A 113,713-nucleotide genomic window follows, 5' to 3' on the forward strand; every position below is an offset into this window, starting at 1 on the left:
CACATGTTTACTGGGGGTTTTTTCCTCCCCCGCCCCCCCCCCCCCCCCCCCGGGGGGGGGGGGGGGGGCGCCGGGGCCCCCGCCCCCCCCCCGGGCCCCCCCCCCCCCCGGGGGGGGGGCCCCCCACGCCGTCGTGTGTGCTGGGCCCCGGGCTACGCGCCGGTGATCGTTTCCGCTGCCGCGATGCCGCAGACGCGGGCCGCGCCGTGGGTGGCGATGTGCAGGGCGCCCGTGGGCTTGGCCTGCGGGACGCCCATCTCGACCACGACGGTGTCGGGGCGGGCGGCGAGCAGGTGGTCCACGGCGGCCGTCATCCAGGGGTGGCGGTGGGCGTCGCGGACGACGGCGACGATGCGCCGGTCCCCCGCGGCGGCCAGGGCCTCGCGGCCCGCGTCGGCGCCGGTGAAGGAGCCGGTCTCGGTGCCGGGCAGACGGCGGCCGAGCTCGGCGGCGACGCCCCACGGGGTCTCGTCGCCGACCGCGATGTTGGCCACCGGCGTGAAGGCGGCGACGTAGGGGGCGCTGGTCAGCGGGCCCGCGTAGGTCTCGCTGTGGGTGACCGTCAGGGCGCGGCGGGCCGCGCGCAAGCCGATCTCGGTGTCGGGCACGCCCCCCGAACGCCCGGCCGCGCCCGACACCGAGGTCCAGTGCGCGAGCGCCCGGACCCGGGCGGCCGCGTCGGCGAGCCGCTCCTCGGGCAGCTCGCCCGTGCGCACGGCCGCCACGAGGGCGTCGCGCAGACGACGTACGGTCAGCTCGTCGTGGAGGCCGCCGCCGACGCAGATGGCGTCGCAGCCGGCGGCAATGGCGAGGACGGTGCCGCGTTCGATGCCGTACGTCGAGGAGATGGCCTGCATCTCGATGCCGTCGGTGACGATGAGGCCGTCGAAGCCGAGCTCGCCGCGGAGCAGGTCGGTGAGGATGCGCCGGGAGAGCGTCGCCGGGTAGTCGGCGTCGAGCGCCGGGACGCTGATGTGGGCGCTCATCACGGCCTGTGTGCCCGCGGCGATGGCGGCCCGGAAGGGGGCGAGTTCGCGGGCGTTCAGGACGTCCGCGTCGACGCCGATGTGCGGCACGGCGTGGTGGGAGTCGACGGCGGTGTCGCCGTGGCCCGGGAAGTGCTTGGCGCAGGCGGCGACGCCGGAGGACTGCAGGCCCTCGATGTACGCGGCGGTGTGCCGGGCCACCAGCTCGGGGTCCGCGCCGAAGGAGCGCACGCCGATGACCGGGTTGTCCGGGTCGGAGTTCACGTCCGCGGACGGTGCCCAGTTGAAGGTGACGCCGCACTCGGCGAGGCGGCGGCCCAGCTCGGCGGCGACGCCACGGGTGAGCGCGGTGTCGTCCACCGCGCCGAGGGCGTGGTTGCCGGGGAAGGACGAGCCGGTGCGCACCTCGAGGCGGGTGACGTCCCCGCTCTCCTCGTCGATGGCGACGAGGAGGTCCTCGCGCTCGGCGCGCAGCTGGGCGGTGAGCGCGGCCACCTGCTCGGGCGTCTCGACGTTGCGGCCGAACAGGCCCACGGCGGCCAGGCCCTCGCCGATGTGGCGGAGCAGCCAGTCGGGGGCGGTGGTGCCGCCGAAGCCGGGCTGGAGGACGGTGAGGGCGTCACGCGTCAGGGCGTCCGGCGTGGATGCGGTAGAGCTCATGGGTGTGCGTTATCCCTTCACGGCACCGTCGGTGAGACCGGCGACGGCGCGCCGCTGGAGGAAGACGAAGAGGAGCAGGATCGGGATGGCGAAGATCGAGGACGCGGCCATGGTGGCACCCCAGTCGTCGCCGTAGACGGTCTGGAAGCTGGACAGCCACGTCGGCAGCGTCTTGGACTCGGGGTCCTTGTTGACCAGGAGGGCGATGGGGAACTCGTTCCAGGCGGTGATGAAGCCGAAGAGCGAGGTGGACATCAGGCCGGGGGCGAGCAGCGGCAGGATGACGCGGCGGAAGGCCTGCATGCGGGTGCAGCCGTCGACCATCGCCGACTCCTCAAGCTCCTTGGGCACGGCGGCGACGAAGCCGCGCAGCGTGAGGATCGTGAAGGGCAGGATCATCACCATGTAGAACAGCGTCAACGGCACCAGGCTGTTCAGCATCTCGGCGTCGCGCACGATCATGTAGATCGAGATGACCATGACCTCCCAGGGCGCCATCTGGGCCAGCATGAAGCCGATGATGAAGCCCCGGCGGCCCTTGAACCGCATGCGGGCGAGCGCGAAGGCCGACAGCAGGGCGATGGCGAGGGAGAAGACCACCGCGAGGACGGTGACGGTCACCGAGTTCCTGACCATCTGCCAGAAGTGGTCGGCGTCGACGGCCGTCTTGAAGTGCTCGACGGTGAAGTCGAAGGGGATCCAGACCGGGTCCTCGCTGATGATGTCGCCGGTGGGCTTGAAGGCCGTGGCGAACATCCAGTAGACGGGGAAGACCAGGCCGATGAAGAGGACGACGGCGACGACGTTGGGCCAGGTGCGGCCGAACCAGGAGCGCTTCACGCGTCCTCCTCTTGCTTGAGCACGATGCGCAGGTGGTACGCGGTCAGGAAGAGCATGATGATGATGGTCAGCATGGCGATGGCGGAGCCCATGCCGTAGTGCTGGTTGCCCGAGCCCTCGATGTAGGCGTACACGGGCAGGATCTCCGTGAGCCGGTCGGGGCCGCCCTTGTTGATGGCGTAGACCTGCACGAGGGCCTTGAAGACCCAGATGACCTCGAGGAAGGTCGTGGCGTAGAGGAAGGGCCGCAGGAACGGCAGGGTCACCGAGGTGAACTGCTTCCAGGCGCCCGCGCCGTCGAGCGAAGCGGCCTCGTAGAGCTCCTTGGGGATGGTCGTGGTGGCGGCGTACAGGTTGATCGCCACGAAGGGGATCGACATCCACACGATCAGCGTGATGATCACGAAGAAGGTGGAGTACTGGCCGCCGAACCAGTCGTAGTCGGCCATGGAGCTGAAGCCGATCTTGGCGAGCACCCAGTTGACGACGCCGAAGCGCTGCGCGAACAGCCACTGGTAGACGGTGGTGCCCGCGACGACGGGCATGGCCCAGGCGAGGACGAGGCCGAACAGGAGCAGCCGTCGCATCTTGGTGCCGAGCTTGGCGAGCAGCAGTCCGATCAGGGTGCCGAGCACCATGATGAGGACGACGTTGACGGCGGTGAAGACGATCGACCGCCCGGTGACGCGCCAGAAGTCCTCGCTCTTGAGGACCTCCTTGTAGTTGTCGACGCCGTTCCACTCGGTGAGATGCAGGATGACCTGTCTCATGTTGAGGTTCTGGAACGACAGGATCCCGTTGTTCACCAGCGGCCAGCCGAGGAACAGCAGGGTCGCCACGAGCGCGGGAAGCAGCAGCAGATAGGGCGCGAGGGCCCCGACCCTGGCCCGGGGCGTGCGCGGGGCCCCGGTGCGCCCGCCGCCCGACTTCACTACCTCCGGCGGGCCGGAGGGCGGCCGTTCGGTCTGTACGGTCATGCTCGCCATCTCTCTCATCGGCACGTCACACAGGAATGCGCCGGGGGCGGCGAAGTGGGGGTCGCGGGCACGACCCTGGTGTCACCGCCCCCGGCGGGGCGCTTCCTTACTGCTTCTGCGACAGGCGCTTGTTGAACTCGCCCTCGACCTTCTTCGCGGCGTCGGCGGGCGATTCGCCGTTCATGACCGCGGTCAGGTAGCTCTTGATCGGGTTGGGCTCGTTCTCCACGGCGGCCCACTCCGGGATCAGCGGGGTGATGCCACCGCCGGCGGCGGCCGGGGCCATGGCCTCGGCCGCCGGGTTGCCCTTGAGGTTGGACTCCAGGGCCTGCTTGTTCGGGATCACGCCGCCTTCCTTGGCGAGCGCGCCCTCGAACTTGTCGGACAGGGCGATCTTCAGGAACTCCTTGGCGAGCTCCTGCTTCTTGCTGGTGGCGGCGACGGCGAGGTTGGAGCCGCCGAGGAAGACGCCCTCGGGCTTGTCGGCCGCGGCGCCCGGGATCGTGAAGTAGCCGATGTCCTTCTCGATCTTCTTGTTGGCCTTGATGGCCGTGGCGGCCTCCCAGCTCATGCCGATGAACGCGCCGGTCTTGCCCTTGGCGAAGACCTCGGCCTGCTGCGGGGTCGCCTCGTCCTTGTTCTTCGGCGCCTTGGACAGGGCCTGGAACTTCTTGTAGGTCTCCGCGGCCTTGGCGACCTTCGGGTCGGCCAGGTTGGAGACGTACTTGTCGCCGTCCTTCTTGACCAGCTCGCCGCCCTCGCCGATGACGAGGCCCACGAAGTGGTACCAGTTCTGGCCCGGCAGGTAGATCGGCTCCGCGTCGGTCTTGTCGCCGATCTTCTTCAGGTCGGCGTAGAACTCGTCACGGGTCTTGGGCGTCTTCTTGATGCCCGCGTCGGCCCAGACCTTCTTGTTGTAGAGCACGACGCGGTTCAGGACGAACCACGGGGCGGCGTACTGCTTGCCGTCGACGACCGTGGACTTGTTGATCGAGTCGGTCCAGTCGGCGCCGATCGACTCCTTGAGGTCGCTCAGGTCGGCGAGGCCGCCGGACTTGGCGTAGGCGGCCGTCTGGGTGTTGCCGATCTCGAAGACGTCCGGCGGGTTCTCCTCGGAGAGGGCGGCGGTCAGTTTCTGCTGGATGCCGTTCCAGTCCTGGACCTCGAGCTTGAGCTTGGCGCCGGTCTTCTTCTCGAAGGCCGCCTTGACGTCCTTGGTCCAGCCGTCCGGCGTCGAGCCGTCCATGGCCCAGAGCGTCAGCGTCTCACCCTTGAAGCCGTTGGCCCCGGAGCCCTTGTCGTCCTTGTCGTCGCTGCCGCAGGCCGCGATCGAAACCAACATGCCCGCGACACCGATCGCCGCTATGAGCTTGCGCTTCAACGTCATCCTCCTTTGGATGCCACCCAGCCAACCCCCCACCCGCAGCGACCAAGAGGACCGAAAGACTGCCCGTGGGACTGGACCTGGTCTTTAATGGTGTAGACCAGTACGGGGGAGCTTGGCCTAGACCTTTTGGGGTGTCAAGGGTGTATAAGAAGGGCAGTCGGCTCCGTTATCGGACCGACACCTGAGCGGCACGGCTCACCCCTCACGGCTTCGCTCGAACAGGGGTGACCCCCCTGGCCCGGACCGTGCCACGATGTGAGCCGCGACAGACGGAGGAGCCGGTGACGGCAGCAGCACAGGAGCCGGTGAGAGCAGCACAGGAACGGGGAAGGCGGAGCATGGGCACAGAGGCGGGCAGTACCCGGGCCGAGGTCGGCACCGCGACGGCGGCATCCGCGAGCACGGCCGCCCCCGTCGTGGCGGGCGACGGCTCCGGCCCCGGCAAGTCCGTGCGCCCGGCCCGCGTACCCAAGTACTACCGCCTGAAGCGGCACTTGCTGGACATGACCGAGACGCTGCCGCCGGGCACCCCGGTGCCGCCCGAGCGCACGCTCGCCGCCGAGTTCGACACCTCGCGCACGACGGTGCGCCAGGCCCTGCAGGAGCTGGTCGTCGAGGGCCGCCTGGAGCGCATCCAGGGCAAGGGCACGTTCGTGGCCAAGCCGAAGGTGTCGCAGGCGCTCCAACTCACCTCGTACACCGAGGACATGAAGGCCCAGGGCCTGGAGCCGACCTCCCAGCTCCTGGACATCGGGTACATCACCGCCGACGACACCCTCGCCGGGCTCCTGGACATCGCCGCCGGTGGGCGCGTCCTGCGCATCGAGCGCCTGCGGCTCGCCAGCGGCGAGCCGATGGCCATCGAGACCACGCACCTGTCCGCGAAGCGCTTCCCGGCGCTCAGACGCTCGCTGGTGAAGTACACCTCGCTCTACACGGCGCTCGCCGAGGTCTACGACGTGCACCTCGCCGAGGCTGAGGAGACCATCGAGACCTCCCTCGCGACGCCGCGCGAGGCGGGCCTGCTCGGCACCGACGTGGGCCTGCCGATGCTGATGCTGTCGCGGCACTCCGTGGACGGCGGCGGGCAGCCGGTGGAGTGGGTGCGCTCGGTGTACCGGGGCGACCGGTACAAGTTCGTGGCCCGGCTCAAGCGGCCGCAGGACTGAGGCGGCACCGGCGCCAGCGGGCCGGGGCACGCAAGCGCCCCGCGCCCGGGCCGCAGCGATGCGCCCCGCCCGGAGCCCCGGCCCCACCGCGATGCGCCCGGCCCGCCCCACGCCGGGCCCCGCCCGCCACGCCCGGGGCCCCGGCCCCACCGCGTTCCGCCGGGCCCGCCCCGCGCCCGGGCCCGCCACGCCCCGCGCCCCGGCCCCACCGCGTTTCACCCCGCCCGCCCCATGGCGCAGATCACTTTCCTGCCCTACCGTCCTCCCGTCACCGCAGACACGCGACCGGGAGGACGGCCCGTGCGCACAGCGACCCCCAAGACCGTAGTCATCTGGAGCCTCGTCGCGCTGGTCGGCGCCGCGGGCTGGACCGTGCTCGCGCTCTCCCGGGACGAGGAGGTGTCCGCCGCCTGGATGGTGGCCGCCGCCCTCGGCTCGTACGCCATCGCCTACCGCTTCTACGCGAAGTTCATCGCGCACAAGGTCCTGCGCGTCGACAAGCGCAGGGCCACCCCCGCCGAGCGGCTCGACAACGGCATCGACTTCCACCCGACCGACCGGCGCGTCCTGCTCGGCCACCACTTCGCGGCGATCGCGGGCGCGGGGCCCCTCGTCGGACCCGTGCTCGCCGCCCAGATGGGGTATCTGCCCGGCACCATCTGGATCATCGCGGGGGTGATCTTCGCGGGGGCCGTGCAGGACATGGTGGTCCTGTTCTTCTCCACCCGCCGCGACGGCAAGTCGCTCGGCCAGATGGCCCGGGACGAGATCGGCCCCTTCGGCGGGGCCGCCGCGCTGCTCGCCACCTTCGCCATCATGATCATCCTGCTCGGCGTGCTCGCGCTCGTGATCGTGAACGCGCTCGCCGATTCGCCCTGGGGCACCTTCTCGATCGCGATGACGATCCCGATCGCCCTGTTCATGGGCTTCTACCTGCGGATCCTGCGCCCGGGCCGGGTCAGCGAGGTCTCGTTCATCGGCATCGGCCTGCTGCTGCTCGCGCTCGTCGCGGGCCGCTGGGTGGCGGAGTCCTCCTGGGCGGAGGCCTTCACGCTCGCCCCCTCGACGCTGGTGATCTGGCTGGTGGCGTACGGCTTCATCGCCTCGATCCTGCCGGTGTGGATGCTGCTCGCGCCGCGCGACTACCTGTCCACGTTCATGAAGATCGGCACGATCGTGCTGCTCGCGCTCGGCGTGGTCCTCACCCTGCCGACGCTGAAGATGGACCCGGTCACCGACTTCGCCTCGCGCGGCGACGGGCCGGTCTTCGCGGGCTCGCTCTTCCCGTTCGTGTTCATCACGATCGCGTGCGGCGCGCTCTCCGGCTTCCACGCCCTGATCTCCTCCGGTACGACGCCGAAGATGATCCAGAAGGAGACCCAGGTCCGGATGATCGGCTACGGCTCCATGCTGATGGAGTCGTCCGTGGCGGTCATGGCCCTGGTCGCGGCGAGCATCATCGACCCGGGCCTGTACTTCGCGATGAACGCGCCCGCGGGCGTGGTCGGCGACACCGTCCAGGAGGCGTCCCGGGCGGTCGCGAACCTCGGGTACACCATCTCCCCCGAGGACCTGGCGCAGGCCGCCAAGAACGTCGAGGAGAGCTCGCTGCTCTCGCGCACGGGCGGCGCGCCCACCCTCGCGATCGGCGTCTCGGAGATCTTCTCCAAGGTCACCGGGGACTCGCTGCGGGCGTTCTGGTACCACTTCGCGATCATGTTTGAGGCGCTGTTCATCCTCACCGCGCTCGACGCGGGCACGCGCGTGGGCCGGTTCATGCTCCAGGACATGCTGGGCAACGTCTACAAGCCCTTCAAGAACGTGAGTTGGAAGCCCGGCCTGGTGCTGACCAGCGCCGTCGTGACCGGCCTGTGGGGCTACTTCCTCTGGGTCGGCGTGCACGAGCCGCTCGGCGGCATCAACCAGCTCTTCCCGATCTTCGGCATCGCCAACCAGCTGCTCGCCGCCGTCGCCCTCGCCGTGTGCACCACGCTCCTGGTGAAGTCCGGACGGCTCAAGTGGGCCTGGATCACCGGGGTCCCCCTGGCCTGGGACGCGACGGTGACGCTCACGGCGAGCTGGCAGAAGGTGTTCTCCGACGACCCGCGCGTGGGCTTCTTCAAGCAGCGCTCGGTCTACCGGGACGCCATCGACGACGGCAAGGTCCTGCCGCCCGCCAAGACCATGGACGACATGCACACCGTCGTCACCAACTCCACGGTGGACGGCGTCCTTTCGGCGGCCCTCGCGATCCTCGTCGTGATCGTGCTCGTGGACGCGGCCCGCGTCTGCGTCCGGCACGTCCGCGACCCGCTGTCCTCGCGCCTGAGCGAGGCGCCGTTCGTGGAGTCGAGGACCGTCGCGCCCGCCGGGCTCGTCGCCACGAAGGAGGAGAAGGCGGAGCTGGTCGCCTACGAACGCGCGCAGGCGGGCCCCTCGTGACCGGCCCGCTGCGCCGCGCGCTGCGCGCCGTCCGCTGGTACGTACGGGAGTTGACGGACGAGTCCGCGTACGAGCGGTACGTGGCGCACGTCCGCAAGGAGCATCCGGCCGCGGCGGTGCCGACCCGGCGGGCGTTCGAGCGTATGCGGACGGACCGCCAGGAGTCGGACCCGCGGCAGGGCTTCCGCTGCTGCTGAGCGCCCTGACGGCCCCTCTGTGGCTCGTCCGTTATACGGACAGGGGTTCCGTAGGCCAAGACCGTCGCTTAGATTTCCCGCACGTTAAACACGGGATAAGTGAGCGAACGGAGCCGCGGTATGCCAGATGCGCCTGAAGTGCCGGTTGCGCCTGAAGTGAGACAGCCGGTGGTCACGCCGGTCCGCGTGGTCGTCGCCCTCTGCCTCGCGGCACCGTTCGTGGCCATGCTCTGGGTGAGCTCCTACGCGAAGGTCGACCCGGCCTTCATCGGCATCCCGTTCTTCTACTGGTACCAGATGCTGTGGGTGCTGATATCGACCGCGCTCACGATGCTCGCCTACCAGCTGTGGCAGCGTGACCAGCGCGCCCGCAAGGCCGCCCGCGGCCAGGGGGGTGCGCGCTCATGAACGACGGCGTGAACGGCGTCGCGCTCGCCGTCTTCATCTTCTTCTTCCTCGCGGTCACCGTCATGGGCTTCCTCGCCGCCCGCTGGCGCCGGGCCGAGAGCGACAGCCTCGACGAATGGGGCCTCGGCGGCCGGTCGTTCGGCACCTGGGTGACGTGGTTCCTGCTCGGCGGCGACCTCTACACGGCGTACACCTTCGTGGCCGTGCCCGCGGCGATCTACGCGGCGGGTGCCGCCGGGTTCTTCGCGGTGCCGTACACCATCCTCGTCTATCCGCTGATCTTCACCTTCCTGCCCCGGCTCTGGTCGGTCTCGCACAAGCACGGCTATGTGACCACGTCCGACTTCGTGCGCGGGCGCTTCGGCTCCAAGGGGCTCTCGCTCGCGGTGGCCGTCACCGGCATCCTCGCGACGATGCCCTACATCGCGCTCCAACTCGTCGGCATCCAGGCCGTCCTGGACGTGATGGGCGTCGGCGGCGGCGACGACACCAACTGGTTCGTCAAGGACCTGCCGCTGCTCATCGCCTTCGGCGTGCTCGCCGCGTACACCTACTCCTCGGGCCTGAGGGCCCCGGCGCTGATCGCGTTCGTGAAGGACACCCTGATCTACATCGTGATCGTGGTGGCCATCATCTACATCCCGATCAAACTGGGCGGGTTCGACGACGTCTTCCACGCGGCGAGCGAGAAGTTCTCGGCGACCAACGAGGCGACCGGCAAGCCCGTCGGCGCGCTCGTGCCCGGGGACGCGGGGACCTGGACGTACGCGACCCTGGCGCTCGGCTCGGCGCTCGCGCTCTTCATGTACCCGCACTCGATCACCGCGACGCTGTCCTCGCGCAGCCGGGACGTGATCCGCCGCAACACCACCATCCTGCCGCTGTACTCGCTGATGCTGGGCCTGCTCGCGCTGCTCGGGTTCATGGCGATCGCGGCCGGGGTGAAGGTCGACAACGGACAGCTGGCGATCCCGCAGCTGTTCGAGGACATGTTCCCCGACTGGTTCACCGGCGTGGCCTTCGCGGCCATCGGCATCGGCGCGCTCGTGCCCGCCGCCATCATGTCCATCGCGGCCGCGAACCTCTTCACGCGCAACATCTACAAGGACTTCCTCAAGCCCGACGCGACGCCCGAGCAGGAGACCAAGGTCTCCAAGCTGGTCTCGCTCCTGGTGAAGGTGGGCGCCCTCGCCTTCGTGCTCACCATGGACAAGACCGTCGCCATCAACTTCCAGCTCCTGGGCGGCATCTGGATCCTGCAGACCATGCCCGCGCTCGTCGGCGGCCTGTTCACGCGGTGGTTCCACCGGTGGGCGCTGCTCGCCGGGTGGGCGGTCGGCATGGTCTACGGGACGGTGGCCGCGTACGGCGTGGCCTCGCCCACGCAGAAGCACTTCGGCGGGTCCTCCAAGGAGATCCCGGGCATCGGCGAGATCGGCTACATCGGCCTGACGGCGTTCGTCCTGAACGTGGTCGTGACGGTCGTCCTCACCTTCGCCCTGAAGGCGTTCAAGGCCCCCGACGGCGTCGACGAGACCTCCCCCGAGGACTACACGGCCGACGCCGGTGACCGGGGCGTGGCCGTCGAGCTGCCCAAGGTGGGGGCGGGCCACTGAGCCGTGGCAGTACGCACCGACAGGGCCGGGCGGGGCACGACGGCGGACGCATGCGAAAGGATGTGCGCATGAGACGTTCCCGCCGCCTCCTCCCGGCCCTGTTCCTCGCGCCGCTCGCCCTCACCGGCTGCGGCTCGGACAGCCTCGACAGCGCGGCACCGCCGGACCGCGCCGAGCTGAAGGCCCGCGCCGAGGCGGCGCAGACCGTCGTGGAGCACGTCTACGTGACGGAGGCCGACGGCTTCGAGCTGGCACGGCAGTCGGTGGGCGTGATCGGCGACTACGGCTTCCAGTCCACCTACGTACGGGACGAGGGCGGCGCGCAGCTCACGCTCTCCGTCGACCGGGGCACCGTCACCGACGGGAACTGCCGCACGGTCCGGCCCGTCGCCACGCGCTGCGAGAAGGACGGCAAGGGCTGGTACCGCGTCACGGGCTCCCGGCACGAGTACGTCCGTACGGAGAACGGGCTGCGCGTCCAGCTCGCCGCCGACCGCGACGCGGTGAGCCGCGAGGTGCTGCGCGCCGCCGCCGAGGCCGCCCACCGCGCCGACGACCGCGAACTCGACGCGACCCTGCCCGAGACGGCCGACCCCGAGGGCCTGCCCACGGACGGCGGCGACACGGGCCGCCCCGTGGAGCGCGGCGACCTGCCGCCCGAGGGCGACGGCGCGCCGCAGGACCCGCCGGGCGCGGGCGGCTGACCCATCGGGCGCGGGCGGCCGACCCACCAGGCGCGGGCGACTGACCCGCCAGGCGCGGGCGACCGACCCACCGGCGCACCGGCCCGCGCCGGGCCCCGCGCGGGCCCTCCCCGCCCCCGCGCCAGGCTCTCCCCACCCCGCTCCGGACCCGGCCCCCGGCCCGCCCTTCCTCCCCGGCGCGTTGACGCTCAGACGCGCTCCCGAGCGACCACACCCCGTGAGGGAACGGTCACCTCCGACACAACATCTAGGGGCGCCACCGAAACCCGGCACAAGATGTATGCTCGTCCTCGCTGTCGCCGCAGGGGAATCCGGTGGAAGTCCGGAACTGTCCCGCAACGGTGTACGTGTGCGCATTTGCGTACCCACAAAGTCCGAGGACCTGCCGACAGCGCACCCGTGCCGCCCGGCCCGGGTGCAGACGTCCGGGCCTCGTGGACATGGGCTGGTGGACGCGGCGTACGTACCGCCTCGCGCGGTCGCGCCCGTGTGCCCTCGCCTGCCTCGATGCCCAGAGCCGAGCGAGGGAGAGCACCACGTGACCATCGCGCCCGCCGAGCCCGCGTCAGCGCAGGCCGAAGCCGGTCAGCAGCACGCCGAGCAGTCCGCCCCGTCCACCGACGGGCCCGGCGCCGCCCTGCTGCGCACCCTGACCGACCTCACCGCCGACCTTCCCGACGCCGACCCCGGACGCGTCGCCGCGGCCGCGCTGCGCGGCCGCTCGGCGAAGGCCGACGAGGCGGAGTTGCGGGAGCTCGCCACCGAGGCGGCCGCCGGACTCATCTCCGAGGACCCCGCGTACTCCCGGCTCGCCGCCCGGCTCCTGACGATCGGCATCCGCGAGGAGGCCGCCTCGCAGGGCGTCACGTCGTTCTCCGAGTCCGTCGCGGTCGGCCACCGCGAGGGCCTGATCGCCGACCGCACCGCCGACTTCGCGGCCCTGCACGGCCCCCGTCTGGACGCCCTGGTGGAGGCCGCGCTCGCCGACGGCGCCGACCGCCGCTTCGGCTACTTCGGCCTGCGCACGCTGCACAGCCGCTATCTGCTGCGCCACCCGATCACCCGCAAGGTCATCGAGACCCCGCAGCACTTCATGCTGCGCGTGGCCACCGGTCTCGCCGAGGACGACTCCGTGCGCGCGCTCGACGAGGTCGCCGCGCTGTACGGCCTGATGAGCCGCCTCGACTACCTGCCGTCGTCGCCGACGCTCTTCAACTCCGGCACCCGCCACCCGCAGATGTCGAGCTGCTACCTGCTCGACTCGCCGCTCGACGAGCTGGACTCGATCTACGACCGCTACCACCAGGTGGCGCGCCTGTCGAAGCACGCGGGCGGCATCGGCCTGTCGTACTCCCGCATCCGCTCGCGCGGTTCGCTGATCCGCGGCACGAACGGCCACTCCAACGGCATCGTGCCGTTCCTGAAGACGCTCGACGCCTCCGTCGCCGCCGTGAACCAGGGCGGCCGCCGCAAGGGCGCCGCCGCCGTCTACCTGGAGACCTGGCACTCCGACATCGAGGAGTTCCTGGAGCTGCGGGACAACACCGGCGAGGACGCCCGGCGCACCCACAACCTGAACCTGGCGCACTGGATCCCGGACGAGTTCATGCGCCGGGTCGCCGCCGACCAGGAGTGGTCGCTGTTCTCCCCCGCCGACGTGCCCGAGCTCGTCGACCTGTGGGGCGAGGAGTTCGACACGGCGTACCGCGCGGCCGAGGCCAGGGGCCTGGCGCAGAAGACCATGCCCGCCCGCGATCTGTACGGCCGCATGATGCGCACCCTCGCGCAGACCGGCAACGGCTGGATGACCTTCAAGGACACCTCCAACCGCACCGCCAACCAGACCGCCGAGCCCGGCCACACCGTGCACTCCTCCAACCTGTGCACGGAGATCCTGGAGGTCACGAACGACGGCGAGACGGCCGTGTGCAACCTCGGCTCGGTGAACCTCGGGGCCTTCGTGGCCGACGGGGACATCGACTGGGAGCGCCTGGACGCCACCGTCCGCACCGCCGTGACGTTCCTCGACCGCGTCGTCGACATCAACTTCTACCCGACCGAGCAGGCCGGGAACTCCAACGCCAAGTGGCGCCCGGTGGGCCTGGGCGCCATGGGCCTGCAGGACGTCTTCTTCCAGCTGCGGCTGCCCTTCGACTCGGCCGAGGCCAAGGCCCTGTCCACGCGGATCGCCGAGCGGATCATGCTCGCCGCGTACGAGGCGTCCGCGGACCTCGCCGAGCGCCACGGGCCGCTGCCCGCCTGGGAGAAGACCCGCACGGCCCGCGGCGTCCTGCACCCCGACCACTACGAGACAGAGCGGGCCTGGCCCGAGCGCTGGGAGGCCCTGCGGACGCGCATCGGCAAGGTCGGCATGCGCAACTCGCTGCTCCTGGCCATCGCCCCGACGGCCACCATCGCGTCCATCGCGGGCGTCTACGAGTGCATCGAGCCGCAGGTCTCCAACCTCTTCAAGCGCGAGACGCTGTCCGGCGAGTTCCTCCAGGTGAACTCCTACCTGGTGCAGGACCTCAAGGAGCTCGGCGTCTGGGACGCGCAGACCCGTGAGGCGCTGCGCGAGTCCAACGGCTCGGTGCAGGGCTTCACCTGGGTGCCCGCCGACGTGCGGAACCTGTACCGCACGGCCTGGGAGATCCCGCAGCGCGGCCTGATCGACATGGCCGCCGCGCGCACGCCCTACCTCGACCAGTCGCAGTCCCTGAACCTGTTCCTGGAGACGCCGACCATCGGCAAGCTCTCCTCGATGTACGCCTACGCCTGGCAGCAGGGCCTCAAGACCACGTACTACCTGCGCTCGCGCCCCGCGACGCGCATCGCCCGCGCCGCCGGGGGCTCCGCCGCCGCGGCCGCCCCCGTCCCCCAGCAGGTGACCGACCCCGAGGCGATCGCCTGCTCCCTGGAAAACCCCGAGTCCTGCGAGGCCTGCCAGTAATGTCCCAGTCGGAACAGCACACCACGACGACGGGCGAGAAGAATCTGCTCGACCCGGGCTTCGAGCTGACGCTCCGCCCGATGCGCTACCCGGACTTCTACGAGCGCTACCGGGACGCGATCAAGAACACCTGGACCGTGGAGGAGGTCGACCTCCACTCGGACGTGGCCGACCTCGCCAAGCTGACGCCCGAGGAGCAGCACCTGATCGGCCGCCTGGTCGCGTTCTTCGCGACCGGCGACTCGATCGTGGCGAACAACCTCGTGCTCACCCTCTACAAGCACATCAACTCCCCCGAGGCGCGGCTCTACCTGAGCCGACAGCTGTTCGAGGAGGCCGTGCACGTCCAGTTCTACCTGACGCTGCTCGACACCTATCTGCCCGACCCGGAGGACCGCGCCGCCGCCTTCGCGGCCGTGGAGAACATCCCCTCCATCCGGGAGAAGGCCGAGTTCTGCTTCACGTGGATGGACTCGGTGGAGAAGCTGGACCGCCTGGAGTCCAAGGCCGACCGCCGCCGCTTCCTGCTCAACCTGATCTGCTTCGCCGCGTGCATCGAGGGCCTGTTCTTCTACGGCGCCTTCGCGTACGTCTACTGGTTCCGCTCCCGCGGCCTGCTGCACGGCCTCGCCACCGGCACCAACTGGGTGTTCCGCGACGAGACGATGCACATGTCCTTCGCCTTCGAGGTGGTCGACACGGTCCGCAAGGAGGAGCCCGAGCTCTTCGACGACCAGCTCCAGGAGCAGGTCACCGACATGCTCAAGGGCGCGGTCGAGGCCGAGCTGCAGTTCGCGCGCGACCTGTGCGGGGACGGCCTGCCCGGCATGAACACCGAGTCGATGCGCGAGTACCTCCAGTGCGTCGCCGACCAGCGCCTGGCGCGCCTGGGCTTCGCGCCGGTGTACGGCTCCGAGAACCCGTTCTCGTTCATGGAGCTCCAGGGCGTTCAGGAACTGACCAACTTCTTCGAGCGGCGCCCGTCCGCGTACCAGGTCGCCGTGGAGGGCTCGGTCTCCTTCGACGACGAGTTCTGATCCCGCGGCCCGGGCCCGCGCTCGGCCTCCCGCAGCTCCCGGTCGATCCGGCGGTCGTGGGCGTGGCCGATCAGTGACGGCAGGGCCATGAGCAGGAAGACCCCGAGGACGGCCAGCGTGTCGAGTGCGTCGTGTGCGTTCATGACGACCACTCTCGCGCTGGCCGTCCTCCGGTGTGAGTGGCAGGACTGTCGTACACCCTCGATTTCCTGCCAGCGACGCGGCACACTGTCCCCATGTTGAGGAACGTGGCCGCCGTCGCCCTCGACGGCGTGCACCCCTTCGAACTCGGCGTCGTGTCCGAGGTGTTCGGCCTCGACCGCAGCGACGAGGGCCTCCCGGTGTACGACTTCGCGCTGGTGTCGGCCGAGGGCCCCACGCTCTCCACGCACGCCGGCTTCACCATCTCCACGCCGCACGGCCTGGACCGCCTCGAAGAGGCCGATCTCATCACCGTCCCCGCGGGCGACTCCTATGTCACGCGGGACTTCCCGCCCGCGCTGCTCGACGCCCTGCGCCGCGCCACCGAGCGCGGCACCCGGGTGCTCAGCGTCTGCACCGGCGCCTTCGTGCTCGCGGCGGCCGGGCTCCTGGACGGGCGGCGCTGCGCGGTGCACTGGCGCCACGCCGACCAGCTCATGCGCCGCTATCCGCGGGCCGTGGTCGAACCGGACGTGCTGTACGTCGACGAGGACCCGGTGATCACCTCCGCGGGCACGGCCGCGGGCATCGACGCCGCCCTGCACCTGGTCCGCAGGGAGAACGGCGCGGAGGTCGCCAACGCCATCGCCCGCCGCATGATCGTGCCGCCGCACCGCGACGGCGGCCAGGCCCAGTACATCGAGCGCCCGCTGCCGCGCGGCCGCTGCGACACCGTCGGCGAGGTCCTGGCCTGGATGGAGCGCCACCTCGACCAGGAGCTCGCCGTCGACCAGCTCGCCGCCCGCGCCCACATGTCGCCGCGCACCTTCGCGCGCCGCTTCCAGCAGGAGACCGGCACCACGCCGTACCGCTGGCTGCTGCGCCAACGCCTGCTGCGCGCCCAGGAGTTGCTGGAGGCGACGGACGAGACCGTGGACGCGGTCGCGTGGCGCTCCGGCTTCCCGAACGCGGCCGCGCTGCGCCACCAGTTCGTCCGCGTGCTCGGCACCACGCCGAACGCGTACCGGCGTACGTTCCGCGGGCCCGGGGCCGAGCCCGCGGCCTGACGCGCGTGCCCGCACCGGCCCGGGGCCGGTGCGGGCACGCGGCGCGCCGGTGTCAGCGCACCGAGGCGCGCAGCACCAGATCCCGCGGATGCAGCGTGATGCCGACCTTCGTGCGCGCGTCGGTCCGCGCCACCGGGTCGAGCCGCCACGTGGCGGCGATCGTGGCCAGGATGAGGGTGAGTTCCACCAGGCTGAAGTGATCGCCGGGGCACTTACGGTTGCCCACGCCGAAGGGCATCATGGCGAACTCCGGTACGCCCGCCGCACGTTCCGGATTCCACCGGTCCGGGTCGAACTCCAGATGCCGCTCGAAGGAACGCGGATCGCGCTGCATCGCGTACACGCTGTACACGATGTCCGCGTCGGCCGGAATGCGATAGCCGCCGAGGGTGGTCTCGGCCACGGACCGCCGCGTGAAAATCCAGGCGGCCGGTCGTATACGCATCGCCTCCGTGACGACATTGCGCGTGTGCCGCAGCTCGCCGAGATCGGCGAAGGCGACGGGACGTCCTCCCGTGACGGAATTTACCTCTTCAACCAACCGCCTTTCGTGCTCCGGGTGTTCGGTGAGCAGATGGAAGACCCATGCCAGTGTCGAGGCGACATTCTCGGCGCCCGCCACGACGAGCGAGACGACGTGGTCATGGATCTCCTGGTCCGTCAGCGGCCGTCCCGATTCGTCGCGGGCGGCGAGCAATACGGCCAGCAAGTCCTCTTCCGTGCCGTTTCCGCAGCGGCGGCGTTCGGCGACGATCTCGTCGACGAGCGCGTGCAGATCGGCGAGGGCGCGCTCGAAGCGCCGGTTGGCGGGCGTCGGCACGCGGTGCAGCGGCCCGACGGAAAGCACCATGCGGAGGTAGAGGCCTTCGAAGACGGTGTGCAGCGACGCGCAGATGCGGTCCGCCTTCTCGCCGATCGAGTCGACTTCCAGGAGCGAGCGGGAGACGACGCGCACGGCGGTGCGGAACATCTCCGCGCTGATGTCCACCGTCTCGCCGTCACTCCAGCGGGCCGCCGTCGCCTGGGCCTCCTGCTCCATCACGCGCGCGTAGTCGGCGATGCGCTCGGGCCGGAACGCGGGCTGCATCATGCGCCGCTGGCGCCGGTGCAGCGGGCCGTTGCTGGTCGCCACGCCCTTGCCGAGAAGCACCTCCAGGGTGTCCCAGAGCGGTCCGCCGACGGCGTACTCCGGGCTCTTGAGGAGGGCGCCGACGAGCTCCGGGGCGCACACCGCGTACGCCGTTTTGGGCCCTAGTCGGATCCGGACGAGATCGCCGTGGTCCCGCAGGTCGGCGAGGAAGCCGAGCGGGTCGCGCACCAGGTTCCAGGCGTGGCCGAGAAGTGGCGCTCCACCGGAGACCAGCGGCGGCTTATTCAGCCGCTGCGGACCGGCCGGTGCGGGTATGGCGGACGCTGCGGATTCGACGGTCATTCCTGGCCTCCTGCCAGTTCGGGGCCTGCCAATTCGCATTCCGGGAGCTCGGGTCCCGGAGCGTCGGACACGTACGGGGGCAAGGATTGGTCGTCCCAGTTGTCGACGCGGTATCTGCCGGATTCGTGGTGGAACCAGTAGACGGAACTGAACCAGTTCCGCATATTGAAGACGCAGGAATGCAGCGCGGCACTCGCCTTCCTGCCCGCCGCGCTGCCGTCGAGCAATTCATCCGCCAGACCCAGTACTTCCGGTTCCACCGCGAGAAAATCAGTTACACAGTCACTGACGCGCCGGTGCACTTCCGCCACCGCCTGCTGCAACGAAAGGCCTTCGTGGTGGATGAGGGAAATTCCGAGGTTGTGCACCTCGTCTCCCGCCAATTCCTTCGGCAGCGAGCAGAGGTCGTTGTACCAGGCGGAGAAATCCTGGGTCGCCAGTGCCGCCGCGCGATAGGCGGGGTGCTTCCGCACCGCGTCCGGCAGTTCCTGGCGCGCGGTGGGTTCGAGGAGGTCGATCCAGACCCAGTGCGCGAAGGTGAGCCGGCGCAGCTCGATGTACGCCTCGACGCTCGGCACCGTCCCGGTGCGGCGGTTGCCGAACTCGTGGTCGTAGGCGTCGATCACCGGGTGGAAGTGCCGGGCGAAGCGCGCGTTCCACCGCGGCCCGAGGTGCGCGTACAGTCTCAGGACGCAGTCTGCGAACCCCGCGACCAGAGGGTCCTTGTGGTGCAGCTGAGCGTGCGGGTCCTGGAGTGTCTCGTGCAGGCCCGCGCACAGGCGGCGCCAGCCCGCGGTCCTGCCGTGCACCGCGTCCCGGTCGTGCCGGTCGTCCCAGCCGAAGAACCACGAGCTGAGGTCCGCGATGGCGGCGAGCAGCGCGTCGGGGGCGCCGATGTAGTACCCGGCCACCAAGTCCGTGTAGCACAGGCTGTCGGCATATGCCGCGACCTTGTCCGGGGGCATGAGGCGCTTTTCCAGGAGCCACGCCCGTGACTTCTCCTGAAGCTTTGGCCAATACGGATGCAGATGCCGGGGAAACTCCGACTCCACCACCGGAAGGGCCAGTGCGGGCGGCACCGATACCGCCTGTCGAACTGGTGAGTGCATCGACTCGGACGGCTTCCGCCGTTGCCTCGGGACACGTTCCGCCGCATATGCCGGAACGCGTGCCGGGGCACGTGTCGCCCAGTCCGACTGTGAAGTGCTGTGTGAGGAAGCAGGCACGAACAAACCCCTCTCGACCGCGCTGAGGCCCACGCCCCTGTCGCCGTGCCGGGCGCGCGCCGTTGCGTATCCCCGCGCTTTCCATTCAGCACCACAACTGACCGTTCAGGGAACACATTTGCGCCATTCACTACCCCAGCGTGCCGAGAACATCCCCTTACGTGACTGAATCTGGATCACGGGCGGCTGATCGTGGGCTAGTCCTGTCCGGTTCTGAGCGGGTACACCAACGGCCCCTGGTCAGTGGGGTACTCCCGACCAGGGGCCGCTGTCGTCACGCGCTCACCGCACGCCTCAGCTGTGGCGCAGTTCAGTCATTCGGCACCACGGGGTAGCGCGGCGTGCCCTCCGCCATCTGCCGCAGCGCGTCCTTGCGCTCCCGCTTGGAGAGGCGGTCGATGTACAGATACCCGTACAGGTGGTCCGTCTCGTGCTGGAGGCAGCGGGCGAAGTAGCCCGTGCCGCGCACCTTGATGGGGTTGCCCTTCTCGTCCTGACCGGTCACGACCGCGTAGTCGGGGCGGGCCAGGGGCGCGTACGCCGTCGGCACGGACAGGCAGCCCTCGCCGGAGTCGTCCAGGCGCCGCCGCTCCGCGGGCAGCTCCTGGAGGACCGGGTTGCAGACGACGCCCACGTGCCGCACGCCCTCGTCGTCCGTGCAGTCGTACACGAACACCTTCAGGTCGACGCCGACCTGGTTGGCGGCGACGCCGACGCCCTGGGCGACGCGCTGGCTCACGAACATGTCGTCGATCAGCTTCGCGAGCTCGTCGTCGAAGGCCGTGACGTCCTTGCACTCCTTGTGCAGGACCGGGTTGCCGACGACCGTGATGGGCCGGTACGTGCCGCGCTCGCGGTAGGCCGTCTCCCGCTCCTCGCAGTCCTGCGTGTCGATGACGAAGCCCTCGTCGTCGACCGGGAGCACTCCGTCCGCGTAACTCTGCTCAGTGTCCTGCGCCATGTCCGCCGTATGCCTTCTTCCTGGGTCTGTGTACTGCCCGTACAGGGTACGGGCAGCTCCCCGTCGGGGCATCGGCCTCCGGCGCTCGTCAGGGGGCTAGCAGACCTCTTCGAGGTCGCGCCAGGCCCGGGAGTCCGGGCTGTCGGCGACCCAGCCGTCGAGCAGGCCGCGCACGAGCCCCGCGGGGGCGGCGAGGCCGCACTCCCGCTCGGGCACCCACAGCGCTCCCGGGCTGCGGTGGCCGAGCGGGCCGGGGTGCCCCGGCTCGCTGTGGTCGTGCGGGTCCAGGTGCTCCCCGTCGCCCTCGTCGCTGGGCATCCGCGACTCCGAGCACATCCGGCAGAGCAGCCGCACGGACGACGACCAGTCCTCGGCGGCGAAACCGGCGTCGGCGGCGAGCTTCTCCAGGGCGTCCCGGTCCTCCTCCGTCGCGGCCTCCAGGAGGACGACCCAGGTGGGCACGGGCGACGGCGCCCACAGCTCGATCTCGTCGAAGACGGGGTAGGCGTGCCCGGCGGCCGTGGTCCGCTCCCCGTGCGGCACGCCGTCGTGCAGCACGACCTCGCCCCAGCGCCGCCCGGAGGACGGCAGCGGGATGGAGAGCACCTCGATGCGGGCCGGGTCCAGCCTGCGGCCCCAGACGACCTCCGCCTCGCCCTCCGGGGAGAGCCGCACGGCCGCGCTGCCCAGGTCCATCCCGGCGGGCTCGCCCGTCGCGGCGACCCCGCCGGGCACCTTGAGGCCGTACGCCTGCCAGGCCCGGCGCGCCAGCGGCCAGTCCTGCAGGGCGGTCGCCGCGATGCCCACGTTCCACCAGTCGGGGGCGCCCGCCGAGCGGTCGAGCAGCGCCACGGCCCGCAGGCCCGCGGCCCGCGCCTGCTCCCAGTCGTGCCGGAACTTGTGCAGCAGCGCGAGGTTGAACCAGGACTCCGAAAGCCAGGGTTCGAGATCGGCGGCGCGCGTCAGGAGCGCGCCCGCGTCCTCGTAGCGACCGTCGCCGATGAGCGTGAACGCCCTGTCGGTGGCCTGCCGCCAGGAGGCGGAGGGCCGGTGCCGTCCCTTGCCGAAGATCCTCACGATTCCCGCCTGCCAGCTCTTGTCGGGATGTCCCCGCCGCCGCGCTGCCGCGCGGCCCCGCTTCTCTTTCGCATCCAACCACGTACGGTCGGACGGCCGCTCATTACCCATGGGTTACCCAGCGGGGCCCGAGGTCAGACGGCCCGTCCCCGGCGCCTTCACGGGGCGGCCCGGGCCCGCTCCCCGCCGCTTCGGCCGGACCCCCCGATCGTGTCAGGGGCCGTGCCGGTCCGGGGCGGGGCACCCGTGCCCCGAGCACGCTAGCGGGCCCGGCGGGGCGCCCCCGCCAGAGCCCGGGCCAAGGCCTCGACCACCTCTGTCTGGTACTCGCGCCCGGTCCCGAGCCGCAGCCGCTCCAGGGCGGCCAGTGGTCCTTGAGGGCCGTGTTCCCGTGCCATCTCGTCGTATGCGTTCGCGGTCCGCACGATACGGGCGGTGAGCGGCTGCTCGCGGTACGGATCGGCCTGGCGCTCCACGACCACGGCGACGTCCGCGGCCACCCCGGTCTGCCGGACCACGGCCCCGCCGAGCAGGGCGATGCGCCGCTGCTCGGTGGCGGGCAGGCGGGCGGTGGCGCCCGCGGGCACGGGGTCGACCAGGGAGAGCTGCCCGATGTCGTGCATCAGCGCCGCGTACTCGAGGACGGTGAGGTCCGCCCCACAGAGCCCCAGCTCACGGCCCATGGCCCGGCTGAGGTCCGCGACGCGTCGGGCGTGCCCCGCGGGGGTGTACCCGGCGATCTCGGTGGCGCGGGCCAGCGAGGCGATGGTCTGCCGGTAGGTGGCCCGCACGGCGGCGTAGCGGCGGACGGCCAGCTGGGTGAGCAGCAGCGGGCAGCTGAACACCGGCAGCGCCCACAGCCCCGCCACGGCGACGGCGAGCGCCATCACGGCCCCCGTGGCGCACACGGCGGAGCCGATGCCGGGCATGCGCCGCAGCTCGTCGCGGAGCAGCGGCCCGAACGGCCACCCCCGGCGGGCGTGCGCCAGGGCCGCCGCGAGCACGGCGTCGCACAGCGCGGTGAGCGCGAGCAGGGCCACGACCACGGCGGCGTACCAGCTGCCGTAGCCCGCCAAGTCCTCCAGGCGGCCCGAGTTGTACAGCGGCTGGAAGCACACGGCGGCGAAGGCGACGGTGAGCACGCGCCGGGCCAGGGCGTCGGGCGCGGGCCCGCGGCCGAGCGCGACGTGCGGCACGGCGCCGACGAGCCCCGCCGCCACGACCACGGCGACCACCTGGAGGACTCCGTGGTGGGTCGCCCGCCCGCCGCTCTCCCCCAGCAGGGCGTACGCCAGCGCGCCCGCGGCCCCCAGGGGCGCGGGCTCCCGCTCGCCGCCGCTCCCCCACCGGGCCAGCTCGCCCACGGTGATGAGCGCCCCGAAGGCGAGGGCGGTCCCGGGCTCCTCGACACCGCGCCAGAGCGTGGCAGCGAGCGCGGCGAGCGCGGTGAGGAGGGCGGCGCCGCGGAGCACGGCGGCCACCGCGGCGGCGAGCCGCCCCGCGGGCTCGTGCGTCACCGGGCGGCCGGGCCGCGGGCCGCGGGGGCGCCGGACACCACACCGCCGACCGGGCCCGGCACGCCCGGCTCCACCTCCACCGACGGGCCCGGCTCGCCCGGCCCACGAGGCCCACGAGGCCCTCGAGGCTCATACGGCTCGCCCGACTCACGCGGCCCGCGAGGCGCACGCGGCTCGCCCGGTGAAGCGTTTCCGCGGTCCCCCGCCGTGACCTCCGCGTCCCATCCGCACCGGTCGAGGGCCCGCGCGAGGGCGCCGACCATGGCCGGGTCGAACTGGGCCCCGGCGCATCTGCGCAGTTCGGCGACGGCGGCCTCGACCGGCCGGGCCCGGCGGTAGGAGCGCGAGGACGTCATGGCGTCGAAGGCGTCGGCGACGGCCACCACCCGGGCGCACTCCGGGATTTGACGGCCCCTCAGGCCGTAGGGGTAGCCGCTGCCGTCGATGCGCTCGTGGTGGTGCAGGATCGCCGCCCTGGCCTCCCCGAGGAAGCCGATGCCGCGCACCATCTCGTGGCCGTACTCGGGGTGCAGCTCGATCACCCGCCGCTCCTGCGGGGTCAGCGGGCCCTCCTTGCGCAGCAGCCGGGTGGGGACGCCGAGCTTGCCCACGTCGTGCAGGATCCCGGCGAAGCGGAGCAGCTCCACGCGCCGGTCGTCCATGCCCAGCTCGCGGGCGATCAGCACGGAGGCACGGCCGACCCGCTCGCTGTGGCCCCGGGTGTAGCGGTCCTTGATGTCGACGGCCTGCACGAGCGCGCGGATGGTGGCCTGGTGGGCGGCGCGCTCGCGGTGGTACTGGGCGAACACCCAGCACGAGACGCCCATCGGGAGCAGCACGAGCAGCGCGGCCAGCGGGCCGTACCGGCTGTTCCAGAGGACGGCCATCATCAGCCCGGCGAGGCCGTGCACGGCGACGGGCGCGAGCGAGCCCGGCAGCAGTCCGCGCCAGGCGCGCCGCGGCGGCACCCGCTCCGCCGCCACCAGGATGCCGCCGTCGAGGGCGGCGACGACCGCGGCGAAGCAGAGCACGGCGAGCGCCGCGGGCAGCAGCACGGCGGGGAAGTCGGGCGGCGCCGAGGCCGCGTCGGGACCGCCGAGCGCGGCGTACGTCCACCCCGAGGCCCAGGCGGCGAGGGCAGGCTGGGCGGCCCGCCAGAGGCGGCGCAGCCCCCGGGGGCGCCGGGGGACGCGGGCGAGCAGGGCGCCGGGGACGGCGACGAGCGCGGCCGCCGCCGGTGGCAGCAGGAACACCGCGGCGAGCAGCACCGGGTAGAAGGCGGGCACGGCGGGGCCGCCGCGGACGACGGTGCGCTCCCCGCCCGCGTGCAGCAGGGCGAGCAGCCCGACGACGGTCCAGGGCGTACCGGGGCCGAACGCGGGCGCCGCGCAGACGGCCCCGCCGAGCGCGGCGCACAGGACGTAGCCTCGGGCCCACACCGGCACCGACCGCATAGGGGTTCTCCTCCCGATCCAGGTCGGGAGAGTAGAACGGGCCCTGACCGCCTCGGCGGTCGCGGGCGCGAATTAGCACCTTCGAGTGAGAAACCCCAGAAGAAACAGAGAGAAACGTTCAACTAGCGGGTGAACAACGGCCCTTCGGGGGGCCGTGGGCACCGCCGCTCAGGAGCCGGGCGCCTCAGCCGGGCACCTTGGGAGCCGGGCGCCTCAGGAGCCGGGCGCCTCAGGAGCCGGGCGCGAGATCCACGCCGTCGTCCGGAACGGCCTGCCCGGAGCGGATCAGGTCGATCCGGCCCATGACCTTCGCCCGCAGGTCGGCGGGTACGTCGTCATGGCCGCAGCAGCGCTTGACGAGCTTCTTCACCGCCTGTTCGAGGCCGTACTTCTCCAGGCACGGGGAGCACTCCTCGAAGTGCGTCTCGAACTTGGTGCAGTCGCTGTCCGGCATCTCCCGGTCCAGGAACTCATAGAGGTGGTCCAGGACCTCACTGCAGTCAGTCTCGTGCGGCTCTCCGCAGCTCATGAGCCCGAGCCTTTCGCTTCGTTCGAGTCTCCGGCACCGGCCGGGACCAGGCCGCGGTCACGCGCGTAGTCCTCGAGCATGCCGCGGAGTTGGCGGCGGCCCCGGTGCAGACGGGACATCACCGTACCGATGGGTGTACCCATGATGTCCGCGATCTCCTTGTACGCAAAGCCCTCCACGTCCGCCAGATACACGGCGATGCGGAATTCCTCCGGGATCGCCTGGAGCGCGTTCTTCACGTCGGAGTCCGGCAGGTGGTCGAGCGCCTGCGACTCGGCCGAGCGCAGTCCGGTGGACATGTGCGACTCGGCGCGCGCCAGCTGCCAGTCCTCGATCTCCTCGGCGGCGCTGCGCTGGGGCTCGCGCTGCTTCTTGCGGTACGAGTTGATGAACGTGTTCGTGAGGATGCGGTAGAGCCAGGCCTTGAGGTTGGTGCCCTCGCGGAACTGGTGGAACGACGCGTACGCCTTCGCGTAGGTCTCCTGGACCAGGTCCTCCGCGTCCGCGGGGTTCCGGGTCATGCGGAGCGCCGCCGAGTACATCTGGTCGAGGAACATCAGCGCGTCCCGCTCGAAGCGAGCCGTGCGCTCCGCGGCCGTCTCGGAAACCTCATCGGGACGCTCCGGCTGCTCGGAGTGACCGTGCTCAGTGCCTGCGTCGGTCCCAGTGACCGGACCCACCTCCTCCAACGACGTGGTGGGGCCATAGCCGGTCCCACTGGTTTCGGAGGATAGACGACGACCCGCTTTGCCCGCCGCTCGAATAGGGGCCGCCTTGGGCGCGCTCAGCACGCTCCACTCCAGGTCAGCAGCGCTGGAGCGGTTCGGGCAGATGGTCGATCCCATGCGGGCGGCCCCCTCTTCTACGAACACTGTTTGCGGTCTGTTCGCGACAACAGAGGTCACGCGCTCAACATTCCCGAAGCGTCCGTCCAGGCGACGACGGCGTCCGTGATCCGCTTCACAGCCTCCTCCTGGCCGATGTCCGCCCGCTTGGGCACGGCGAAGGAGTGGTCCCCGAAGGGAATCTCGACGAGGTCGTAACCGGGGCTCCGGGGGAACTCGGCGGGCTTGCCGAAGGGGTCGTTGCCGCCCTGCACCACGAGCGTCGGCACCCCGGCGCCGAGCAGCTCGTCGGCGCGGGACTTCTCCGGCTTGCCCGGGGGGTGCAGCGGGAAGCTCAGCGCGAGCACGGCGGCCGCGCCGAGCTCGGTGGCGGTGCGGCAGGCCACGCGGGCCCCGGCGCTGCGACCGCCCGCGATCACCGGCAGGCCGGGCTCGGCGAGGGCGGGCCACAGGCCGCGCCAGGCGGTGTCGAGCGTCTTCGGCGCGGGCGCCACCTTCTTGCCCGCCACGCGCCAGGGCTGCTCCACCAGGGCGACGGTCACGCCGTGCGCGGGCAGGGCGGCGGCGATGGCCTGGAGGTCGCGGGCCTCGATGCCGCCGCCCGCGCCGTGGCCGAGGGCCAGGACGGCCCGGGCCCGCTCGGCGGGGTGCCAGGTGATCCGGGCGGCCCCGGCTTCGGTCTCGACGGCTTCGCCGCGGGTCTCGACGACTTCGCTGTGGGTCTCACTGTGCGTCACGTCAGAAGAGTGTGCCCTCTTCAGGGCCGTCCAGTTCCTTCAGCAGCTCCGGACCGTTGTTGCGGACGTTGCTGACGGCGGTCGAGACGGGGTAGGCGCGCAGGAGCCCGGCGGGCGGCGGCTCCAGGAGCGGGCGCACGTCCTCCACGTCGGTGCGCGCCGGGTCGAGCCAGGCGTCCCAGCGGTCGGGCGTGAGCATCAGCGGCATGCGCGGGTGGATGTCCGCGAGCGAGCCGGGCCCGCCCTCCGGGGCGACGGCGAGCGGGGTGGTCTCCGCCTCCGTGGTGATCACCGAGCAGGTCACCCACCAGGCGAGCGGGTGCTCGTCGGGCAGCGTGCGGTCCCGCCAGAACTCGTACAGGCCCGCCATCGCGAACACCGAGCCGTCGGCGGGCAGCACGAAGTACGGCTGCTTGCGGGGCCGCTTCTTCTTGCCCTCGACCTCCAGCTCGCGCTCGGCGGCCGCGGTCACCCACTCGTAATAGCCGTCGGCGGGCAGGATGCAGCGCCGCGCGGCGAAGGCCCGGCGGTAAGAGGGCTTCTCGTGCACCGTCTCGGCGCGCGCGTTGATCATCCGGGCGCCGCCCTCCGGCGTCTTGGCCCAGGACGGTACGAGTCCCCACTTCAGCTTGCGCAACTGGCGAACCGGAGCCTTGTCCGCGGCGTCTTTCAGGGGACGGTCGAGGACGGCGTAGACCTCTTTCGTGGGAGCGACGTTGTAGTCCGCCTCGAGGGCCTCTTCCGGCTCCCTCCCCCAAGTTCTCGACTCCGCTCGAACAGGGGGGACCCCCTCCTCTATCTCAAAGATTCCTGCGAGATCCTCGGGCCTACGACTCGATGCATACCGTCCGCACATACGTGCAACACTGCCACGCCGCGGCACACGACAGGGAGCCAACCGAGCAATGCACACCACCGCTTCCGCCAGCCTGAGCGACCTGTGGGACCGCGTCGTCGGCACGCAGTCCGCGCCCGAGCAGTGGCTGGTGATCGCCACCGGCGTCGTCGCGCTCGCCGCCGTCGTCCCGCACGGCGTCTGGCGCGTGGCCCGCAACGCCATCACCATCGCCCACGAGGGCGGCCACGGCCTGGTCGCCCTGCTCACCGGGCGCCGCCTGGACGGCATCCGGCTGCACTCCGACACCAGCGGCCTGACCGTCAGCCGCGGCAAGCCCTCGGGCCTCGGCATGATCCTCACCGCCGCCGCGGGCTACACCGCTCCCCCGCTGCTCGGCCTCGGCGGCGCGGCACTGCTCTCCCAGGGGCACATCACGGCCTTCCTGTGGATCGCCACGGCCCTGCTCGCCGCGATGCTGGTGATGATCCGCAACGCGTACGGCGCGCTCACGATGATCCTGGCGGGCGGCGCCTTCCTGGTCGTCTCCTGGCTGGCGAGCACCGACGTGCAGGCCGCCTTCGCGTACGCGGTGGTGTGGTTCCTGCTCCTGGGCGGCGTGCGGCCCGCCTTCGAGCTCCAGGCCAAGCGGCGGCACGGGGGCGCCGGGGACTCCGACGCGGACCAGCTGGCCCGGCTCACGCACGTCCCGGCGGGGCTGTGGCTGTTCCTGTTCCACGCCGTGTCGCTGTGCTCGCTGATAGGCGGCGGGCGCTGGCTGCTCACCGTGTGACCTGGTGTGCGAGCCCTGTACGACATGTGCGCCGCGGCAACCGGAGCGCCCCGAAGGGGCGCGGGGCTGTGCTGATGTGCGGCTCCGCCGCGAAGGGGGTCCCCCCTGTTCGAGCGGAGCCGAGAACTTGGGGGCGTGACTAGCCACGACGGCCCCGCAGACGACCGACGTCCCAGCACGGCAATCCAGCGAAGCGCTCGACGCTTCGCGGTTTCGCCTGGATTTCGCCACTTTTGATCAAGATCTGTGGTCGTCGCCAACCACTAAAGTGAGGGGCATGACCGTGAACCCGACGCACACCGCCCTCTGGCCCGCCCCGCACGCGAGCGGAGCCGTCGCCGCGACGGTCCACGTGCCGGGCTCCAAGTCGGTCACCAACCGCGCCCTCGTCCTGGCCGCCCTCGCCGCCGAGCCCGGCTGGCTGCGCCGCCCGCTGCGCTCCCGCGACACCCTCCTCATGGCGGGCGCCCTGCGCGCCATGGGCGTCGGCATCGAGGAGACGGTCTCGTCCAGCTCCACCGCCGCGGGGGGCCCGGACGCCTCCGGCGAGGCCTGGCGCGTCATCCCGTCGGGCCTGCACGGCCCGGTCACGGTCGACGTGGGCAACGCGGGCACGGTGATGCGCTTCCTGCCGCCCGTCGCGGCCCTCGCCGACGGCCCGATCCGCTTCGACGGCGACCCCCGTTCCTACGAGCGCCCGCTGCACGGCGTGATCGACGCCCTGCGCGCCCTCGGCGCCCGCGTCGACGACGACGGCCGCGGCGCGCTGCCCCTGACGGTGCACGGCGGCGGCGCCCTGGACGGCGGCCAGGTCGAGATCGACGCCTCCTCGTCGTCACAGTTCGTGAGCGCGCTGCTGCTCTCGGGCCCGCGCTTCAACCAGGGCGTGGAGGTGCGGCACGTGGGCAGCACCCTGCCGTCCATGCCGCACATCCGCATGACCGTCGACATGCTGCGCTCCGCGGGCGCCCAGGTCGACACCCCCGAGGCGGGCGGCGAGCCGAACGTCTGGCGGGTCACGCCGGGCGCCCTGCTCGGCCGCGACCTGACGATCGAGCCCGACCTGTCCAACGCCCAGCCGTTCCTGGCGGCGGCCCTGATCACCGGCGGCCGCGTGACCATCCCCGACTGGCCGACGCGCACCACCCAGCCCGGTGACGCGTTGCGGCAGCTGTTCACCGAGATGGGCGGCTCCTGCGAGCTGACCGAGCACGGCCTGACCTTCACCGGCTCCGGCTCGGTGCACGGCATCGACGCCGACCTCAGCGAGGTCGGCGAGCTGACCCCGGGCATCGCCGCCGTCGCGGCCCTCGCCGACTCCCCGTCCACACTGCGCGGCGTCGCCCATCTGCGGCTGCACGAGACGGACCGGCTCGCCGCCCTCACCAAGGAGATCAACGAGCTGGGCGGTGACGTCACCGAGACCGCCGACGGCCTGCACATCCGCCCGCGCAAGCTGCACGGCGGCGTCTTCCACACCTACGACGACCACCGCATGGCCACGGCGGGCGCGATCATCGGCCTCGCCGTGCCGGGCGTACAGATCGAGAACGTCGCGACGACGGCGAAGACGCTGCCCGACTTCCCCGACCTGTGGACCGGGATGCTCGGGAACTGACGGGCGGACTGGAACCATGCGCCGCTACGGCAAGCACACCGACGAGGACGACGTCCGGGTCCGCCCCAACCGCAAGGGCAACCGCCCCCGTACGAACATCCGCCCCAAGCACGAGGACGCGGCCGACGGAATGGTCCTCACCGTCGACCGCGGCCGCCTGACCTGTCTGGTCGACGACCGGATCGTGGTCGCGATGAAGGCCCGCGAGCTGGGCCGCAAGGCCGCGGTGGTCGGCGACCAGGTGGCCCTCGTGGGCGACCTGTCCGGCGAGAAGGACACCCTCGCCCGCATCGTCCGCATCGCGGAGCGCACTTCGGTGCTGCGCCGCACGGCGGACGACGACGACCCGTTCGAGCGCGTGGCCGTCGCCAACGCCGACCAGCTCGCCATCGTCACCGCGCTCGCCGACCCCGAGCCGCGCCCGCGCCTGATCGACCGCTGCCTGGTCGCCGCGTACGACGGCGGGCTCACCCCGCTCCTCGTCATGACGAAGTCCGACCTCGCCCCGCCGGACAAGCTCCTTGAGCTGTACGGCGACCTGGACATCCCGTACGTCGTCACCAGCCGCGAGGAGCTGGAGAGCGGCGCGGCGGTGGCCCGCGTGCGCGCCGAACTCGACGGCAAGATCACGGCGTTCGTCGGGCACTCCGGCGTCGGCAAGACCACCCTCGTGAACGCCCTGGTCCCCGAGGAGCGGCGGCGCAGCACCGGCCATGTGAACGCGGTGACCGGCCGCGGCCGCCACACCACCACGTCCGCGCTCGCCCTGCCCCTGGCGGGCAGCGAGGGCTGGGTGATCGACACCCCGGGCGTGCGCTCCTTCGGCCTGCACCACGTGGACCCCTCGCGCGTCATCCACGCCTTCCCCGACCTGGAGCCCGGCACCGAGAACTGCCCGCGCGCGTGCAGTCACGACGAGCCCGACTGCGCGCTCGACGCGTGGGTGGCCGAGGGCCACGCGGATCCGGCGCGGCTCTACTCGCTGCGTCGGCTGCTCGCCACCCGGGAGCGGCGCGAGGGCGACTGACCGCGCGGGGCCCGGCCCTTTGGCGGAGGGGATCTCCCACGGGTGACCCGACCTTCGCGTTGTTTACACCCGTGCCGCTTCGGTAAGTGCATAATCGCACCAAGATTGTTCCAAGCTTTGGCGAAGCAGTCACGGAACGTACGGGTCGTACGGATGCGGGAGGCACAACCATGGCGTGGCTGCTGGTCATCGTCGCCGGGATCCTCGAGACGGGCTTCGCGGTCTGCCTGAAGCTGTCGCACGGCTTCACTCGCGTCTGGCCCACCATCGCCTTCGCCTGCTTCGCGCTCGGCAGCTTCGGCCTGCTCACGCTGGCCCTGAAGAAGCTGGACGTGGGCCCGGCGTACGCGGTGTGGACGGGCATCGGCGCCGCGGGCACGGCCATCTACGGCATGATCTTCCTCGGCGACCTGGTCTCCACCCTCAAGATCGTCTCGATCTCGCTGGTGATCCTCGGCGTCATCGGCCTCCAGCTGTCGGGCTCGGCCCACTGAGGCCGCGCAGCACCACCCGCCTGACCAGCTGGACCGAGTCCTCGTCCCGGCCGCCGGGCGCCACCACGTAGGACAGCGCGACGCGCACCGCGCTCTCGCAGGCCCGCGCCAGCTCCTCCGTCTCCGAGGGGCGGCCCCGCTCGGTCAGCGCGGCCATCGCCCGGTCGCGCACCTGGACGAGCAGCTCGGCCGGGCTCGGCACGCCCGCGTCCGCGCGGCGCTGCGCGGGCACCGGCGAGCTGGACACCACGGCCCGGCTCGGCGCGGGCAGGCGCTCGCTCCAGAAGCCGGTGAGCACGGCCCGCACCAGGGCGTTGTCGCGGGCGGCGCCGATCGTCCACGCGCTCACCGCGGCCAGCCGGTCCACGGGGTCGCGGGCCTGCGCGAGCGCGCGCTCCACCCCCCGCAGATAGGTGTCGGTCTCGCGCCGGAGCAGGGCCCGCGCGAGGCCCTCCTTGCTGCCGAACTCGTTGTACAGGGTCTGCCGGGACACCCCGGCGACCGCCGCCACGTCGACCATCCGCACACCGGCCCACGGCCTGCGGGCCAGTGCGGTGTACGCCGCGTCGAGCAGTGATTCCCGCGCTGCAGGCATCGTCGCCTCCCGCTGCCCAGGGCCGGGCGGCCCGTGCGGTTCTGGTGGCCAGGTTTGACGCGCCACGAGGCACTGTCAAGGGGTACGGCGGGCGGCGCCCGATACGCGCTGTGGCTCGCGCGAAACGAGATCGATACTGTTCACCCATGCCCGACTATCACGATGATCTGCGCCTCGCCCACGTCCTCGCGGACGCCGCCGACGCCGCGACGATGGGCCGGTTCAAGGCCCTCGACCTCCGGGTGGAGACCAAGCCGGACATGACGCCGGTCAGCGAGGCCGACAAGGCCGCCGAGGAGCTGATCCGCGGACAGCTCCAGCGCGCCCGGCCGCGGGACGCGATCCTCGGCGAGGAGTACGGCATCGAGGGCACGGGCCCGCGCCGCTGGGTCATCGACCCGATCGACGGCACCAAGAACTACGTCCGCGGCGTGCCGGTCTGGGCCACGCTCATCTCCCTGATGGAGGCGGGCGAGGGCGGCTACCAGCCGGTGGTCGGCGTCGTCTCCGCGCCCGCGCTCGGCCGTCGCTGGTGGGCCGCGAAGGGCGGCGGCGCGTACACCGGGCGCAGCCTGTCGTCCGCGACCCGGCTGCGCGTCTCCGAGGTGGCCGGGCTCCAGGACGCGTCCTTCGCGTACTCCTCGCTCAGCGGCTGGGAGGAGCGGGGGCGCCTGAACTCCTTCCTGGACCTCACCCGCGCCTGCTGGCGCACGCGCGCGTACGGCGACTTCTGGCCGTACATGATGGTCGCCGAGGGCTCGATCGACTTCTGCGCGGAGCCGGAGCTGTCCCTGTGGGACATGGCGGCGAACGCGATCGTGGTGACGGAGGCGGGCGGCCGCTTCACCGGCCTCGACGGCACCCCCGGCCCGCACAGCGGCAACGCGGCGGCGTCGAACGGGCTGCTGCACGACGAGATGCTGGCCTATCTGAACCGGCCGTAGGACGCCAGCCCGGCCGACATCGGAGTACCGGACCGGCCGCGCGCAGGGCACCGACCCTGCCGACGCCGGAGTACCGGACCGACCGCCCGCGGGGCACCGGCCCTGCCGACGCCGGGACGCCGGACCGGCCGCCCGCGGAGGCGGGTCCCGGCCGGGGTCGGAGGCGAGCCCGGGGCCGCGCGCCCCCGAACTGGGCGCACGCGCCCCCTTGTTGGCATTCCGTTTCGCTGCGACTCTGAGAGTCCCCCCGCTTGTGAATTTGTGAATCCTTTCTCTTGGCCATGCGATTCCCCGCTCCAGGCACGCCGAGGGCAAAGGGCTCCCCAAGGAGGTGGCTCAAGCCCATGCTCGTCCGTGACGCCATGAGCACATTGGTCCTCACCATCGGCCCCGCGCACACCCTCCGTCAGGCGGCCCGGCTGATGTCGGCGCGCCGCGTCGGCGCGGCCGTCGTCCTCGACCCCGACACCTGCGGCCTCGGCATCCTGACCGAGCGCGACGTCCTCAACTCCCTCGGCCGCGGCCAGAACCCGGACCTCGAGACCGCGAGCGCGCACACGACGACGTCCGTCGTCTTCGCGGGCCCCGCCTGGACCCTGGAGGACGCCGCCGACGCCATGGCTCACGGCGGCTTCCGGCACCTCGTCGTGCTCGACCACGACGAGCCGGTGGGCATCGTCTCCGTGCGCGACATCATCCGCTGCTGGGCGCCGGGCCGTCGCCGCCCCGCCCCGGTGGCCGAGTTCACGGCCACCTGAGCACCGCCCCGGGCACCACCCGCGGCACCGCCCGGACACGGCGGACGGGCCGGACCCCCGAGGGGGCCCGGCCCGTCACCTACGGCAAGGGCTTGGGTGCTTAGCCGCGCAGGGCCTGGACCGCGGCCTCCAAGCGCTTGCCGAAGTCTTCGTCCGCCCGGCGGAAGTTGCCGATGGCGCGCTCGGCGATGTCGGCGCGCGAGACGCCCGCGATGCTGCCCGCGAGGTTCTCGATCAGCCGCTCCTTCTCGTCCTCGGCCATCAGGCGGTACAGGTTGCCCGCCTGGACGAAGTCGTCGTCCTCGGCGTGCACGGGCGTCACGTGGTTGCCCGTGCTCCCGGTGACGGCGGTCGGCTCCCACAGCGGCCGACCGGTCTGGGCCGGGCCCCCGAAGGAGTTCGGCTCGTAGTTCTTGGCGCCCTTGTGGCGGCCGTCGTACAGATAGCCGTCACGGCTGTAGGAGCGGGCCTCCGTGGCGTGCGGGCGGTTCACCGGCAGGTGGTCGGCGTTGATGCCGACGCGGTAGCGGTGGGCGTCGGCGTACGCGAAGAGGCGGCCCTGGAGCATCTTGTCCGGCGACGGGCCGATGCCGGGGACGAAGTGCGCGGGCGAGAAGATCGCCTGCTCGACCTCGGCGAAGACGTTCTCCGGGTTGCGGTTGAGCTCCAGCTTGCCGATCTCGACCGGCGGGTAGTCCTCGTGCGGCCACACCTTGGTGAGGTCGAACGGGTTGAAGCGGTAGGTCGCCGCGTCGGCCGCGGGCATGATCTGGACCTGCACGGTCCAGGTCGGGAAGTCGCCGCGCTCGATCGACTCGCGCAGGTCGCGCTGGTGCGAGTCGGGGTCCTTGCCCGCGAGCGCCTCCGCCTCCTGGGCGGTCAGGTTCTTGATGCCCTGGTCGGTCTTGAAGTGGTACTTGACCCAGAAGACCTCGCCCGCCTCGTTGCTCCACTGGAAGGTGTGCGAGCCGAAGCCGTCCATGTGGCGGTACGACGCCGGGATGCCGCGGTCACCGAACAGCCAGGTCACCTGGTGGGTGGTCTCCGGGCTGAGCCCCCAGAAGTCCCAGACGTTGTCGGCCTCCTGCGAGCCCGTGTACGGGTCGCGCTTCTGCGTGTGGATGAAGTCGGGGAACTTGATGGCGTCCCGGATGAAGAAGATGGGGGTGTTGTTGCCGACGAGGTCGTAGTTGCCCTCCTCGGTGTAGAACTTCAGCGAGAAGCCGCGCGGGTCACGCACCGCGTCGGCCGCGCCGAGATTGCCCGCGACCGTGGAGAAGCGCAGGAAGACCTCGGTCTCCTTGCCGATCTCGGAGAGGAACGCGGCGCGCGTGTACGGGGTCACGTCCGCCGTCACCGTGAACGTGCCGTAAGCGCCCGCGCCCCGCGCGTGCACCACGCGCTCCGGGATCCGCTCGCGGTTGAAGTGCGCCAGCTTCTCCAGGAGGTGCTGGTCCTGGAGAAGCATGGGACCGCCGACGCCCGCGGTCTCGCTGTTCTGGTTGTCGGCGACCGGCGCTCCGGCCTCGGTGGTGAGGTGTCCCTGCGTCACGTGCGCCTCCTGCGTCATTCCTGCAAGTCCTGTCCTTGGCGTCTGCCGAACTCGATCCTACGATAGACATTGTCTAAGTCAAGTGGACTTCCAAAGTCACACTCAGTCGGGACCTAGGTCCCCTGCCTGTTAGGCTGGATTCATGAGCGACCTGTTGGAACGACTGCGCGGACGCGGCTGGCGGATGACCGCACAGCGGCGCGTCGTGGCCGAGGTCCTCGATGGGGACCACGTGCATCTGACGGCGGACGAGGTGCATGCCCGTGCCGTCACGAAGCTGCCGGAGATCTCCCGGGCGACCGTCTACAACACCCTGGGCGAGCTGGTCTCGCTCGGCGAGATCCTCGAGGTCAGCACGGACCGCAGAGCCAAGCGGTACGACCCGAACGCGCACCGGCCGCACCAGCACCTGGTGTGCTCCCAGTGCGGCGCGATCCGTGACGTCCACCCGACAGGCAATCCGCTCTCGGTCCTCCCCGACTCCGAGCGCTTCGGCTTCACGATCTCGGACGTGGAGGTCACGTATCGGGGCGTGTGCCCTTCGTGTGCGACGAGCGCGGCGAGCGCCTGAGCGGACGACACGGCTGAGGCCCGGCACCCCTGGGGTGCCGGGCCTCAGCCATGCGTGCATCACCGGCCCGCGCGCGGGCGCGGCCGGAAACACCGAAGGCCCGGAACCTGATCGGTTCCGGGCCTTCGGCCTCTAGTAGCGGGGACAGGATTTGAACCTGCGACCTCTGGGTTATGAGCCCAGCGAGCTACCGAGCTGCTCCACCCCGCGTCGGTGAACCCAACAGTACGCCACGCCCACGACCAGCGCAAATCCCTTCCGCTGGCGCTCGCCCCGTGGGCAGCTGGTCCGCCCAGAGGGCGAGTGGGGCATCCCCTGCCCGAGCGGAGCCGAGAGCTTGGGGAAGGGTGGGCACAGGGCGGACCGCGACGCCGCGCAACGAACCCGCCCCGGCCCTGCACCAGGCGCCCCGCGGCAGGGCCCGGCCCCCCGCACAGGGCTCCTACGCCGACAGCTCCTGCCGCAGCGCCTCACCCAGCCGCCCCGCCCGCTCGGCCACCTCCGCGGGCCCGAGCTCCACCGCCCGCGAGGCCCACCGCTGGCCCTCGGCGAGCTGCCCCCGGCGGGCGTACAGCAGGGCGAGCCGCAGCGCGGCCCGGCCGTGCCCGGCGTCCGCGGCGCGCGTCCACCACAGCGCGGCCTCCGGCTCGCTGCCCTCGCGGGCGAGGAGCAGGCCCAGATTGAACGCGCCGTTGCGGCTCCCGGCCTCCGCCGCGAGGCGGTACCACCGCGCGGCCCCGACCACGTCGCCCCGCCCGGCGGCGAGCATCCCAACCCGCACCTGGGCCCGCCGGTGCCCCTGCTGGGCCGCGCGCTCGTACCACTCCTCGCACTCCGACTTGCGCGCCGCGGGCTCCCCGAGCGCGGGCGCGGCCGCGGCCGGGCGGCGCGCGTCGAGCACCGTGCCGAGGCGGTACGCGGCCTCCGCGCTGCCGCCGCCCGCGGCGCACCGCAGGTGCCGCTCGGCCTCCTGCTCGTCGCCCTCGCGCAGGCGTGCCGTGCCGACCTGGAGCGCCGCGTCGGTGTGCCCCGCGGCCGCGGCCCGCTCGTACCAGCGCAGCGCCGCCGTGTCGTCGCCCCGGCTCGCGTACAGGATCCCGAGGTTGAACGCGGCGTCCACGCTGCCGGCCTCGGCCGCCTTGGAGAACCACGGCTCGGCGCCGAGGGCGTCGCCGCCCTGGAGCAGCAGCACGGCGAGCGCGTTCGCCGCCTCGCGGTGTCCGGCGTAGGCGGCGCGGCGGTACCACTGGTCGGCCTGCGCGGTGCGCTTCTGCTCGGCGCAGAGCAGGCCCAGGTTGTACGCGCCGTTCACGTCGCCCGCGTCGAGTGCCGCGCGGTACCAGCGCTCGGCGGTCTGGGTCTCGCCGCGCTCGGCGTGCAGCGCGCCCAGGGCGTTGGCCGCGTTGCCGTCGCCGTCCTGGGCGGCCTTGAGCCACCACACGGCGGCGTTCGTCTCGTCGCCCGCGTCGCGCAGCAGGAAGCCGAGGGCGCAGGCGGCCTTGGCCTCGCCGTCCTTGGCGGAGGTCAGGTACCAGCGCCCGGCCTCCTTGAGGTCGCCGCGCTTCTCCAGGATGGCGCCGAGGTGCAGCGCGGCACGGCGGTGGCCGCGCGCGGCGGCCTGGCGGTACCACTGCTCGGCCTCGTCGAGCGGCGAGCGGCCCGCGTCGGGGCGGGCGCCGACCTCGCCGGGCGGCTCCTGCTCGGCACGCCGGTCGAGGGCGCGCGCCAGGCGGTAGGCCGCCTCGCGGTGACCGCGCTCGGCGGCGGTGCGCATCCAGCGCTCCGCGCCGACGTCGCCCCGGTGCTCCAGGAGGTCGGCGAGCGCGTACGCGCCGAGGGTGTGGCCCTGCTCGGCGGACTGGCGCAGCCAGTACTCGGCCGCGGGCTCGTCGCCGCGCTCGCGGTGGTGCCTGCCGAGCGCGTGGGCCGCGGCGGCCGAGCCCGCGACGGCGGCGATCCGCCACCATCCGGCGGCCTCCTCGACATAGCCGCGCTGGTGCAGGAGGACACCCAGGTTGTTGGCCGCGGCGCGGTCACCGGCGGCGGTCGCCGCGCGCAGCAAGGATTCGGCGCCGTCGAGATCGCCGCGGCGCAGCAGCAGGCTTCCCAGGACGCTCATCGCGTCCACGTCCCCGGCCTCGGCCGCGACCCGGTGCTGCATCTCTTCCGCGGCGGCCCCCGGATCGTCGGCGACCCCCGGATCGTCCCGGTCGGCCGACGGCACAAAACGCCCAGTCTCCAACAGAGTTGCCTTGTCCCCCATAACGTCCATCGTCGCACCACCTGCAACCTGGGTACACCTGGTATACCGCAGCCAGTGAGGTCACTTCAGCGTTTTGTCGACATGCCCACAGAGAGATAAGTGAAACACAGCTTCCCTCAACTCCCCCCGCCCGGACCACTCTTCGCACGAACCCCACATCACTGGCATGGGACACCGGCATGAACGCATCACGGAGGGGGCGCGCCGGGCATGACGAAGGCCCGGATCCTGTGATCAGGATCCGGGCCTTCGTCGCGAGTAGCGGGGACAGGATTTGAACCTGCGACCTCTGGGTTATGAGCCCAGCGAGCTACCGAGCTGCTCCACCCCGCGCCGTTGTGTACGTCACCGTATCACGGCGCGGGGTGGGTGCCGCGCGCTGTCCGCGCGCCCCGGGCGTCCCCGGTGAGCGGCTATCCGCCGTCGCCCCCGCCCTTGTCGTTCTTCCCGCCCTTGTCGCCCTTCTTCGGCTGGTCGGACTGGGCGTCCTCGGCGCGCTCCAGGGCCTCCTGGAGCTTGGCCTGGGCCTTGCCGTAGGCCTCCCAGTCGTCGTCCTTGAGGGCCTCCTTGCCTTCGTCGATCGCCTTCTGGGCGTCGTCGATGGCCTTCTGGAGGTCGGGGTTGTCCGACGTCGGCGGCTTCTCCTTGTCGGGCTTCTCCTTGTCACCGCTGCCCGGTTTGTCCGGTGGCTCGACGGGAGTCGCCCCTTCGGTTCCGAAGACCACGTTGAGCGCCTTGTCCAGGGTGCTCTCGAAGGCGATCTTGTCTCCGTAGGTGACGAGGACGCGCTTCAGGAGGGGGTACTTGAGCCCACCGCCCTTGACGTAGACCGGCTCCACGTAGAGCAGGCCGCCGTCCAGGGGCACGGTAAGGAGATTGCCGTAGTCGACTTCGGAGTCGCCGCCCTTGAGGAGTCTGATCTGCTCCGCGATGTCCTTGTCGGAGTTGAACTGACTCTGGACGAGCTTCGGACCGTCGACCGTTCTGTCGGTCGGCATCTTCAAGATCTGCATCTTGCCGTAGTCCGGTGAGCCCGCGTCCGCGTTGACCGCCATGAAGGCGCTCAGGTTGTTCCGCTTGTTGGGCACGAAGGTCGTCGTCAGCGAGAAGTCCTGCTTCTTGCCGCCGGGCATCTTCATGCTCAGGTAGTACGGCGGGACGGCGCTGGACGTCTGGTTCGTCGGGTCGCTCGGGACCTCCCACACCTCGCTGCCGCTGAGGAACGTGTCGGCGTCCTTCACGTGGTAGCGGGTGAGCAGCTCGCGCTGGACCTTGAACAGGTCCTGCGGGTAGCGCAGGTGGTCCATCAGGGCCGGCGAGATCTCGCTCTTGTCCTTGACGGTGTCCGGGAACGCCTTGCGCCACGTCTTCAGAATGGGGTCCTTGGTGTCCCACTCGTACAACTTGACGTCACCGCTGTACGCGTCGACGGTCGCCTTCACCGAGTTGCGGATGTAGTTGACCTGGTTTTGCTGGGCGACCACCTGGCGCTGGTTGTTCCGCGCCGTCAGGGAGTCGGCCGTGGTGTCGCCGAGCGTGGTGCGCGACGCGTACGGATAGCCGTTCGTCGTCGTGTAGGCGTCGACGATCCACTGGATCTTGCCGTCGACCACCGCCGGGTAGGCGTCGCCGTCGATCGTCAGCCAGGGGGCCACCGCCTCGACGCGCTCCTTGGGCGTGCGGTTGTACAGGATCCGCGAGCCCTCGCCGATCGCGCCCGAGTACAGCATCTGGGGCTCGCCGAACGACACCGCGTACGCGGCCCTGTTCAGCGGATTGGAGAGGTTGACGCCGCTCTTGCCCTGGTAGCTGGTCGTCTTCTCGCCGCTGTCGTCCGAGTAGTCGATCTCCTTCTGCGGACCGCCGACGATCGAGTACTGGGTGGTCTTCTCGCCGTAGTAGATGCGCTGCTGGTACCGCGGCAGGCTGCCCTTGGAGGGCAGGTCGGACTCGGTGAAGACCGGCTCGCCCGACCCCTTCGCCTCCGTGCCCTTGGCCGCGACAACGCCGTAGCCGTGGGTGTAGCGGAAGTGGTCGTTGATCCAGTTGTTCTTCTGGACGCCGTTCAGGTCCAGCTCGCGCAGGCCGATGACGGTGTCCTGCTCCTTGCCGTCCTTGTCCTTGTAGCGGTCGACGTCCAGGTTCGACGGGAAGCCGTAGTAGGCCTTCATCTGCTGGAGCTGCTGGAAGGTCGGCGAGACGATGTTCGGGTCGAGCAGGCGGAAGCTGGCGGCGTCGGTCGCGGCGGTGCGCAGCTTGGAGGTGTCCTTGGTGGTGCTCACGCCCAGGTACTTCTTCACATCGGTGCCGCCGATGTCGTACGCCTCGCGCGTCGCTTCCAGGTTCTTCTCGACGTACGGGGCTTCCTTCGCCTGCTCGTTCGGCTGGACCTGGAACTTCTGGACGATGGCCGGGTACAGGCCGCCGATCAGGATCGCGGAGAGCACCATCAGGCCGAAGCCGATGACCGGCAGCTGCCAGGTGCGCCGCCACAGCGTGGCGAAGAACAGCAGCGCGCAGATGACGGCGATGCAGAACAGGATCGTCTTCGCCGGCAGATAGGCGTTGGCGTCTACGTACCTGAGGCCCGTCCAGTTGTCGGTCGCCTTGAAGTCACTGGACTTCACCGCGAGGCCGTACCGGTCGAGCCAGTACGCGACGGCCTTGAGGGCCACGAAGATGCCGATCAGCACCGAGAGGTGCCCGGTCGCCGCGGCCGTGGCCCGGCCGCCGGGGCTGGTGATGCGCAGGCCGCCGTACAGGTAGTGCGTCAGGGCGGCGGCGATCACCGAGAGGACCGTGGCCGCGAAGCCGAAGCCCAGCAGGAAGCGGTACCAGGGCAGGTCGAAGGCGAAGAAGGAGACGTCCAGGTGGAACTGGGGGTCCTTCTGGCCGAACGGCACGCCGTTGACCCACATCAGCCAGGTGCGCCACTGGCCCGCGGCGGAGGCGCCCGCGATGAGGCCGACGAGCGCGGTGATCCCGATGAGGAGCCACTTCTTGAACGGCGCGATCGCCATGCGGTACCGGTCGAGGCTCTGCTGCTCCATCGACATGGCGCTCAGCGGCGGGCGCAGCCGGTGCGCCAGCCAGATGTTCACCCCGACCGCGGCCGCCATGAGGAGGCCGAAGACGAAGAACAGGCCGATCTTGGTCGACAGGGTCGTCGTGAAGACCGATGAGTAGCCGACCGAGCGGAACCAGAGCCAGTCCGTCCAGAACCCCGCGAACATGACGAACGCCATGGCCAGCACGGCCAGGACGCCGAGCGTCAAAAGCAGGGTCCGGACACGACGGGACGGTCGGCCCACTCTGATCCGTGGCCCCGTCGGGCCTCCGCCGCGGTCCGGCATCTGGAAAGCCAAGGTGCGCACCTCGAAGTTCGCTGTAGCTGTAGCAGTGGCTGAATCGGGCCCCGCGATCGTAGAGCCCACTGATGCAACTTACCGACGCTTTACTCAGTTCCCGTTCCGGGGTCTGAACCAGGCAGGATATTGGGCATGCCCAACGTTTCCCCCTCCGGCCCTCCGATGGCCGCGAGCCCGCTCACCCGCGCCGTGCTCGAAATCGACGAGTACGTCGCGAGCCTCGGCTGGGATCAGCCCGCCCGTCTCTTCGCCCTGGTGGACACCGCGCGACTGCGCACCCAGGAGCCCGGCCTCGCCGACCGCCTCGGCCTCCCCGACGACGGCTCGGCCGCGCCGCTCACCCCCATCGAGCAGGAGGAGCTGCCCGCCGGAGCCGCGCTCGACGAGTTCCTCGGCACCATCGCCTGGCCCGACTCCGTCGCGGGCTGCGCCCTCACCGTGGAGCGCCTGATGCTCCCGCCGTCCGCGGAGGCGTCCGTTCCGCAGCAGCTGAGCGAGAAGCAGCTCGCCGCGTGGGTGGCCAAGCACCCCGAGCGCCAGGAGGTCCGCATGACGGTCGCGGTACTGCGCGACGGCGCGCGCGACTCGGCCCTGCGGCTGCGCGAGAAGGACTCCGCCACGGAGGTCCTGACCGGCTCCGACCTGGTGCCGGGCCTCGCGGACGCGCTGTCCGCCACGTTCGCGGAGTAGCCGCTCCGCGGGCGCTCCACAGCATCTGACCGGGTACGTGGCCGGGGCCGGGGCCGACCGCCCCGGCCGCGGCCGTTTCCGAGGGCTCAGCCCTTGGTGCACTGCGGCAGGCCTGCGGTGTCTCCCTTGCGGATCTTGTCGAGGGACTTCACCGCGTCGCCGATGGTGTCGACCTTGACCAGCGTGAGCCCGTCGGGGACGTCCTTCGCGGCACTCGCGCAGTTGTCCTTGGGCGTGAGGAAGTACTCCGCGCCCTTGTCGCGCGCGCCCACGGTCTTCATCTCGATGCCGCCGATCGGGCCGACCTTGCCGTCGTCGTCGATCGTGCCGGTGCCCGCGACGAACTTGCCGCCCGTGAGGTCACCGGGCGTGATCTTGTCGACGATCCCGAGCGCGAACATCAGGCCCGCGCTGGGCCCGCCCACGTCGGCGAGCTTGATGTCGATGGTGAACGGGAAGGTGTGGTCGGTCCCGGCCTGGATGCCGACGATCGCCCGGGCCTTGCCCTCGTCGTCGGACTTATCCGTGGTGATCTTGATGTCCTCGGTCTTGGTCGGCGCCTTGCCCGCCTTCTCGGCGGCGGCCGCCTCCTTGACCGGTACGACCGTGAACGTGACGGCCTCACCGGGCTTGTGCCGGGTGACGAGCTTCGCGACGTCCGTGGTCTTCTTCACGGCCGTGCCGTCCACGCTCTTGATGACGTCGCCCGCGTGCAGCCGGCCCTCGGCCGGGCTGTCCTTGAAGACGCTGCCCACGACCACCTGGGACTTCACCGGGATGTCCAGCTCCTTGAGGGCGGCGACCTTCGCGCTCTCCTGGGACTGGCTGAACTCCTCGGCGTTCTCCCGGGTCGACTCCTGCTCGGTCTTGCCGTCCGGGTACAGCGTCTCGTGGGGCACGACGATGTTGTCGTGCGAGAGCCAGCCGTAGACGGCCTCGGCGAGGTTCATCTTGTAGTCGGCGCTGGTGACCCGGACCGTCGTCATGTTCAGGTGCCCGGTCGTCGGGTACGTCTTGCGGCCTGAGATCTGGAGTACCGGCTCGCCGTCGTGGTCACCCAGGGTGTTCACCGTCGGCCCGGGGGACATCTCCGAGTACGGCACTTTGATGAGCACTCCCGCGCAGAGCAGCGCGATGAGCATCAGGGTGGAGGCGAGCAGCGTCGCCGTGCGGCGTGGCATGGAACGACAGTACGGGACAGTCCTGTGAGGGCACCCCCGGGGCCGGTCCGTCCGGGCGGGCAGGCCGCTGGGCGGTCCCCCGGGCGTCGCGGGGACCGCGGATCAGACGGCGTCGGTACCCGAGTGGGTCTTCTCCATCGCCTTGCGGAACGCCGCGTAGCCGTTCAGCTCGCTGATGTCGCCGGTCTTCCCGCTCTCGCGGTTGCGATGGGCCAAAAGGGCCCACAGACCAGCGCCGACCGCCGCCAGAAGTGGAATGAGCAACCAGGCAAGTGATGCCATGTCGACCTCCCGACCCCATGAGCGACCACAACTGACTGATCAGCAGATTAACCCGCCGCTCCGACAACGCTCACGGCAGGGGTCCGGTTACGCAACCGGAGTTCCGCGGACGCGCCACCCGCGGAGTCCTCGTGCGCGGGCCGACTCATCGGACAGGCGCTAGCAGGCGCCGACCCACTCCTCCTGGCCGTCGGAGAACGTCTGGTGCTTCCAGATGGGCACCTCGTGCTTGAGGTCGTCGATCAGCTTGCGGCAGGCCGCGAAGGCCTCGGCCCGGTGCGGGCAGGAGACGGCGACGACGACCGCGAGGTCACCGACGGTGAGGGCGCCGACGCGGTGCACGGCGGCCAGGGCGCGCACGGGGAAGTCCGCGACGACCTTCTCCGCCACCCGCCGCAGCTCGGCCTCGGCGGTGGGGTGACTGGAGTACGCGAGCGCGTCCACGTCGGCGCCCCCGTCGTGGTTGCGCACCGTCCCGACGAACAGGGCCGTGCCGCCCGCGGCGTCGTCACCGACGGCCCGGAAGACCTCGTCCAGCGACAGCGGAGTGTCCCGGACGGCCAGCAGCCGGATCGGCTCGTCGGCGGCCTGCTCACCCGGGTGATCGATCGGAGTACGTGCCATGGGGCCATGGTGCCGCACCCGACGGACCCGACGGAATAGCGCTATCCCCCAGGCCCCCCACCCGCCACTTGGCCTTCCCTACGACCCGGCACAGGCCCCTAGGAAGGGCCCTTTGGAGGGGGCTCAGGGCCCCAGGAGGGCCCTCAGAGCCGTCGCCGCGCCTTCCGGGCCCGCCGCACCAGGGCGGCGGTACCCAGCAGGGCCACGGTGGCCCCCGCGGCCCCCGCCGCCGTCGCGTCCTTGCGCCCGAGCCGCCGCCCCGCCACGGTCCGCCGCCCCGCGACCTCCTCAAGGAGCTCCGCGAGGACCTCCTCGTTGGTCCACTGCGGCCGCCACCCCGCGTCGTGCAGCCGACTGCCGCTGACGACCCAGGGGTACATCGTGTACGCGAGGTCCCCCGCCGGGGACGGCGTCAGCCCGATGCGGTGCAGCCGCGCGGCCGCCCCGAGGGCGACGGCGGACGGCAGCTCCATGCGCCGGATCCCGCTGAGCTCCTCGACCTCCTCCTGCTCCAGCCACCCGTCGCAGCCGACGGCCAGCTCGCCCTCGACCTTCTCCAGGACGGCGTACTCCAGGGCGCTGCACAGGTCCTCGACGTGGCAGAACTGCCACGCGGGCCGGGACCCGGCGACGACGAGCAGCCGGGGCGACTCGAAGTACCGGGTCAGCGCGGTGTCGGTGCCGCCGACGAGCACGGCGGGCCGCACCACGGTGACGTTCAGACCGGGGTGGGCCCGGGGCGCGCGCCGGGCGAGGCGCTCGATCTCCAGGAGGTCGCCGACGCCGGTGGCCTCCGCGGTGGCCCGCAATTCGGCGTCTTCGGAGAGGGGCAGTTCGTTCTCGGCGAGCGCTCCGTAGACCATCGCCGAGGTGCACAGGACGACCCGGTGCACCCCCGCGGCGGCGGCCGCCGTCAGAACGGTCTGCGTACCCCGTACGTTGTACGCGGTACGGGCCGCCCCGTCGGTCTCCAGGTCGAGGTCGAGCGCGAGGTGCACGACGACGTCCACGCCGCGCAGTTTCTCGGCGATCGCTGGGTCGCGGACGTCCAGGATGTGCCACTGGGCCGCCGCGCACTCGCCGCGCCGCTCGTCGATGGCCACGACCTGCTTGATCTCGTCGGACTCTGCCAGGCGCTCGGTCAGCAGCGCGCCGACGCCCGCCGCGGCGCCGGTCACGGCGACGACAGGCCCGCGTACGGGGGCCGGGGTCGAAGGGTTTCGCGCTGCGCGAACCTGCGGATCTGGGGAACTCACCGGGCGTCTCCAGCGGTTGTCTTCAGTACGTATGCGAATGACGCGTACGTACCAGGTGGCATCCATCCTGCCGCAGCCCCCGAGGCGGCGAAGCACCGAGGCCCGATCCCGTCACGGTGTCTACGCTGGGTGGTGTTGTCGGGCAGCCGCCGCCGGACCCATCCGGTGGCCTTACGAGCCGAGGAAACCCGTGAGTGACACCCCATTCGGATTCGGCCTTCCGCCGGAGGAGCCGGAGGACGGCGACGAGGGCAAGAAGAAGGACACCCCCGGAGGGGGACAGGGTTCCGGTGGCCCCGGGAACCCGTTCGGCTTCGGTGTGCCCGGTCTGGGCGGCCCCGGCGGGGACAACCCGTTCGCCGCGATGTTCGGTTCCATGAACCCCAGCGACCTGGGCGCCGCCTTCCAGCAGCTCGGCCAGATGCTGTCGTACGAGGGCGGTCCCGTGAACTGGGACATGGCCAAGGACATCGCCCGCCAGACCGTCGCCCAGGGCACGGCGGACGGCACCAAGGACGCCAGCGTCGGGCCCGCCGAGCGGACCGCCGTCGAGGAGGCCGTGCGCCTGGCCGACCTCTGGCTGGACGACGCCACCTCCCTGCCGTCCGGCTCCGGCACCGCCGTGGCCTGGAGCCGCGCCGAGTGGGTCGAGGCGACCCTGCCGGCGTGGAAGGAGCTCGTCGACCCCGTCGCCGAGCGCGTCGGCGTGGCCATGGGCGACGTCCTGCCCGAGGAGATGCAGGCCATGGCGGGCCCGCTGATCGGCATGATGCGCTCCATGGGCGGCGCCATGTTCGGCCAGCAGATCGGCCAGGCCGTGGGTGTCCTCGCGGGCGAGGTCGTGGGCTCCACGGACGTCGGCCTGCCCCTCGGCCCGGCGGGCCGCGCGGCCCTCCTGCCGGTGAACGTGACCGCGTTCGGCAAGGACCTCAGCGTCCCCATGGACGAGGTGCGGCTGTATCTGGCCCTGCGCGAGGCCGCCCACCAGCGGCTCTTCGCGCACGTGCCGTGGCTGCGCTCGCACCTGTTCGGCGCCGTCGAGGGCTACGCCCGCGGGATCAAGGTCGACACGAGCAAGCTGGAAGACGTCGTCGGCCAGTTCGACCCGCAGAACCCTGAGCAGCTTCAGGAAGCCCTCCAGCAGGGCATGTTCCAGCCCGAGGACTCCCCCGAGCAGAAGGCCGCCCTGGCCCGCCTGGAGACGGCCCTGGCGCTCGTGGAGGGCTGGGTGGACGCGGTCGTGCACGCGGCGGCCAAGCCGCGCCTGTCGTCGGCCGACGCGCTGCGTGAGACGCTGCGCCGCCGCCGTGCCACCGGCGGGCCCGCCGAGCAGACGTTCGCGACGCTCATCGGCCTGGAGCTGCGCCCGCGCCGCCTGCGGGACGCCTCGCGCCTGTGGGCCTCGCTCACGGACGCGCGCGGTGTCGACGGCCGCGACGGCCTGTGGGCGCACCCGGACATGCTCCCGACGGCGTCCGACCTGGACGACCCGGACGGCTTCGTGCACCGCGAGCAGCTGGACTTCTCCGAGCTGGACAAGATGCTCGGCGAGGCCGCGCACGGCGGCGCCGCCGGCAAGCCGGACCTCACGAAGGGCGACGACTCCGCCGAGGGCGGCTCCCCCGAGTCCCCCGAGGACAAGGACGACGACGGCAAGTGACTCTGTACGACGACGCGGTGCTCGTCCTGAAGGCGTACGAGCACCAGGAAGACCTGCGGCAGTACTACGTAGACCATCTGTCGGCCCACCCGGACGACGGCATGTGGAAGGCCTGCACGGACGGCCATGTGACGGCCAGCGCGCTGGTCGTCGACCCGGCCCGCGGGCGCGTGCTGCTCACGCTGCACAAGAAGCTGGGCATGTGGCTCCAGATGGGCGGCCACTGCGAGCCGGACGACCGCACCCTCGCCGAGGCGGCGCTGCGCGAGGCCACCGAGGAGTCCGGAGTCCAGGGCCTGAGCCTGCTGCCGGGCGGCCCGGTGCGCCTGGACCGCCATCCGATCCCGGGCCCCTGCACGCAGCACCTGGACGTGCAGTACGCCGCCCTCGCGCCGCCCGGCGCGGTGGAGGCGATCAGCGACGAGTCCCTGGACCTGCGCTGGTTCGCGTACGACGAGGTGGCGGACGTGGCCGACACGTCCGTCGTCCGGCTCGTGGAGGCCACGCGGGAGCGCCTGTCGGTGTGACGGCCTCCTAAAGAGGCGGCATGGGTAAGGGGCGGTCGCCATGGCGACCGCCCCTTACCCATAGGCGTCGGAGCCCAGAGGGGCCGGGCTCAGTTCCAGACGTTGCTCTGGTTCTGCCCCCGGGCGCCCTGCTGGCCCATGCCGAACTGGGCGCGTGCCCCCTGGCCGATCTGGGCGTGCTGCGGCGGCAGCAGCTCGCTGGGCTGCACGAGCGCGTAGCCCTGCCCCATGAAGCTGAGCTCCCAGCCCTCGCCGGTGTTGCCGCGGCGCCGCCACACGCCCGAGGAATGCGTCTGCGCCTGCATCTGCACCCGCAGCCCGCTGGACCAGGCGACGATCGCGTCCGCGTCGGCGTTGACGTACCGGTCGGGGGTGACCTGGAGCATCAGCGGCTGCCCGGAGGTCATCAGGGCGACCTTGCCGCGCCCGGTGATGTTCAGCTGGTACTTGCCGGAGCCGGAGATCCCGTACTGGCTGTCCACCGCGATCACCTGGTGGGACAGCGAGGAGTCCATGGCGAGGACGTAGGAGCTGTCCACCGTCAGGCCGTCCTGCTCCACGTCCACGACGTGGATGTACTGGGCGAGGTTCGCGAAGTAGACGGTGCCCTGGCCGTGGCAGCGCATCAGGTCCAGGCCCTCGCCCGTGTGCGCCCGGGCCCGCCGCTGCCCGCCGGACTGGAACTCGGCGTCGAACTCGATGAGCCCCTGGTAGGCGACCATGGCGCCCTTGCGGGCGAGCACGTCGTCGTGGCCCTCCAGGGCGACGCGCAGCAGCTGCGGGTTCTGGACGGTGTAGCGCTCCTGGGACTGCTGCTCGGAGTGCGCGAAAAGCGAGCTCTGCATGGTGGTGCTCCCCCTCAGCTCCGGATCCGGAGGCGGTCGGTGCTGTCCTCACTGGGCTGTACGACGACGATGCCCTCCCCGGAGAAGCCCATCTGGTAGGCCTCGCCGCTGCCGCGCCCGATCAGGGAACCGGCCTTGAAGCTGCGCTTGCCCTTCACCTTCAGGTTCGGCGACCAGGCGATCAGGGCGTCGGGGTCCACGTACGTCTCGTCCTCGCCGCGGCCGCACTCGACGACGATGGGCGTGCCGCGCGAGGTCAGCGCCACCCAGCCCTGCCCGGAGACCTTGATGTTCCACAGGCCCTGGCCCGCGAACTTCGCGAGGCCCTTGACCCGCTCGACGCCCCACTGGAGGCTCGCGTCGAAGGCGAGGAGGTTGGTGCCGTTGACCGAGAGCGAGTCACCCGCCAGGTTGATGACGACGACGTCCGCCCCGTAGTCGGCGAGGTACAGCAGGCCGTCTCCGGAGCACTTCATCAGGGGCGCGCCCTCGCCGGTGATCCAGTCGCGGGCGATCTGGCGGACGGCGGGCGGGTTCGGCTCGTACTGCACGAACCCTTCGTAGGCGACCATCGACCCCACGCGCGCGAAGAGGTCGTTTCCGGTCTGCATGGCCACCTTGAGCATGTGGTGGCCGTGGTTCTCCATGCGGGCGGCCACCGGGGCCGGGGCGAAGCCCGCGAGCTGGTGCTGGTTCATGACGGGCTCCCTCAGACCTCGTACGGCTGGACGACGATGAAGTTGCCGGGCGCGCCGCGGAACTGGAGGTTCACGCTCTCCCCCGTGGCGCCCGCGGAGGCGTTCGCCCGCAGCCTGACCTGGCTGGACACGATCGCCTGTGCGGCGGCCGACCAGGCGACGACGGCGTGGCAGTCAGCGAAGGTGGTCGGGGTCACCGGCAGCACGACGGGCATGCCGTGCGTCTTCACGACGACGGTGCCGCTCCCCTGGAACTGCATGACGAACAGCGCGCCCCCGGGGATGCCGTGGCCCTCGATGCGGCGCACCTCGTGCTGGAGGGACTCGTCGAAGGCGAGGACGTTCTCCGCGGAGACGCAGATGGCGTCCCCCTGGAGCTCGATGGGGTGCAGATGGGTGCCCTCTTCGGCGAGGAAGACCTGGCCGCGGCCCGTACAGCGCATCAGCTGCATCTCCTGGCCGGTGGCGTTGCCCACGACGCGGCCCGCGAAGCCCGCGCCCTTGTAGCTGAACTCGACCTTGCCCTGGTAGAGCACCATGCTGCCCTGCCGGGCGAGCACGGGCTGGCCGCCGACGTTCAGGTCGATGCGGACCAGCTTCTCGTTCTGCTGCGTCCAGCGCTGGCCCGTGCCCGCCTCGCGGTACTTCTGCAGGGCGGCGGCCACACCGGCGCCCTGCGGGGCCGCTGCCGGGACACCCTGCGCGAAGGGCGGCGGGGCCTGGCCGGGCACCGGCGCCGGAGGCTGCTGGCCGTAGCCGGGCGGCACAGGCGCGGCGGGCTGGCCGTACCCCGGGGGCGGCGGCGCGGACGGCTGGCCGTAGCCGGGCGGCAGGGGTGCCGAGGGCTGCTGGCCGTAGCCGGGCTGCTGGCCGTACGGCGCGGGGGCCGGGGGCGGCACCGGGGCGCCCGGCTGGCCCAGCGGGGCCACGATGGTCTGCGCGGAGTGCATCGACGGTGCGGGCGGGACCGGCGCGGGCGGGACCTGCGCGGGCGGGGGCGTCGCGTTCGCCGGGGGCGGGGTGTGCGGCACGGGCGCCGGGGCGGGCGCGGGGGCCGGGGCGGGGGTCGGAGCCGCCGGGGCGGGGGCCGCCGGGGCCGGAGCCGCGAAGGCAGGCGGCGGCGTGGCGCCACCGGGCGGTGCGAAACCGGGCACCTGGGCCGGGGCCTGCGGCTCGGACGCCGCGGGCTCCTCCTCGGCGACCTCGCCGCCGAAGTTCCGCAGCAGCGCGTCCAGGCCGCCGTCGAAGCCCTGCCCGATCGCGGCGAACCGCCACACGTCCTTCAGATAGAAGTCGCCGAGCATCAGCGCCCGCTCGGTGGAGAACTCCGAGCCGTCGAAGGCGTACCGGGCCACCTCTTCGCCGCCCGCCACGATCCGGATGTAGCCGGAGGTGAGCTGGGACATCTGCCCGGCACCATCGATCGCAGCAGTGAACGACAGCTTCTGGATCTGCGGCGGGATCCGGTCGAGGGTGACGCGGAAGGACTCGTTGTCACCGGCCTGCGCGCCCAGGAGCTGCAGCGACTCCTCCGGGGACTTCGGCTGGTTGAAGAAGATGAAGTAGCGGTCGTCGGACAGCCGCTCGTCCGCGTCGAGGCCGAAGCAGCTGATGTCGAACGTCAGCCCGGGGGCAGCGATGTGCACGCCGACGTACAGGTCGGTCCCCGCGGTGAGGTCACTGATCTTGGCCTTATGGCCGCGTTGGAATTCCCTGGGCATACGTAACGACCGTCCCCCATCCCGATGGTGAATGCGTCGCGCCAGGCTAACCGCAAAGTCCGACAGCGGACGAAGCCGGTACAGACCCGGTACACAACCACCGCGGGGTGCCCCGCCCGCCCTGCCGCGCCGAGGCGCCGGTCACTCCTCCCGGGCGGCGGGCAGGTGCGGCAGCCGGTCCGCGGCCGCCACTCCTTCGAGGTAGCCGCGGGCGCGCTCCGTGCGCGGATAGGCCTCCAGGAGCTGCCAGAAACGCGGCCCGTGCCCCGGAACCAGCAAATGCGCGAGCTCGTGGACCAGGACGTAGTCGACCACGTACTCGGGCATGCCCTGCAACCGGTGCGACAGGCGGATGCTGCCCTCCGAGGGCGTGCACGAGCCCCACCGGGTGTTCTGATTCGTCACCCAGCGCACGGACGTGGGACGCGCCCTGCCGTCGAAGAACTGCTCCGAGAGCCGCCGCGCCCGCTCGGCGAGCTCACTGTCGCCGAGGACCCGCTTGCTCTCCTGCGCGGCCAGTTTGTCCAGCATGACGGTCACCCAACGCTGCTCCTCCGCCTCGGACATCCGGGCGGGGATGAGGACGACCGTGCGGTCCCCCTCGCGGTACGCCGAGACCGTTCTGCGTCGGCGGGCGCTCCGCCGCACCTCGACCGCGGTCGCCGCCGGGCCGGACGACGGCGGGCTGGTCGCGCTGCGCTGTGGACTTCCGCGGTGCAGTGGGTCGACGGGCACGCCTTGACGTTACCCGTTCGACAAGCGGGAAGTCCCGCCTCCGGGACGGTTCGGTATCGATCCCCTCCCCGTGCGCTCGATTAGCTCGATTAGTACGACAAGCACTCACCGCCTGTGGACAACCCCGAGCACGCCCCGGCCCGGACGGGCATGCTGACCGTCGAACGGCAACGTCTCGCCACACGACTCGTCCACACGGCACGGCGCCGCACGACGCATTACGACGCATTACGACGAACTAAGACGAACTAAGACGAACTACGAAACACCAGACGCACGACGACACCACACGGCACGACTCGGCTCGGCTCGGCACCACTCGGCTCGGCATGACACGGGGGGAACACATGCATCCGATCCTCAAGCCCGCGCTACGACGCGGCTGGCGCGATCTCAACACCGTCCAGTTCGGGGTGACACCCGCCCACGCCCGCGTTCTCGGCCCCGTGGACACCGCGACAGGCAGCTTCCTCACGCTCCTCGACGGCACTCGGGGCCTGCCCCTGCTGCGCGCGGAAGCCACGAGAATGGGCCTGCCGGACGGACACGTGGACGCGCTGCTCCAGCGCCTGGACCACGCCGGTCTGCTCGACGACGCCACGGGCGGCGGCCCGGCAGCCGAAGCCCTGCGCGCCCGCCCGGACACCATGGACCGGCTGCGCCCGGACCTGGCCGCCCTGTCGGCCGTCACCCCCCGCCCCCACGACGCCATCCGCAAACTGGCCGCCCGGCGGGCCACCCGCGTACGCGTGCAGGGCACCGGCCGCGTGGGCGCGGTCTTGGCGTCGGTCCTGTCCGGCGCGGGGGTCGGCCAGGTGGACGCGCGGGACGGAGGGTGCGTCGAACCCTGGGACATCGCTCCCGGCGGGCTGCCCGCCGACTCCGTCGGCCAGCGCAGGGACGCGGCGGCCCGCCGGGCCGCACGCCAAGCCGCGCCGGGCCGCCCGCCACGGCACCCCGAGGACAGAGCCGACAGCGAGCACCCTCTGTCCCTGGTCCTGCTCACCCCGCGCGACGGCCTCGACGCCTACGCCCCGGCTCCGTCCGGAGCAGAACCACTGCTCGCCGCCGGAACCCCGCACCTGTACGCGGGCGTGATCGAGGGCACGGGCGTGGTCGGCCCCCTGGTGCTGCCGGGTGTGAGCGCCTGCGCGGGCTGCCTCGCCCTGACCGAGACGGATCGCGACCCCGCCTGGCCACGCATGCTGGCACAGTGGCACTCGGGACACCGGCGCCAGGTGCCCGCCTGCGACCTGGCCCTGTCCACCACCGTGGCTGGCCTCGCGGCGGCACACGCACTGGCCTTCCTGGACGGCGCGGCACCCTCCCTCACGGGAGTCCGCTGGCTGACGGCGGCACCGCGCTACGCCTGGCGCGCCCAGCGCGTACCGGCGCACGCTACTTGCCCGTGTGGGGCGAGTGAGCGCGTTAAGAGGGAGGACACCGCCGTGGATCGAGAGCCACACGGGACAATGACCGGTGTCACCGCCTGAGAGGGCGCGGCTGTCTGGGACTTGGAGGGGCGCATGTCTGATCTTCCCCGGAAGGCGGTTACCCGTACCGCCAAACTGGCCGCGCTGCCGCTCGGCTTCGCGGGCCGCGCGACCTGGGGGCTCGGCAAGAGAATCGGCGGCAAGTCGGCGGAAATCGTGGGCCGTGAGCTGCAACAACGCACGGCGGAGCAGCTGTTCAAGGTGCTCGGCGAGCTGAAGGGCGGGGCGATGAAGTTCGGGCAGGCCATGTCCGTCTTCGAATCGGCCCTGCCGGAGGAGGTCGCCGGTCCCTACCGCGCGGCCCTGACCAAACTCCAGGAAGCCGCGCCGCCGATGCCGACCCGCACCGTGCACACCGTGCTCGCGGAGCGGCTCGGCGAGGACTGGCGGGAGCTGTTCCTGGAGTTCGAGGACAAGCCCGCCGCGGCCGCCTCGATCGGCCAGGTGCACCGGGCCGTATGGGCGGACGGCCGCGACGTCGCGGTGAAGGTCCAGTACCCGGGAGCGGGCGAAGCACTGCTCTCGGACCTGAACCAACTGGGCCGCTTCGCCCGGGTCCTTGGCCCGCTGATCCCCGGCATGGACATCAAGCCCCTCATCGCGGAGCTGCGCGACCGCGTCTCCGAGGAGCTGGACTACGACCTGGAGGCACAGGCCCAGCGCGCCCACGCCGAGGAGTTCGCGGACGACCCTGACGTGGTCGTGCCCGACGTGGTCCACCAGAGTGAGCAGGTCCTGGTGACGGAGTGGATCGACGGCGTGCCGCTGGCCGACGTGATCACCGACGGCTCGCAGGAGGAGCGGGACCGGGCGGGCCAGCTCCTCGCCCGCTTCCTGTTCTCAGGACCGGCCCGCACCGGCCTGCTGCACGCCGACCCGCACCCCGGGAACTTCCGCCTGCTGCCGGGCGAGAAGGGCGAATGGCGGCTCGGCGTCCTGGACTTCGGCACAGTGGACCGGCTGCCCGGCGGACTGCCCCCGACGATCGGCCGCTCCCTGCGGATGACGGTCGAGGGGCAGGCCGACGCGGTCTACGAGATGCTGTGCGAAGAAGGCTTCGTCAAGGACTCCGTCGACCTGGAGCCGGAAGCGGTCCTCGACTATCTGCTGCCGATCATCGAACCCGCCCTCGCGGACGAGTTCACCTTCACCCGCGGCTGGATGCGCAGCCAGGCGACACGCGTGGCCGATCCCCGCTCCCCCGCCCACCAGTTGGGCAAACAGCTGAACCTCCCGCCGTCGTACCTGCTGATACACCGCGTGACGCTCAGCACCATCGGCGTCCTGTGCCAGCTGGGCGCGACCGTACGCATGCGGGACGAGCTGGAGGAGTGGGTCCCCGGATTCCTGCCGGACGACGAACCGGCGGAACAGGAGGAGCAGCACGACCCGAGCGGCGGCCAGGAGCTGGACGACGCGGCGGCTGAGGCATGACCTGACGCGGGGGTGGGGAGGGGGCGGGGGGGAGGGGGAAGCCCCCCCCCGAGGCGTCGGTCACCACCAGGCCGAGTCGAGTCTCCCCTCAATGGCCCGAATGTTCTCCCGCGCGCAGGTGTCGCAGAAGTAGTGGCGGATGCCGTTCTCCACGGAGCAGGTCCAGGTGGGGGGCCGGCCGTCGGCGACCGTGCCGCAGCGGGAGCACACGAGGTTCTCGGTGTCCGCAGGTTGAGAAGGCTGCTGGTCCACTCGGCGACCTTATCGCCGTCGCCGGGTGATCGGCGGGCACAACGCACCGCGGGGGCCGGTCCGTTCGGACCGGCCCCCGCTGGGTTCGCCGGGAAGCTCGCCGGAGCTTCCGGTTGCCGTGTGGCGGCGGATCTACTGCATGACCGCCATGGCGAGCGCGCGGCGGGCGCGCAGCGAGGCGCGCTCGGCGCGGCGCTGCATGCGGCGGGCCGCGATCAGGCGGACGGCCGGGCGTTGCTGCTCGGCCTCACGCAGTCGCTCGTGCATATGCGCACGGGCCATGGCTTCTGGGATGAGTTGCATCTCTCGGGTCCTGTTCTGGCGCGAGCGGGTCGCGCCGGTGGGGGTGAAGTCTGGGGTCGCGGAGCCGGTGGGCTCACTCGCGGGTGCCTTCATCGGGGCCTGCTTCTTCGGGTCGTGCGTCAGGGGGCGATCGATCGTTCCGGCGGTACTCATGCCACTACCGGGTTCTTCCGCGGACGGCCACGCGGGCGCTTGCGGGCTACGACGACGCCCTGGACGAACAGCTCACCGCCCCAGACACCCCACGGCTCACGCCGCTCCTTGGCGCCGGCGAGGCAGGCCTCCATCAGCGGGCAGGTGCGGCAGAGCGACTTGGCGTACTCGACGTCGGCCGGGGACTCCGCGAAGAAGACCTCGGGGTCGTAGGCGCGGCAGGGGACGGGTACGCCGAGGTTCTCGATGGCGTCGTCGAGCGCGGTGAGCGCGGTGAGGGGAGTCAAGGTCGGGTCCTCCGTGGGTGCGGGCGGGGGGAGCGTGTCTGAAGGCGGTACGGACGGGGCGTGCGCTTCGAGTTGCACGGGTGTTCTTCCTCGTCTGGTCGTTCCGGCCGGGGTCGGCCGGTTGGCGGCTGGTACCGGGTCTTGCTGTGGCCCCTTCGGTCTGTCTCCCTGTTTTGGGGAAAACAGAAGGGCCGCGGATCCCGGGTGGGGTTCCGCGGCCCTGAAGGCGCCGGTCTGATCGAGATCAGACTGGATCACTCCAGGGTTCGAGCCCACGGAAGGCCCACATCGTGTGGTGCTGCGTCGTCTGCTTCCGGAATCCGGCACCGGCCGCCGCGAAGGCATAGGCCTGCGCCTGTGCCGCCGCTACTGCTGCTTCCGGTGCCTGGGTCGGTCGCTCATTGCCTTCACGGATCTGGAGACCCATGGCAGGCAGGGAGGCAGCCGGACGAACGGCGGCGTTGCCGACGGACAGACCGGTGCTCTGGTGCGAGAAGCCGAGCAGGCAGGAGGCGACGACCGAGCGATCGGTCATTTTGGCGGTGCTGATGAAGCTCTCGTTGATGCTGATCACTGGATTCGCCTCCTCTCGGCGTCTAGGGGATCGGCCGGGGCCGATCCTTCGGACTGACAAGTACAGCACGGAACCGGGGCTCCGGAGAAGCCCGCCGTTTCCGTGTTAAGAACCTATGGGGATTGCTGGCGCATGCGCAAACTATTTTTTCGACGAGTTTGAATCAGTTCGCCTCGCCACCGTCGGCAACCTCCTGACCTGCGCAAATGGCCAGGACGTCGGCTCCGTAGGTGCGTACCTTGCGCTGGCCGACGCCGGGGATGCGGGCGAGCTCGCCCTCCTCCTCGGGCACGGACTCGGCGATGGCGATCAAGGTTTTGTCCGTGAAGAGGCAGAACGGGGGCTGTCCGATGCGTCGCGCGTGCCCCGCGCGCCACTCCCACAGGCGTTCGTAGAGTCCTTCGTCCATGTCGGACGGGCAGTCCTCGCACCGCATGAGTTTCATCTCACCGGCGTCGGTGAGGGTGCGGCCGCAGACGCGGCAGCGGGCCGGGGTGCGGCTGGTGCGGCGGCGGGCTCGGGGGCCGCCGGGTTCGGTGCCGCCGCCCGTGCCGCGCTCGATGCCGCCCGTGCCGCCCGCCGCGCGCGTCCCGGCGGTCGCGCCCGAGCCGGGGCGCAGTCCGTCGAGGAACCGGGTGGCCCTGCGGTTGGGGCGCCCGCCCGGGGAGCGGGACACCGCCCAGGACAGGTGGAGGTGGGCCCGGGCGCGGGTCACGCCGACGTAGAGGAGGCGGCGCTCCTCCTCGACCTGTTCGTCGGTCTTGGCGTAGGTGATCGGCATCATGCCTTCGGCGAGGCCGACCAGGAACACGGCGTCCCACTCCAGGCCCTTGGCGGCGTGCAGGGAGGCGAGGGTGACGCCTTCGACGGTGGGGGCGTGCTGGGCGGCGGCGCGCTCGTCCAGTTCGGCCACGAGGTCGGCGAGGGTGGCGGCGGGGTTGGCGCGGGCGAAGTCCTCGGCGAGGCGCACGAGGGCGGCCAGGGACTCCCAGCGGTCGCGGACGGCGCCGGAGCCCGCGGGGGGTTCGGTGGTCCAGCCCTTGGTGGAGAGGACGGCGCGGACCTGGGAGGGCAGGTCGACGACGTCGTCGAGGAGGGCGTCGTTGCCGCCGAAGCGGGCGGCGCCGCGCAGGGCCGCGCCCGCCTCGCGGACCTCGGTGCGTTCGAAGAAGCGCTCGGCGCCGCGGAGCTGGTAGGGGATGCCCGCGTCGGCGAGGGCCTGTTCGTAGATCTCCGACTGGGAGTTCGTGCGGAACAGGATGGCGATCTCGCTGGCGGGGACGCCGTCGGTCATGAGGGCGCGGATGCGGCGGGCGGCGCCTTCGGCTTCGGCGGGTTCGTCCGGGTACTCCGTGTAGACGGGGTCCGCGGCGGGTTCGCGCTGGGAGACGAGTTCCAGGCGGTGGTCGGCGGCGCGGCCGCGGGCCTGGGCGAGGAGGCCGTTGGCGAGGCGGACGACCTGGGGGGTGGAGCGGTAGTCCCGGACGAGTTTGACGACGGTCGCGCCGGGGTGGCGGGTGCGGAAGTCGAGGAGGTGGTCGGGGGTGGCGCCGGTGAAGGAGTAGATGGTCTGGCTGGCGTCGCCGACGACGCAGAGGCTGTCGCGCTCGCCGAGCCACAGCTCCAGGAGGCGCTGCTGGAGCGGGCTGACGTCCTGGTACTCGTCGACGACGAAGTGCTGGTACTGGGAGCGGACCTGTTCGGCGATGTCGTGGCGGTCCTGGAGGATGCCGACGGCCAGGAGCAGGACGTCTTCGAAGTCGATGACGGAGCGGTCTCGCTTGAGGTCTTCGTAGGCCGCGTAGAGCTGGGAGATCTCGGCGGGGTCGCGGGGGGTTTCGCGGCCCGCTCTGGCGGCCGCGGCGGCGTAGTCCGCGGGGACGGTCTGGGTGACCTTGGACCATTCGATCTCGCCGGTCGCGTCCCGCAGTTCGTTGCGGTCGAGGCGGATGCGGCAGGCGGCCGCGGCGTCGGCGACGAGTTGGATCTTGCGTTCCACGAGTCGGGGCAGGGAGCCGCCGACGGCCTTGGGCCAGAAGTACTGGAGCTGGCGCAGGGCGGCGGAGTGGAAGGTGCGGGCCTGGACGCCGTGGGCGCCGAGCTGGCGCAGTCGGCCGCGCATCTCGCCCGCGGCGCGGTTGGTGAAGGTGACGGCGAGCACGCTGGCGGGCTGGAGGATGCCCGCGCGCACTCCGTACGCGATGCGGTGGGTGATGGCGCGGGTCTTGCCCGTGCCCGCGCCGGCGAGCACGCAGACCGGCCCGTGCAGGGCGGTGGCGACCTCGCGCTGCTCGGGGTCGAGCCCGTCGAGCACCGCGTCGGCCGAGTCCGGGACCCGCGGGAAGAGGGTGGAGTGCGTTGCTGCTGTCACCCCTCAATGCTGCCAGTTCCTGTGGGGCGCGTGAGCGGGGTTATCCACAGGGTGGCGGTCGCAGTCGTATTAATGCGGGGGCATGTCTGAGTGTCGGTTGACCCGGGGCGTGTCCGGGTGTCGGTTGATCCGGGGGGATCCGGGGGCGCGGCTTGGTGCCCGTTGGTCCCGGGGTTTTCTCCTGGTGCCGGAGTGCGGGCTCTGGCGAGGGAGACGCGGGGGTGCGCTCTGCCGGGAGGGGCGTGGGTGTGGGAATGGCGGCGGGCTCGCGTACGTTCGACTGGGTGCGACGACGCACCCGAAGTGCGATGACGCACCCCGAGCCGTGAAGGAGCGCGAAGACATGCCGGGCACCGTGACGATGTACAGCACCACCTGGTGCGGCTACTGCCGCAGGCTGAAGAGCCAGATGGACCGCGAGGGCATCGCGTACACCGAGGTCAACATCGAGCAGGACCCGGAGTCCGCCGCGTTCGTCGAGAAGGCGAACGGGGGGAACCAGACGGTTCCCACCGTTCTCTTCCCGGACGGCTCGACGCTGACGAACCCCTCGCTGGCGCAGGTGAAGCAGAAGCTCGCCTAGGTCCCCAGGGGCCGGGTCAGGCCGCCGCGCCGGGGCGTGGCAGGGACTCGCCGTACCAGAGTTCGATCAGGCGGGCCGCGATCGAGATGCCGTAGGGAGGCAGGACCTCCCCGGACTCGAACGCGGCCCGCAGGTCGTCGCGGGAGAACCAGCGGGCCTCGTGGATCTCCTCGCCGTCGACGTTGATCTCCGAGGAGGTGGCCTGGGCCATGAAGCCGAGCATGAGGCTGGACGGGAACGGCCAGGGCTGGCTGGTGACGTACTCGACGTCGCCGACGGTGACGCCCGCCTCTTCCCAGACCTCGCGGCGTACGGACTGCTCGATGGACTCGCCGGGCTCCACGAAGCCCGCGAGCGTGGAGAAGCGGCCTTCTGGCCAGTGGACCTGGCGGCCGAGGAGGGCGCGGTCCTTGTCGTCCGTCACGAGCATGATCACGGCGGGGTCGGTGCGCGGGTAGTGTTCGGCGCCGCAGGCCTGGCAGCGGCGGATGTGGCCGGCGGCCGCGATGACGGTGCGCTCGCCGCAGCGGGAGCAGAAGCGGTGCATGCGCTGCCAGTTCTCCAGGGCGACGGCGTGCACCATCAGGCCCGCGTCGCGGGGTGACAGGAGCAGGCCCGCCTCGCGCAGTCCGGCGGCGCGTGCGGAGGCGTCCATGCGGCCGGGCAGGGTGTCCTTCTGGAGGGCGAAGTAGCTCACGCCGTCGTCGTCGGTGCCCAGGAAGTAGCGGTGGGCTTCGGTGAGGGGCGCTTCGAAGCTGGGGGTCATCACCAGTTCGGTGCGGCCGTCGGGGGTCTCGTCGATGAGGACCTGGCCGCCGGAGACCACGAAGACGCGTGTCGAGGGGTGGCTCCACGCGGCGGCGAGCCAGGCCTCGTCGAGGCGGTGGTGGGCCGCGCGGTCGATGCCGCTCGGCGCGGTGAGCGAGACGGGGCGGTCTGCGGCGCGGTCGGTCCAGGTGGTCACTGGTACTTCCAACTCCCCCGGTGGAATGGGTGGTTCAGCGAGCAGGTGTCTTCGGTGTGCTCAGTGTGCATCGCGCCAGTGCTCCGCGAGGTCGCCCCAGAGGTAGGCGGTGGTCTCGACGCCCTTGAGGAGCAGGTCGAGCTCGACCTTCTCGTTCGGCGCGTGCCAGCCGTCCGAGGGTATGGAGATGCCGAGGAAGAGCACGGGTGCCCCGAGGACGTCCTGGAGGTCGGCCGCGGGGCCTGAGCCGCCTTCGCGGGTGAAGAGGATCTCCTGCTCGAAGGCGCGGCCCATGGCGCGGGCCACGGACCGCAGGGCGGGGTGGTCGAGCGGGGTCAGGCAGGGGCGGGTGGCGGCGCCGAAGGTGATGGTGTGGCGGATGCCCGCGGGCAGCTGGTCGGCGACCCAGGTGCGGACGGCTTCTTCCACGTGGTCGGGGTCCTGGCCCGCGACCAGGCGGAAGGAGAGCTTCAGCAGGGCGCTGGACGGGATGATCGTCTTGCCGCCCGCGCCCTGGTAGCCGCCTCCGATGCCGTTGACCTCGGCGGTGGGGCGGGCCCAGACGCGCTCCAGGGTGGTGTGTCCCGCCTCTCCGTGGGGGGCGTGTGACTTGGCGGTGCGCAGCCACTCGGCCTCGTCGAAGGGCAGTGCGGCGAAGAGCTGCCGTTCGCGGTCGGTGAGCTCGATGATGCCGTCGTAGAAGCCCGGTACAGCCACGCGCGCGTGCTCGTCGTGCAGTGCGGCGACGAGGCGGGCCGCGGCGGTGGCCGGGTTGGGTACGGCGCCGCCGAAGGAGCCGGAGTGGATGTCCTGGTCGGGGCCGTACAGCTCGATCTCGCAGTCGGCGAGGCCGCGCATGCCGGTGCAGACGGTCGGGGTGTCCTTGGACCACATGCCGGTGTCGGAGACGACGACGGCGTCGGCGGCCAGGCGGTCGCGGTGGCGCTCGATCAGGTCGCGGAAGTGCGCGGAGCCGGACTCCTCCTCGCCCTCGACGATCAGCTTGAGGTTCACGGCGGGGGCGGTGCGGCCGGTGACGGCGAGGTGGGCGCGTACGCCGAGGGTGTGGAAGAAGACCTGGCCCTTGTCGTCGGCGGCACCGCGCGCGTAGAGGCGGTTTTCGCGGATGACGGGCTCGAAGGGGTCGGTGTCCCAGCCGTCCTCGCGGGCTGCGGGCTGCACGTCGTGGTGGCCGTAGACGAGGACGGTGGGTGCCTGCGGGTCTCCGGAGGGCCATTCGGCGAAGACGGCCGGGGCTCCGGCGGTCTCCCAGACCTCGGCGGTCGGGAAGCCGGTGTCCTTCAGCCGGGCGGTCAGCCAGTCGGCGCTGCGGCGCACGTCGTCGGCGTGCTCGGGCTGCGCCGACACGGACGGGATGCGCAGCCACTCGGCGAGGTCGTCGAGGAAGGCGGCGCGGTGGTCGTCGACGTACTCGCGTACGGCGCTGACGACACTGTCAGCTTGGTCGGCGGACTTACTCATGGTCACGAGCCTATCGGCCCACGGGAGCGGTCCTGTCCGGTGGCCGGTCGGCCTTGGGGCCGCCGCCCTTGGCGGCGGCCTCACGGTCGGCCTGGCCCTCGTCCCCGTCCTCGTTCTCGTACTCGTTCTCGTCCTCTCCGAGCAGGAGCCGTTCCAGCTCGGCCCGGCCGGGCAGGTGGCGCGGGCGTACGACGTCGCCGCTGCGGACGTACAGGAACGCGGCGGTCACGGACTCCAGGGGGACGCCGTGCTGCTCGGCCCAGGCCAGGCGGTACACGGCGAGCTGGAGCGGGTCGGCGTCCTGGGTGCGGCTGGTCTTCCAGTCGAGGATCTCGTACGTGGCGTCGGCGCCGTCGCCCTGCTTGTAGACGGCGTCGACGCGGCCGCGGATGAGGCGGCCGCCGAGGGTGAGCTGGACGGGGGCTTCGGCGCGGTAGGGCGTGCGGTGGGCGTACTCGGTGCGCTCGAAGGCCTCCTTGAGGGCCTCCAGGTCGCGTTCGTCGGCGATGTCGGCCTCTCCGGGGGCGCCGCCGGGCAGTTCGTCCGGGCCGAGCATGGGCAGGCGCAACTCTTCGAAGCGGGCCTCCACCCAGGCGTGGAAGCGGGTGCCCCGCCGGGTCGCGGGCTGGGGGGGCCGGGGCATGGGCCGCGCGAGCTCCTGGGCGAGGCCGTCGGGGTCGGCGGCCAGGCGCAGCACCTGGGAAGCGGTGAGCGAGGCGGGCAGGGGCACGTCGCGTACGCCCTCGCGGGCGCGCAGGAGCTCGTCGGCGAGGGCGTCCAGGTCGCGGTCCCAGGAGGCGAGCGTGCGGAGCTCCTCCGGGGTGAGGGGGTGCTCGGGTCCGGTGGCGTGCGGCTCGCGCGCGTGCGGGACGACGGGGTCTGGGGGCGTGGGGCGGTCGCTGCTCCAGGAGTCCCAGTCGGAGGGGTCCTCGGCCTCGGGCGGGGGGGCGCCGTCGTCGTACGGGGTCTCGCCGAAACCGTTGTCTTCGTAGAGCCCGCCGTCGCCTTCGTAGGGCCCGCCGTTCTCTCCGGGGAACGCGTCCTCTTCGTAGAACTCGTCGTCCTCCGGGGGCGGCGGCCATTCCGGGTCCGCTGCCGGGTGGGGCTCCTGGTGGTCGCGGGCCGTGCCCGTCCTGAGGCGGTCCAGGTGGGCCTGGACGGTGGCCGCGGCGGCGCGGCGGCGGGTCAGGGAGGCGGGGTCGAGCGGGAGCGGCCAGGCGTGGTCGGCGGCGGCCTCGCGCAGGGCGGGGTTCTCCTCGCCGTCTTCCGGCTCGTCGGCCCAGGCTTCGATCTCGCCGTGCCCGGCGGCGCAGTGGTCGTACAGCGCCGTCAGGAAGGCGGACGGGCCGCGCGGCTTCTTCTGGGTGGGGCCCCACCAGTGGCCGGAGCCGAGGAGGAGGCTGCGGGGGCGCGTGAACGTCACGTAGCCGAGGCGGAGCTCTTCGGTGTGCTGGTGGTCCTTCATGGCGGCGTGGAAGGCCTTGAGGCCCTTGGCGTCCCAGGTGTCGACGTCGGGCAGGGTGTCGGCGTCGCCGCGCAGGGCGTGCGGGACGACCTTGGCCTGCGCGGTCCACTTCTCGCGGCCCTGGGCGCTCGGGAAGGTGCCGGTGACGAGGCCGGGGACGGCGACGACGTCCCACTCCAGGCCCTTGGACTTGTGGGCGGTGAGCACCTTGACGGTGTTCTCGCCGCCGGGCAGGGCGTTGTCGAGGCCCTTCTCGTACTGCGCGGCGGTGCGCAGGAAGCCGAGGAAGGCGAGCAGGGAGGCCGCGGGGTCGTGGGCGGCGAAGGACGCGGCGACGTCCAGGAAGTTGGACAGGGTCTCGCGGCGGCGGGCGGCCAGGGCGTGCGGGGACGCGGACAGCTCGACTTCCAGGCCGGTGACGGCGAGGACGCGGTGCAGGACGTCCATCAGCGGGTCGGCGAGGGAGCGGCGCAGGTCGCGCAGCTCGGCGGCGAGGTGGGCGAACCGTACGCGCGCCTCCGCGGAGAAGGGCAGGCCGTCGTCTTCGGAGGTGCCGATCGGCGACTCCAGGAAGGTGTCGAGGGCGTCGGCGAGCGATATCACCTCGGAGGGGTCGACGCCTTCCACGGCCTGGGCGAGGCGGCGGTCGGCTGCTTCGGGGTCGTCGGGTCCGCCGGGTGCCGGGTGGCCGTGCCGGACGAGGAGGCGGGCGCGGCGGCCGAGGAGGGCGAGGTCGCGGGCGCCGATGCGCCAGCGGGGGCCGGTGAGGAGCCGCACCAGGGAGGCGTTGGCGCCGGGGTCCTGGAGGACCTCGCAGACCGCGACGAGGTCGGCGACTTCGGGGAGGTGCAGGAGTCCGGAGAGGCCGACGACCTCCACGGGTACGTCGCGGGCGACGAGGGCGCCCTGGATGTCGGCGAAGTCGGTGGCCGTGCGGCACAGGACGGCGATCTCGCCGGGGGCGGTGCCGGTGCGGACGAGGTGGGCGAGGGAGTCGGCGATCCAGTCGATCTCTTCGGCGTGGGTGCGCAGGAGCGCGCACCGGACGGTGCCCTCGCGCTCGGCGCCGGGGGCGGGCCGCAGGGCCTCCACGCCCGCGTGGCGGGCGCGCAGCGGGGCGGCCAGGCCGTTGGCGAGGTCGAGGAGGCGGCCGCCGCTGCGGCGGTTCTCGCTCAGCGCGTGGCGGGTGGCGGGGCGGCCGTCGGCGTGGGCGAAGTGGTGCGGGAAGTCGTCGAGGTTGGCGACGGAGGCGCCGCGCCAGCCGTAGATCGCCTGGCAGGGGTCGCCGACCGCGGTGACGGGGTGTCCTGTGCCGCCGCCGAAGAGGCCCGCGAGGAGGATGCGCTGGGCCACGGACGTGTCCTGGTACTCGTCGAGCAGGACGACGCGGAACTCGTCGCGCAGGATCGCGCCGACGTCCGCGCGGGTGCGGGCGAGCGTCGCGGAGTGGGCGATCTGGTCGCCGAAGTCGAGCAGGTCGCGGGCGCGCTTGGCGTCGCGGTAGCGCTCGACGAGGCCGGTGAGCTCGGTGCGGGCGGCCGCCGCTTCGGGGACCTTGCGGAGGTCGCCGTTGGTGAGCTTGGCGCCTGCCAGGGTGCGCAGCAGCTCGGTGTCGTACGCGCGGAGCCGGGCGGGGTCCACGAGGTGCTCGGAGAGCTCGCTGTCGAGGGCGAGGAGGTCGCTGACGAGGTCCGGGAAGGAGCGGGTGAGTGCCGGGTAGGGGCCGGGGGCCTCGCGGAGCACGCGCGCGGCGAGCTGGAAGCGGGTGGCGTCGGCGAGGAGCCGGGAGGTGGGTTCCAGGCCGATGCGCAGGCCGTGGTCGGTCAGTAGGCGCCCGGCGAAGGCGTGGTACGTGGAGATGACCGGCTCGCCCGGGGCGTCGTCGGGGTCGGCCGGGTCCGGGTCGGTGACGCCTGCCTTGACGAGGGCCTGGCGGACGCGGTCGGCGAGCTCGCCCGCCGCCTTGTTGGTGAACGTCAGGCCGAGGACCTGCTCGGGGGCGACCTGGCCGGTGCCGACCAGCCACACCACGCGCGCGGCCATCACCGTCGTCTTGCCCGACCCGGCTCCGGCCACGATCACCTGCGGGGCGGGCGGCGCGGTGATGCAGGCCGTCTGCTCCGGGGTGAACGGGATGCCGAGGAGCTCTTTGAGCTCGTCGGGGTGGGTGAGGCGGGAAGGCACGTGGGAAAGGCTAGCGGCGGCCACTGACAACTGGGGCCAGCGATCAGTGGCTGAGGCTGCCAGCCCGGACTTGAGCACCATAGGTCACGTCGAGGGCATCCAACTCCATCTAACCCCGCGACATCCTGATGCCGAATGCAGGGCAAACAGGCGAGGGAACCAGGCCAGGCCTCCCCTTTGTCACTTTGATCTTGCATCCGAACGCATGATCTACTTTCAGCCCGGCCCAGTGCCAGGAATCGTTAACCAATCGATCACCAGCAAGGAGAAGCATGAAATCACTGAAGGCGAAGCGAATCCTTGTGGCAGTGAGCATGCTCGCGGGTGCGGCGGCGGCTATGCCGATCGCGACGGCGGCGCCAGCTGCGGCTTCAGCTTACGACTGCACGTACTACCTGAAGCAGAAGGGCTACACAGTTGGCTCGAAAGTGAAGGCAATTTGCGACGGCGCGTACAAGCACCGGGATTCGCTAAGCCAAGTGGCAAGTCAGGCAGCATGCAAGGGCGTGCTGTACAACTTGGGAGTCAAGACAAACCACGCCGACCGCGCTTGCAGGCTGGCAGCCAACTTGCCGTAGCAGGAGGGTTTCGTACGGCTATCCGAGTGCCTTGAAGGATCTGGCCCTCCAGGGCACGTGGCTGCGTCAAGGCCCAACTCAACTCTTGGCAGAGCCTAACAGCGTTGCCCTGGTGCAGCCGTTCCAAGCACATTAGCGGCATGAGTCCGCAGTATGGCAGCCGGGTTCACTCCACGACCTGGCGGCCCTCCGGGAGGGCGCTGCACGAGGTGCGGAAGGCGCAGTGGGTGCAGTGCTGGCCCGTTGCGGGCGTGAAGCGTTCGTCGAGGACCTTGCCCGCGGCGGTGGCCAGGAGGTCGGCCACCCAGTCGCCGCCGTCGCCGGACAGGGGCCGCTGTGCCTGGACCTTCGGCAGGGTGTCGCCGCCGTCCTTCTTGGCGGCGCCCTGGCGCAGGTGCACCAGTTCCGCGCCGCCCGCCTCGGGGCGGGTGCCGCCGAAGGCGTCGTCGGCCGCGCCTTCGCGGAGCGCGAGCTGGTAGACGGCCAGCTGGGGGTGGCGGGCGACGTCGGCGGCGCTGGGGGCCTGTTTGCCGGTCTTGAAGTCGACTACGTAGGCGCGGCCGTCCCCGTCGCGTTCGACGCGGTCCATGGAGCCGCGTACGCGCACTTCGTAGGGGCCTGCTTCCAGGGTCACGTCGAAGCCGTGCTCGCTGGCTACGGGGGTGCGGCCCGCGTGGGCGCCGCTGACGTGCCACTGGAGGAACCGTTCGAGCGCTACGCGCGCGTGCTCTTTCTCCTGGTCGGACTTCCAGGGGGCGTCGAAGGCGAGGGCGTCCCACACCGATTCGAGGCGTTCCATGAGGACGTCGAGGTCGGCGGGGGTGTGCCCGGAGGCGACCTCGTCGGCCAGGACGTGGACGACATTGCCGAAGCCCTGGGCGGCGGTCGCGGGCGCGTCCGCCTTCACCTCGCGGCCCAGGAACCACTGCAGGGCGCAGGTGTTGGCGAGCTGGTCCAGGGCGCTGCCGGAGAGGGTGACCGGCTTGTCGCGGTCCCGGAGGGGGGCCTTGCTGGCCGTCGGCTCGTGCATGCCCCACCAGCGGGAGGGGTGCGCGGAGGGCACGAGAGGGCGACCGTCGGCGTCGGCGAGCCCGGCGAGGCGGGCCAGGCGGTGGGCCGCGGCCTCGCGCAGGGCGTCCGACGCGTGCGGGTCGACGGTCGTGGCGCGCAACTCCGCGACCAGGGCGGAGACCGACAGTGGGCGGCGCGGGCGGCCCGTGACGTCCTTGGGTTCGACGCCGAGTTCGGTGAGGAAGCGGGACGGCTGGTCGCCGTCGTCGGCGGGCGCCTTGACGGCGGTGACGACCAGGCGTTCACGCGCGCGTGTGGCGGCGACGTAGAACAGGCGGCGCTCTTCGGAGAGCAGCGCTCCGGGGGTGAGGGGTTCGGCGATGCCGTCGCGCCCGATGCGGTCGGCCTCCAGGAGGGAGCCGCGGCGGCGCAGGTCGGGCCAGAGCCCCTCCTGGACGCCCGCGACGACGACGAGGCGCCACTGCAGGCCCTTGGAGCGGTGTGCCGTCATGAGGCGTACGGCGTCGGGGCGCACGGCGCGGCGGGTGAGCGTGTCGGCAGCGATGTCCTGGGCCTCGATCTCCTCCAGGAAGTTCAGGGCGCCCCGGCCGCCGGTGCGCTCCTCGGCGCGGGCCGCGGTGGCGAACAGGGCGCACACCGCGTCGAGGTCGCGGTCGGCGTTGCGGCCCGCCGCGCCGCCGCGCAGGGCGGCGCGCTCCAGGCGGCGCGGCCAGGGGGTGCCGTCCCACAGCTCCCACAGCGCCTGCTCGGCGGTGCCGCCGCCCGCGAGGCACGCGCGGGCCCGGCCGATGAGTTCGCCGAGGCGCTGGGCGCCCTTCGCGTACGAGGGGTCGTGCGCGACGAGCCGCTCCGGTTCGGCGAGGGCGCGGGCGAGCAGTTCGTCGGAGGGCGGCGGCAGGGGGTTGCCCGCGGCGCGCTCCTCCTCGCGCAGGGCGCGGCCGAGGCGGCGCAGGTCGGCGGCGTCCATGCCCGCGAGTGGGGAGGTGAGCAGGGCGAGGGCGGTTTCGGTGCCGAGCCAGGCGGGGGTGACCTGGGGGGCGGCCCGGCCGTCATCCCCGGCACCCCCTGAGCGCGCCTGGCCCTCGACCTGCTGGGCGCCCGAAGGCACGCCCTGGAGGCCCGAAGGCACCCCTTGGAGGCCCGATGGCACCCCCTGGGAGCCCGAAGGCACCCCCTCGCTGTCCGGGCGTGCCTGAGCCCCCGTCACGGCCCCCGTCGCACCCTCCCCCGACCGCCCCTGGTCCTCCGCCGTGGCCACCGCCCGCAAGGCCGTCAGGAGCGCCGTCACGGCCGGTTCCTGGCGCAGGGGGATGTCGTCGCCGTCTATGTCCAGGGGGACGCCGACGGCGGTGAGGGCGCGGCGGAAGGAGGGCAGGGTGCGGGCGCCCGCGCGCACGAGGACGGCCATCTCGCTCCAGGGGACGCCGTCCTCCAGGTGCGCGCGGCGCAGGATGTCCGCGATGTTGTCGATCTCCGTACCGGCCGTGGGGAAGGTGAGGACGTCCACGCGCCCGCCGTCCCTGACGGCGGCGAGGTCGCGGTGGGCGCGCACCTTCTCGGCGGGCAGCCGGGTCAGCGGCATGCGCCGGGCGAGGAGCCGGGTGGCCGCGAGGAGTCGGGCGCCGGAGCGGCGGGACGTCGTCAGGACCTCGACCGGCGCCGGGGTGCCGTCCGCGCGCGGGAAGTCGGACGGGAACCGGAGGATGCCGTTCACGTCGGCGCCCCGGAAGGTGTAGATCGACTGGTCGGGGTCTCCGAAGGCGACGAGGTCGCGGCCGCCGCCGACGAGGGCGTGCAGCAGGCGCACCTGGGAGGGGTCGGTGTCCTGGTACTCGTCCACGAACACGGCGTCGTACTGCGCGACGAGGGCCCGCGCCACCTCGGGCCGGTGGGCGAGCAGCACCGCGCGGTGCACCAGTTCGGCGTAGTCGAGCACTCCTTGGAGGTCGAGGACGTCGAGGTACTCGGCGAGGAACGCGGCCGCGGCGCGCCAGTCGGGGCGTCCGCTGCGGCGCGCGAAGGCGTCGAGGGCGTCGGGGCCGAGGCCCAGCTCGCGGCTGCGGGCGAGGACGGCGCGGACCTCGTCGGCGAAGCCGCGGGTGGTCAGACAGGCGCGCAGTTCGTCGGGCCAGCGGACCCGGGCGAGGCCTTCATCGGCGAGGCCGAGCTGCCCGGCGAGGAGCTCGCGGACGGCGACGTCCTGCTCGGGTCCGGAGAGCAGGCGCAACGGTTCGACGAACAGGTCGGCGTCCTGGTGGGCGCGGACCAGGGCGTAGCAGAAAGAGTGGAAGGTGGTGGCCTGCGGGGCGTCGGCGGCGCCTATCCGGTGGGCCATGCGGTCGCGCAGCTCCACCGCGGCCTTGCGGCTGAAGGTGAGCACCAGGACGCGCTCGGGGTCGGTGCCCTTGGCCACGCGCGCGGCGACCGACTCGACCAGGGTCGTGGTCTTGCCGGTGCCCGGACCTGCGAGAACGAGCAGCGGGCCGCCGTCGTGGTCAACCACGGCGCGCTGGCGTGCGTCCAGCTCAGGGGGGTCCGCGGCGACCGGCGGGGTACGCACCAGTCGGTAGGCGCCCGTGGCCCCCTGCCGTACCTGCTGGTACGAGGGGTGACGCGCGTGCCGTGCGGAGGAAGTGGAGCTCACGTGGGTCGCCGGTCCTGATGGGTGTTCTGATCGAGGTGTGGCCGCGAGGCGGTCACGGGGTGAGGGTGCATGCGTGCTGTCGACGCTACGCCAGTGTCCGTGTGGGACGGGTGGCTTCCCCCGTACGGGCCACTAGCGGCCCACCGCCGCGTGCCCGGATGCCGGAAGCTGTCAGATGTGACCTTCCGGAGCCTGCGGCCGCTCGCCCGGGCCGTCGGTGGCGGTCCCGCCGTCCCAGCGCGCCCGGCGCATGTCGATGCGCGGCACGTGTCCCTGCGTCGTCCGGCCCGCCTGCCGCAGAGGCGTGCCCTCCGCGCGGTAGGCCTCCAGGGCGCGCAGTTCGTGGCCGGGCAGCAGGGCGCCGTCAGCGCGGACCACGCGCCACCACGGCACCGCGCCTCCGTAGAGGGCCATCACTCGGCCGACCTGGCGGGGGCCGCCCTCCTCCAGCCACTCGGCGACGTCTCCGTACGTCATCACCCGGCCCGGGGGAATCATTTCCGCCACTTCCAGGACGCGTTCCGCGTACTCCGGAAGCTCCGCTGCCGCTCCGCTCTCCTCGCTCATCCGGACCATCCTGCCCCATGCCACCGACACGGTGACCGGTCGGATACGGAGCGTGTGGAGGCGTGTACGACTAGGTCCGATGTGGCAAATCGTGACCGTTTCGCGCCCCCGGATTGCCCCCTGATGCCCCCCGTTGTCGGCGGGGCATGCCACCATCATGCGGGCGGTGACTGGTGATACGAGATCAAGAAGAGGCGACGGAGCAGCAGAGCGTGCATTCCGACAAGACGGCTGGCACCTCCGCGGACATGTCACGTCCCGGTACCGGTGAGACCGTCGGCGACGGGGACGGCCGGGAATCGCGGGCCCTGACCCGCGCCGAGCAGCCGTCCGGCCCCACGGAACCGCGCCCCACGGAACCGCCCCCCGCCGAGCCGCACGCCTCCGGGCCGAGCTCCGCCAAGCCGCGTCCCACGGACCCGCACCCCACCGCCTCCCACCCCGCCGGGCCGCACCCCGCGGACGCCGCGCCCGCACAGGCCGCGGCCCCGGCGGAGGTGCCCGGCTTCGACATCGACTGCGCCGACGACTCCTACGCCGAGCGCGTGGAGGGCGACGAGCCGCTGCTCCCCGCGCGCGTGCACCGCCCCTCCGACCTGATGCGGCTGCTCATCGGCATGCTGGCGATCGCCGTGCTCCTCGCGATCTCCGCGTTCGCCCACGGCACGACGTCCGGCCTGGAGCAGGACATCAACGCGGGCACCGGCGAGCCGCCGGACCTGCTGATGAAGCTGGCGGGCCTGACCGCGAGCATCGGCGTCCTGCTCGTGCCCGTGGCGTTCGCGATCGAGCGGCTGATCAAGCGGGACGGGCTGCGCATCGCCGACGGCGTCCTCGCGGCCGTCCTCGCGCACGGCGTGACCCTGGCCACCGACCTGTGGGTCGCCAGAGGAGCCCCCGAGTCCATCCAGGACGCCCTGACACAGCCCTCGCCCGGCGACGTGCACGCGCTGACCGACCCGGTGCACGGCTATCTCGCCCCGGTCATCGCGTACATGACGGCCGTGGGCATGGCGCGCCGTCCGCGGTGGCGCGTCGTCCTGCTCGTGGTGCTGCTGCTCGAAGCGTTCACGATGCTCGTGTCGGGCAACACGACACCGTTCTCGATCATCCTGACGGTCCTCATCGGCTGGACCGTCGCCTACGGCACGCTGTACGCGGTCGGCTCGCCGAACGTGCAGCCCACCGGGCAGACGCTGCTCGCGGGCCTGCGGCACGTCGGCTTCCGCCCGGTGAGCGCCGCCCGCGAGGACGCCGGGGACAGCACCGACCAGGGGGACCGCGGCCGGCGCTACTTCGTCACGCTGGAGGACGGGCCACCGCTCGACGTCACGGTCATCGACCGCGAGCAGCAGGCACAGGGCTTCTTCTACCGGGTCTGGCGCCGTCTGACCCTGCGCAGCATCACCACCCGGCGCAGCCTCCAGTCGCTGCGCCAGGCGCTGGAGCAGGAGGCCCTCCTCGCGTACGCGGCGATCGCGGCGGGCGCCAACGCGCCGAAGCTGATCGCCACCTCCGAGCTCGGCCCGGACGCGGTGATCCTCGTCTACGAGCACACGGGCGGGCGGACCCTGGACTCGCTGCCCGACGCGGTGCTCACCGACGAGCTGCTGCGCGAGACCTGGCGGCAGGTGCGGGCGCTCCAGTCGCGGCGGATCGCGCACCGCAGGCTCGCCGGGGACGCCATCCTGGTGGATCGTTCCGGCAGGGTGATCCTGACGGATCTGCGCGGCGGTGAGATCGCGGCCGGTGACCTGGTGCTGCGGATGGACATCGCGCAGCTGCTCACCGCCTTCGGGCTGCGCGTCGGCGCGGAGCGCGCGGTCGCCTCCGCGGTCGAGGTGCTCGGGCCCGACGCCGTGGCCGACTGTCTGCCGCTGCTCCAGCCGATCGCCCTGACGCGCTCCACGCGCGCGACGCTGCGCAAGCGGGCCCGCGAGCGCGCCCAGCGCGAGCGCGACGCCGTCCTGGAAGCGTCCCAGCGGGCCAAGGTGGCGCGCGGCGAGGGCGGGCCGGAGGAGCAGGCCCCGGACTCGGCGGCGGCCCGCAAGTCGCTGCGCGCGGAGAAGCAGGCCGAGAAGCAGGCCATAGACGAGGCCCTGGAGCAGGCCCGCGAGGAGGACCTGCTCACCCAGATCCGCCACCAGGTGCTGCGGATCCGGCCGACGGCGCCCGTGGAGCCCGCGCAGCTGGAGCGGATCAGGCCGCGCACGCTGATCAGCTTCATCGCCGGTGCCATCGGCGCGTACTTCCTGCTCTCGCAGCTCACCCACGTCGACTTCGGCACCATCGTCGGAGAGGCCGAGTGGGGCTGGGTCGCCGCGGCCGTGGTGTTCTCGGCGCTGAGCTACTTCGCGGCGGCGATGAGCCTGCTGGGCTTCGTGCCGGAGCGGGTGCCGTTCCTGCGGGCAGTGGCCGCGCAGGTCGCCGGGTCGTTCGTGAAGATCGTGGCGCCCGCGGCGGTCGGCGGTGTCGCGCTGAACACCCGGTTCCTCCAGCGGTCCGGGGTGCGCTCCGGGCTCGCGGTGGCGAGCGTCGGTGCCTCGCAGCTGTTCGGGCTCGGCTCGCACATCCTGCTGCTGCTCATCTTCGGCTATCTGACGGGCACCGAGAAGACGCCGTCGCTCACCCCGTCGCGCACGGTCATCGCGGGCCTGTTGTCGGTGGCGGTGCTCGTCCTGGTGGTGACCGCCATCCCGTTCCTGCGGAAGATCGTCGTCACGCGCGTGAGGTCGCTGTTCGCGGGTGTCGTGCCGCGCATGCTGGACGTCCTGCAGCGCCCGCAGAAGCTGCTCACCGGCATCGGCGGGATGCTGCTCCTGACGTTCTTCTTCGTACTGTGCCTGGACGCGTCCGTGCGGGCGTTCGCCAGCGAGGAGATGGGCACCCTCAGCCTGGCCAGCGTCGCCGTGGTCTTCCTCGCGGGCAACGCGCTCGGCTCGGCCGCGCCCACGCCCGGTGGCATCGGCGCGGTCGAGGCGACGCTCACGCTCGGCCTCGTCGCCGTGGGCGTGCCCAAGGACGTGGCCGCCCCCGCCGTGCTGCTGTACCGGCTGCTCACGCTGTGGCTCCCGGTGCTCCCCGGGTGGCTGTTCTTCAACCACCTGACCCGCAAGGGCCAGCTGTAGCGCGCCGCCGTCCCGGCCGCGTACGCCCCGGAGGCGGCCAGGTCACCCGCACGGCTCGCGCCCCGAGCGCCCCGCCCTGCTCCCCCGCAGGATGGAGCCATGCCCAAGCTCCCGCCGCGCGCCAGGGCCCTGGCCGCCACCGCCGTCCTGCTGTCCACCGCGCTCGCGGCCTGCGGTGACGGGGCCTCGGACAGTGCCGACGCCGCCGACGAGGCCCGGCCGGACCAGAAGCTCAGCTGGAAGGACTGCCCGGCGCCGTCCGCGGCCGAGGGCGGCGGCGGGGCCCCGTCGCCGCTGCCCGGGGGCGCGCGGTGGCAGTGCGCCACCCTGAAGGCCCCGCTGGACTGGGACGAGCCCGAGGGCGACACGATCGGCATCGCGCTGGTCCGCGCCCGGGCCAGTGGCGCCGAGGACGAGCGCGTCGGCTCGCTCGTGTTCAACTTCGGCGGCCCCGGCGGCTCGGGCGTCACCACGCTGCCCGCGTTCGGCGCCGACTACGCGAAGCTGCGCACCCGCTACGACCTGGTGAGCTTCGACCCGCGCGGCGTCGGCCGCAGCGACGGCGTGCGGTGCGAGGACGACGAACAGCTCGACACGTACTTCCAGCAGGACGCGACGCCCGACGACGAGACCGAGCGCAAGGAGTTCATCGACAACGTCAAGAAGTTCAACGGGGCGTGCGAGGAGAACTCCGGCAAGGTGCTCCCCCATGTGCGCACCACCGACGTGGCCCGCGACATGGACCTGCTGCGCCAAGTGCTCGGCGACAAGAAGCTGCACTACTTCGGCATCTCCTACGGCACCGAACTCGGCGGTGTCTACGCGCACTTGTTCCCCAGGAACGTGGGCCGCGCCGTGTTCGACGCGGTCGTCGACCCCACCGAGACGGCCGAACAGGGCTCCCTCGGGCAGGCCAAGGGCTTCCAGCTCGCCCTCGACAACTTCGCGAAGGACTGCGTCTCCCAGAAGGACGACTGCCCCGTCGGCGACACCGAGGACGACGTCAAGGGCCGGATCGCCAAGCTCCTCAAAGACCTGGACGCCAAGCCGCTGCCCGGCCTCCCGCCGCGCCGCCTCACCCAGACCGCGGCGACCAACGGCATCGTGCAGGCCCTGTATTCCCAGGACTTCTGGCCCTACCTCACCGAGGGCCTCCAGGAGGCCTACGACGGCGACGGCCGGATCCTCATGCTCCTGTCCGACTCGATGAACGGGCGCAACGAGGACGGGGAGTACAGCAACCTGTCGGCCGCGAACGTCGCCATCAACTGCGCCGACGACAAGCCCCGGTACACGACGGCCGACGTCGAGGCGAAGCTCCCCCGCTTCCGGGAGGCCTCGCCGCTGTTCGGCGACTATCTGGCGTGGGGCATGCTGAGCTGCACCGACTGGGCCGTGCCGGGCGAGGCCGACCACCCGGACGTCAGCGCCTCTGGAGCGGCGCCGATCCTCGTCATCGGCAACACCGGGGACCCCGCGACTCCCTACGAGGGCGCCCGCAAGATGGTCGACGCGCTCGGTGAGGGCGTGGGCGTCGAGCTGACGTACAAGGGCCAGGGGCACGGCGCGTACGACAGCGGGGACGCCTGCGTGCGGGGCGCCGTGGACGGCTACCTCCTGAAGGGCACGGTGCCGAGGTCGGGCACGGTCTGCGGCACGGGCAAGGCGCCGGTCCCGTCCGGCACTTGAGGGGCGCGCGGCCGAGGGCGTGCCGGGGCGCTGTCAGTGGCCCCGCCTAGGATGGCCGGACGTTCTTTCGAGGGGGGAAGCGAGACATGCCGCGTTTCGTACGGTCGGCGGCCCTGGCCACCGCGGCGACCCTGGTGGCCGCGCTCGCCGTGGGCTGCACCGGCTCGTCCGACGACCAGGGCGGCAAGGACGGCAAGGGCGGCGACAGAAGCGGTGGGCGCCCCGCGGCCCAGGGCGCCGACCCGAAGCCGCGGCCGGACCCGTCGTCCACGCTGCCCGCGGCCGTGGTCTCGCAGCGGCTCGACTGGGGCGCGTGCGAGGGCTCGGGCAAGGACGCCCCGCCCGGCGGCGAGTGGCGGTGCGCGACCCTCAAGGTCCCGCTGGACTACGCGAAGCCGGACGGCGAGACCATCGGCATCGCCCTGATCCGCGCCGCGTCCACCGCGAAGAAGCGCGGCGACCGCATCGGTTCGCTCCTGTTCAACTTCGGCGGTCCCGGCGGCTCGGGCGTCTCCATGCTCCCGGCGTTCGCGAGTGCCTACGGCGACCTGCGCGAGCGGTACGACCTGGTGAGCTTCGACCCGCGCGGCGTCGCGGGCAGCGAGGGCGTGCGCTGCCGCAGCGACCGGCAGACCCAGGCGGCGGAGAAGACGGACCCCACGCCGGACACCCGGGCCGAGGAGAAGGCGTATCTGGCCGACGCGGCCGCGTTCGGCGCGGGCTGCGCGCGGGCCGCGAAGAAGCTCCTGCCGCACCTCTCGACGGCCGACGCGGCCCGCGACATGGACGTCATCCGGCAGGTCCTCGGTGACGAGAAGCTGCACTACTTCGGCATCTCGTACGGCACCGAACTGGGCGGCACGTACGCCCACTTGTTCCCGAAGAAGGTGGGCCGCCTCACCCTCGACGCGGTCGTCGACCCGACGGCGGGCGCGGTGGGCCACGCGCGGAACCAGGCCCGGGGCTTCCAGCGGGCCCTGGAGAACTACCTCAGGTCCTCCGGCGAGGTCCCCGCCACGGGCACGCGGAAGATAGCCGAGCTACTGCGCCGCGTGGACGCGAAGCCGCTGCGGACGTCCACGCCCGGCCGCAGGCTCACCGAGTCCCTCGCGACGACGGGCATCACGGTCGCGCTGTACAGCCGGCAGACCTGGCCGGTGCTCACCGACGCCCTGGAGAAGGCCGAGAAGGGCGACGGCTCGGGACTCCTGGAGCTGGCCGACACGTACAACGACCGGGACGCGTCCGGCGCGTACAGCACCCAGAGCCACTCGCAGCGCGCGATCGCCTGCCGGGACGCCAAGGAGCGGCCGACGGCGGCCGACGCCAAGGCGCGGCTCGCCGAGTTCCGGGAGATATCACCGGTGTTCGGCGGCTTCATGGCCTGGGACACGGCGGGCTGGTGCCACGACTGGCCGGTGGCCGGTCTGCGGGACACGCCCGAGGTGAGCGCTCCCGGCGCCGCCCCGATCCTCGTCGTCGGCACCACCGGCGACCCGGCGACGCCGTACGAGGGCGCCCGGAAGATGGCGGACGAGCTGGGTGAGGGTGTCGGCGTCCAGCTGACGTGGAAGGGCGAGGGCCACGGGGCGTACGGCAACGGCAGCGACTGCGTCGACGGCACGGTCAACGACTATCTGCTCAAGGGCGAGGTCCCGCGCGACGGCAAGGTCTGCGCGCCATGACGAGCGGCCCCCGGGTGCAGTCACCCGGGGGCCGCTGGGGCCGAGGCGGTGGGCCGTGTGGCCCGGCGTCTAGTAGACCGGCTTCTCGGGCTCGATCTGGTTCACCCAGCCGATCACGCCGCCGCCGACGTGCACGGCGTCCGCGAAGCCCGCGGACTTCAGGACGGCGAGGACTTCCGCGCTGCGGACGCCCGTCTTGCAGTGCAGGACGATCTTCTTGTCCTGCGGCAGGCTCTCCAGGGCGGTGCCCATGAGGAACTCGTTCTTCGGGATCAGCTTGGCGCCCGGGATCGAGACGATCTCGTACTCGTTCGGCTCGCGGACGTCGATGATCTCGATCTTCTCGTCGGCGTCGATCCACTCCTTGAGCTGCTTGGGAGTGATCGTCGAACCGGCGGCCGCCTCCTGGGCCTCCTCGGAGACGACGCCGCAGAAGGCCTCATAGTCGATGAGCTCGGTGACGGTGGGGTTCTCGCCGCAGACCGCGCAGTCGGGGTCCTTGCGGACCTTGACCTGGCGGTACTGCATCTCCAGGGCGTCGTAGATCATCAGGCGGCCGACGAGCGGCTCGCCGATGCCCGCGAGGAGCTTGATGGCCTCGTTGACCTGGATGGAGCCGATGGACGCGCAGAGCACGCCGAGCACGCCGCCCTCGGCGCAGGACGGGACCATGCCGGGGGGCGGGGGCTCCGGGTAGAGGCAGCGGTAGCAGGGGCCGTGCTCGGACCAGAACACCGAGGCCTGGCCGTCGAAGCGGTAGATGGAGCCCCATACGTACGGTTTGTTCAGGAGCACGCAGGCGTCGTTGACCAGGTAGCGCGTCGCGAAGTTGTCGGTGCCGTCGACGATCAGGTCGTACTGGCTGAAGATGTCCATCACGTTCTCGGCTTCGAGCCGCTCTTCGTGCAGGACCACGTTGACGTACGGGTTGATGCCGAGGACGCTGTCGCGGGCCGACTCGGCCTTGGAGCGGCCGATGTCGGACTGGCTGTGGATGATCTGGCGCTGCAGGTTCGACTCGTCGACCTCGTCGAACTCCACGATGCCGAGGGTGCCGACACCGGCCGCCGCGAGGTACATCAGCGCCGGTGACCCGAGGCCGCCGGCGCCCACACAGAGCACCTTGGCGTTCTTCAGCCGCTTCTGCCCGTCCATCCCGACATCCGGGATGATCAGGTGGCGGGAGTACCTGCGGACCTCGTCGACGGTGAGCTCAGATGCTGGCTCGACCAGGGGTGGCAGCGACACGGAGACTCCGTTGGTCGGATATGCGGAACGGTTGTTCTCTCCGTAACACTGCCACGGCCTTCTTCATTCCGAGACACCTGGTCCGATACGCGAGACGATCTCGTCCCAGTAACCGGGCAGGGCCTCCCAGGGGTCGCCGCCCGCGCCGCTGCCGCCGCCGTCCGTGCGGTCGGTGAAGTAGATCGTCGAGGCGCCCTGCCAGCGGGCGACGCGCAGCGCCTCGTCGAGGTGGCCGCGCGGTACGCCGTGCACGAGGTGGCAGAAGTGCTCGGGCGGGTAGTCGGCGGTCCACTCGGCGACCTGGGACCAGCGGTAGTCGCTCCAGGGGCCGCTGAACGTCACCAACTGGTCGGCGCTCTCGATGTATCCGGGGTACGGGTGGGTGCCGTGCCCGAACACGACGTGGGCCCTGCCGAGGAGCGCGCGCAGGGTGGTGACGGTGCGCCGGACCTCGGGCAGCGCCGCGCGTTCCGTGGGGCAGCGGGCGAGGTAGAAGCCGTCGACCAGGTACCAGTCGAGGTAGCGGTGGGCGTCGGAGACGAGTTCGCCGAAGCTCCGGGCGCCGTACGCCGCGTCGAGGTGACCGAGGACCCGGACGCCCGCGTTCCGTAGGCGCCCCGCGGCGTCGAGGCAGTGCGGGTCGGGCCGGTCCCCCGGGCCGCCCGCGACGTTCAGGACGACCCAGTGCAAGGAGTCGTGGGACCGGGTGAGTTCGGCCCACTCGGCGGAGGCGAGCAGCGGGTGGGCGGTGCCGGGGACGCCGAAGCCGACGCGCGGGACGGGCCGCGGGCCGAGGGCCGTCGTGCCCGTGGGTCGCGGTCCGCGGCCCGGCCGGGGGGTGGGGCCGGGGCGCGGTGTGCGGCCTAGATGCGGCATGCGGCCTCCATCCAGATGTCGGCGAGCGACTCCTCGAGGTTGATGCGCGGCCGCCAGCCGAGCCGGTCGCGCGCGGTGCGCACGTCGGCCTGCTGCCAGCTGCCGCAGCCGTCCGGGTAGGGGTAGGCGGCGGGCGCGGCGTGCTCGGCGTCGGCCCGCGGGTGGAGGCCGGGCCTGCCGGGCGGCTGGTCGAGTTCGTGCAGGGCGCCGCCGTAGCCGGCGACGCGGGCGAGCACGGCGGCGGCGTCGCGCAGCCGCACGGCGCGCCCGGAGCCGATGTTGACGACACCCTGGGCGGCGGAGAGCGAGGCCGCGTGCACGGCCCGCGCGATGTCGCGGACGTCGATGAAGTCGCGCTGGACGCCGAGCCCGCCGAGCTTCAGCTCGCCGTCGCCGGACTGCATGGCGCGGCGCATGGCCTCGGCGAGGCGGCCGAGCGGCGATCCGGCCGGGGTGCCGGGGCCCGCGGGTGAGAACACCCGCAGGACGACGGCGTCCAGGCCGGAGCCGAGGACGAGTTCGGTGGCGGCCAGCTTGCTGACGCCGTAGGGGCCGCCGGGGCGGGGCACGGCGTCCTCAGCGGTGGACGAGCCGGGCTGGCTCGGGCCGTACTCGGCGCCGCAGCCGAGCTGCACCAGGCGGGCGCCGCAGCCGCTGCGGCGCAGGGCCTCGCAGATGGTGGCGACGGCGACGGTGTTGTGCCGGGTCAGTTCGCGGGCGCCGCCGCGGGTGGCGCCCGCGCAGTTGATGACGACGCCCGGGTGTACGGCGTCCAGGAAGCGGGTGAGCGCGCCGGGGCTGCCGCTGGCGAGGTCGAACCGTACGTCCGAGTCGTCCCCGCGGCCGAGCGCGGTGAGCTGGACCGCCGGGTCGGCGAGCAGCCGGTCGGCGACGAACCGGCCGAGGTATCCGTTGGCTCCGATCAGCAACACCCTCATCGGGCGCCTCCGGGGACGGACGCTCGGATGCTGGGCCTTGTCATCTGCGTTTCTCCTTCAGGGTGGTGCCGGTTGTGGGCTAACGGATGGACCGGCGCGGCCCGCCGCGACCGGGGCCCGCGCCGCCGGGGCCCGTGCCGGGGCCGCGGGGGCGGGAGTTCGGGCCGTTCGGGGGCGGGGTGGTCGGGGGGTGTGCCACGGGGGTGCTGACGCCTAGGGCGCTGGAGCCGCGGGCCCTGGTGCCGCGGGCCCTGGTGCCGCGGGCCCTGGTGCCGCGGGCCCTGAGGGGCGGCGCACGCGTTCATGCCGCACCCCCGCAGGCGTGCGCCGAGGCGCGGCCGAGCACGCGGACCGCGCGGGCCAGCAGGAGCGCGGCCCCCGCCCCGCAGGCGGCGGCGGGCGCGCCCCAGGCGAGGGCCGCGGTCTCCACCGGCGTGGCGAGGAGGCCGCAGCCCGGAAGGCGGGCGGCCCACGCGAGGGCCAGGGCCGCAGCGCCGGTCGCGCCGACCGCGGCGTACACGAGGGCGGGCGCGCGCGTGGAGCCGTGCGCCGCGAGGAGGCGGCCGAGCCACAGCAGCGCGGCCAGCGCCCCGACGCCCAGGCACGGGGTCACGCCGCCCGGGCCCGCGGCGCCGAGGAGGCCGAGCGCGGCGTCGGCTCCGGCAAGTACCAGGCCCACCGCGATCGCGTAGAGCGCGAACACGCCGAGCAGGAGGGGGCGTACGGACGCGGCGAAGTCGGCGAGCCCCCGGCTCCTGCCGAGCCGCCTGCGGGCCCGCACCGCAAAGAGCCGGGCGCACGCCGTGCCGGGCGCGACGGCGGCGGCGAGCCCGAGGGCGGCGAGGGCCGAGGGCGCCGGGGGCAGGGCCGTCCCGCCCGGCGCGGCGGCGCGCAGCAGCCCCTCGCCGAACAGGGCGTACGCGAGCAGCCAGCCGGTCCACGCGCGCGTGGCCGACGCGGCGGGGCGCGGGGTGCGCAGCGGGCCGTGGCGCAGGGCGACGCGGGCCGTGGCGGCGAGGGCGAGCGCGCCGCCCAGGCCCACCGCGAGGCGCACGCCGCCCGTGGTGAGGGCGAGCCCGGCGACGGTGAGGGCGCACACCGCGCCGGGCAGCAGCGCGAACACGGGCCAGGCGGCGTGGACTTCGGGGGCGGTGCCCGCCGGTCGGCCGGTGCTGCCGTCCCCCGGGGCGTCGAGGGCGTGCCACTCGTCGCTGTCGCGCGGCACGCGCGCGTACATCTCCTCAGCGAGGGCGAACACGTCGCGGTGCCGGAACCGCGCGGCCGTGCGGTCGGTGACGCCGTGCGCCTCCAGGCCCGCCGCGATCTCCAGCGGGTCGACGGCCCGTTCACAGAGCTCGCGGTGCCGGTGGAGCAGCGCCTTGACGGGGTCACCGGTGCCGCGCCTGGGGGGCCGCGCGCCACGGCTCGACGCGTCGACGCCACGGCTCGGGGCCTCCGCACCACGACTCAGGGCCTCCACGCCACGACCCGGCGCGTCCACGCCACGGCTCAGGGCCTCCGCACCACGACTCAGAGCCTCCACGCCACGACCCGGCGCGTCCACGCCACGGCTCAGGGCCTCCGCACCACGACTCAGAGCCTCCACGCCACGACCCGGCGCGAAGGCGCCGCCGCCCGGGCCCTCCGCGCCCCCACTCCAGCCGGTCGCGCCGCCCCGCAGCGCCGCCGCGTCACGTCCCGTCACGACGCCACCTCCCCCAGGTGTTCCCGCAGGCCGTAGCGGGTGGCCCAGCTCGGGGCGGTGGTCGCGGCGGTGCCGAGGGGGACGGGCCCGCCGAGGGGGGCCGCGCCCGCGAGGCGGCCGCCGACGGCCCACCGGCCGGGCACGGACGCCTCGGCCGGGTGGGCGAACGGCACCGGTTCGCCCGCCTCGTTCACGGTCTCGCGGCGTACCGGGCAGTGCGAGACGATCTCCAGGTAAATGCCGTGAAATGCCGCGATGTTCTGCTCGACCGTGAAGAGTTCGAGCGCCCGGGCCCGCGCCGCCGCACCGAGGCGCGCGCGGCGCTCGGGGTCGCGCAGCAGCTGCACGCACGCCTGCGCGAGCGCCCGGGGGTTGCGGGGCGGCACCACGAGACCCGTGCCACCGATGACCTCGACCACCGCGCCGACGTCCGTCGAGACCGTGGCGCGGCCGCAGAGCATGGCCTCGATGAGGCTGATGGGGAAGCCCTCGACGACGCTGGACAGGACGACCACGCCGCCCCCGGCGTAGGCGTCGGCGAGGTCCGGCGCCTCGGGGCTGCCGATCTCCTCGAAGGAGACGGGATTGGCGCCGACGGTGTGCGCGTCCTCGGCCTCGTCGGGGAACAGCTGCGCGGCGAGCGCCCGGCAGTGGGCGAGGTACGCCGCGGCCCCCTCCCCGTCGGCGAGGGCGCCGACGATCCGCAGGCGCGCCCCGGGCTCTTCCTTGCGGACCTCGGCGAAGGCGTGCAGGAGGGAGATCAGGTCCTTGGCGGGCTCGACCCGGCCGACCCACAGGAGCGTGTGCGGCTCGCCGGGCTCCTCGCGCTCGCCGACCTCCGCGAAGCGGTCGGCCTCCAGGCCGGGGTAGACCGTGCGCAGCTTGGCGCGGTCGGCGCCGCACCGCTCCTGCCAGCGGCGGGCGTGCGCGTTGCCGGGGGTGATGACGGTGGCCTCGCGGTAGGTCTCGGCGGCGAGCCTGCCGTGGAAGGAGGCGAGCAGCGCCCGCGCGGGCGCGCTCTCCGCGGCGGCGCCCGCGCCCGCCAGGTAGTGCGCCCGCAGCCGTACGCCGTACTCGGTGACGAGCAGGGGGACGCCCGCGAAGTGCCGGGCGAGCAGGCCGGGCAGCGCGGCGGCGCCGCCCGCCGTGGCGTGGCAGAGGTCGACGGCGCCGAGCGTGTCGTCGTCGTACCAGTCGAGGGAGAGCGGGCGCAGGGTCCGCTCCAGGTCCGCCGCGACGGTGAGCAGGTCGGGCACGCGGGCGGCGCGGGCGGCCCGGTGCGCGCCGGGCGCGCGGCAGGCGCTCTCCAGGGCGCGTACGGCGTCCTCGGAGCGCAGGGCCCCGGCGAGCCCGCCGGTGTCGCGGGCGAGTTCGGCGAGGCCGTAGAGGCCGCTGCGGAAACGGTCCGCCAACTCGTCGGACGCGCCCGCCACCCCGTCGAACGTGCCCCTCACCTCGCCGGACGCGCCTGTCGTCCCGCCGGACGCGCCCGCCATTCCGCCGGACACGCCCGTCATCCCGCCGGACACGCCCGTCACCTCCCCGGACGTGCCCGTCATCCCCGCCGCGAGCTCCGCGAAGCACTCGGCGAAGCGTCGGCCCGCGCGGCGCCGCCCCCACAGCACCGACCGCCCGGCGGCCTCGCCCCACAGCGCGGCGCTGTGCACCCGGCGGACCTGCGGGGGCAGGTCGACCCAGCCCAGCGCCTCCTGGCGGGCGCTGCGGCTCAGCGCGTAGACGTCGAACTCGTGCCGCCCGAGCCCGCGCACGAGCCGGTCGCACCAGAGCCTGGCCTCACCGCCCACATACGGATAGCCACTCTCCGTAAGCAGTCCTATGCGCACGCGTGCACCCCCGATCTGCCCTATGGGGAGCCGCCGTTGGCCCGGCGGCTCGCAGCGGGACGAACGTATGCGGACATGCCGGTGGCGCGACGGACGGTTGTCCATCGCGCCACCAAAAGGGGTGAAGAGCAGTGACTTTCCCGCGCCGGTAGCGTTCCGTCGCGCTATAGAAGCCTCATAGGGCGACGAAAGGCGTCATGCGGGGCTCGTGGGGCCCTGCTCGCTCACGCGGAGTCATGCCACGGCCAATTCCTCCGGAGCCGGTCCTGACCGGGCGACGCGGGCCGCGCGGCGTTCGGCGGCGAGCGCCGGGTCCAGGGCGGGCACGGCCGCGAGCAGGTCCTTCGTGTACGGGTCCCGGGGCGCGTCGTAGACCTCGTCCACGGAGCCGTACTCGACGATGCGGCCGCGCCGCATCACCGCGACCCGGTCGCTGACCTGGCGCACCACCGCGAGGTCGTGCGCGACGAAGACGAGGGCGAGCCCCAGCTCCCGCTGGAGCTCCGCGAGCAGCGCGGTGACCTGGGCCTGCGTGGTCACGTCGAGCGCCGAGACCGGCTCGTCGCAGACGATGAGCCGGGGCTCGGCGGCGAGCGCCCGCGCGATGCCGACGCGCTGGCGCTGGCCGCCGCTGAACTCGTGCGGGTAGCGGTCGTAGTGCGCCGGGTCGAGGCCGACGCGCTCCATCAGGTCCCGTACGCGGGCGCGGATCGCCACCTCGTCGCGGTCGCCCCGCGCGCGCAGCGGATCGGCGACGGACTCGCCCACCGAGCGGCGCGGGTTGAGCGAGGAGACGGGGTCCTGGAAGACCATCTGCACGCCCGGCACGGGGCCCGCGCCCTGCTTCTCGACGCCGCCGAAGCTCAGCCGTCCCGAGGTGGGCTCCAGGAGCCCCACGAGCATCCTGCCAAGCGTGGTCTTGCCGCTGCCGCTCTCGCCGACGACGCCGAGGGTCTCGCCGCGCCGCACGGTCAGCGACACGTCGTCGACGGCGACGAAGGCGCCCTTGCCGCGCCCGAACGCGCGCCGCAGCCCCTGGGCCTCGACGACGACGTCACCGAGGCCGCCGGAGCGCGTCTCCCGTACGGAGTCGACGCGCGGCACGGCGCTCAGGAGCTGCTGGGTGTACTCCTGCCGGGGCGCGGCGAGGACGTCGGTGACGCCGCCGCGCTCCACGACGCGCCCGTGCCGCATGACGAGCACGTCGTCCACGCTCTCGGCGGCCACGCCCACGTCGTGGGTGACCAGGAGCAGGCCCATGCCGGTCTCGGCGCGCAGCTCGTGCAGCAGGTCGAGGATCTGTGCCTGCACCGTCACGTCGAGGGCGGTGGTCGGCTCGTCGGCGATGAGCAGCTCGGGCTCGCAGGCCAGGGCCATGGCGATCAGGGTGCGCTGGCGCATGCCGCCGCTGAACTCGTGCGGGCGCGAGCGCGCCCGGCGCGCGGCGTCGGCGATGCCGACGCGGCCGAGGACGTCGACGGCACGCGCGCGTGCCGCGCGGCGCGAGGCCCCGGAGTGGGCGCGGTACACCTCGGCGATCTGGTCGCCGACCGCGTAGTACGGGTCGAGCGAGGACAGCGGGTCCTGGAAGACCATCGCGGCGACCCCGCCGCGCAGCCGCCGCAGTTCGCGGTCACCGGCCGCGGTGACGTCGACGCCGCCGACGCGCACGGCGCCGCTGACCCGTGCCCCGGTGTCCCGGTGCAGGCCGAGCAGCGCGGAGGCGACGGTGGACTTGCCGGAGCCGGACTCGCCGACGAGGGCGAGGGCGGCGCCGCGCGCCAGCGTGAAGGAGACGTCGTCCACGGCGCGTACGCCGCCGAAGCCGACGCTCAGGCCGTCCACGTGTACGAGCTGGTCGTCGAGGCTCATGCGAGCACCACCCGTCGGTCGGCCACCGCGTACAGCACGTCCGCGACGGCGTTGGCGAGGACCACGAAGAAGCCGGTGACGAGGACCATGCCGACGACCACCGGCAGGTCGACGACCCGGACGGCCTGCACGAGTTCGCGGCCGAGCCCGGGCAGGCCGAACAGCGTCTCGGTGAGCAGGGCGCCGCCGAACATGGTCCCGAAGTCGTTGGCGGTCAGCGCGATCACGGGCGCGAGGGCGCCGCGCAGGGCGTGCCGCCCGACGAGGGCGCGCTCGCTGATCCCGTACGCGCGGAAGGTGCGCACATGGTCCTCGGCGAGCGTCTCCAGCATCGCGGACCGGGTCAGGCGCGCGTACTTGGCGGACTCGATGAGGGCGAGCGACACCCAGGGCAGGAGCAGGTTCCACGCCCACTGCTGCGGGTCCTCGGTGAGGGGCACGTACTGCGGGAACGGCAGCCATTGGAGCTGGCCGCAGACCAGGACCATCAGGAGGAGGCCGATGACGAACACGGGGGTCGCGGTGCCCGCGAGCGTGACGGCGGTCAGGATCCGCTCGGTGGGGCGGCCGCGCCGCCACGCCGACAGGACGCCGGTGCCGACGCCGAGGATCAGCCACAGGACCATCGCGCCGAGCGCGAGCGAGCCGGTGACCGGCACCTTGTTCAGGATCAGATCGGTGACCTGCTGGTCGGTCTGGTACGACAGGCCGAGGCAGGGCGCGTCGCAGTGCAGCACGCCGGTGCCGGTGGAGTAGTCGTGGCCGACGAAGAGGGAGCGCAGGAACTCGAAGTACCGCGCGTACATCGGGTCGTCGAGCTTGAGCTGCTCGGAGACCTGCTGGACCTGGGCGGGCGAGCAGCGCGGGCCGCAGGTGATCTGCGCGACGTCGCCGGGGGCGACGTAGAAGACGGCGTAGATGACGACGGACAGGGCGAAGAGCGTGACGACGGCGCCGAGGGCGCGCCGCACCATGAAGCCGGTGAATCCGGAGCCCAGGCTCACGACCGCGCCTCCTTCTTGGCCCGCTTCGCGCCCACCCGCAGCCGTGAGGCCGCGCGCGGGTCGAGGGCCGTGCGCACGCCGTCGCCGAGGACGGTCAGGGCGAACACGGTCACGAACAGGACGCCCGCGGGCAGCAGCAGGTACTGCGGTGCCGCCTCGTACCAGACGTCGGCGGAGGTGAGCATCTGGCCCCAGGACGCGGTGGGCGGCTTGACCCCGACGCCGAGGAAGGAGAGGGCCGCCTCCACGGTGATGTTGGTGGGGACGAGCAGCGCGGAGTACGTGATGACGGGCGCGGCGAGCGCGGGCAGCAGCTCGCGGCGGGCGATGCGCACCCCGCCCCAGCCGCTGAGGCGGGCCGCGGCGACGTGGTCGAGCTCCTTGAGCGAGACGGTCTGGGCGCGCACGATCTTCGCCATGCCGCCCCAGCCGACCACGCCGACGACGAGCGCGACGAGCACGGGCCGCGGGAAGCTGGAGGGCACGACGGCGAGGAGGCCGAGCGCGAGGACCATCAGGGGCAGCGCCACCATGACGTCGGTGGCGCGGCTGAGCGCGAGGTCGACCCAGCGGTTGCCGAGCCCGCTGGCGAGCCCGACGGCGATGCCGAGCGTGACCTGGAGCAGGGTCGCGATCAGCGCGACGCCGAGGGACACCCGGGCCCCGTACACCAGGCGGGCGAACAGGTCGCGGCCGGTCTGCGGCTCGACGCCGAGCCAGTGCTCGGCGCTCATGCCGCCGAAGGAGCCGACGGGCACGCCGCCGCGCGCGGAGTCGATGAGCTCCGGGTGGTACGTGGTGGGGTCCTGGCCCTCCAGGGCGGTGAGCAGGGGCGCGGCGAGCGCGACCAGGACGAGCAGGGCGACGATCGCGCCCGCGACGAGGGCGGCGCGCCGCGTGCGCAGCCGCCGCCAGAACTGACGGGCTCCGGAGGAGCCGGGAGCGGACGCCGTGGCGGCGTCCGCTCCCCCGCTCTCCGAGGCCAACAGGGCCTCACTCATGACAGATCTACCGACGGGCCCTACTTGACCGCGACCTGGGAGATGTCGAGGACGCCCGTCCAGTCGCTGATCACGACGTTCTTGATGTCCTTGCCGTACAGGCGCTTGTAGACCGGGTGGAACAGCGGCACGTTGACGGCCTTCTCACCGATCTTCTTGTCAAGAGCGCCCCACCTCTTGGCGGCCTCGTCGTGATCGGTCAACTTGTTGATCGAGTCAATCTCGGCATTGACCGACTTGTCATTGAGGAAGCTGGAGTTGAAGTTGTATCCATCCTTGACGATCTGGCGGCCGTCGAAGATCGGCGACAGGAACGGGCCGCCGGAGGGCCAGTCGGCACCCCAGTGGGCGAGGAAGAGGCCCGGCTCGTCCTTGGCGTCGTGGACCTTGTCCTCGTAGTCGTTGTCCTCCAGGCCCTGGAGCTTGACGGTGATGCCCGCCTTCTTCAGGGAGTCCTGGAGGGCGGTGGCGATCTCCGGGCTGGTCTCGAAGTTCTTGCTGTTGGAATGCGTGAGCGTGATGGTCAGGCCGTCCTTGTAGCCGGCCTCCTTCAGGAGCTCCTTGGCCTTCTTCGGGTTGCCGCTCGCGCCCGCCGGGAAGTGGTCGAACTTCTGGTAGCCGAAGGACTCCTGGTTGGGCAGGAAGGTCGTCGCGGGCTCGGCGAGGGAGGAGCCGCCCGCGGCGTTGATGACCGAGGAGCGGTCGACGGCGTAGGCGACGGCCTGGCGGACCTTCGGGTTGTCGAAGGGCTTCTTCTTCGGGTTGAAGGCCAGGTAGTTGGTGTAGCCGAAGTGGCCGGTGCCGACCTGCGAGGCGAGCTTCTTGTCGCCGGTGACCTTGGCGAGCTCGGCCGGGCCGAGGTTGGTGTCGGTGGTGACCGCGGCGGCGTCGGCGCCCTGGCTCGCGGAGAGGCGCTGGTTGATGACGGAGGAGTTGAAGCCGGAGCGGACGTCGATGGTGTCCGGGTAGGCCTTGCGCTCGGCGTCGGTCTTCGCCGACCAGTGCGGGTTGCGCTCCAGCTGGAGCCGCTCGCCGCCGTTGGTGTTCTTGACGACCTTGTACGGGCCCGAGGAGATCGGGTGCTCCTCGTACTTGGTGCCCTTGTCCTTGGCCTTCGGCACGGGCGCGAACGACGTCTGCGTGGCCACGTAGTCGAAATCGCCGACGGGCTTGTTCAGGTGGAAGACGATCGTGCGCTCGTCCGGCGTCTCGACCGAGTCGAGGCCCTTCTTGTCCTTGTACGGGCCCTCGTACGAGGCGCCGCCGATGAGCCAGTCGCGCAGGAAGGGCGCGCCGCCGGACAGCTCGGCCGCGAAGGAGCGCTCGATGCCGTACTTGATGTCCTTGGTCGTGATCGGCGTGCCGTCCTCGAACTTGAGGCCCTTCTTCAGGGTGTACGTCCACACCGTGGCGTTCTTGCTCGGCTTGCCGAGGCTCTCGGCGAGGTCGGGGACGACCTTCGCGCCCTCGGCGCCGTCCTCGCGGTTGCGCGTGGTCAGGGTGCGGAAGACCAGGCTGGGCACGTTGCCGCCGCCGGAGGTGTAGAGGCGGGCCGGGTCGAAGGTCTTCTGGGGCTCGCGGTTGAGGACGGTGAGCGTGCCGCCCTTCTTGGCCTTGCCGTCGCCTCCGGCGTCGTTGCCGTCCTCGGGCCCGCAGGCGGCGGCGCCGACGGCCAGGACGACCAGGGTGGCGGATGCCGCTGCCACGCGGCGGGATATGACGGACTTCTGACGACGCAGACGCATCGGAGTGCCTCTCGGAAAGCTGAGGAGATGAAGGGGAGCGGAGGAAAGCGCGGGAGCCCGCCCCGGGGCACGTACGTCCAGAACCGTCTGTCCAGGATGCGGACACCTGACCACATCGTGGGCCGCGTACGGAGCGCGCCCCACAGGGGCACGGAACGCGGTGAAGGAGGAAGAAAGCGCGACGCACTCGCCGGGGGCGGGCGTCAGCGACAGTGAATATCGGCCACGCAGAGCGCGGTCACGCCGAACAGCGCCAGCTCAAGGGCGGCGCTCGGGGAGGCGTGACGGGTCGACATGCGGAGAAATATGGACGATGCCGCGCGGAATGTCAACGCGATGTCTCACCTGTCGAGCCAGAACGTCTCAGCCCTTGGGAAACACCCAGGGGTTGGGCTTGCAGTGGATCCCGTCGTGGTCGAGGAACTTGGTCTGCTGCTGCATGACGGGCGCGAGTTCGCCGTCGCGCTGGCAGTCCACGTGACCGTGGCCGAGCCGGTGGCCGACCTCGTGGTTGATCAGCATCTGCCGGTAGGGGTGGATGCGGTCGCCGTAGGTCTTGGCACCCTGGGCCCACCGATAGGCGTTGATCATGATGCGGTCGGTGGACGCCGAGTCGCAGGACACGTTCTGCTGGAGCGTTTCGAGACCGGACTTCGCACACCACTTCGCGGTGGTCACCGGGCTCGCCAGGGTGATGACGAAGTCCGGCCTCCCGGAGGAGATCCGCTCGAAGGTGCGGGCCCCGCCGTGGGCCCAGCTCCGGCTGTCGTTCAGGGTCTTCTGCACGGCCTGCGCGAACAGGGCGCCGTCCAGGCCCATGCCCTTCTCGACGTCGACGCGGTACCGGAACTTCTGCCCCTTGCCGGGCGCCTTGTCGAACCCGGGCATCGCCGCGAACTGCCCCGAAGCGGCGAGCTTCGCGTCCAGCGGGTACTTCTTGCCCATCTTCGTGTCGTACGACTCCGGGGTCGCGGAGTCCGTCGGCGCGGGCCGGTTGTCCGAGCGCGACGCGGAGCCGCGGGCGTCCCGCTCGTCGCCCGCGCCGCGGTCGGCGGCCCGCGTGTCGGAGCCCGAGCCCTTGCCGTCGTCGGTGACCTGGGCGGCCACGACGATGGCGAGGGCCAGGGTCACGGTCGCGGCAGCGGCACCGATGACGGTGCGGCTGCTGAGCCGCCCGCCCGAGGGTGTCCCGCCGTCGGCCGCGGCCCCCGGGGAGCCGCCGGTGCCGTCGCCGTCGTCACCGGCGTCGGCCTCCCAGGTGGTCACGGACGCGTGCGGGTCGCGGGGCGCGGGGCGCCGCACGGGCGTGGCGCCCGCCGCCAACACGTCCGCGCCCTCGAAGCCGTCCGGGGCACCGAGGGCGTCGAAGGCCGCGACGTCCTCCCGTCTCGGCCCCGGCACCCGCCGCGACCGCGGCGCACCGGTCCTGGCCTGCGGCGCGGCGCCGCCGACCGGGCCCCAGCCGCCCCCGGGTTCGCGCTGCTCGGGGTGCCCGCCGCGCACGTGCGGGACGCCACCGGGCCCGGTGGCCCTGGGCGTGCCGTGCGGCGGCGTCACCTGGGGCGTCCCGTGCGCGGGGGTGTCGCCGCGTCGGCGGCGGCCGCTGCCGGTCCCGGGCTCGGCGGCCTGGGACTCGGGTATGCCAGGGGTGCTGCTGGTGTCTGTTGTGTCGGCCGGGGTCCGGCGGCTATGACGTCCCACGCGGCGTGTCAGCTCCTCGTACCCGAAGTACCCGGCTCGCGGCGGTCGTCGGTCACGCCGCCACCCTTGCGCACCTCACGAGGATCCCTCAACTCACCGGCATCAGCTACGAGTTCACGGATCGCGGTGGCCACCGCGTCCGGAAACTCCATCATCGCCACGTGCCCGGCGTCGGGCAGCGTGAGCAGCCGCGAGCCGCCGAAGGCCGCCGCGGCCCGGCGCGCCATGCGGTACGACACGAGCCGGTCCCGGCCCCCGTACACGAGCAGCGTCGGCGCGAGCACCCGCTCGGCCTGCCGCCACAGGCCGTGCTGGCCGCCGAGCGTGTACGCGTTCACGATGCCGCGGGCCGAGCGGGCCATGGCGTCCCAGAAGTAGGGGTGCGCGAGCCGTCGCTCCATTTCGCGCACGGCCGCCGCGAAGGCCTCCGGCGAGACCTTGGCCGGATCGCCGTAGCAGAGCCCCATGACGCTGCGCACCCGCTGCGCCGGTGTCCACTCCTTGGTCAGCCGGGTGAACAGGCCCGCCACCCCGGGCAGCGCGAGCAGGCCCGTGGGCACGGCGGTGCGCTGCACCCGCAGCTCGGGCAGGGCGGGCGAGACCAGGGTGAGGGTGCGCACGAGGTCGGGGCGGACCGCGGCGACGCGGGTGGTGACGGCGCCGCCCAGGGAGTTGCCCACCAGGTGGACGGGGCCGCGGCTGCGGGCGTCCAGATAGCGGATGACCGCGCGGGCGTGCCCGGTGACCGAGTAGTCCCCGTCGTCCGGGGGCGGCGAGTCGCCGAAGCCCGGCAGGTCGAGGGCCTCGCCGTCCACGACGTCCTGGAGCAGCGGCATCAGGGCCGACCAGTTCTGCGAGGAGCCGCCGAGCCCGTGCACGTACAGCGCGGGCGGCAGATCCGTGTCCGCCGCGGCCCGGCGGCGCACCGAGAGCGTCAGGCCGGGCAGCGTGACCGAGTCCATGCGCTCGCCCTCCGCGACACCGACGGCGCCCGGCTTGGGGGCGACGGTGGCGGCCAGCACGTCCGGCAACTCGGTCGAAGACATGCGGGCAATGTTACGAGACGATCACGCGTTGGATCGCGTGTTCGGGGTCACAGGTGCCGTTTGGATCGCGTAACAGATCACGCGGGACCGGGCGAGAGATCGCGGGGCGCCCCGATCGGGTGTTCCCTGGGGACATGGGGAACCCGCCGGGAAGAGGCCCGCGAACAGGGCACTCGCACCCCGGAACGTCTCGTACGGAGGAAACCGACGGCGCCGGGAAGACCACACCTGAGACGAACCGGAACAACCCGAAGACCCCGAGCCCCCGGGACGCCATAGACATACGAGAGCCACCGAGAGACACCGCAGACGCCGAAGGCACCGAAGACGCCGACGACACCGGCCAGAGATCCGAGGAGTCCCCATCATGACCGTTGACCCCAGCGACCCGGAGACGTTCCAGACCGAGGAGGCCACGGACGGCTACGACGAGGAGACGCCCGAGGCCGACGCCGCCGAGCAGCACACCGACCTGGCACCGCAGCACGACGGCTCCCTGGAGGACGTCGACCCCGGCGCCGCCAACGTGGCCGACGTCGCCGAGCAGGCCCGCGTGGTCGACCTGGACGAGGACGACTACCGCTGAGCGGGGGCGCGCGCTCGCGCAGCTGCCCGTGTTTGCCCTGCTACGCACCGCTTCCATGGGTGCCCGGTCCGTGAAATTCTGCGCTCGCACCGCGCACATCGCAGTTACCGAAAAGTACGATGGCGGCGCGGCGCACACCGCAACTAAGGACGATTCTGGGAGGCGGCGTGACAGCCATCGAGCAGACAGAGGCGGCACGCCCGCGGGGCACTCGCCTGCCGCGCCGTGCCCGACGCAACCAACTCCTCGGCGCGGCCCAGGAGGTCTTCGTCGCCCAGGGGTACCACTCGGCGGCGATGGACGACATCGCCGAGCGGGCAGGTGTCAGCAAGCCGGTGCTCTACCAGCACTTCCCCGGCAAGCTCGACCTCTACCTGGCCCTGCTCGACCAGCACTGCGACAACCTGCTGCAGGCGGTGCGCGCGGCCCTGGCCTCGACGACCGACAACAAGCAGCGCGTCGCGGCGACGATGGACGCCTACTTCGGGTACGTGGAGGACGACGGCGGCGCCTTCCGGCTCGTCTTCGAGTCGGACCTCACCAACGAGCCCGCGGTCCGCGAGCGCGTCGACAAGGTGACGCTCCAGTGCGCGGAGGCGATCTGCGAGGTCATCGTGGAGGACACCGGCCTGCCCGAGGCCGAGTCGATGCTCCTTGCCTCCGGGCTCGGCGGCCTCGCCCAGGTCGTCGCGCGCTCCTGGCTGCACAGCGACGGCGGCGTCTCGCGCGAGAAGGCGGTCCAGCTGCTCACCTCGCTGGCCTGGCGCGGCATCGCGGGCTTCCCGCTGCACGGCGCCGAGGGCCACTGAGCGGGCCGACAGGCCCTTCGCTCCCCGCCCGTCCTTCTTCCCGGCGCGTGTTCGCTCCTGGCGTGCGCGGCCGGAGCCGTCACCGTCGCCTCACCGGGCTAATCTGTGCAGGTACGGCGCGGGCGGCCGCGCACATCACTGACCGTCGGAGGGACAAAGCGTGGAGGTCAAGATCGGCGTGCAGCACGCGCCGCGCGAGATCGTTCTGGAGAGCGGTCAGAGCGCCGAGGAGGTCGAGAGCGCGGTCTCCGAGGCCCTGACGGGCAAGGCCCCGCTGCTGAGCCTGACGGACGACCACGGCCGCAAGGTCCTGGTCCCCGCCGACCGCCTCGCGTACGTGGAGATCGGCGAGCCGACCCAGCGCAAGGTGGGCTTCGGCGCGCTGTAGCACGCGGACGGCGCGCGCCGCGGCGGCGCGCACGAGAGCGGCCCGGTGGTTCGGACCACCGGGCCGCTCTCGTGTGTTCACCCGCTGTTCACCCGGCGTACGGGAAGCGCTGGAGGGATCCGGACATGGATGGGATGGAGGGTTGCGTTCCGACGGCCGGGGGTAGGACCGGCTAGGACCGTTTTGCCCCCATGATCCGTCCGCGGTCGTCCGCGACCGCACCCGACCACGAGGGAGGGACCCCCATCGTGATCCTGGAAGCTCTCGGCTCCGCGCTGCTCGGCCTGGCCCTCGCCTGGGCGACGGCCCACCGGCTCGGCCACCGCCTGCCGTCCCGCACGCTCGTCCTCGCGACCGGCGCGGGCGGAGCGCTCATGGGCGCGTTCATCGCGCACACGGCGCTCGGCCCCGGCCGTTCGGCCATGACGCTGGCGGGCGCCGTGATCGTCGCGGCCGCGCTGCTGTCCCTGCTGCTCCGCCCTGACCGCCGCCTGCGCCGTCGCCAGCTCACGGCGTAGGCCGCAGCTCACGGCGTAGGCCGCAGCTCACGGCGTAGGCCGCCGCGCGCGGCCCGGACGCGGATCCGGGCCGCTCGGCTCCCGGCCTGGGCCCGGAGCCGGACTCAGGCCGCCAGGCCCAGCGCGGCCATCCGCTTGGTGTGCGCCTCGGTGATCCGCGAGAACATCCGCCCGACCTCGGCGAGGTCGAAGCCGTCCGCGACGCCCCCGACCAGCATGGTCGAGAGCGCGTCCCGGTCGGCCACCACGCGCTGCGACTGCGAGAGCGCCTCCCCCATCAGCCGCCGCGCCCACAGCGCGAGCCGCCCGCCGACGCGCGGGTCCGCGTCGATCGCGGCGCGCACCTTCTCCACGGCGAAGCTCGCGTGCCCGGTGTCGTCGAGGACGCCCAGGACGAGCCCGCGCGTGTCGACGTCGAGCCGGGCCGCGACCTCGCGGTAGAAGTCACTGGCGATGGAGTCGCCGACGTACGCCTTGACCAGGCCCTCCAGCCAGTCGGACGGCGCCGTCTGCCGGTGGAAGCCGTCGAGCGCGGCGACGAAGGGCTGCATGGCCCCGGTCGGCTCCTCGCCGACCGCGGCGAGCCGGTCGCGCAACTGCTCGAAGTGGTGGAACTCGGCGGACGCCATCTTCGCCAGCTCCGCCTTGTCGGCAAGGGTCGGCGCCAGCTTGGCGTCCTCCGCGAGCCGCTCGAACGCCGCGAGCTCTCCGTAGGCGAGCGCGCCGAGCAGGTCCACGACCGCGGCACGGTACTGGGGGTCGGCGGAAGCTTTCGCCCAGTCCTGGGCGGCCACCCCGGTGGGGGCCGCGGCGGCCCCGGTGTCGGCTGCGTCCTTCGCGGGCTGAGCTGCGTTGTCAGGCGTCTCCATGAACCGCACAATAGCCCGGCGGCGGCGTGGCGTAAGGCCCTGGTCAGCCACTGTGACGACAACGACGTACCGCCGCAGAGGGGGCGCGCGCCGGGCCCGCGGGAGCGCCGGTGCGAGCCGGGTGACACACATCGCCGGACACTCATGCGAGATTCCGGGGTACAGTGGTAATGCGCCCGCCGAGTATTCGACGGGCCGTATGAATGAGGATGCCCGGTCGGTGGCCCGATCGGCTCCGACCAGACAGCCCTCCAGGGCGTACGCATGGTGCGTACGGCATGCGGAGGGACCCTCAGCGGTGTGAGCGCTCGAGCGTCGGCAGTGGTCCCGTGCCACCTGGCCCGCCCGGTTCGTTCCACAGGCGGCCGGTAGTCCCCGACACGGTCACGACCCCCAGCGTTCGCCTCGCGCCGCGTCTCACAGAAGAGGCACTGCCCTGACTACCACTTTCCGGGATCTCGGGATCCTCCCCGAGACAGCCGAGGCCCTTGAGGCCGTCGGCATCGTGAACCCCTTCCCCATCCAGGAGATGACGCTCCCCGTCGCGCTCTCCGGCACCGACGTCATCGGCCAGGCCAAGACCGGCACCGGCAAGACGCTCGGCTTCGGCCTTCCGATCCTTGAGCGCGTCGTCGTCCCCGCCGACGTCGAGGCGGGCCGCGGCACGCCCGACGACCTGACGCAGGCCCCGCAGGCGCTCGTCGTCGTCCCCACCCGCGAGCTGTGCACGCAGGTCACCAACGACCTCATGACCGCCGGCAAGGCGCGCAACGTCCGCGTCCTCGCCATATACGGCGGCCGTGCCTACGAGCCGCAGGTCGAGGCCCTGAAGAAGGGCGTCGACGTGGTCGTCGGCACCCCCGGCCGCCTGCTCGACCTCGCGGGGCAGCGCAAGCTGGACCTGAAGCACGTCAAGTGCCTCGTCCTCGACGAGGCCGACGAGATGCTCGACCTGGGCTTCCTGCCCGACGTCGAGAAGATCATCAACCTGCTGCCGGTGAAGCGCCAGACGATGCTCTTCTCCGCGACCATGCCGGGCGCCGTCATCGGCCTCGCCCGCCGCTACATGTCGCAGCCCACGCACATCCGCGCCACCGCGCCGGACGACCAGGGCGCGACCGTGGCGAACATCGCGCAGCACGTGTACCGCGCGCACTCCATGGACAAGCCCGAGATGGTGTCCCGCATCCTCCAGGCCGAGGGCCGTGGCCTCGCCATGATCTTCTGCCGGACGAAGCGGACGGCCGCGGACATCGCCGAGCAGCTGGAGCGGCGCGGCTTCGCCTCCGGCGCGGTCCACGGCGACCTCGGCCAGGGCGCCCGCGAGCAGGCCCTGCGCGCCTTCCGCAACGGCAAGGTCGACGTGCTGGTGTGCACCGACGTCGCCGCCCGCGGCATCGACGTCGAGGGCGTCACGCACGTCATCAACTACCAGTCCCCCGAGGACGAGAAGACGTACCTGCACCGCATCGGCCGCACCGGCCGCGCGGGCGCCAAGGGCATCGCGATCACGCTGGTCGACTGGGACGACATCCCGCGCTGGCAGCTGATCAACAAGGCGCTTGAGCTGGACTTCAACGACCCGGTCGAGACGTACTCCAGCTCCCCGCACCTGTACGAGGAGCTGGACATCCCCGTCGGCACCAAGGGTGTCCTGCCGCGTGCCGAGCGCACCCGGGCGGGCCTCGACGCCGAGGAGATCGAGGACCTCGGCGAGCCGTCCGCCCGTGGGGGCGCGAAGGGCCGGTCGCGTGGCGGCCGCACCCGGACCGCGGCCACGGCCACGGAGGAGCCCGCCGCCGAGCGCGCGGAGCGCACGCCCCGTCGGCGCCGCCGCACCCGCGCGGGAGCCCCGGTGTCCGCCGCCGAGGCTCCGGCCGCCGAGGCCCCTGCCGCCGAGCCCGCCGCCGCGGAGGAGTCGGCTCCGCGCACGCCCCGCCGTCGCCGCCGCACCCGCGCGGGCAAGGCGTCCGACGCCGCGGAGTAGCCGCCCGTCACCCCTGCGAAAGCCCGCCGCGCCCGCGGCGGGCTTTCTGCCGTCCTCCCCCACAGCGCCGCGGTCGCGGGCAACCGTTAACGTACGACGCATGAGTAGGCCCCCCACCTTCACCCCGCCCCCCGGCACCCGGGCCCGGGTGCTGGAGACCGGGCGCGGGGACTTCGCCGTCCTGGATGCCGCGCCCGCCCGCCCGACCGGCGAGGTCAAGGGGTCCGCGTTGCTCCTGCCCGGGTTCACCGGCAGCAAGGAGGACTTCATCGCGCTGCTCCGGCCGCTGGCCGACGCGGGCTACCGCGCGGTGGCCGTGGACGGACGCGGACAGTACGAGTCCGAAGGCCCGGACGACGAATCCGCCTACTCCCTGAGCGAGTTGGCCCGCGACGCACTCGCCCAGGCCGCCGCGCTCGACGACCCGCCCGGCACCCCCCTGCACCTCCTCGGGCACTCCCTGGGCGGCCTGATCGCCCGTACGGCCGCGCTGGCCGCCCCCACGGGCACCTTCGCCTCGCTCACGCTCATGTCGTCGGGCCCCGGCCGCATCGCGCCGTCGCAGCGCACCCGCGCCACCCTGCTCACGGACGCCCTCGCGGCGCACTCGATGGCCACGGTGTGGGAGGCGATGCGGGCCATGGACCCGCCACAGGACGCCGAGGTGAACGGCGGCGCGGACAGCGACGCCTTGCGCGCCCGCTGGCTGCGCAACAACCCGGCCCAGCTGATCGCCACCGGCAGACAGCTGTGCGTCGAGCCGGACCGCGTGACCGAGCTCGCCGCCCTGGCGCTGCCCGTGCACGTGCTGTCCGGGGAGCGGGACGACACCTGGCCGGTGCCGCTCCTGGACGACATGGCCCGGCGCCTCGGCGCGCACCGCACGGTCATCACGGGCGCCGACCACTCCCCCAACACCGACCGGCCCGAGGCGACCGCCGCCGCCCTCGTCTCCTTCTGGGACCTGACCCGCTGAGTCCGGCGCCTCAGTAGCACTTCTGGAGGTGCTCCCAGAAGCCGTCCCGCAGCACCCGCCGCAGGTCGGACTGGCCCCGCAGCGAGTAGTCGAGCAGCCGCTCCGCCTCGACGAGGAGCTCCTGGTCGACCGAGCCGGGCAGATAGGGGTGGCCGGGGAGCAGCCCCACGAGGGCTTCGCGGCCCCGCGCCGACAGCCACTTCGCGGAGATCTGCGCGCCGACGAAGCGCACGTCGTCCCGGGAGGGCCGGGAGGCCGCCATCGGGCCCTCGTACGGCAGGGCGGAGCGGCGGCTGATGTACGGCTTGAAGAAGTCGGCGTCGAAGGTGCGCTGGCTGTCGACCTCCCACAGCAGCGGCTCCGCCTGGTTGCGCCCGTCGGGGGCCTCGATGCCCCACAGGTGGACGCGGGCGCCGTACCCCTGCGCGGCCTCGACGGCCGACACCAGGTCCTCGTCGCCGCCGATGAGCGCGGCGTCGCTGATGGCCCGGTGCCGGGCCAGCGACTCCAGGTCGCTGCGGATCAGCGAATCGACGCCTTTCTGCTGGTTGTTGGCGTTGAGGTTGCCGAGCCTGACCTTGACGTCGGGCAGCTCGGCGATGGACTGCTGCTCACTGGTGTGGATGCGCCGCCGGGCGCCGTCGTACCAGTACACGCGCAGCAGCCTGCTGTCGGCGAAGATCGTGCGCGCCTTGTCGATGAGCGCGTCGATGAGCCCCTCGGCGTCCAGGTCGAAGGCGCGCCGGTCCTCGGTGCCCACGGCGAGGCGTCCCGCCGCGGCATACAGATATCCGGCGTCGACGAAGATCGCGTGGGTGGACGGAGTCTTCGCCACCTCGGCGAGCATGCGCTCAAGGAGCCCGTTGGCGCGCGCCAGCAGGGCGTTGACCTCGACGGTCTCGTGGGTGGTCTCGTCCGTGTCCATACGGAACACATTGTCGCGTCCGTCACACAGGGGGCACAACCAGTGCTTGTTACGCAACGAACACAACCAGCCGCGAAACGGGGCGGCAACACGACGTTCATTAGCCTCTCAAAAAATTTCCTTAGCGTAGGGAATGTTTGACGCGGGAAACTCGTTGGACCCGTGTGTAACCGCAGTTCTCCTCAGGAGGATCACCAGACGAAGGGAGAAGCCCCATGCGCTTCGAAATCATGCGACTCGACGACGTCGACGGCACCGCTGTGGACACCACCGTCGTGGACGCCGCCTCCGTCAACCGGATCGTGCAGCAGGCGGCCGCCATCGGCCAGCGCCTCTACATCCGCCCGGCCGACACCACGGCCTCGTAACGCCGCACGTCCCCACCCATCACGCTCCAGAGCCCTGTACGACACCGGATCACGCCGGTGACGTACAGGGCTCTGTTCGTGGGTGCGCGGTGCGCGCGGGGCGTCAGCCGCCCCGGATGATCTGGGTGACGCCGTTGACGATCTGCTGCACCGCGATCGCCGACAGCATCATGCCCGCGAGGCGCGTCACCAGGACGACGCCGCCGTCCTTGATGACCCGGATGATCAGCAGCGAGAAGCGCATCGCCAGGAACAGCACCACGTGGATGGCGAGGATCGCCGCCCAGACCGAGACCTGCTCCATGCCGCTGGCGTGCTGGACGGCCAGGATCACCTGGACGATCGCGCCGGGCCCGGCGAGCAGCGGCATGCCAAGGGGGACGAGGGCGACGTTCACGTCCTTGGTCTGCTGGGGCTCGTCGGTCTTGCCGGTGAGCAGGTCGAGCGCGACGAGCAGCAGGAGCAGGCCGCCCGCGATCATCAGGGCCTGCGTCGACACGTGCAGATAGTCGAGGATCTGCTGGCCGATGACGCCGAACACGGCGATGACCCCGAAGGCCACGCAGACGGCCTGGAAGGCCATCTTCTTCTGCACCTTGGCGGGACGGCCCGCGGTCAGGGCGAGGAAGATCGGCGTGATCCCGGGGGGATCCATGATGACAAAAAGGGTGAGGAAGAGAGAGCCGAAAACGGCGACGTCGAACACGGTGATGGCCTTGCGGAGAGTCGTACGAGGTGAGGGAGGTGGGGCGGCGGCCGCGCACGGGCGCGGCGGGGCCGCGGCCCCGGACAGGCGTGGCGGACGGTGGACGCGCCCGCTAGGCGGACAGCTCTCCGCCCGCGCCCGGCACCGGGAAGGCCCCGGTGGCGCGGCGCGTGATCTCGCCGTAGATCTCGGGGTCGGTGGTGTACTCACCGAGCGAGACGGTCTTGCGGCTGCCGTGGTAGTCACTGGAGCCGGTCACGAGCAGGCCGAGGTCGGCGGCGAGGCCGCGCAGGCGCGGGCCTGCCTCGGGGGCGTACGCCAGCTGCTCGGGGTGGTCGACCTCGATGCCGTCGAGCCCGGCCGCGGCCAGCTCGGCTATCGCGGACTCCGGGACGATCCTGCCGCGCTGGGCGGCGGCCGGGTGGGCGAAGACAGTGACGCCGCCCGCGGCCTTGACCAGGCGGATCGCCTCGAACGGGTCGAGCTCGGTCTTCTGGGCGTACGCGCGCCCGCCGTCGGCGAGCCACTCGGGCGTGAAGGCGTCCGAGACGCTGGCGACGACGCCCAGCTCCACGAGGGCCTCGGCGACGTGCGGGCGGCCCACGGAGCCGTCGCCCGCGATCCGCTCGACCTGCTCCCAGGTCACGGGGACGCCGAGCTCCTGGAGCTTGCGGACCATGGCCCGCGCGCGCGGCACCCGGTCGTCGCGCACCAGCTCGCGCGCCCGCGCGAGCTCCGGCTCGTCCGGGTCGAAGAGGTACGCCAGCATGTGCAGGCCCACGCCGTCGAGGCGGCAGGACAGCTCGGCGCCGGTGACGAGGGTCAGGCCGGGCGGCAGCGCGGCGATGGCCTCGGCGTGGCCGCGCGTGCTGTCGTGATCGGTCAGGGCGACGACGTCGAGCCCCGCGGCGGCGGCGTTGCGCACCAGCTCGGCCGGGGTGTCCGTGCCGTCGGAAGCGGTGGAGTGGGTGTGCAGGTCGATGCGCACGTGCTGGCTCCACGCTTTTCGGGACGGACGGGGACGCTTAAGGGTAACGGTCCAAGCCGGGTGGCCCCCAGTCCCGCCCCTTGACCGGAACCAGGGGCTGCCGCCCCTGGCCCCCCGCCCTCATCGGCGCTCCGCGCGTTCGAGGGCCCCGCGAGGGCACCCCTACGGCGTCAGGAGGCGCGGCGACAGCGCCCCGCAGGGCAGCAGCTCGACCTCCGCCCCCGCGTCCCGCAGGTCCGTGAGCACCAGCTCGTCGTACATCAGGAGCCCCGACTGCTCGGGCCACGCGATCGCCCACAGCCACAGGCCGCACGCCTCGCCCGCGAACACCGCGCGGTCCTCCGGCGTGCCCGACACGTGCCACATGGGCGTCGGGCGCCCGGTGGCGAGGACCTTGGCGGCGGGCGGCTTGCCGATGTTCATGGCGGGGCCGGGGTCGGGGCCGTCGATGCCCGCGTAGCGCGCGCCGAGGCCGACGCCCAACTCCTCGGCGACCAGGATGAGTTCACCGACGCCGCCGAGCGGCGCTGGCCCCGAGCAGGCCACGGCGGTGGCCCGGCCGCCGCTGCGGTCGTCGCCCGCGCAGGCCACCCCGGTGAAGAGCCAGCCGACGGGCAGCGGCCAAGGCATCCACACCGGCACCTGCGCACGGTGCACCACGACGCTGAGCGCCTCGACGCTGGGCGGGACCACGGGCTGCAGCGGATGCACGGTGCCGTGCACGTCACACTGCCAGGAGTCGGCAAAGAGGCCGGGAGCCCTGACCCGGCCACCACACTTCGGGCAACTGGGTTCGCCCCTCATAGCGCCCCACGGTCCTCCCCGGTGGACGCCGCGTCAAGGACGATCACCCGTCCGGAGTGCGACCGCACGGCGCGGGCGCCGGGAGCGCCGGGCGCGGGGCCCGGCCGTGCGGGACCGCGTACGTCTTCGTGCGGGGGCGGCGCAGGCGCAGGGCAGTGGAGGCGGGGCGCCAATGGTCCAGGGCCGGGGAGACGTACGGCCCAGGAGAGTGAGTGCGCCGGGCGAGGGAGCGTAGACGCGCACCGCACGGACGTGCGCGCCCTCCTGGACGCACACCGCACGGACGCCCGGCCCGGATGCACGCCCCTCCTGGACACACACCGCCCGGACGCCCGGCCCATCAGCCCGGCGCCAGCCCCCCCTCAGTCCAGGGCGACGCCCGCGCGCAGCGGATCGCGCAGGTCCGTGCCCTTGCTCAGCCAGCGCTCCTGGAGGGCCTGCGCGCCGTGCACCCGCTTCCAGGCCGCCTCGTTCGGGGTCATCGGGAGCAGCGGCAGGAACCGTACGGGCTCCATCGGCTCGTCCAGCTCCAGATCCGCCACCAGGCCGCCGGGCTCGGCGACGAGGACCGAGGTGAAGGGCGCGCCCGGCCACAGCGGCTCGCCCACGTCCAGCGAGCTGCCCGGAGCCACCACGACGCCTTCGACCTGAGGGGACGCGGCGAGCACGGCCAGCGGCCTGAGCACCTTGTCGGTGTCGGCGACGCCGCCCCGCACGGACAGGATCAGCTCCGCGCGCGGGCCCTTCACGGGATCCGCGAGGACGGCCGTCGGGTCGGCCATCGGCTGGGCGGACATGCCGAGGGTGGCGTACCGCACCACCCCCGCGCTTTCGGCCGGAAAGCGCAGCACCTCGACGCGGTCCGTACCGAGGAACGTCACCGCCGCGCGCGCGTCCGGTTCGCCCAGGCCGTCGCGCAACCGGGCCTCGACCAGAGCAAGAACATCAGCCATGCCGTGAGCATAGAACTCGTCAGTGATGGGTAAAGGTGGGGGTTTGGCGCACCGGTCGGCTGATACTGTGGGCAGCTGGCCCGGGCGGCACGCAGAAGCGTCGCTCTCAAGCCCGGACCTCAGGGCCCTCGGGCCCGAACTCGACGGACGGCGCCCGCGTGCGCCTGGGAACTCCCCTACGGGGGACCGGCCGGAGGAGGTGGGGCTGCAGTGGATCGAAGTCGACCGTGCAGTACCACTCGCTCTTCCGCCCGCTGACCTTCCGCAGCAACGACGCTGCGGCCGTGCGCCCGGCACTTCACGAACTCCTCGGCCCCGACCGGCCTGTGCCCCGCACGACGGAAGAGCACCGCGTTTCACCTGATCTGCATCAGTAGCGTTGCTGCCTCCGCGACGGTGCGGTGCTCCCCGCTTTGTGGACGTGCCTCCCAGCACAGCCGGACGTCCCCATTCCGGGCAGTTCCACCCGCCGCAGGCGGCCCTTTCGTCGAAGGAGCCTGCCCATGTCGATGATCCGTGACCTGCGCGCCGCGGTCCGCCCCTCCCTGCGCAAGGACAGCGGCACCTACAGCTCGTACGACGCGACCCGCGACCCCCGCGTCGCGTCCGCCGTCGTCGACTGCGCCGTCTACCGCGACGGCCGCCGCGTGTCCTGCGACGAGACCCTCACCCCGCACGAGGCGATGCTCCAGGTCCGCCGCGACGGCGGCTTCGCCTGGATCGGCCTGCACGAGCCGACGGAGGCCGAATTCGCGGGCATCGCCGCCGAGTTCGGGCTGCACCCGCTGGCCGTCGAGGACGCCGTCCACGCCCACCAGCGCCCCAAGCTGGAGCGCTACGACGACACGCTGTTCACGGTCTTCAAGACCATCCACTACGTGGAGCACGCCGAGCTGACCGCCACCAGCGAGGTCGTCGAGACCGGCGAGGTCATGTGCTTCACCGGCCGGGACTTCTTCATCACCGTCCGGCACGGCGGCCACGGCTCGCTGCGCACGCTGCGCCGCCGCCTCCAGGACGAGCCCGAACTGCTCGCCAAGGGCCCGTCGGCGGTCCTGCACACCATCGCCGACCACGTCGTCGACGGCTATCTGGCGGTCGCCGACGCGATGCAGGTCGACATCGACGACGTCGAGAACGAGGTCTTCGCGGCCACCGGCAAGGGCGGCTCGCGCGGCGTCGACGCCGGGCGGATCTACCAGCTCAAGCGCGAGGTCCTGGAGTTCAAGCGGGCCGTGCAGCCGCTGCTGCGCCCGATGCAGCTGCTCAGCGAGCGCCCCATGCGGCTCGTCGACCCCGACATCCAGAAGTACTTCCGCGACGTCGCCGACCACCTCGCCCGCGTCCAGGAGCAGGTGCTCGGCTTCGACGAGCTGCTCAACTCGATCCTCCAGGCCAACCTCGCGCAGGCCGCCGTCGCGCAGAACGAGGACATGCGCAAGATCACGTCCTGGGCGGCCATCATCGCCGTCCCCACGGCCGTGTGCGGCGTCTACGGCATGAACTTCGACCACATGCCCGAACTGCACTGGCGCTACGGCTACCCGATGGTGCTCGGCCTGATCGCCACGGTCTGCTACACCATCCACCGCACCCTGAAGCGCAACGGCTGGCTGTGAGCGCGGGTCCCCGCCGCGGGGCCGCTGGCTAAGCTGCCGTCATGACCGCTGACACGCTGTTCGGGCGCGCCCTGATCGAAGAGGCCACCAAGAAGTCCGGCCTGATCTGGGTGCGCGGCGCGGGTCCCGCCCGCGTCCTGTGGCACGCCTGGCTCGACGGCGCGGCGCACCTCGTGGGCGACGGCCCCGGCGAGCAGCCCCTGCCGCACCTCGCCGACGGCACCACCGCCGAGGTGACCGTGCGCAGCAAGGACAAGGGCGGCCGCCTGCTGTCCTGGACGGCCACGGTCACGGAGCTCGCGCCGCGCACCGAGGAGTGGGAGGCGGCGGTCGCCGAGCTGAAGGGCAAGCGCCTGAACGCCCCCGACGGCGAGCGGGTCGTCGAACGCTGGGCGGCCGAGTGCCGCGTGCTGCGCCTCACGCCGCGCGAGGCGGACCTGGAGGCGCCCGAGGGCTCGCTGGCGGCCCCGCCCCTGCCGACGCCCGCGACGACCCGCGCGCCCATGCCGCAGGGGCTGCCCAAGCTGCTCCTGGGCAGGCGGGGGAAGCGCCGCTGAGCGGCGGCTACGACGTGGGCAGCTGCTTGCCGTAGTCCACCGTCTCGTTCAGGCCCGGCTCCTTCAGCGGCACGGCCTGGTTCCACTCGCTGAGCCGCAGCGTGCCCGCGCCGCCCGCGCGCCGCAGGGTCAGCGGGTACGGCTTGCCGTCGAGGGACACCTCCAGGGTGCCGCCCGCTCCCTCGTCGCCGCTGATCCTGATGTAGCGCTTGGTGCCGGACCCGCCGCGCTCGCCCTTGGCCAGCGTGCCGTGCAGCGCGAGGGTGCCGTCGAGCAGCACGTCCTTGTCGGTGAACCCGCTGAGCCTGCGGTAGGCCGGGTCGCCCTGGGGCACCTTCACGTACTTGCCGTCGAGCTTGGCCGCCGCCGAGCTGTCCGCGCCCGAGGAGCCGCCGCCCTCGCCCTCGTGCGCCCAGAAGGCCGAGTCCGCCTTCAGGAAGAGGTTCTCGCCGACGCGAAGCAGCTCGAACGTCTGGCCCTTGGACGTCACCGTGCCCGTCCCGCCGTTGGCCGTGAGCCGCATGTCGAGCTTGTACGTGTGGCCCTTGGTGACCACGCTGCCGGACAGGCGCACGGCGGGTGCCGCCTCGGCTGCCTGCCGGGCCTTGCTCTGGATCCTGGCCGCGGAGAGCTTGCCGACGCCGTTCGTGCCCTGGTCCGGGTCCTGGCCGCCACCGCCGCACGCCGTCAGCCCCGCACCGCCCACCACGAGCCCCGCACACACCGCGCCGAGCAGCGCGGACCTTCGGAATCGGGGAGCCGGTCGCATCGCAGTCACAGGTGGGGCTGCCTCTCGTGCGGACGTCGTCTACGGCCACGGCCGTACGCCCGGACGGCCTGGCGTACCGCAGCGTACCGGTGTCCCCCACCCCTTTCGGAGCCAGTCCGTCCGGACCGCTCACCAGGGCATATGCGCGGGGTACGGGCTAGCCTGAACCCCGTATCACCGGCATAGGGCACATACCGCCGAAACGGTTCCCTGACGCACCCCGAGAAAGGCGCGGCACATGGCAGGAGGCGCGCCCCGGATCTTCGTCTCGCACCTGTCCGGCACCGCGGTCTTCGACCCGAACGGCGACCAGGTGGGCCGCGTGCGCGACCTCGTCGTCATGCTCCGCGTCGGCAGGAAGCCGCCCCGGCTGCTCGGCCTGGTCGTCGAGCTCGCGACCCGTCGGCGCATCTTCCTGCCCATGACCCGGGTGACCGGCATCGAGTCCGGCGAGGTCATCAGCACCGGCGTGTTGAACGTGCGCCGCTTCGAGCAGCGCCCCACCGAGCGCCTCGTCCTCGGCGAGATGCTCGACCGGCGCGTGCGCCTGGTGGAGAGCGGCGAGGAGGTCACCGTCCTCGACGTGTCCGTGCGCCAGCTCCCGGCCCGCCGCGACTGGGAGGTCGACCGGGTCTTCGTCCGCAAGGGCAAGGAGGGCGCCTTCCGGCGCAAGGGCGAGACGCTGACCGTCGACTGGTCCGCCGTGGACGGCTTCTCCCTGGAGGAGCACGGGCAGGGCGCCGAGAACCTGCTCGCCACCTTCGAGCAGCTGCGCCCCGCCGACCTCGCCAACGTCCTGCACCACCTCTCCGCCAAGCGCCGCGCCGAGGTGGCCGCCGCCCTCGACGACGACCGGCTCGCCGACGTCCTGGAGGAGCTTCCGGAGGACGACCAGATCGAGATCCTCGGCAAGCTCAAGGAGGAGCGCGCCGCCGACGTCCTGGAGGCCATGGACCCCGACGACGCCGCCGACCTGCTCGCCGAGCTCCCCGAGGACGACAAGGAACGCCTGCTGACCCTGATGCAGCCGGACGACGCGGCCGACGTACGGCGCCTGATGGCGTACGAGGAGCGCACGGCGGGCGGTCTGATGACGACCGAGCCGATCGTGCTCCGCCCGGACGCCACGGTCGCCGACGCCCTCGCCCGGGTGCGGCAGGAGGACCTCTCGCCCGCCCTCGCCGCGCAGGTGTACGTGTGCCGCCCGCCGGACGAGACCCCGACCGGCAAGTACCTGGGCACCGTGCACTTCCAGCGGCTCCTGCGCGACCCGCCCTACACGCTGGTCGGCTCGATCCTCGACGACGACCTGCGGCCCCTCTCGCCGGAGGACCAGCTGCCGGTCGTCGCGGGCTTCTTCGCCGCGTACGACATGGTGGCGGCGCCCGTGGTCGACGAGGGGGGCGCGCTCCTCGGGGCCGTCACCGTCGACGACGTACTCGACCACATGCTGCCCGAGGACTGGCGCGAGACGGAGTTCCACCTCCAGGAGGAGGCCGGCCATGGCGCGTGAACGGCAGGGACGCGCCGGCGGGCGCGAGCGCGAGGGGCGCGAGGAGCGGCGCGAGCCCCGGCCGGAGAACCGGCCCCGGTTCCGCCTCGACCAGCCCCGCGCGCGGCGCCGCAAGCTCCTTCCGGACTACGACCCGGAGGCCTTCGGGCGGCTCTCGGAGCGGATCGCGCGCTTCCTGGGCACCGGCCGGTTCATCGTCTGGATGACGGTCGTCATCATCATGTGGGTGGTCTGGAACGTCTCCGCCCCCGAGAACCTGCGGTTCGACAACTACCCCTTCATCTTCCTGACCCTGATGCTCTCGCTCCAGGCGTCCTACGCGGCCCCGCTGATCCTGCTCGCGCAGAACCGCCAGGACGACCGCGACCGCGTCACCCACGAGCAGGACCGCAGGCAGAACGAGCGCTCCATCGCCGACACCGAGTACCTGACGCGGGAGCTGGCCTCGCTGCGCATGGGGCTCGGTGAGGTCGCCACCCGCGACTGGCTCCGCTCCGAACTCCAGGACCTGGTCAGGGAGCTGGAGGAGCAGCGTGCGGTATTCCCGCCCGATGCCGCCCGGGCACGTGACGTAGGCGACCGCTGACGGGCCTTCCGAACCCCCCTACCGGGAGCCGTACCATCGAGTACATGGTTACGGAAGACGCGGTGCGCGAAGCACTGGCGACGGTGAACGACCCCGAGATCCAGCGGCCCATCACCGAGCTGGGGATGGTCAAGTCCGTGGAGATCGGCGCGGATGGCGCGGTCGCGGTCGCCGTGTATCTGACGGTCTCCGGCTGCCCGATGCGGGACACGATCACGAAGAACGTGACGGACGCCGTCGCCCGCGTCGAGGGCGTCACGCGCGTCGACGTGACCCTCGACGTGATGAGCGACGAGCAGCGCAAGGAGCTCGCGACGGCGCTGCGCGGCGGCCAGGCCGAGCGCGAGGTGCCCTTCGCCAAGCCCGGGTCCCTGACCCGGGTGTACGCGGTCGCCTCCGGCAAGGGCGGCGTCGGCAAGTCGTCCGTGACGGTGAACCTCGCGGCGGCGATGGCCGCCGACGGCCTCAAGGTCGGCGTGGTCGACGCCGACATCTACGGCCACTCGGTGCCGCGCATGCTCGGCGCGGACGGCCGCCCCACCCAGGTCGAGAACATGATCATGCCGCCGTCCGCGAACGGCGTGAAGGTCATCTCCATCGGCATGTTCACCCCGGGCAACGCGCCGGTGGTGTGGCGCGGCCCGATGCTGCACCGCGCGCTCCAGCAGTTCCTCGCGGACGTCTTCTGGGGCGATCTGGACGTGCTCCTGATGGACCTGCCGCCGGGCACCGGCGACATCGCGATCTCCGTCGCCCAGCTGGTGCCGAACGCCGAGATCCTGGTCGTCACCACGCCCCAGCAGGCGGCGGCCGAGGTCGCCGAGCGCGCGGGCTCCATCGCCGTCCAGACCCACCAGAAGATCGTCGGCGTGGTCGAGAACATGTCGGGCCTTCCCTGCCCGCACTGCGGCGAGATGGTCGACGTCTTCGGCACGGGCGGCGGCCAGAAGGTCGCCGAGGGCCTCACCAAGACGACCGGCGCGACGGTGCCGGTGCTCGGCTCCATCCCCATCGACGTGCGCCTGCGCGAGGGCGGCGACGAGGGCAGGCCGGTGGTCCTCTCCGACCCCGAGTCTCCGGCGGGCAGCGCGCTGCGCACGATCGCGGGCAAGCTCGGCGGCCGCCAGCGCGGCCTGTCGGGCATGTCCCTCGGGATCACGCCCCGCAACAAGTTCTGACCCGAAGCCCAGGGAGCGGCGGGATCCCGAAGCCCGGGGAACGGCGGGATGTCGAGCCCGTCCGGCGTTTGAGGACGAGGCCGAAGGCCGACTGACGCAACCGCGCAGGAAGGGGCGCCGCCCATCGCGAGCGGCGCCCCTTCCTGCGTACCTGCCCGGAGGGCTACTTCGCGTAGGCGGTGATGTCCTTGACCACCGAGAACCCGAGGCCGTACGCGCTCATCCCGCGCCCGTACGCCCCCAGATGCACCCCCTCCTGGGTGGACCCGGCGAGCACCCAGCCGTACTCGGACTCCCGGTAGTGGAACGAGGTCGGGACCCCGTCCACCGGCAGGGAGAGGGACGACCAGTCGGAGCCGTCGAGGTCGTCCGCGAGGACCCACGCCGTCTCCGTCTGCTGGTCCAGCCAGTCGTCCCGCAGGCTGTGGTCCATCTGCCCGGGCCAGGTGTAGGACAGCAGCCCGACCCCGGCGAGCCAGGCCGCGGAGGACACCGAGGTGGCCTCCAGGACGCCCGTACCGTCGGCGCTGCGCCGCACCGGGTTGGCGGCGACGGTCACCACGACCGCGAACCGCTCCCTGTCCCCGTTGCCGAGGCCGCCGTCGGCGCGGACCGAGGGCTCGTCGCCGTGGCCGATCGAACCGTGCTCCACGGCGCCGTCCGCCGCGGTGCCGACCTGCATCAGCCAGCGCGGTCCCGTGAAGGCCTCGTCCAGGCCGTACCAGGGGAAGGGCGCCAGCAGGTAGCCGTCGACCGTACGCCGGGCGGAGGGCACCGCTTGCGACGCGGCACCGTCCGCGGCTGACGCCTGAGCGCCTACCCGACTTGTCGTCTCCATGTACCCGGCCGCCTCCTCGCTGTCGTCGGTCCGGAGCGGCCCGCCCCCCTCGGGCGTCCTCACGCCGGACAACAAGGCAGGATAGCCACACCGATTCCGGAAGCGGCCGAAGGAGTCGGCGGACGGGTGGCCGGAAGGCCACGACCGCGGGCACCGCGGCGCACCGCACGGCGCACGCGTGGCGCCGGATGGCGCACGCGGGTGCGCTCAGGTCGCGTCGGCGTCGAAGGGCGGGTGGTCGTCGGCCGCGGGCTTGGCGGGGCGCTTCTCCATGTCGATCCGGCCGCTGCCGCTCGCCGAGGCCGTGGACGTGCCGGAGCGGCTCGCGCCGTCCGCGCGGTCCTCGGTGTCGCTCTCGCGCCCGTGCACGGAGTCGGCCACTTCGGCCATTTCCTTGCGCAGGTCGAAGCCGTTGCGGATTTCCTTGAGCCCGAGGTCGTCCCGCTCCATCTGCTTGCGGATGAACTTCTTCGGATTCAGGTCGTCGAACTCGAAGTCCTTGAACTCCGGACCCAGTTCGTTCCGTATGTCCTGCTTCGCGCTGTCCGAGAACTGGCGGATCTTGCGGATGGTCCGGGACGCGTCCTGAATGAACTTGGGCAGCTTGTCCGGGCCGAAGATGAGTACAGCGAGGATGACCAGCGTCACTATCTCGAATACGCCGATGTCGTTGAACACCCTGAGCTCCTTGCCGTCCGGACCCGCTCTACGGTACCCGGCGCTGCTGTACGTCCGGTAGCCGCCGGGCGTCGACGACGTCAACAGCGGCAAGTGCGTGCCGGGAGCGCGCTCCCGGCTCAGTCGCCACTGGCGCTGCCGAGGACCAGCGTCACGGTGCGCTCGTCGCCGCCCCGCTCGACGGTCAGCTCCAGGCGGTCGCCGGGCCGGTGCGCGCGGACCTTGACGATCAGCTCGTCGCCGGAGTGCACCGGTCGGCCGTCGACCTCGGTGATCACGTCGCCCGGTCGGAGCCCGGCCTTGGCGCCGGGGCCGCCGCGGGTGACGGCGGGGCCGCCGTTCTGGCTCTTGCTCGCGATGCGCGCGCCGTCGCCCGTGAACCTCTTGTCGATGGTGACGCCGATCACCGGGTGCGTGGCCCGGCCGGTGTTGATCAGCTCCTCGGCGACCCGCTTGCCCTGGTTGATGGGGATGGCGAAGCCGAGCCCGATGGAACCGGCCTGCCCGCCCTCGGACTCCGAGCCGCCGTCGGCGGAGCGGATGGCGCTGTTGATGCCGATGACGCGGGCCTTGGAGTCGACGAGCGGCCCGCCGGAGTTGCCGGGGTTGATGGGCGCGTCGGTCTGGAGGGCGTTGACGTACGAGACGTCGCTTCCGTCGCCCTTCTCGCCGCCCGCCGTGATGGGCCGCTCCTTGGCGCTGATGATCCCGGAGGTGACGGTGTTGGCCAGGTCGAAGGGCGCGCCGATGGCGACCACGGGGTCACCGACCTGCACGTTCTCGGAGTTGCCGAGGGGCAGGGGCTTGAGGCCGCGGACGCGGGTGACCTTCACGACGGCCAGGTCGTATCCGCTGTCCCTGCCGATGACCTTCGCGCGCGCGGTCTCGCCGCCGCTGAAGCTCACGGATATCTCGCCGCCCGTTCCCGCCGGTTCCACGACGTGGTTGTTGGTGAGGATGTGGCCCTTGCCGTCGAGGACGAATCCGGTGCCGGTACCGGCCCCGTCGTCGCCGCGCACGTGCAGCGTGACGACACCGGGCAGGGCGCTCGCGGCGATCCCCGCCACGCTGTCCTTGGGCCGGGTGTGGGACTCCACTCCCGCCTGCGGCAGCTCCACGCCACCGCCGCCGATGCCGCCCTCACGCTCCAGATACGCCCCCACGGCACCGCCGATGCCGCCCGCGACGAGCGCGATGAACACCGCCCCGGCCACCAGCGCCCGCCGCCCGCGCTTGCGCCGCAGCTCCCGCGTCTCGACGGCGGCACCGGTCTGCTGCAGGGGAGCGACGCTCCAGGGGTCGTAGCGCTGCCAGAGGGCGGGGGCGCCCGGGGCCGGGGCCTGGGGCGAGGCGGCGGCCGGGGCCGTGCCGTACGCCGGGGTGCCGTGGGCCGGGGTGGCGCCGTACGCCGGGGTGCCGTGGGCCGGGGTGGTGACCGGGTGCTGCACGGGCGGGGCGGGCGCCCAGGGCCCGGGCTCGCCGTAAGGCGGGGTGCCGTAGGGGTCGGGCTCGTGCAGGGGCTTGGGACGGTCGGCTGGGGTGGTCGGTGTCGCTGGGGCGGGCGGTGCCGCCGGGGCGGGTGCTGTGTCTTGGGTAGGTGTCGCTGTCGGTGCGGGCACTGCGGGTGTGGCCGCCTGGGCGGGGTGGCTGTCCGCCAGTGAGGCGGCGTGGGAGCCGGGGGCTACGGGCGGTGCCGCCGGGGCGAGTGTTGTGTTCGGAGCCGGTGGCGGCGACGCGTGGCCGGGGCGGGTCTCGGGCGCCGGAGGGGCCGAGAGCCCGGCGGCCGGGGCGCCCGGGGAGGCCGGGGGCCCGGCCGGGGTGTCAGGGGCCGGGGGCTGGGCCTCGGCCGCGCGGGGAGCGGCCTCCCCGCGTGGCCCAGTGCCAACGTCTCCGCTCGGCCCAGTACCCACGACCTCGTCCATGCTCTCCCCACAACTGCCCCACGGCGGACGCCGATTCCGTGCCCGTCGGGCACACCGGGGAATTCAACCAGGTCCGCGCGCCGAACGTCAGTGGATCTCGGCCGTGCCCCGCCGCTGGGCGAGGCCGGGCGGCGGCGTCGCCCGGGGCGTCGGGTCCGCCGCCACGCTCAGCGTGAGGCCGCCGACGGGGACGCCCGGTCTCTCCGGATCGTCCGGGGCGGCGGCGCGCACCAGGGGCGACATCACCCCGGCACCGGCGAGCAGCGGGGCCGCGAGGTGCTGGGGCGTCGGTGTGGAGGGACCGGGCGCGCCGGACAGGAGCGGCACCGCGGCCGTGGTCGACGCGGGTGCCTGGGGCCGCTGTCCCTGGACGGAGAAGGGGCTGGTGCCCCGACGGCGCGTCGACTCGGGGACGCCGGTGGCGGGCGTCGGCTGCGAGCGCGGCGGCGAGGCGTTGCTGTTCGCCCCCGCGCCGCCCGCGCGCTGGTCGGCGGAGCCGAGCGGGGCGCTCACCGTGACCCCGCCGAGCGCTATCGCGGCGAGGGACACGGCTCCGGCGGCCGCGAAGGCGAACCGGCGCCCGCGCCAGCCGGACCGCTCGGCCTCGGTCCTGCCGACGGCGTGTATGCGAAAGCCGCGCTGCTCGCTGGGGAGCACCGCCGCGTGGGCGCCCGAGGGCGCGTACTCGACGAGGGGGTCGGGGCGCGGGCCGCCGACGGAGAACACACCGCCGCGGGGCAGGCCCGTCGTGCCGGACGAGCCCGTGGCGAAGCCGTCGTCGACGGGGGTGCGCGGGCCGCCCTGGCCCTCGATGTCGTCCAGGCTCATGCCCGGGAGGTTCTGCAGCCGGGCGAGGAAGCTCTCGCTGGGCGGCGGGGCCGCCGTCTGCGCGAACACGCTCTTGAGCCGGCGCTGGGCGTCGGCTTCCGTCTTGCACGTAGGACAGGTGGCCAGATGGGCGAGCACTCGCTCGCGCGCGTCATGACCGAGCTCACCGTCGACCAGCGCGGCGAGCCGGTCCCCCAGGTGCTGCTCGGCGAAATGCCGCTCGGCAGGATTGGACCGTGATCCACTCACGCGGTCGCGCCCCCTCCTCCCAGCGCCACGGCACCGGTGACCGCGAGCGAACGGCGCTCGGCGCGGGCCTCGGGCGACCGGTGCTGGAGCGCCTTGCGGAGCTGGGAGCGGCCACGGTGGATACGGCTGCGGACCGTACCGAGCTTGACGCCCAGGGTGGCGGCGATCTCCTCGTACGAAAGGCCCTCGATGTCGCACAGGACGACGGCGGCGCGGAACTCGGGCGCGAGGGTGTCGAGCGCCTGCTGGACGTCCGCGTCGAAGTGCGTGTCGTTGAACACCTGCTGGGGGGACGGCTCGCGGCTCGGGAGGCGCTCGGCGGCGTCGTCCCCCAGGGCGTCGAACCGGATGCGCTGCTTGCGGCGCACCATGTCCAGGAAGAGGTTCGTGGTGATGCGGTGCAGCCAGCCCTCGAAGGTGCCGGGCGTGTACGTCGACAGGGAGCGGAAGACGCGGACGAAGACTTCCTGCGTGAGGTCCTCGGCGTCGTGCTGGTTGCCCGTCAGGCGGTAGGCGAGGCGGTAGACGCGGCCGCTGTGGGTGCTGACGATCTCCTCCCAGGTGGGGGGAGTCCACGCCTGGGCATCCGCGTCAGCGGCAAAGGTCGCGGTCTGAGCGGAGTTAGCGCGGTCAGCGGTGTCGGTCACGGATTTCGGCCTACCCGCCAACCTGAGAAAACGCCGGAGCGCTCCTCCCTGATCCGCGGACTCGGCCGCACCTCCCCTGTCGGCTCTGGTGGTGTCCAGTGGAGCCCCTACCATAACCACCTCGCCCGTTAGCTCCGGATAAGCGTTTTTACCTAGATTTGCCTCTTGGGTGTTCGGAACGGCCCTTTCGATCGTGCCTTGATCCATC

98 protein-coding genes, 2 tRNA genes, 1 pseudogene and 1 riboswitch are annotated in these 113,713 nt (G+C 72.4%); of the genes and pseudogenes, 38 read left to right on the forward strand and 63 right to left on the reverse strand.

Annotation, left to right across the window (positions count from 1 at the left end):
• Positions 1-152 precede the first annotated feature (152 nt).
• From ACIG3E_RS00005 to ACIG3E_RS00020, 4 genes are all read right to left on the reverse strand, one after another.
• Complete coding sequence (locus tag ACIG3E_RS00005) at positions 153-1,646, reverse strand: glycoside hydrolase family 3 protein (RefSeq protein WP_399609361.1); 1,494 nt, start codon at positions 1,644-1,646, stop codon at positions 153-155.
• Between the two features lie 9 nt (positions 1,647-1,655).
• Entirely contained in the window at positions 1,656-2,486 is an 831-nt protein-coding gene (locus tag ACIG3E_RS00010) for a carbohydrate ABC transporter permease (protein ID WP_138961713.1), read from the reverse strand.
• On the reverse strand, positions 2,483-3,463 hold the full coding sequence (locus ACIG3E_RS00015) for a carbohydrate ABC transporter permease (RefSeq protein WP_399609363.1): 981 nt from the start codon (positions 3,461-3,463) through the stop codon (positions 2,483-2,485). Before ACIG3E_RS00015 ends, ACIG3E_RS00010 begins: the two co-directional genes overlap by 4 nt.
• A 106-nt stretch (positions 3,464-3,569) precedes the next feature.
• Positions 3,570-4,844 carry an extracellular solute-binding protein gene (locus ACIG3E_RS00020; protein ID WP_399609365.1) on the reverse strand — a complete coding sequence of 425 codons (1,275 nt, stop codon included), beginning with the start codon at positions 4,842-4,844 and terminating at the stop codon, positions 3,570-3,572.
• A 344-nt stretch (positions 4,845-5,188) separates the two neighbouring features.
• On the opposite strand from ACIG3E_RS00020, the gene ACIG3E_RS00025 reads away from it, so the two are divergent.
• The 8 genes from ACIG3E_RS00025 to ACIG3E_RS00060 all read left to right on the forward strand — a co-directional run bounded on the left by ACIG3E_RS00025 (position 5,189) and on the right by ACIG3E_RS00060 (position 15,373).
• A complete protein-coding gene (locus ACIG3E_RS00025; protein ID WP_399609367.1) occupies positions 5,189-6,019 on the forward strand; it encodes a GntR family transcriptional regulator in 831 nt (276 codons plus the stop codon).
• A 300-nt stretch (positions 6,020-6,319) separates the two neighbouring features.
• On the forward strand, positions 6,320-8,461 hold the full coding sequence (locus tag ACIG3E_RS00030; protein WP_399609369.1) for a carbon starvation CstA family protein: 2,142 nt from the start codon (positions 6,320-6,322) through the stop codon (positions 8,459-8,461).
• Positions 8,458-8,658: a YbdD/YjiX family protein gene (locus ACIG3E_RS00035; RefSeq protein WP_030683345.1), complete on the forward strand. Its 201-nt coding sequence runs from the start codon at positions 8,458-8,460 to the stop codon at positions 8,656-8,658. The genes ACIG3E_RS00030 and ACIG3E_RS00035 overlap by 4 nt, the downstream gene beginning before the upstream one ends.
• A gap of 120 nt (positions 8,659-8,778) precedes the next feature.
• On the forward strand, positions 8,779-9,066 hold the full coding sequence (locus ACIG3E_RS00040) for a DUF3311 domain-containing protein (RefSeq protein WP_399609371.1): 288 nt from the start codon (positions 8,779-8,781) through the stop codon (positions 9,064-9,066).
• Positions 9,063-10,682, forward strand: coding sequence for a monocarboxylate uptake permease MctP (gene mctP / locus ACIG3E_RS00045; protein WP_399609373.1), 1,620 nt, complete (start codon positions 9,063-9,065; stop codon positions 10,680-10,682). Before ACIG3E_RS00040 ends, mctP begins: the two co-directional genes overlap by 4 nt.
• 68 nt (positions 10,683-10,750) lie before the next feature.
• On the forward strand, positions 10,751-11,386 hold the full coding sequence (locus tag ACIG3E_RS00050) for a hypothetical protein (RefSeq protein ID WP_399609375.1): 636 nt from the start codon (positions 10,751-10,753) through the stop codon (positions 11,384-11,386).
• Between the two features lie 263 nt (positions 11,387-11,649).
• Positions 11,650-11,791, forward strand: a riboswitch (cobalamin riboswitch).
• 133 nt (positions 11,792-11,924) lie between these two features.
• Positions 11,925-14,336, forward strand: a complete 2,412-nt coding sequence (locus ACIG3E_RS00055) for a ribonucleoside-diphosphate reductase subunit alpha (protein WP_399609377.1) — start codon at positions 11,925-11,927, stop codon at positions 14,334-14,336.
• Positions 14,336-15,373, forward strand: a complete 1,038-nt coding sequence (locus ACIG3E_RS00060) for a ribonucleotide-diphosphate reductase subunit beta (protein ID WP_399609379.1) — start codon at positions 14,336-14,338, stop codon at positions 15,371-15,373. Before ACIG3E_RS00055 ends, ACIG3E_RS00060 begins: the two co-directional genes overlap by 1 nt.
• Here ACIG3E_RS00060 and ACIG3E_RS00065 read toward each other — a convergent pair.
• Positions 15,286-15,516: a hypothetical protein gene (locus ACIG3E_RS00065; RefSeq protein ID WP_138961705.1), complete on the reverse strand. Its 231-nt coding sequence runs from the start codon at positions 15,514-15,516 to the stop codon at positions 15,286-15,288. The genes ACIG3E_RS00060 and ACIG3E_RS00065 overlap by 88 nt on opposite strands.
• Positions 15,517-15,609: 93 nt before the next feature.
• On the opposite strand from ACIG3E_RS00065, the gene ACIG3E_RS00070 reads away from it, so the two are divergent.
• Complete coding sequence (locus ACIG3E_RS00070) at positions 15,610-16,581, forward strand: GlxA family transcriptional regulator (RefSeq protein ID WP_399609381.1); 972 nt, start codon at positions 15,610-15,612, stop codon at positions 16,579-16,581.
• A 52-nt stretch (positions 16,582-16,633) separates the two neighbouring features.
• On the opposite strand, the gene ACIG3E_RS00075 is transcribed toward ACIG3E_RS00070, so the two are convergent.
• The 10 genes from ACIG3E_RS00075 to ACIG3E_RS00120 all read right to left on the reverse strand — a co-directional run bounded on the left by ACIG3E_RS00075 (position 16,634) and on the right by ACIG3E_RS00120 (position 27,215).
• The gene (locus ACIG3E_RS00075; RefSeq protein WP_399609384.1) at positions 16,634-18,013 is read right to left on the reverse strand and encodes a cytochrome P450; all 1,380 of its coding nucleotides are present in this window, start codon (positions 18,011-18,013) and stop codon (positions 16,634-16,636) included.
• Positions 18,010-19,122 (reverse strand): multidrug MFS transporter, encoded by a 1,113-nt coding sequence (locus ACIG3E_RS00080; protein ID WP_399609386.1) that lies wholly within the window; start codon positions 19,120-19,122, stop codon positions 18,010-18,012. Before ACIG3E_RS00080 ends, ACIG3E_RS00075 begins: the two co-directional genes overlap by 4 nt.
• Positions 19,123-19,549: 427 nt before the next feature.
• Positions 19,550-20,200 carry a peptide deformylase gene (gene def / locus ACIG3E_RS00085; RefSeq protein WP_399609388.1) on the reverse strand — a complete coding sequence of 217 codons (651 nt, stop codon included), beginning with the start codon at positions 20,198-20,200 and terminating at the stop codon, positions 19,550-19,552.
• Positions 20,201-20,296: 96 nt separating this feature from the next.
• On the reverse strand, positions 20,297-21,277 hold the full coding sequence (locus ACIG3E_RS00090; RefSeq protein ID WP_172383743.1) for a hypothetical protein: 981 nt from the start codon (positions 21,275-21,277) through the stop codon (positions 20,297-20,299).
• Between the two features lie 260 nt (positions 21,278-21,537).
• Entirely contained in the window at positions 21,538-22,794 is a 1,257-nt protein-coding gene (locus tag ACIG3E_RS00095) for an HD-GYP domain-containing protein (protein ID WP_399609391.1), read from the reverse strand.
• Positions 22,791-24,248 (reverse strand): HD-GYP domain-containing protein, encoded by a 1,458-nt coding sequence (locus tag ACIG3E_RS00100; RefSeq protein WP_399609393.1) that lies wholly within the window; start codon positions 24,246-24,248, stop codon positions 22,791-22,793. Before ACIG3E_RS00100 ends, ACIG3E_RS00095 begins: the two co-directional genes overlap by 4 nt.
• 229 nt (positions 24,249-24,477) lie before the next feature.
• Positions 24,478-24,777, reverse strand: coding sequence for a mycothiol system anti-sigma-R factor (rsrA, locus tag ACIG3E_RS00105; RefSeq protein ID WP_399609395.1), 300 nt, complete (start codon positions 24,775-24,777; stop codon positions 24,478-24,480).
• A complete protein-coding gene (locus ACIG3E_RS00110; RefSeq protein WP_242722705.1) occupies positions 24,774-25,457 on the reverse strand; it encodes a sigma-70 family RNA polymerase sigma factor in 684 nt (227 codons plus the stop codon). The genes rsrA and ACIG3E_RS00110 overlap by 4 nt, the downstream gene beginning before the upstream one ends.
• A gap of 221 nt (positions 25,458-25,678) precedes the next feature.
• Entirely contained in the window at positions 25,679-26,359 is a 681-nt protein-coding gene (locus tag ACIG3E_RS00115; protein WP_399609398.1) for an alpha/beta family hydrolase, read from the reverse strand.
• Position 26,360: 1 nt separating this feature from the next.
• The gene (locus tag ACIG3E_RS00120; protein ID WP_399609400.1) at positions 26,361-27,215 is read right to left on the reverse strand and encodes an SOS response-associated peptidase; all 855 of its coding nucleotides are present in this window, start codon (positions 27,213-27,215) and stop codon (positions 26,361-26,363) included.
• Positions 27,216-27,264: 49 nt separating this feature from the next.
• Between ACIG3E_RS00120 and ACIG3E_RS00125 the strand changes: the two genes are divergently transcribed.
• The 4 genes from ACIG3E_RS00125 (at position 27,265) to ACIG3E_RS00140 (ending at position 31,126) form a co-directional block, all read left to right on the forward strand.
• Positions 27,265-27,987 carry a M50 family metallopeptidase gene (locus tag ACIG3E_RS00125; RefSeq protein ID WP_399609402.1) on the forward strand — a complete coding sequence of 241 codons (723 nt, stop codon included), beginning with the start codon at positions 27,265-27,267 and terminating at the stop codon, positions 27,985-27,987.
• Between the two features lie 277 nt (positions 27,988-28,264).
• Positions 28,265-29,605 (forward strand): 3-phosphoshikimate 1-carboxyvinyltransferase, encoded by a 1,341-nt coding sequence (aroA, locus tag ACIG3E_RS00130; protein WP_399609404.1) that lies wholly within the window; start codon positions 28,265-28,267, stop codon positions 29,603-29,605.
• A 16-nt stretch (positions 29,606-29,621) separates the two neighbouring features.
• The gene (rsgA, locus tag ACIG3E_RS00135; RefSeq protein ID WP_399609406.1) at positions 29,622-30,632 is read left to right on the forward strand and encodes a ribosome small subunit-dependent GTPase A; all 1,011 of its coding nucleotides are present in this window, start codon (positions 29,622-29,624) and stop codon (positions 30,630-30,632) included.
• Positions 30,633-30,802: 170 nt separating this feature from the next.
• Positions 30,803-31,126 carry a DMT family transporter gene (locus ACIG3E_RS00140; RefSeq protein WP_399609408.1) on the forward strand — a complete coding sequence of 108 codons (324 nt, stop codon included), beginning with the start codon at positions 30,803-30,805 and terminating at the stop codon, positions 31,124-31,126.
• Here the strand turns inward: ACIG3E_RS00140 and ACIG3E_RS00145 are convergent.
• Entirely contained in the window at positions 31,092-31,721 is a 630-nt protein-coding gene (locus ACIG3E_RS00145) for a TetR/AcrR family transcriptional regulator (RefSeq protein ID WP_399609410.1), read from the reverse strand. The genes ACIG3E_RS00140 and ACIG3E_RS00145 overlap by 35 nt on opposite strands.
• A gap of 146 nt (positions 31,722-31,867) precedes the next feature.
• On the opposite strand from ACIG3E_RS00145, the gene hisN reads away from it, so the two are divergent.
• Both hisN and ACIG3E_RS00155 read left to right on the forward strand, forming a co-directional pair.
• On the forward strand, positions 31,868-32,665 hold the full coding sequence (gene hisN / locus ACIG3E_RS00150; RefSeq protein ID WP_242722662.1) for a histidinol-phosphatase: 798 nt from the start codon (positions 31,868-31,870) through the stop codon (positions 32,663-32,665).
• A 344-nt stretch (positions 32,666-33,009) separates the two neighbouring features.
• Positions 33,010-33,423: a cyclic nucleotide-binding/CBS domain-containing protein gene (locus ACIG3E_RS00155; RefSeq protein ID WP_399609412.1), complete on the forward strand. Its 414-nt coding sequence runs from the start codon at positions 33,010-33,012 to the stop codon at positions 33,421-33,423.
• Between the two features lie 100 nt (positions 33,424-33,523).
• Here the strand turns inward: ACIG3E_RS00155 and ACIG3E_RS00160 are convergent, their stop codons facing one another.
• The gene (locus tag ACIG3E_RS00160) at positions 33,524-34,975 is read right to left on the reverse strand and encodes a catalase (RefSeq protein WP_399609415.1); all 1,452 of its coding nucleotides are present in this window, start codon (positions 34,973-34,975) and stop codon (positions 33,524-33,526) included.
• A gap of 142 nt (positions 34,976-35,117) precedes the next feature.
• On the opposite strand from ACIG3E_RS00160, the gene ACIG3E_RS00165 reads away from it, so the two are divergent.
• Positions 35,118-35,546, forward strand: coding sequence for a Fur family transcriptional regulator (locus ACIG3E_RS00165; RefSeq protein WP_399609417.1), 429 nt, complete (start codon positions 35,118-35,120; stop codon positions 35,544-35,546).
• Positions 35,547-35,682: 136 nt separating this feature from the next.
• On the opposite strand, the gene ACIG3E_RS00170 is transcribed toward ACIG3E_RS00165, so the two are convergent.
• From ACIG3E_RS00170 to ACIG3E_RS00185, 4 genes are all read right to left on the reverse strand, one after another.
• Positions 35,683-35,756 (reverse strand) — tRNA-Met (locus ACIG3E_RS00170).
• A gap of 232 nt (positions 35,757-35,988) precedes the next feature.
• Positions 35,989-37,818: a sel1 repeat family protein gene (locus ACIG3E_RS00175; RefSeq protein ID WP_399609419.1), complete on the reverse strand. Its 1,830-nt coding sequence runs from the start codon at positions 37,816-37,818 to the stop codon at positions 35,989-35,991.
• A gap of 250 nt (positions 37,819-38,068) precedes the next feature.
• Positions 38,069-38,142, reverse strand: a tRNA-Met gene (locus tag ACIG3E_RS00180).
• Between the two features lie 80 nt (positions 38,143-38,222).
• Positions 38,223-41,183 carry a UPF0182 family protein gene (locus ACIG3E_RS00185; protein ID WP_399609421.1) on the reverse strand — a complete coding sequence of 987 codons (2,961 nt, stop codon included), beginning with the start codon at positions 41,181-41,183 and terminating at the stop codon, positions 38,223-38,225.
• 126 nt (positions 41,184-41,309) lie between these two features.
• On the opposite strand from ACIG3E_RS00185, the gene ACIG3E_RS00190 reads away from it, so the two are divergent.
• A complete protein-coding gene (locus ACIG3E_RS00190; RefSeq protein WP_399609423.1) occupies positions 41,310-41,867 on the forward strand; it encodes a PPA1309 family protein in 558 nt (185 codons plus the stop codon).
• An 86-nt stretch (positions 41,868-41,953) separates the two neighbouring features.
• On the opposite strand, the gene ACIG3E_RS00195 is transcribed toward ACIG3E_RS00190, so the two are convergent.
• From ACIG3E_RS00195 to ACIG3E_RS00210, 4 genes are all read right to left on the reverse strand, one after another.
• Complete coding sequence (locus ACIG3E_RS00195) at positions 41,954-43,048, reverse strand: PDZ domain-containing protein (RefSeq protein WP_399609425.1); 1,095 nt, start codon at positions 43,046-43,048, stop codon at positions 41,954-41,956.
• A gap of 102 nt (positions 43,049-43,150) precedes the next feature.
• Positions 43,151-43,330 carry a hypothetical protein gene (locus ACIG3E_RS00200; protein WP_030683279.1) on the reverse strand — a complete coding sequence of 60 codons (180 nt, stop codon included), beginning with the start codon at positions 43,328-43,330 and terminating at the stop codon, positions 43,151-43,153.
• Positions 43,331-43,489: 159 nt separating this feature from the next.
• Positions 43,490-43,954: a molybdenum cofactor biosynthesis protein MoaE gene (locus ACIG3E_RS00205; RefSeq protein ID WP_242722593.1), complete on the reverse strand. Its 465-nt coding sequence runs from the start codon at positions 43,952-43,954 to the stop codon at positions 43,490-43,492.
• 143 nt (positions 43,955-44,097) lie between these two features.
• Positions 44,098-45,210, reverse strand: a complete 1,113-nt coding sequence (locus ACIG3E_RS00210) for an SDR family oxidoreductase (protein ID WP_172386510.1) — start codon at positions 45,208-45,210, stop codon at positions 44,098-44,100.
• 190 nt (positions 45,211-45,400) lie between these two features.
• On the opposite strand from ACIG3E_RS00210, the gene ACIG3E_RS00215 reads away from it, so the two are divergent.
• Both ACIG3E_RS00215 and ACIG3E_RS00220 read left to right on the forward strand, forming a co-directional pair.
• Positions 45,401-46,870, forward strand: a complete 1,470-nt coding sequence (locus ACIG3E_RS00215; protein ID WP_399609427.1) for a zinc-dependent metalloprotease — start codon at positions 45,401-45,403, stop codon at positions 46,868-46,870.
• Positions 46,867-47,397: an NUDIX hydrolase gene (locus ACIG3E_RS00220; protein ID WP_399609429.1), complete on the forward strand. Its 531-nt coding sequence runs from the start codon at positions 46,867-46,869 to the stop codon at positions 47,395-47,397. The genes ACIG3E_RS00215 and ACIG3E_RS00220 overlap by 4 nt, the downstream gene beginning before the upstream one ends.
• A gap of 89 nt (positions 47,398-47,486) precedes the next feature.
• On the opposite strand, the gene ACIG3E_RS00225 is transcribed toward ACIG3E_RS00220, so the two are convergent.
• The 4 genes from ACIG3E_RS00225 to ACIG3E_RS00240 all read right to left on the reverse strand — a co-directional run bounded on the left by ACIG3E_RS00225 (position 47,487) and on the right by ACIG3E_RS00240 (position 51,396).
• Positions 47,487-48,242 (reverse strand): AIM24 family protein, encoded by a 756-nt coding sequence (locus ACIG3E_RS00225; protein WP_138961678.1) that lies wholly within the window; start codon positions 48,240-48,242, stop codon positions 47,487-47,489.
• Positions 48,243-48,256: 14 nt separating this feature from the next.
• Complete coding sequence (locus ACIG3E_RS00230; protein ID WP_399609432.1) at positions 48,257-48,940, reverse strand: AIM24 family protein; 684 nt, start codon at positions 48,938-48,940, stop codon at positions 48,257-48,259.
• 11 nt (positions 48,941-48,951) lie between these two features.
• Complete coding sequence (locus ACIG3E_RS00235; protein ID WP_399609434.1) at positions 48,952-50,661, reverse strand: TerD family protein; 1,710 nt, start codon at positions 50,659-50,661, stop codon at positions 48,952-48,954.
• A gap of 141 nt (positions 50,662-50,802) precedes the next feature.
• Positions 50,803-51,396, reverse strand: coding sequence for a M48 family metallopeptidase (locus ACIG3E_RS00240; RefSeq protein ID WP_399609436.1), 594 nt, complete (start codon positions 51,394-51,396; stop codon positions 50,803-50,805).
• A 347-nt stretch (positions 51,397-51,743) separates the two neighbouring features.
• On the opposite strand from ACIG3E_RS00240, the gene ACIG3E_RS00245 reads away from it, so the two are divergent.
• Both ACIG3E_RS00245 and ACIG3E_RS00250 read left to right on the forward strand, forming a co-directional pair.
• Positions 51,744-52,889 (forward strand): ThiF family adenylyltransferase, encoded by a 1,146-nt coding sequence (locus tag ACIG3E_RS00245; RefSeq protein ID WP_399609438.1) that lies wholly within the window; start codon positions 51,744-51,746, stop codon positions 52,887-52,889.
• Between the two features lie 33 nt (positions 52,890-52,922).
• Positions 52,923-54,323 (forward strand): ABC1 kinase family protein, encoded by a 1,401-nt coding sequence (locus ACIG3E_RS00250; RefSeq protein ID WP_399609440.1) that lies wholly within the window; start codon positions 52,923-52,925, stop codon positions 54,321-54,323.
• 60 nt (positions 54,324-54,383) lie between these two features.
• Here the strand turns inward: ACIG3E_RS00250 and ACIG3E_RS00255 are convergent, their stop codons facing one another.
• From ACIG3E_RS00255 to ACIG3E_RS00275, 5 genes are all read right to left on the reverse strand, one after another.
• Positions 54,384-54,575 carry a hypothetical protein gene (locus tag ACIG3E_RS00255; protein WP_399609441.1) on the reverse strand — a complete coding sequence of 64 codons (192 nt, stop codon included), beginning with the start codon at positions 54,573-54,575 and terminating at the stop codon, positions 54,384-54,386.
• 132 nt (positions 54,576-54,707) lie between these two features.
• Positions 54,708-55,031 carry a hypothetical protein gene (locus ACIG3E_RS00260; RefSeq protein WP_242722557.1) on the reverse strand — a complete coding sequence of 108 codons (324 nt, stop codon included), beginning with the start codon at positions 55,029-55,031 and terminating at the stop codon, positions 54,708-54,710.
• Complete coding sequence (locus ACIG3E_RS00265; RefSeq protein ID WP_030359819.1) at positions 55,028-55,396, reverse strand: WhiB family transcriptional regulator; 369 nt, start codon at positions 55,394-55,396, stop codon at positions 55,028-55,030. The genes ACIG3E_RS00260 and ACIG3E_RS00265 overlap by 4 nt, the downstream gene beginning before the upstream one ends.
• Positions 55,397-55,562: 166 nt before the next feature.
• Positions 55,563-55,892 (reverse strand): hypothetical protein, encoded by a 330-nt coding sequence (locus ACIG3E_RS00270; protein WP_399609444.1) that lies wholly within the window; start codon positions 55,890-55,892, stop codon positions 55,563-55,565.
• A gap of 163 nt (positions 55,893-56,055) precedes the next feature.
• Positions 56,056-58,263 carry an ATP-dependent DNA helicase UvrD2 gene (locus tag ACIG3E_RS00275; protein ID WP_399609446.1) on the reverse strand — a complete coding sequence of 736 codons (2,208 nt, stop codon included), beginning with the start codon at positions 58,261-58,263 and terminating at the stop codon, positions 56,056-56,058.
• A gap of 343 nt (positions 58,264-58,606) precedes the next feature.
• Between ACIG3E_RS00275 and ACIG3E_RS00280 the strand changes: the two genes are divergently transcribed.
• On the forward strand, positions 58,607-58,846 hold the full coding sequence (locus tag ACIG3E_RS00280) for a mycoredoxin (RefSeq protein ID WP_399609448.1): 240 nt from the start codon (positions 58,607-58,609) through the stop codon (positions 58,844-58,846).
• A gap of 16 nt (positions 58,847-58,862) precedes the next feature.
• On the opposite strand, the gene nudC is transcribed toward ACIG3E_RS00280, so the two are convergent.
• The 3 genes from nudC to ACIG3E_RS00295 are packed head-to-tail and all read right to left on the reverse strand — an operon-like array spanning position 58,863 to position 64,941.
• Entirely contained in the window at positions 58,863-59,810 is a 948-nt protein-coding gene (nudC, locus tag ACIG3E_RS00285; protein WP_399609450.1) for an NAD(+) diphosphatase, read from the reverse strand.
• Positions 59,811-59,870: 60 nt separating this feature from the next.
• Entirely contained in the window at positions 59,871-61,292 is a 1,422-nt protein-coding gene (locus tag ACIG3E_RS00290; RefSeq protein ID WP_399609452.1) for a dipeptidase, read from the reverse strand.
• Between the two features lie 10 nt (positions 61,293-61,302).
• Positions 61,303-64,941 (reverse strand): UvrD-helicase domain-containing protein, encoded by a 3,639-nt coding sequence (locus ACIG3E_RS00295; RefSeq protein ID WP_399609454.1) that lies wholly within the window; start codon positions 64,939-64,941, stop codon positions 61,303-61,305.
• A 272-nt stretch (positions 64,942-65,213) separates the two neighbouring features.
• Here ACIG3E_RS00295 and ACIG3E_RS00300 point away from each other — a divergent pair, with 272 nt between their 5' ends.
• A complete protein-coding gene (locus ACIG3E_RS00300; protein ID WP_399609456.1) occupies positions 65,214-65,519 on the forward strand; it encodes a hypothetical protein in 306 nt (101 codons plus the stop codon).
• A 166-nt stretch (positions 65,520-65,685) separates the two neighbouring features.
• Here ACIG3E_RS00300 and ACIG3E_RS00305 read toward each other — a convergent pair whose 3' ends face one another.
• Positions 65,686-69,195, reverse strand: a complete 3,510-nt coding sequence (locus tag ACIG3E_RS00305) for an ATP-dependent helicase (RefSeq protein WP_399609458.1) — start codon at positions 69,193-69,195, stop codon at positions 65,686-65,688.
• Between the two features lie 171 nt (positions 69,196-69,366).
• Positions 69,367-69,771 (reverse strand): MGMT family protein, encoded by a 405-nt coding sequence (locus tag ACIG3E_RS00310; RefSeq protein WP_399609460.1) that lies wholly within the window; start codon positions 69,769-69,771, stop codon positions 69,367-69,369.
• Positions 69,772-69,935: 164 nt separating this feature from the next.
• Between ACIG3E_RS00310 and ACIG3E_RS00315 the strand changes: the two genes are divergently transcribed.
• From ACIG3E_RS00315 to ACIG3E_RS00325, 3 genes are all read left to right on the forward strand, one after another.
• Positions 69,936-72,890 carry a YbhN family protein gene (locus ACIG3E_RS00315; protein ID WP_399609462.1) on the forward strand — a complete coding sequence of 985 codons (2,955 nt, stop codon included), beginning with the start codon at positions 69,936-69,938 and terminating at the stop codon, positions 72,888-72,890.
• Positions 72,891-72,989: 99 nt separating this feature from the next.
• Positions 72,990-74,579, forward strand: a complete 1,590-nt coding sequence (locus ACIG3E_RS00320) for an alpha/beta hydrolase (RefSeq protein WP_399609464.1) — start codon at positions 72,990-72,992, stop codon at positions 74,577-74,579.
• 86 nt (positions 74,580-74,665) lie between these two features.
• Positions 74,666-76,264, forward strand: a complete 1,599-nt coding sequence (locus tag ACIG3E_RS00325) for an alpha/beta hydrolase (RefSeq protein ID WP_399609466.1) — start codon at positions 74,666-74,668, stop codon at positions 76,262-76,264.
• Positions 76,265-76,333: 69 nt separating this feature from the next.
• On the opposite strand, the gene moeZ is transcribed toward ACIG3E_RS00325, so the two are convergent.
• From moeZ to ACIG3E_RS00385, 12 genes are all read right to left on the reverse strand, one after another.
• A complete protein-coding gene (gene moeZ, locus ACIG3E_RS00330; protein ID WP_399609468.1) occupies positions 76,334-77,512 on the reverse strand; it encodes an adenylyltransferase/sulfurtransferase MoeZ in 1,179 nt (392 codons plus the stop codon).
• Positions 77,513-77,575: 63 nt separating this feature from the next.
• Positions 77,576-78,388, reverse strand: coding sequence for a spherulation-specific family 4 protein (locus ACIG3E_RS00335; RefSeq protein ID WP_399609470.1), 813 nt, complete (start codon positions 78,386-78,388; stop codon positions 77,576-77,578).
• A complete protein-coding gene (locus ACIG3E_RS00340) occupies positions 78,376-79,326 on the reverse strand; it encodes an NAD-dependent epimerase/dehydratase family protein (RefSeq protein WP_399609472.1) in 951 nt (316 codons plus the stop codon). Before ACIG3E_RS00340 ends, ACIG3E_RS00335 begins: the two co-directional genes overlap by 13 nt.
• A gap of 301 nt (positions 79,327-79,627) precedes the next feature.
• Complete coding sequence (locus ACIG3E_RS00345; RefSeq protein ID WP_399609474.1) at positions 79,628-81,031, reverse strand: hypothetical protein; 1,404 nt, start codon at positions 81,029-81,031, stop codon at positions 79,628-79,630.
• Positions 81,028-82,875 carry a glycosyltransferase gene (locus ACIG3E_RS00350; protein ID WP_399609476.1) on the reverse strand — a complete coding sequence of 616 codons (1,848 nt, stop codon included), beginning with the start codon at positions 82,873-82,875 and terminating at the stop codon, positions 81,028-81,030. Before ACIG3E_RS00350 ends, ACIG3E_RS00345 begins: the two co-directional genes overlap by 4 nt.
• Before the next feature lie 234 nt (positions 82,876-83,109).
• Positions 83,110-84,747 carry a dipeptide ABC transporter ATP-binding protein gene (locus ACIG3E_RS00355; protein ID WP_399609478.1) on the reverse strand — a complete coding sequence of 546 codons (1,638 nt, stop codon included), beginning with the start codon at positions 84,745-84,747 and terminating at the stop codon, positions 83,110-83,112.
• Complete coding sequence (locus tag ACIG3E_RS00360; protein WP_399610714.1) at positions 84,744-85,721, reverse strand: ABC transporter permease; 978 nt, start codon at positions 85,719-85,721, stop codon at positions 84,744-84,746. The genes ACIG3E_RS00355 and ACIG3E_RS00360 overlap by 4 nt, the downstream gene beginning before the upstream one ends.
• Before the next feature lie 26 nt (positions 85,722-85,747).
• Entirely contained in the window at positions 85,748-86,752 is a 1,005-nt protein-coding gene (locus ACIG3E_RS00365; RefSeq protein WP_399609480.1) for an ABC transporter permease, read from the reverse strand.
• A gap of 20 nt (positions 86,753-86,772) precedes the next feature.
• Positions 86,773-88,497 (reverse strand): ABC transporter substrate-binding protein, encoded by a 1,725-nt coding sequence (locus ACIG3E_RS00370; RefSeq protein WP_399609482.1) that lies wholly within the window; start codon positions 88,495-88,497, stop codon positions 86,773-86,775.
• A 203-nt stretch (positions 88,498-88,700) separates the two neighbouring features.
• Positions 88,701-88,793 carry an Ms4533A family Cys-rich leader peptide gene (locus tag ACIG3E_RS00375; RefSeq protein WP_311775232.1) on the reverse strand — a complete coding sequence of 31 codons (93 nt, stop codon included), beginning with the start codon at positions 88,791-88,793 and terminating at the stop codon, positions 88,701-88,703.
• A 67-nt stretch (positions 88,794-88,860) separates the two neighbouring features.
• Positions 88,861-90,198 carry a DUF3152 domain-containing protein gene (locus ACIG3E_RS00380; protein WP_399609484.1) on the reverse strand — a complete coding sequence of 446 codons (1,338 nt, stop codon included), beginning with the start codon at positions 90,196-90,198 and terminating at the stop codon, positions 88,861-88,863.
• 8 nt (positions 90,199-90,206) lie between these two features.
• On the reverse strand, positions 90,207-91,244 hold the full coding sequence (locus ACIG3E_RS00385; protein WP_399609486.1) for an alpha/beta fold hydrolase: 1,038 nt from the start codon (positions 91,242-91,244) through the stop codon (positions 90,207-90,209).
• Between the two features lie 367 nt (positions 91,245-91,611).
• On the opposite strand from ACIG3E_RS00385, the gene ACIG3E_RS00390 reads away from it, so the two are divergent.
• The 4 genes from ACIG3E_RS00390 to ACIG3E_RS00405 all read left to right on the forward strand — a co-directional run bounded on the left by ACIG3E_RS00390 (position 91,612) and on the right by ACIG3E_RS00405 (position 93,545).
• Positions 91,612-91,830: a hypothetical protein gene (locus tag ACIG3E_RS00390; protein WP_399609488.1), complete on the forward strand. Its 219-nt coding sequence runs from the start codon at positions 91,612-91,614 to the stop codon at positions 91,828-91,830.
• A gap of 167 nt (positions 91,831-91,997) precedes the next feature.
• On the forward strand, positions 91,998-92,639 hold the full coding sequence (locus tag ACIG3E_RS00395; protein ID WP_138961649.1) for a TetR/AcrR family transcriptional regulator: 642 nt from the start codon (positions 91,998-92,000) through the stop codon (positions 92,637-92,639).
• Between the two features lie 160 nt (positions 92,640-92,799).
• Entirely contained in the window at positions 92,800-93,027 is a 228-nt protein-coding gene (locus ACIG3E_RS00400; RefSeq protein WP_399609490.1) for a DUF3107 domain-containing protein, read from the forward strand.
• A gap of 248 nt (positions 93,028-93,275) precedes the next feature.
• A complete protein-coding gene (locus ACIG3E_RS00405) occupies positions 93,276-93,545 on the forward strand; it encodes a hypothetical protein (protein WP_399609492.1) in 270 nt (89 codons plus the stop codon).
• A 104-nt stretch (positions 93,546-93,649) separates the two neighbouring features.
• Here the strand turns inward: ACIG3E_RS00405 and ACIG3E_RS00410 are convergent, their stop codons facing one another.
• Positions 93,650-94,414 carry a ferritin-like fold-containing protein gene (locus ACIG3E_RS00410; RefSeq protein WP_399609494.1) on the reverse strand — a complete coding sequence of 255 codons (765 nt, stop codon included), beginning with the start codon at positions 94,412-94,414 and terminating at the stop codon, positions 93,650-93,652.
• Positions 94,415-94,850: 436 nt separating this feature from the next.
• On the opposite strand from ACIG3E_RS00410, the pseudogene ACIG3E_RS00415 reads away from it, so the two are divergent.
• Together ACIG3E_RS00415 and ACIG3E_RS00420 are read left to right on the forward strand one after the other, a co-directional pair.
• A pseudogene (locus ACIG3E_RS00415) lies at positions 94,851-96,392 on the forward strand (DEAD/DEAH box helicase); the annotation flags it as partial.
• A 109-nt stretch (positions 96,393-96,501) separates the two neighbouring features.
• Complete coding sequence (locus tag ACIG3E_RS00420; protein WP_399609496.1) at positions 96,502-97,377, forward strand: alpha/beta fold hydrolase; 876 nt, start codon at positions 96,502-96,504, stop codon at positions 97,375-97,377.
• A 10-nt stretch (positions 97,378-97,387) separates the two neighbouring features.
• On the opposite strand, the gene ACIG3E_RS00425 is transcribed toward ACIG3E_RS00420, so the two are convergent.
• Positions 97,388-98,302 (reverse strand): NYN domain-containing protein, encoded by a 915-nt coding sequence (locus tag ACIG3E_RS00425; RefSeq protein WP_242722475.1) that lies wholly within the window; start codon positions 98,300-98,302, stop codon positions 97,388-97,390.
• Between the two features lie 215 nt (positions 98,303-98,517).
• On the opposite strand from ACIG3E_RS00425, the gene ACIG3E_RS00430 reads away from it, so the two are divergent.
• On the forward strand, positions 98,518-98,670 hold the full coding sequence (locus ACIG3E_RS00430) for a hypothetical protein (RefSeq protein WP_138961645.1): 153 nt from the start codon (positions 98,518-98,520) through the stop codon (positions 98,668-98,670).
• Between the two features lie 103 nt (positions 98,671-98,773).
• Here the strand turns inward: ACIG3E_RS00430 and ACIG3E_RS00435 are convergent, their stop codons facing one another.
• From ACIG3E_RS00435 to ACIG3E_RS00450, 4 genes are all read right to left on the reverse strand, one after another.
• Positions 98,774-99,376 carry a MarC family protein gene (locus ACIG3E_RS00435; protein WP_399609499.1) on the reverse strand — a complete coding sequence of 201 codons (603 nt, stop codon included), beginning with the start codon at positions 99,374-99,376 and terminating at the stop codon, positions 98,774-98,776.
• 112 nt (positions 99,377-99,488) lie between these two features.
• Positions 99,489-100,364, reverse strand: coding sequence for a PHP domain-containing protein (locus ACIG3E_RS00440; protein WP_399609501.1), 876 nt, complete (start codon positions 100,362-100,364; stop codon positions 99,489-99,491).
• A gap of 162 nt (positions 100,365-100,526) precedes the next feature.
• Positions 100,527-101,168, reverse strand: a complete 642-nt coding sequence (locus ACIG3E_RS00445) for a DUF6758 family protein (RefSeq protein ID WP_399609503.1) — start codon at positions 101,166-101,168, stop codon at positions 100,527-100,529.
• Between the two features lie 362 nt (positions 101,169-101,530).
• Positions 101,531-102,121, reverse strand: a complete 591-nt coding sequence (locus ACIG3E_RS00450; RefSeq protein ID WP_399609505.1) for a suppressor of fused domain protein — start codon at positions 102,119-102,121, stop codon at positions 101,531-101,533.
• 503 nt (positions 102,122-102,624) lie between these two features.
• Here ACIG3E_RS00450 and ACIG3E_RS00455 point away from each other — a divergent pair.
• Together ACIG3E_RS00455 and ACIG3E_RS00460 are read left to right on the forward strand one after the other, a co-directional pair.
• Positions 102,625-103,740: a magnesium and cobalt transport protein CorA gene (locus tag ACIG3E_RS00455; protein WP_399609507.1), complete on the forward strand. Its 1,116-nt coding sequence runs from the start codon at positions 102,625-102,627 to the stop codon at positions 103,738-103,740.
• A 41-nt stretch (positions 103,741-103,781) separates the two neighbouring features.
• Positions 103,782-104,297, forward strand: a complete 516-nt coding sequence (locus ACIG3E_RS00460) for a hypothetical protein (protein WP_399609509.1) — start codon at positions 103,782-103,784, stop codon at positions 104,295-104,297.
• A 7-nt stretch (positions 104,298-104,304) separates the two neighbouring features.
• On the opposite strand, the gene ACIG3E_RS00465 is transcribed toward ACIG3E_RS00460, so the two are convergent.
• Positions 104,305-105,066: a hypothetical protein gene (locus tag ACIG3E_RS00465; RefSeq protein ID WP_399609511.1), complete on the reverse strand. Its 762-nt coding sequence runs from the start codon at positions 105,064-105,066 to the stop codon at positions 104,305-104,307.
• A 238-nt stretch (positions 105,067-105,304) separates the two neighbouring features.
• Between ACIG3E_RS00465 and ACIG3E_RS00470 the strand changes: the two genes are divergently transcribed.
• From ACIG3E_RS00470 to ACIG3E_RS00480, 3 genes are read left to right on the forward strand one after another with little or no spacing between them, the layout of a single operon-like run.
• Positions 105,305-106,579: a magnesium transporter MgtE N-terminal domain-containing protein gene (locus ACIG3E_RS00470; protein WP_399609513.1), complete on the forward strand. Its 1,275-nt coding sequence runs from the start codon at positions 105,305-105,307 to the stop codon at positions 106,577-106,579.
• Positions 106,569-107,165, forward strand: coding sequence for a DUF1003 domain-containing protein (locus ACIG3E_RS00475; RefSeq protein ID WP_399609515.1), 597 nt, complete (start codon positions 106,569-106,571; stop codon positions 107,163-107,165). The genes ACIG3E_RS00470 and ACIG3E_RS00475 overlap by 11 nt, the downstream gene beginning before the upstream one ends.
• Before the next feature lie 44 nt (positions 107,166-107,209).
• Positions 107,210-108,343 carry an Mrp/NBP35 family ATP-binding protein gene (locus ACIG3E_RS00480; RefSeq protein ID WP_399609517.1) on the forward strand — a complete coding sequence of 378 codons (1,134 nt, stop codon included), beginning with the start codon at positions 107,210-107,212 and terminating at the stop codon, positions 108,341-108,343.
• A gap of 163 nt (positions 108,344-108,506) precedes the next feature.
• Here the strand turns inward: ACIG3E_RS00480 and ACIG3E_RS00485 are convergent, their stop codons facing one another.
• The 5 genes from ACIG3E_RS00485 to sigE form a co-directional block, all read right to left on the reverse strand.
• Complete coding sequence (locus ACIG3E_RS00485; protein WP_399609519.1) at positions 108,507-109,181, reverse strand: hypothetical protein; 675 nt, start codon at positions 109,179-109,181, stop codon at positions 108,507-108,509.
• Positions 109,182-109,388: 207 nt separating this feature from the next.
• A complete protein-coding gene (locus ACIG3E_RS00490; RefSeq protein ID WP_399609521.1) occupies positions 109,389-109,859 on the reverse strand; it encodes a sec-independent translocase in 471 nt (156 codons plus the stop codon).
• Between the two features lie 119 nt (positions 109,860-109,978).
• Complete coding sequence (locus ACIG3E_RS00495) at positions 109,979-111,781, reverse strand: trypsin-like peptidase domain-containing protein (RefSeq protein ID WP_399609523.1); 1,803 nt, start codon at positions 111,779-111,781, stop codon at positions 109,979-109,981.
• A gap of 87 nt (positions 111,782-111,868) precedes the next feature.
• Positions 111,869-112,858 (reverse strand): zf-HC2 domain-containing protein, encoded by a 990-nt coding sequence (locus tag ACIG3E_RS00500; RefSeq protein ID WP_399609525.1) that lies wholly within the window; start codon positions 112,856-112,858, stop codon positions 111,869-111,871.
• Positions 112,855-113,619, reverse strand: coding sequence for an RNA polymerase sigma factor SigE (gene sigE / locus ACIG3E_RS00505; protein ID WP_171075849.1), 765 nt, complete (start codon positions 113,617-113,619; stop codon positions 112,855-112,857). The genes ACIG3E_RS00500 and sigE overlap by 4 nt, the downstream gene beginning before the upstream one ends.
• Positions 113,620-113,713 lie beyond the last annotated feature (94 nt).

Source organism: Streptomyces sp. NPDC053474, assembly GCF_044544845.1.
Lineage (GTDB): Bacteria > Actinomycetota > Actinomycetes > Streptomycetales > Streptomycetaceae > Streptomyces.

Bases quoted from the DNA above. Each gene is read 5' to 3' on its own strand.
- ACIG3E_RS00005 (WP_399609361.1), bottom strand. From the start codon at position 1,646: ATGAGCTCTACCGCATCCACGCCGGACGCCCTGACGCGTGACGCCCTC.
- ACIG3E_RS00015 (WP_399609363.1), bottom strand. From the start codon at position 3,463: ATGACCGTACAGACCGAACGGCCGCCCTCCGGCCCGCCGGAGGTAGTG.
- ACIG3E_RS00025 (WP_399609367.1), top strand. From the start codon at position 5,189: ATGGGCACAGAGGCGGGCAGTACCCGGGCCGAGGTCGGCACCGCGACG.
- ACIG3E_RS00040 (WP_399609371.1), top strand. From the start codon at position 8,779: ATGCCAGATGCGCCTGAAGTGCCGGTTGCGCCTGAAGTGAGACAGCCG.
- mctP (WP_399609373.1), top strand. From the start codon at position 9,063: ATGAACGACGGCGTGAACGGCGTCGCGCTCGCCGTCTTCATCTTCTTC.
- ACIG3E_RS00050 (WP_399609375.1), top strand. From the start codon at position 10,751: ATGAGACGTTCCCGCCGCCTCCTCCCGGCCCTGTTCCTCGCGCCGCTC.
- ACIG3E_RS00060 (WP_399609379.1), top strand. From the start codon at position 14,336: ATGTCCCAGTCGGAACAGCACACCACGACGACGGGCGAGAAGAATCTG.
- ACIG3E_RS00065 (WP_138961705.1), bottom strand. From the start codon at position 15,516: ATGAACGCACACGACGCACTCGACACGCTGGCCGTCCTCGGGGTCTTC.
- ACIG3E_RS00070 (WP_399609381.1), top strand. From the start codon at position 15,610: ATGTTGAGGAACGTGGCCGCCGTCGCCCTCGACGGCGTGCACCCCTTC.
- ACIG3E_RS00075 (WP_399609384.1), bottom strand. From the start codon at position 18,013: ATGACCGTCGAATCCGCAGCGTCCGCCATACCCGCACCGGCCGGTCCG.
- ACIG3E_RS00080 (WP_399609386.1), bottom strand. From the start codon at position 19,122: ATGCACTCACCAGTTCGACAGGCGGTATCGGTGCCGCCCGCACTGGCC.
- def (WP_399609388.1), bottom strand. From the start codon at position 20,200: ATGGCGCAGGACACTGAGCAGAGTTACGCGGACGGAGTGCTCCCGGTC.
- ACIG3E_RS00100 (WP_399609393.1), bottom strand. From the start codon at position 24,248: ATGCGGTCGGTGCCGGTGTGGGCCCGAGGCTACGTCCTGTGCGCCGCG.
- rsrA (WP_399609395.1), bottom strand. From the start codon at position 24,777: ATGAGCTGCGGAGAGCCGCACGAGACTGACTGCAGTGAGGTCCTGGAC.
- ACIG3E_RS00120 (WP_399609400.1), bottom strand. From the start codon at position 27,215: ATGTGCGGACGGTATGCATCGAGTCGTAGGCCCGAGGATCTCGCAGGA.
- ACIG3E_RS00125 (WP_399609402.1), top strand. From the start codon at position 27,265: ATGCACACCACCGCTTCCGCCAGCCTGAGCGACCTGTGGGACCGCGTC.
- aroA (WP_399609404.1), top strand. From the start codon at position 28,265: ATGACCGTGAACCCGACGCACACCGCCCTCTGGCCCGCCCCGCACGCG.
- rsgA (WP_399609406.1), top strand. From the start codon at position 29,622: ATGCGCCGCTACGGCAAGCACACCGACGAGGACGACGTCCGGGTCCGC.
- ACIG3E_RS00140 (WP_399609408.1), top strand. From the start codon at position 30,803: ATGGCGTGGCTGCTGGTCATCGTCGCCGGGATCCTCGAGACGGGCTTC.
- ACIG3E_RS00145 (WP_399609410.1), bottom strand. From the start codon at position 31,721: ATGCCTGCAGCGCGGGAATCACTGCTCGACGCGGCGTACACCGCACTG.
- hisN (WP_242722662.1), top strand. From the start codon at position 31,868: ATGCCCGACTATCACGATGATCTGCGCCTCGCCCACGTCCTCGCGGAC.
- ACIG3E_RS00155 (WP_399609412.1), top strand. From the start codon at position 33,010: ATGCTCGTCCGTGACGCCATGAGCACATTGGTCCTCACCATCGGCCCC.
- ACIG3E_RS00165 (WP_399609417.1), top strand. From the start codon at position 35,118: ATGAGCGACCTGTTGGAACGACTGCGCGGACGCGGCTGGCGGATGACC.
- ACIG3E_RS00175 (WP_399609419.1), bottom strand. From the start codon at position 37,818: ATGGACGTTATGGGGGACAAGGCAACTCTGTTGGAGACTGGGCGTTTT.
- ACIG3E_RS00190 (WP_399609423.1), top strand. From the start codon at position 41,310: ATGCCCAACGTTTCCCCCTCCGGCCCTCCGATGGCCGCGAGCCCGCTC.
- ACIG3E_RS00195 (WP_399609425.1), bottom strand. From the start codon at position 43,048: ATGCCACGCCGCACGGCGACGCTGCTCGCCTCCACCCTGATGCTCATC.
- ACIG3E_RS00200 (WP_030683279.1), bottom strand. From the start codon at position 43,330: ATGGCATCACTTGCCTGGTTGCTCATTCCACTTCTGGCGGCGGTCGGC.
- ACIG3E_RS00205 (WP_242722593.1), bottom strand. From the start codon at position 43,954: ATGGCACGTACTCCGATCGATCACCCGGGTGAGCAGGCCGCCGACGAG.
- ACIG3E_RS00225 (WP_138961678.1), bottom strand. From the start codon at position 48,242: ATGCAGAGCTCGCTTTTCGCGCACTCCGAGCAGCAGTCCCAGGAGCGC.
- ACIG3E_RS00230 (WP_399609432.1), bottom strand. From the start codon at position 48,940: ATGAACCAGCACCAGCTCGCGGGCTTCGCCCCGGCCCCGGTGGCCGCC.
- ACIG3E_RS00235 (WP_399609434.1), bottom strand. From the start codon at position 50,661: ATGCCCAGGGAATTCCAACGCGGCCATAAGGCCAAGATCAGTGACCTC.
- ACIG3E_RS00245 (WP_399609438.1), top strand. From the start codon at position 51,744: ATGCATCCGATCCTCAAGCCCGCGCTACGACGCGGCTGGCGCGATCTC.
- ACIG3E_RS00250 (WP_399609440.1), top strand. From the start codon at position 52,923: ATGTCTGATCTTCCCCGGAAGGCGGTTACCCGTACCGCCAAACTGGCC.
- ACIG3E_RS00260 (WP_242722557.1), bottom strand. From the start codon at position 55,031: ATGAGTACCGCCGGAACGATCGATCGCCCCCTGACGCACGACCCGAAG.
- ACIG3E_RS00280 (WP_399609448.1), top strand. From the start codon at position 58,607: ATGCCGGGCACCGTGACGATGTACAGCACCACCTGGTGCGGCTACTGC.
- ACIG3E_RS00290 (WP_399609452.1), bottom strand. From the start codon at position 61,292: ATGAGTAAGTCCGCCGACCAAGCTGACAGTGTCGTCAGCGCCGTACGC.
- ACIG3E_RS00300 (WP_399609456.1), top strand. From the start codon at position 65,214: ATGAAATCACTGAAGGCGAAGCGAATCCTTGTGGCAGTGAGCATGCTC.
- ACIG3E_RS00310 (WP_399609460.1), bottom strand. From the start codon at position 69,771: ATGGTCCGGATGAGCGAGGAGAGCGGAGCGGCAGCGGAGCTTCCGGAG.
- ACIG3E_RS00320 (WP_399609464.1), top strand. From the start codon at position 72,990: ATGCCCAAGCTCCCGCCGCGCGCCAGGGCCCTGGCCGCCACCGCCGTC.
- ACIG3E_RS00325 (WP_399609466.1), top strand. From the start codon at position 74,666: ATGCCGCGTTTCGTACGGTCGGCGGCCCTGGCCACCGCGGCGACCCTG.
- ACIG3E_RS00335 (WP_399609470.1), bottom strand. From the start codon at position 78,388: ATGCCGCATCTAGGCCGCACACCGCGCCCCGGCCCCACCCCCCGGCCG.
- ACIG3E_RS00340 (WP_399609472.1), bottom strand. From the start codon at position 79,326: ATGAGGGTGTTGCTGATCGGAGCCAACGGATACCTCGGCCGGTTCGTC.
- ACIG3E_RS00355 (WP_399609478.1), bottom strand. From the start codon at position 84,747: ATGAGCCTCGACGACCAGCTCGTACACGTGGACGGCCTGAGCGTCGGC.
- ACIG3E_RS00360 (WP_399610714.1), bottom strand. From the start codon at position 85,721: ATGGTGCGGCGCGCCCTCGGCGCCGTCGTCACGCTCTTCGCCCTGTCC.
- ACIG3E_RS00365 (WP_399609480.1), bottom strand. From the start codon at position 86,752: ATGAGTGAGGCCCTGTTGGCCTCGGAGAGCGGGGGAGCGGACGCCGCC.
- ACIG3E_RS00370 (WP_399609482.1), bottom strand. From the start codon at position 88,497: ATGCGTCTGCGTCGTCAGAAGTCCGTCATATCCCGCCGCGTGGCAGCG.
- ACIG3E_RS00375 (WP_311775232.1), bottom strand. From the start codon at position 88,793: ATGTCGACCCGTCACGCCTCCCCGAGCGCCGCCCTTGAGCTGGCGCTG.
- ACIG3E_RS00385 (WP_399609486.1), bottom strand. From the start codon at position 91,244: ATGTCTTCGACCGAGTTGCCGGACGTGCTGGCCGCCACCGTCGCCCCC.
- ACIG3E_RS00390 (WP_399609488.1), top strand. From the start codon at position 91,612: ATGACCGTTGACCCCAGCGACCCGGAGACGTTCCAGACCGAGGAGGCC.
- ACIG3E_RS00410 (WP_399609494.1), bottom strand. From the start codon at position 94,414: ATGGAGACGCCTGACAACGCAGCTCAGCCCGCGAAGGACGCAGCCGAC.
- ACIG3E_RS00420 (WP_399609496.1), top strand. From the start codon at position 96,502: ATGAGTAGGCCCCCCACCTTCACCCCGCCCCCCGGCACCCGGGCCCGG.
- ACIG3E_RS00425 (WP_242722475.1), bottom strand. From the start codon at position 98,302: ATGGACACGGACGAGACCACCCACGAGACCGTCGAGGTCAACGCCCTG.
- ACIG3E_RS00430 (WP_138961645.1), top strand. From the start codon at position 98,518: ATGCGCTTCGAAATCATGCGACTCGACGACGTCGACGGCACCGCTGTG.
- ACIG3E_RS00445 (WP_399609503.1), bottom strand. From the start codon at position 101,168: ATGAGGGGCGAACCCAGTTGCCCGAAGTGTGGTGGCCGGGTCAGGGCT.
- ACIG3E_RS00450 (WP_399609505.1), bottom strand. From the start codon at position 102,121: ATGGCTGATGTTCTTGCTCTGGTCGAGGCCCGGTTGCGCGACGGCCTG.
- ACIG3E_RS00455 (WP_399609507.1), top strand. From the start codon at position 102,625: ATGTCGATGATCCGTGACCTGCGCGCCGCGGTCCGCCCCTCCCTGCGC.
- ACIG3E_RS00460 (WP_399609509.1), top strand. From the start codon at position 103,782: ATGACCGCTGACACGCTGTTCGGGCGCGCCCTGATCGAAGAGGCCACC.
- ACIG3E_RS00465 (WP_399609511.1), bottom strand. From the start codon at position 105,066: ATGCGACCGGCTCCCCGATTCCGAAGGTCCGCGCTGCTCGGCGCGGTG.
- ACIG3E_RS00470 (WP_399609513.1), top strand. From the start codon at position 105,305: ATGGCAGGAGGCGCGCCCCGGATCTTCGTCTCGCACCTGTCCGGCACC.
- ACIG3E_RS00475 (WP_399609515.1), top strand. From the start codon at position 106,569: ATGGCGCGTGAACGGCAGGGACGCGCCGGCGGGCGCGAGCGCGAGGGG.
- ACIG3E_RS00480 (WP_399609517.1), top strand. From the start codon at position 107,210: ATGGTTACGGAAGACGCGGTGCGCGAAGCACTGGCGACGGTGAACGAC.
- ACIG3E_RS00485 (WP_399609519.1), bottom strand. From the start codon at position 109,181: ATGGAGACGACAAGTCGGGTAGGCGCTCAGGCGTCAGCCGCGGACGGT.
- ACIG3E_RS00495 (WP_399609523.1), bottom strand. From the start codon at position 111,781: ATGGACGAGGTCGTGGGTACTGGGCCGAGCGGAGACGTTGGCACTGGG.
- sigE (WP_171075849.1), bottom strand. From the start codon at position 113,619: ATGGTAGGGGCTCCACTGGACACCACCAGAGCCGACAGGGGAGGTGCG.